Source organism: Qipengyuania sphaerica, assembly GCF_019711595.1.
Lineage (GTDB): Bacteria > Pseudomonadota > Alphaproteobacteria > Sphingomonadales > Sphingomonadaceae > Qipengyuania > Qipengyuania sphaerica.
In genome coordinates this window covers 1,232,976-1,348,318 of record NZ_JAIGNR010000001.1, presented here as the reverse complement: position 1 = coordinate 1,348,318, position 115,343 = coordinate 1,232,976, and the positions used below count along the sequence as shown (strand labels likewise).

Annotated in this window: 105 protein-coding genes and 2 tRNA genes (2 of these 107 cut by a window edge); 52 read left to right on the top strand and 55 right to left on the bottom strand. The window is 61.6% G+C overall.

Features of this window, described 5'->3' with window-relative positions; all coding sequences use genetic code 11:
• The 3 genes from alr to proS form a co-directional block, all read left to right on the top strand.
• Nucleotides 1–899, top strand: partial view of an alanine racemase gene (gene alr / locus K3178_RS06665; protein ID WP_221570551.1) — the 3' portion only. The gene continues 139 nt to the left of window position 1, outside the view; the window shows 899 of its 1,038 coding nt (coding positions 140–1,038); its start codon lies off the left edge, out of view; its stop codon occupies nt 897–899.
• Nucleotides 900–971: 72 nt separating this feature from the next.
• On the top strand, nt 972–1,526 hold the full coding sequence (gene phaR, locus K3178_RS06660) for a polyhydroxyalkanoate synthesis repressor PhaR (protein WP_221570550.1): 555 nt from the start codon (nt 972–974) through the stop codon (nt 1,524–1,526).
• Between the two features lie 46 nt (nt 1,527–1,572).
• A complete protein-coding gene (proS, locus tag K3178_RS06655) occupies nt 1,573–3,114 on the top strand; it encodes a proline--tRNA ligase (RefSeq protein ID WP_221570549.1) in 1,542 nt (513 codons plus the stop codon).
• A gap of 52 nt (nt 3,115–3,166) precedes the next feature.
• On the opposite strand, the gene K3178_RS06650 is transcribed toward proS, so the two are convergent.
• The gene (locus tag K3178_RS06650) at nt 3,167–5,194 is read right to left on the bottom strand and encodes a M3 family metallopeptidase (RefSeq protein ID WP_221570548.1); all 2,028 of its coding nucleotides are present in this window, start codon (nt 5,192–5,194) and stop codon (nt 3,167–3,169) included.
• A gap of 140 nt (nt 5,195–5,334) precedes the next feature.
• Here K3178_RS06650 and rnr point away from each other — a divergent pair, with 140 nt between their 5' ends.
• Nucleotides 5,335–7,629, top strand: a complete 2,295-nt coding sequence (gene rnr / locus K3178_RS06645) for a ribonuclease R (protein WP_221570547.1) — start codon at nt 5,335–5,337, stop codon at nt 7,627–7,629.
• On the opposite strand, the gene K3178_RS06640 is transcribed toward rnr, so the two are convergent.
• The gene (locus tag K3178_RS06640; RefSeq protein ID WP_221570546.1) at nt 7,626–8,078 is read right to left on the bottom strand and encodes a universal stress protein; all 453 of its coding nucleotides are present in this window, start codon (nt 8,076–8,078) and stop codon (nt 7,626–7,628) included. The two genes, rnr and K3178_RS06640, sit on opposite strands and share 4 nt — an antisense overlap.
• 128 nt (nt 8,079–8,206) lie before the next feature.
• Here K3178_RS06640 and K3178_RS06635 point away from each other — a divergent pair, with 128 nt between their 5' ends.
• The 5 genes from K3178_RS06635 (at nt 8,207) to K3178_RS06615 (ending at nt 14,054) form a co-directional block, all read left to right on the top strand.
• Complete coding sequence (locus tag K3178_RS06635; protein WP_221570545.1) at nt 8,207–9,493, top strand: pyruvate dehydrogenase complex dihydrolipoamide acetyltransferase; 1,287 nt, start codon at nt 8,207–8,209, stop codon at nt 9,491–9,493.
• Nucleotides 9,494–9,910: 417 nt separating this feature from the next.
• The gene (locus K3178_RS06630; RefSeq protein WP_221570544.1) at nt 9,911–10,288 is read left to right on the top strand and encodes an acyl-CoA thioesterase; all 378 of its coding nucleotides are present in this window, start codon (nt 9,911–9,913) and stop codon (nt 10,286–10,288) included.
• 205 nt (nt 10,289–10,493) lie between these two features.
• On the top strand, nt 10,494–11,906 hold the full coding sequence (lpdA, locus tag K3178_RS06625) for a dihydrolipoyl dehydrogenase (protein ID WP_221570543.1): 1,413 nt from the start codon (nt 10,494–10,496) through the stop codon (nt 11,904–11,906).
• A 27-nt stretch (nt 11,907–11,933) separates the two neighbouring features.
• A complete protein-coding gene (locus tag K3178_RS06620; RefSeq protein ID WP_221570542.1) occupies nt 11,934–13,793 on the top strand; it encodes a cation:proton antiporter domain-containing protein in 1,860 nt (619 codons plus the stop codon).
• A gap of 78 nt (nt 13,794–13,871) precedes the next feature.
• Nucleotides 13,872–14,054 carry a hypothetical protein gene (locus tag K3178_RS06615; RefSeq protein WP_221570541.1) on the top strand — a complete coding sequence of 61 codons (183 nt, stop codon included), beginning with the start codon at nt 13,872–13,874 and terminating at the stop codon, nt 14,052–14,054.
• 3 nt (nt 14,055–14,057) lie between these two features.
• Here the strand turns inward: K3178_RS06615 and K3178_RS06610 are convergent.
• Nucleotides 14,058–14,147: transfer RNA gene (locus K3178_RS06610), tRNA-Ser, on the bottom strand.
• Nucleotides 14,148–14,276: 129 nt separating this feature from the next.
• On the opposite strand from K3178_RS06610, the gene K3178_RS06605 reads away from it, so the two are divergent.
• The 8 genes from K3178_RS06605 (at nt 14,277) to K3178_RS06570 (ending at nt 21,423) form a co-directional block, all read left to right on the top strand.
• The gene (locus tag K3178_RS06605) at nt 14,277–15,296 is read left to right on the top strand and encodes a lytic murein transglycosylase (protein ID WP_221570540.1); all 1,020 of its coding nucleotides are present in this window, start codon (nt 14,277–14,279) and stop codon (nt 15,294–15,296) included.
• A 143-nt stretch (nt 15,297–15,439) separates the two neighbouring features.
• Nucleotides 15,440–16,567, top strand: coding sequence for a D-alanyl-D-alanine carboxypeptidase family protein (locus K3178_RS06600; protein ID WP_345719856.1), 1,128 nt, complete (start codon nt 15,440–15,442; stop codon nt 16,565–16,567).
• The gene (gene tmk / locus K3178_RS06595; protein WP_221570812.1) at nt 16,564–17,205 is read left to right on the top strand and encodes a dTMP kinase; all 642 of its coding nucleotides are present in this window, start codon (nt 16,564–16,566) and stop codon (nt 17,203–17,205) included. The genes K3178_RS06600 and tmk overlap by 4 nt, the downstream gene beginning before the upstream one ends.
• Nucleotides 17,205–18,149 carry an AAA family ATPase gene (locus tag K3178_RS06590; protein ID WP_221570538.1) on the top strand — a complete coding sequence of 315 codons (945 nt, stop codon included), beginning with the start codon at nt 17,205–17,207 and terminating at the stop codon, nt 18,147–18,149. The genes tmk and K3178_RS06590 overlap by 1 nt, the downstream gene beginning before the upstream one ends.
• Complete coding sequence (gene metG / locus K3178_RS06585) at nt 18,142–19,701, top strand: methionine--tRNA ligase (RefSeq protein WP_221570537.1); 1,560 nt, start codon at nt 18,142–18,144, stop codon at nt 19,699–19,701. Before K3178_RS06590 ends, metG begins: the two co-directional genes overlap by 8 nt.
• Nucleotides 19,701–20,477, top strand: a complete 777-nt coding sequence (locus K3178_RS06580) for a TatD family hydrolase (protein WP_221570536.1) — start codon at nt 19,701–19,703, stop codon at nt 20,475–20,477. Before metG ends, K3178_RS06580 begins: the two co-directional genes overlap by 1 nt.
• Nucleotides 20,474–21,241 (top strand): MBL fold metallo-hydrolase, encoded by a 768-nt coding sequence (locus K3178_RS06575; RefSeq protein ID WP_221570535.1) that lies wholly within the window; start codon nt 20,474–20,476, stop codon nt 21,239–21,241. The genes K3178_RS06580 and K3178_RS06575 overlap by 4 nt, the downstream gene beginning before the upstream one ends.
• Nucleotides 21,238–21,423, top strand: a complete 186-nt coding sequence (locus K3178_RS06570) for a hypothetical protein (protein ID WP_221570534.1) — start codon at nt 21,238–21,240, stop codon at nt 21,421–21,423. The genes K3178_RS06575 and K3178_RS06570 overlap by 4 nt, the downstream gene beginning before the upstream one ends.
• Before the next feature lie 198 nt (nt 21,424–21,621).
• Here the strand turns inward: K3178_RS06570 and K3178_RS06565 are convergent, their stop codons facing one another.
• The 3 genes from K3178_RS06565 to K3178_RS06555 all read right to left on the bottom strand — a co-directional run bounded on the left by K3178_RS06565 (nt 21,622) and on the right by K3178_RS06555 (nt 24,480).
• Complete coding sequence (locus tag K3178_RS06565; RefSeq protein ID WP_221570533.1) at nt 21,622–21,975, bottom strand: hypothetical protein; 354 nt, start codon at nt 21,973–21,975, stop codon at nt 21,622–21,624.
• Between the two features lie 263 nt (nt 21,976–22,238).
• Complete coding sequence (locus K3178_RS06560) at nt 22,239–23,168, bottom strand: sulfotransferase domain-containing protein (protein WP_221570532.1); 930 nt, start codon at nt 23,166–23,168, stop codon at nt 22,239–22,241.
• Between the two features lie 226 nt (nt 23,169–23,394).
• A complete protein-coding gene (locus tag K3178_RS06555) occupies nt 23,395–24,480 on the bottom strand; it encodes a helix-turn-helix transcriptional regulator (RefSeq protein ID WP_221570531.1) in 1,086 nt (361 codons plus the stop codon).
• A 268-nt stretch (nt 24,481–24,748) separates the two neighbouring features.
• Between K3178_RS06555 and K3178_RS14160 the strand changes: the two genes are divergently transcribed.
• Together K3178_RS14160 and mazG are read left to right on the top strand one after the other, a co-directional pair.
• Entirely contained in the window at nt 24,749–30,298 is a 5,550-nt protein-coding gene (locus tag K3178_RS14160; protein ID WP_282098833.1) for an Ig-like domain-containing protein, read from the top strand.
• Between the two features lie 444 nt (nt 30,299–30,742).
• Complete coding sequence (mazG, locus tag K3178_RS06515) at nt 30,743–31,504, top strand: nucleoside triphosphate pyrophosphohydrolase (RefSeq protein ID WP_221570530.1); 762 nt, start codon at nt 30,743–30,745, stop codon at nt 31,502–31,504.
• Here mazG and hflX read toward each other — a convergent pair.
• The 7 genes from hflX to dusB all read right to left on the bottom strand — a co-directional run bounded on the left by hflX (nt 31,499) and on the right by dusB (nt 40,716).
• Nucleotides 31,499–32,845: a GTPase HflX gene (gene hflX, locus K3178_RS06510; RefSeq protein WP_221570529.1), complete on the bottom strand. Its 1,347-nt coding sequence runs from the start codon at nt 32,843–32,845 to the stop codon at nt 31,499–31,501. The two genes, mazG and hflX, sit on opposite strands and share 6 nt — an antisense overlap.
• Nucleotides 32,818–33,360, bottom strand: a complete 543-nt coding sequence (hfq, locus tag K3178_RS06505) for an RNA chaperone Hfq (protein ID WP_221570528.1) — start codon at nt 33,358–33,360, stop codon at nt 32,818–32,820. The genes hflX and hfq overlap by 28 nt, the downstream gene beginning before the upstream one ends.
• Nucleotides 33,361–33,530: 170 nt before the next feature.
• A complete protein-coding gene (gene ntrX / locus K3178_RS06500; protein WP_221570527.1) occupies nt 33,531–34,913 on the bottom strand; it encodes a nitrogen assimilation response regulator NtrX in 1,383 nt (460 codons plus the stop codon).
• 2 nt (nt 34,914–34,915) lie between these two features.
• Nucleotides 34,916–37,153 carry a sensor histidine kinase gene (locus K3178_RS06495; protein WP_221570526.1) on the bottom strand — a complete coding sequence of 746 codons (2,238 nt, stop codon included), beginning with the start codon at nt 37,151–37,153 and terminating at the stop codon, nt 34,916–34,918.
• A gap of 61 nt (nt 37,154–37,214) precedes the next feature.
• Complete coding sequence (gene ntrC / locus K3178_RS06490) at nt 37,215–38,630, bottom strand: nitrogen regulation protein NR(I) (RefSeq protein WP_221570525.1); 1,416 nt, start codon at nt 38,628–38,630, stop codon at nt 37,215–37,217.
• Nucleotides 38,627–39,700: a two-component system sensor histidine kinase NtrB gene (locus tag K3178_RS06485; RefSeq protein WP_221570524.1), complete on the bottom strand. Its 1,074-nt coding sequence runs from the start codon at nt 39,698–39,700 to the stop codon at nt 38,627–38,629. The genes ntrC and K3178_RS06485 overlap by 4 nt, the downstream gene beginning before the upstream one ends.
• On the bottom strand, nt 39,697–40,716 hold the full coding sequence (gene dusB / locus K3178_RS06480) for a tRNA dihydrouridine synthase DusB (RefSeq protein ID WP_221570523.1): 1,020 nt from the start codon (nt 40,714–40,716) through the stop codon (nt 39,697–39,699). Before dusB ends, K3178_RS06485 begins: the two co-directional genes overlap by 4 nt.
• An 82-nt stretch (nt 40,717–40,798) precedes the next feature.
• On the opposite strand from dusB, the gene K3178_RS06475 reads away from it, so the two are divergent.
• On the top strand, nt 40,799–41,941 hold the full coding sequence (locus K3178_RS06475) for a bifunctional 2-C-methyl-D-erythritol 4-phosphate cytidylyltransferase/2-C-methyl-D-erythritol 2,4-cyclodiphosphate synthase (RefSeq protein WP_221570522.1): 1,143 nt from the start codon (nt 40,799–40,801) through the stop codon (nt 41,939–41,941).
• A gap of 3 nt (nt 41,942–41,944) precedes the next feature.
• A complete protein-coding gene (locus K3178_RS06470) occupies nt 41,945–42,448 on the top strand; it encodes a CinA family protein (RefSeq protein WP_221570521.1) in 504 nt (167 codons plus the stop codon).
• On the opposite strand, the gene K3178_RS06465 is transcribed toward K3178_RS06470, so the two are convergent.
• Nucleotides 42,445–42,900, bottom strand: a complete 456-nt coding sequence (locus tag K3178_RS06465; RefSeq protein ID WP_221570520.1) for a type II toxin-antitoxin system RatA family toxin — start codon at nt 42,898–42,900, stop codon at nt 42,445–42,447. The two genes, K3178_RS06470 and K3178_RS06465, sit on opposite strands and share 4 nt — an antisense overlap.
• Complete coding sequence (lipA, locus tag K3178_RS06460) at nt 42,900–43,853, bottom strand: lipoyl synthase (protein WP_247713527.1); 954 nt, start codon at nt 43,851–43,853, stop codon at nt 42,900–42,902. The genes K3178_RS06465 and lipA overlap by 1 nt, the downstream gene beginning before the upstream one ends.
• Nucleotides 43,854–43,954: 101 nt before the next feature.
• Between lipA and K3178_RS06455 the strand changes: the two genes are divergently transcribed.
• From K3178_RS06455 to K3178_RS06440, 4 genes are read left to right on the top strand one after another with little or no spacing between them, the layout of a single operon-like run.
• Nucleotides 43,955–44,935 carry a sodium-dependent bicarbonate transport family permease gene (locus K3178_RS06455; protein ID WP_221570518.1) on the top strand — a complete coding sequence of 327 codons (981 nt, stop codon included), beginning with the start codon at nt 43,955–43,957 and terminating at the stop codon, nt 44,933–44,935.
• An 11-nt stretch (nt 44,936–44,946) separates the two neighbouring features.
• On the top strand, nt 44,947–45,255 hold the full coding sequence (locus K3178_RS06450) for a P-II family nitrogen regulator (protein ID WP_221570517.1): 309 nt from the start codon (nt 44,947–44,949) through the stop codon (nt 45,253–45,255).
• On the top strand, nt 45,255–45,896 hold the full coding sequence (locus tag K3178_RS06445) for a carbonic anhydrase (RefSeq protein WP_221570516.1): 642 nt from the start codon (nt 45,255–45,257) through the stop codon (nt 45,894–45,896). Before K3178_RS06450 ends, K3178_RS06445 begins: the two co-directional genes overlap by 1 nt.
• Before the next feature lie 37 nt (nt 45,897–45,933).
• On the top strand, nt 45,934–46,659 hold the full coding sequence (locus tag K3178_RS06440) for an NYN domain-containing protein (protein WP_221570515.1): 726 nt from the start codon (nt 45,934–45,936) through the stop codon (nt 46,657–46,659).
• 60 nt (nt 46,660–46,719) lie between these two features.
• Here the strand turns inward: K3178_RS06440 and K3178_RS06435 are convergent, their stop codons facing one another.
• Nucleotides 46,720–48,051, bottom strand: a complete 1,332-nt coding sequence (locus K3178_RS06435) for a tetratricopeptide repeat protein (protein WP_221570514.1) — start codon at nt 48,049–48,051, stop codon at nt 46,720–46,722.
• Nucleotides 48,052–48,355: 304 nt separating this feature from the next.
• On the opposite strand from K3178_RS06435, the gene gyrA reads away from it, so the two are divergent.
• On the top strand, nt 48,356–51,196 hold the full coding sequence (gene gyrA, locus K3178_RS06430; RefSeq protein WP_221570513.1) for a DNA gyrase subunit A: 2,841 nt from the start codon (nt 48,356–48,358) through the stop codon (nt 51,194–51,196).
• A gap of 94 nt (nt 51,197–51,290) precedes the next feature.
• Here the strand turns inward: gyrA and K3178_RS06425 are convergent, their stop codons facing one another.
• Nucleotides 51,291–51,944: a lysoplasmalogenase gene (locus tag K3178_RS06425; protein ID WP_221570512.1), complete on the bottom strand. Its 654-nt coding sequence runs from the start codon at nt 51,942–51,944 to the stop codon at nt 51,291–51,293.
• A gap of 55 nt (nt 51,945–51,999) precedes the next feature.
• Here K3178_RS06425 and trmFO point away from each other — a divergent pair, with 55 nt between their 5' ends.
• A complete protein-coding gene (gene trmFO / locus K3178_RS06420) occupies nt 52,000–53,367 on the top strand; it encodes a methylenetetrahydrofolate--tRNA-(uracil(54)-C(5))-methyltransferase (FADH(2)-oxidizing) TrmFO (protein WP_221570511.1) in 1,368 nt (455 codons plus the stop codon).
• Here the strand turns inward: trmFO and K3178_RS06415 are convergent, their stop codons facing one another.
• Both K3178_RS06415 and K3178_RS06410 read right to left on the bottom strand, forming a co-directional pair.
• Complete coding sequence (locus K3178_RS06415) at nt 53,368–53,835, bottom strand: EF-hand domain-containing protein (protein ID WP_221570510.1); 468 nt, start codon at nt 53,833–53,835, stop codon at nt 53,368–53,370.
• 36 nt (nt 53,836–53,871) lie between these two features.
• On the bottom strand, nt 53,872–54,513 hold the full coding sequence (locus tag K3178_RS06410; protein WP_221570509.1) for a hypothetical protein: 642 nt from the start codon (nt 54,511–54,513) through the stop codon (nt 53,872–53,874).
• 212 nt (nt 54,514–54,725) lie between these two features.
• Here K3178_RS06410 and K3178_RS06405 point away from each other — a divergent pair, with 212 nt between their 5' ends.
• The 3 genes from K3178_RS06405 to K3178_RS06395 are packed head-to-tail and all read left to right on the top strand — an operon-like array spanning nt 54,726 to nt 57,171.
• A complete protein-coding gene (locus K3178_RS06405; RefSeq protein WP_221570508.1) occupies nt 54,726–56,276 on the top strand; it encodes a Tad domain-containing protein in 1,551 nt (516 codons plus the stop codon).
• On the top strand, nt 56,273–56,737 hold the full coding sequence (locus K3178_RS06400) for a TadE/TadG family type IV pilus assembly protein (protein ID WP_221570507.1): 465 nt from the start codon (nt 56,273–56,275) through the stop codon (nt 56,735–56,737). Before K3178_RS06405 ends, K3178_RS06400 begins: the two co-directional genes overlap by 4 nt.
• A complete protein-coding gene (locus tag K3178_RS06395; RefSeq protein ID WP_221570506.1) occupies nt 56,734–57,171 on the top strand; it encodes a TadE/TadG family type IV pilus assembly protein in 438 nt (145 codons plus the stop codon). Before K3178_RS06400 ends, K3178_RS06395 begins: the two co-directional genes overlap by 4 nt.
• 61 nt (nt 57,172–57,232) lie before the next feature.
• Here the strand turns inward: K3178_RS06395 and K3178_RS06390 are convergent, their stop codons facing one another.
• The 3 genes from K3178_RS06390 to K3178_RS06380 form a co-directional block, all read right to left on the bottom strand.
• Nucleotides 57,233–58,624 carry a pyruvate dehydrogenase complex E1 component subunit beta gene (locus K3178_RS06390; protein WP_221570505.1) on the bottom strand — a complete coding sequence of 464 codons (1,392 nt, stop codon included), beginning with the start codon at nt 58,622–58,624 and terminating at the stop codon, nt 57,233–57,235.
• A gap of 3 nt (nt 58,625–58,627) precedes the next feature.
• Nucleotides 58,628–59,698, bottom strand: coding sequence for a pyruvate dehydrogenase (acetyl-transferring) E1 component subunit alpha (pdhA, locus tag K3178_RS06385; protein ID WP_221570504.1), 1,071 nt, complete (start codon nt 59,696–59,698; stop codon nt 58,628–58,630).
• 137 nt (nt 59,699–59,835) lie between these two features.
• A complete protein-coding gene (locus K3178_RS06380; RefSeq protein WP_345719854.1) occupies nt 59,836–60,108 on the bottom strand; it encodes an FtsB family cell division protein in 273 nt (90 codons plus the stop codon).
• A 228-nt stretch (nt 60,109–60,336) separates the two neighbouring features.
• Here K3178_RS06380 and hppD point away from each other — a divergent pair, with 228 nt between their 5' ends.
• The 6 genes from hppD to K3178_RS06350 all read left to right on the top strand — a co-directional run bounded on the left by hppD (nt 60,337) and on the right by K3178_RS06350 (nt 66,344).
• Nucleotides 60,337–61,458 (top strand): 4-hydroxyphenylpyruvate dioxygenase, encoded by a 1,122-nt coding sequence (hppD, locus tag K3178_RS06375; protein WP_221570502.1) that lies wholly within the window; start codon nt 60,337–60,339, stop codon nt 61,456–61,458.
• Nucleotides 61,455–62,027 (top strand): VOC family protein, encoded by a 573-nt coding sequence (locus tag K3178_RS06370; RefSeq protein ID WP_221570501.1) that lies wholly within the window; start codon nt 61,455–61,457, stop codon nt 62,025–62,027. Before hppD ends, K3178_RS06370 begins: the two co-directional genes overlap by 4 nt.
• 91 nt (nt 62,028–62,118) lie before the next feature.
• Entirely contained in the window at nt 62,119–63,243 is a 1,125-nt protein-coding gene (locus K3178_RS06365) for a hypothetical protein (RefSeq protein WP_221570500.1), read from the top strand.
• Between the two features lie 82 nt (nt 63,244–63,325).
• Nucleotides 63,326–64,204, top strand: coding sequence for a mechanosensitive ion channel family protein (locus K3178_RS06360; RefSeq protein WP_247713526.1), 879 nt, complete (start codon nt 63,326–63,328; stop codon nt 64,202–64,204).
• Nucleotides 64,205–64,257: 53 nt separating this feature from the next.
• Nucleotides 64,258–65,172 carry a haloalkane dehalogenase gene (locus tag K3178_RS06355; RefSeq protein WP_221570499.1) on the top strand — a complete coding sequence of 305 codons (915 nt, stop codon included), beginning with the start codon at nt 64,258–64,260 and terminating at the stop codon, nt 65,170–65,172.
• Nucleotides 65,169–66,344: an MFS transporter gene (locus K3178_RS06350; protein WP_221570498.1), complete on the top strand. Its 1,176-nt coding sequence runs from the start codon at nt 65,169–65,171 to the stop codon at nt 66,342–66,344. Before K3178_RS06355 ends, K3178_RS06350 begins: the two co-directional genes overlap by 4 nt.
• A 1-nt stretch (nt 66,345) precedes the next feature.
• Here the strand turns inward: K3178_RS06350 and K3178_RS06345 are convergent.
• The 4 genes from K3178_RS06345 to grxC all read right to left on the bottom strand — a co-directional run bounded on the left by K3178_RS06345 (nt 66,346) and on the right by grxC (nt 68,016).
• Nucleotides 66,346–66,422, bottom strand: a tRNA-Arg gene (locus K3178_RS06345).
• A 40-nt stretch (nt 66,423–66,462) separates the two neighbouring features.
• A complete protein-coding gene (locus K3178_RS06340) occupies nt 66,463–66,927 on the bottom strand; it encodes a DUF1178 family protein (protein ID WP_221570497.1) in 465 nt (154 codons plus the stop codon).
• A 9-nt stretch (nt 66,928–66,936) separates the two neighbouring features.
• Nucleotides 66,937–67,752, bottom strand: a complete 816-nt coding sequence (locus tag K3178_RS06335) for a carbon-nitrogen hydrolase family protein (protein ID WP_221570496.1) — start codon at nt 67,750–67,752, stop codon at nt 66,937–66,939.
• Complete coding sequence (gene grxC / locus K3178_RS06330) at nt 67,753–68,016, bottom strand: glutaredoxin 3 (protein WP_221570495.1); 264 nt, start codon at nt 68,014–68,016, stop codon at nt 67,753–67,755.
• Between the two features lie 153 nt (nt 68,017–68,169).
• On the opposite strand from grxC, the gene K3178_RS06325 reads away from it, so the two are divergent.
• A complete protein-coding gene (locus K3178_RS06325; protein ID WP_221570494.1) occupies nt 68,170–68,640 on the top strand; it encodes an Hsp20 family protein in 471 nt (156 codons plus the stop codon).
• Between the two features lie 381 nt (nt 68,641–69,021).
• On the opposite strand, the gene pyrG is transcribed toward K3178_RS06325, so the two are convergent.
• The 3 genes from pyrG to tpiA form a co-directional block, all read right to left on the bottom strand.
• Nucleotides 69,022–70,656 (bottom strand): CTP synthase, encoded by a 1,635-nt coding sequence (gene pyrG, locus K3178_RS06320; RefSeq protein ID WP_221570493.1) that lies wholly within the window; start codon nt 70,654–70,656, stop codon nt 69,022–69,024.
• Nucleotides 70,657–70,760: 104 nt separating this feature from the next.
• Nucleotides 70,761–71,129 (bottom strand): preprotein translocase subunit SecG, encoded by a 369-nt coding sequence (gene secG / locus K3178_RS06315; protein ID WP_221570492.1) that lies wholly within the window; start codon nt 71,127–71,129, stop codon nt 70,761–70,763.
• Between the two features lie 69 nt (nt 71,130–71,198).
• A complete protein-coding gene (tpiA, locus tag K3178_RS06310; RefSeq protein ID WP_221570491.1) occupies nt 71,199–71,960 on the bottom strand; it encodes a triose-phosphate isomerase in 762 nt (253 codons plus the stop codon).
• Nucleotides 71,961–72,182: 222 nt separating this feature from the next.
• Here tpiA and K3178_RS06305 point away from each other — a divergent pair, with 222 nt between their 5' ends.
• From K3178_RS06305 to lexA, 9 genes are all read left to right on the top strand, one after another.
• Nucleotides 72,183–74,120: a peptidylprolyl isomerase gene (locus K3178_RS06305; protein ID WP_221570490.1), complete on the top strand. Its 1,938-nt coding sequence runs from the start codon at nt 72,183–72,185 to the stop codon at nt 74,118–74,120.
• Between the two features lie 8 nt (nt 74,121–74,128).
• The gene (gene trpE / locus K3178_RS06300; protein ID WP_221570489.1) at nt 74,129–75,643 is read left to right on the top strand and encodes an anthranilate synthase component I; all 1,515 of its coding nucleotides are present in this window, start codon (nt 74,129–74,131) and stop codon (nt 75,641–75,643) included.
• Entirely contained in the window at nt 75,640–76,476 is an 837-nt protein-coding gene (locus tag K3178_RS06295) for a phosphodiester glycosidase family protein (protein WP_221570488.1), read from the top strand. The genes trpE and K3178_RS06295 overlap by 4 nt, the downstream gene beginning before the upstream one ends.
• Nucleotides 76,473–77,435: a prolyl aminopeptidase gene (pip, locus tag K3178_RS06290; protein ID WP_221570487.1), complete on the top strand. Its 963-nt coding sequence runs from the start codon at nt 76,473–76,475 to the stop codon at nt 77,433–77,435. The genes K3178_RS06295 and pip overlap by 4 nt, the downstream gene beginning before the upstream one ends.
• Nucleotides 77,436–77,495: 60 nt before the next feature.
• Nucleotides 77,496–78,110, top strand: a complete 615-nt coding sequence (locus tag K3178_RS06285) for an anthranilate synthase component II (RefSeq protein WP_221570486.1) — start codon at nt 77,496–77,498, stop codon at nt 78,108–78,110.
• Nucleotides 78,107–79,099, top strand: a complete 993-nt coding sequence (gene trpD / locus K3178_RS06280) for an anthranilate phosphoribosyltransferase (protein ID WP_221570485.1) — start codon at nt 78,107–78,109, stop codon at nt 79,097–79,099. Before K3178_RS06285 ends, trpD begins: the two co-directional genes overlap by 4 nt.
• On the top strand, nt 79,096–79,881 hold the full coding sequence (trpC, locus tag K3178_RS06275) for an indole-3-glycerol phosphate synthase TrpC (protein ID WP_221570484.1): 786 nt from the start codon (nt 79,096–79,098) through the stop codon (nt 79,879–79,881). Before trpD ends, trpC begins: the two co-directional genes overlap by 4 nt.
• On the top strand, nt 79,874–80,347 hold the full coding sequence (moaC, locus tag K3178_RS06270; protein WP_221570483.1) for a cyclic pyranopterin monophosphate synthase MoaC: 474 nt from the start codon (nt 79,874–79,876) through the stop codon (nt 80,345–80,347). The genes trpC and moaC overlap by 8 nt, the downstream gene beginning before the upstream one ends.
• Before the next feature lie 127 nt (nt 80,348–80,474).
• On the top strand, nt 80,475–81,167 hold the full coding sequence (gene lexA, locus K3178_RS06265; RefSeq protein WP_221570482.1) for a transcriptional repressor LexA: 693 nt from the start codon (nt 80,475–80,477) through the stop codon (nt 81,165–81,167).
• A gap of 47 nt (nt 81,168–81,214) precedes the next feature.
• On the opposite strand, the gene K3178_RS06260 is transcribed toward lexA, so the two are convergent.
• Nucleotides 81,215–83,401, bottom strand: coding sequence for a ComEC/Rec2 family competence protein (locus K3178_RS06260; RefSeq protein WP_221570481.1), 2,187 nt, complete (start codon nt 83,399–83,401; stop codon nt 81,215–81,217).
• Nucleotides 83,402–83,429: 28 nt separating this feature from the next.
• Between K3178_RS06260 and gltX the strand changes: the two genes are divergently transcribed.
• From gltX to K3178_RS06245, 3 genes are read left to right on the top strand one after another with little or no spacing between them, the layout of a single operon-like run.
• A complete protein-coding gene (gene gltX / locus K3178_RS06255) occupies nt 83,430–84,854 on the top strand; it encodes a glutamate--tRNA ligase (protein ID WP_221570480.1) in 1,425 nt (474 codons plus the stop codon).
• 41 nt (nt 84,855–84,895) lie between these two features.
• The gene (locus K3178_RS06250) at nt 84,896–86,182 is read left to right on the top strand and encodes a citrate synthase (protein WP_221570479.1); all 1,287 of its coding nucleotides are present in this window, start codon (nt 84,896–84,898) and stop codon (nt 86,180–86,182) included.
• 1 nt (nt 86,183) lies between these two features.
• Nucleotides 86,184–86,375, top strand: a complete 192-nt coding sequence (locus tag K3178_RS06245) for a hypothetical protein (protein WP_221570478.1) — start codon at nt 86,184–86,186, stop codon at nt 86,373–86,375.
• Here K3178_RS06245 and K3178_RS06240 read toward each other — a convergent pair whose 3' ends face one another.
• From K3178_RS06240 to K3178_RS06230, 3 genes are read right to left on the bottom strand one after another with little or no spacing between them, the layout of a single operon-like run.
• On the bottom strand, nt 86,376–87,746 hold the full coding sequence (locus tag K3178_RS06240) for a sensor histidine kinase (protein WP_221570477.1): 1,371 nt from the start codon (nt 87,744–87,746) through the stop codon (nt 86,376–86,378).
• Complete coding sequence (locus K3178_RS06235) at nt 87,746–88,714, bottom strand: hypothetical protein (protein ID WP_221570476.1); 969 nt, start codon at nt 88,712–88,714, stop codon at nt 87,746–87,748. The genes K3178_RS06240 and K3178_RS06235 overlap by 1 nt, the downstream gene beginning before the upstream one ends.
• Nucleotides 88,715–88,749: 35 nt before the next feature.
• On the bottom strand, nt 88,750–89,928 hold the full coding sequence (locus K3178_RS06230) for a hypothetical protein (protein ID WP_221570475.1): 1,179 nt from the start codon (nt 89,926–89,928) through the stop codon (nt 88,750–88,752).
• A gap of 186 nt (nt 89,929–90,114) precedes the next feature.
• Between K3178_RS06230 and K3178_RS06225 the strand changes: the two genes are divergently transcribed.
• The gene (locus K3178_RS06225) at nt 90,115–92,745 is read left to right on the top strand and encodes a coiled-coil domain-containing protein (RefSeq protein ID WP_221570474.1); all 2,631 of its coding nucleotides are present in this window, start codon (nt 90,115–90,117) and stop codon (nt 92,743–92,745) included.
• On the opposite strand, the gene K3178_RS06220 is transcribed toward K3178_RS06225, so the two are convergent.
• From K3178_RS06220 to ndhC, 20 genes are read right to left on the bottom strand one after another with little or no spacing between them, the layout of a single operon-like run.
• On the bottom strand, nt 92,746–93,018 hold the full coding sequence (locus K3178_RS06220) for a DUF1467 family protein (RefSeq protein WP_221570473.1): 273 nt from the start codon (nt 93,016–93,018) through the stop codon (nt 92,746–92,748).
• Between the two features lie 15 nt (nt 93,019–93,033).
• Nucleotides 93,034–94,692 (bottom strand): ribonuclease J, encoded by a 1,659-nt coding sequence (locus K3178_RS06215; RefSeq protein WP_221570472.1) that lies wholly within the window; start codon nt 94,690–94,692, stop codon nt 93,034–93,036.
• A complete protein-coding gene (locus tag K3178_RS06210; protein ID WP_221570471.1) occupies nt 94,689–95,465 on the bottom strand; it encodes a type III pantothenate kinase in 777 nt (258 codons plus the stop codon). Before K3178_RS06210 ends, K3178_RS06215 begins: the two co-directional genes overlap by 4 nt.
• A 3-nt stretch (nt 95,466–95,468) precedes the next feature.
• The gene (locus K3178_RS06205; protein ID WP_221570470.1) at nt 95,469–96,191 is read right to left on the bottom strand and encodes a biotin--[acetyl-CoA-carboxylase] ligase; all 723 of its coding nucleotides are present in this window, start codon (nt 96,189–96,191) and stop codon (nt 95,469–95,471) included.
• Nucleotides 96,188–97,642 carry an NADH-quinone oxidoreductase subunit NuoN gene (gene nuoN, locus K3178_RS06200; RefSeq protein ID WP_221570469.1) on the bottom strand — a complete coding sequence of 485 codons (1,455 nt, stop codon included), beginning with the start codon at nt 97,640–97,642 and terminating at the stop codon, nt 96,188–96,190. The genes K3178_RS06205 and nuoN overlap by 4 nt, the downstream gene beginning before the upstream one ends.
• On the bottom strand, nt 97,642–99,186 hold the full coding sequence (locus K3178_RS06195; protein WP_221570468.1) for an NADH-quinone oxidoreductase subunit M: 1,545 nt from the start codon (nt 99,184–99,186) through the stop codon (nt 97,642–97,644). The genes nuoN and K3178_RS06195 overlap by 1 nt, the downstream gene beginning before the upstream one ends.
• Nucleotides 99,186–101,180 carry an NADH-quinone oxidoreductase subunit L gene (gene nuoL, locus K3178_RS06190; protein ID WP_221570467.1) on the bottom strand — a complete coding sequence of 665 codons (1,995 nt, stop codon included), beginning with the start codon at nt 101,178–101,180 and terminating at the stop codon, nt 99,186–99,188. The genes K3178_RS06195 and nuoL overlap by 1 nt, the downstream gene beginning before the upstream one ends.
• A 6-nt stretch (nt 101,181–101,186) precedes the next feature.
• Nucleotides 101,187–101,492, bottom strand: a complete 306-nt coding sequence (gene nuoK / locus K3178_RS06185; protein WP_221570466.1) for an NADH-quinone oxidoreductase subunit NuoK — start codon at nt 101,490–101,492, stop codon at nt 101,187–101,189.
• Complete coding sequence (locus tag K3178_RS06180) at nt 101,489–102,109, bottom strand: NADH-quinone oxidoreductase subunit J (protein ID WP_221570465.1); 621 nt, start codon at nt 102,107–102,109, stop codon at nt 101,489–101,491. Before K3178_RS06180 ends, nuoK begins: the two co-directional genes overlap by 4 nt.
• Before the next feature lie 27 nt (nt 102,110–102,136).
• A complete protein-coding gene (gene nuoI / locus K3178_RS06175; RefSeq protein ID WP_221570464.1) occupies nt 102,137–102,622 on the bottom strand; it encodes an NADH-quinone oxidoreductase subunit NuoI in 486 nt (161 codons plus the stop codon).
• A complete protein-coding gene (gene nuoH, locus K3178_RS06170) occupies nt 102,619–103,680 on the bottom strand; it encodes an NADH-quinone oxidoreductase subunit NuoH (protein ID WP_221570463.1) in 1,062 nt (353 codons plus the stop codon). Before nuoH ends, nuoI begins: the two co-directional genes overlap by 4 nt.
• Nucleotides 103,677–105,665 (bottom strand): NADH-quinone oxidoreductase subunit NuoG, encoded by a 1,989-nt coding sequence (gene nuoG / locus K3178_RS06165; RefSeq protein WP_221570462.1) that lies wholly within the window; start codon nt 105,663–105,665, stop codon nt 103,677–103,679. Before nuoG ends, nuoH begins: the two co-directional genes overlap by 4 nt.
• The gene (gene nuoF, locus K3178_RS06160; protein ID WP_160594882.1) at nt 105,665–106,957 is read right to left on the bottom strand and encodes an NADH-quinone oxidoreductase subunit NuoF; all 1,293 of its coding nucleotides are present in this window, start codon (nt 106,955–106,957) and stop codon (nt 105,665–105,667) included. Before nuoF ends, nuoG begins: the two co-directional genes overlap by 1 nt.
• Nucleotides 106,957–107,100, bottom strand: a complete 144-nt coding sequence (locus K3178_RS06155; protein WP_221570461.1) for a hypothetical protein — start codon at nt 107,098–107,100, stop codon at nt 106,957–106,959. The genes nuoF and K3178_RS06155 overlap by 1 nt, the downstream gene beginning before the upstream one ends.
• Nucleotides 107,097–107,768 (bottom strand): NADH-quinone oxidoreductase subunit NuoE, encoded by a 672-nt coding sequence (gene nuoE, locus K3178_RS06150; protein WP_221570460.1) that lies wholly within the window; start codon nt 107,766–107,768, stop codon nt 107,097–107,099. The genes K3178_RS06155 and nuoE overlap by 4 nt, the downstream gene beginning before the upstream one ends.
• On the bottom strand, nt 107,768–108,985 hold the full coding sequence (locus K3178_RS06145; protein ID WP_221570459.1) for an NADH-quinone oxidoreductase subunit D: 1,218 nt from the start codon (nt 108,983–108,985) through the stop codon (nt 107,768–107,770). Before K3178_RS06145 ends, nuoE begins: the two co-directional genes overlap by 1 nt.
• Entirely contained in the window at nt 108,982–109,515 is a 534-nt protein-coding gene (locus K3178_RS06140; protein WP_221570458.1) for a hypothetical protein, read from the bottom strand. Before K3178_RS06140 ends, K3178_RS06145 begins: the two co-directional genes overlap by 4 nt.
• Nucleotides 109,515–110,408, bottom strand: coding sequence for an NADH-quinone oxidoreductase subunit C (locus tag K3178_RS06135; protein ID WP_221570457.1), 894 nt, complete (start codon nt 110,406–110,408; stop codon nt 109,515–109,517). Before K3178_RS06135 ends, K3178_RS06140 begins: the two co-directional genes overlap by 1 nt.
• 11 nt (nt 110,409–110,419) lie before the next feature.
• Nucleotides 110,420–110,953 (bottom strand): NuoB/complex I 20 kDa subunit family protein, encoded by a 534-nt coding sequence (locus K3178_RS06130; RefSeq protein WP_221570809.1) that lies wholly within the window; start codon nt 110,951–110,953, stop codon nt 110,420–110,422.
• 34 nt (nt 110,954–110,987) lie between these two features.
• Nucleotides 110,988–111,362 (bottom strand): NADH-quinone oxidoreductase subunit A, encoded by a 375-nt coding sequence (gene ndhC, locus K3178_RS06125; protein ID WP_221570456.1) that lies wholly within the window; start codon nt 111,360–111,362, stop codon nt 110,988–110,990.
• Nucleotides 111,363–111,533: 171 nt separating this feature from the next.
• On the opposite strand from ndhC, the gene K3178_RS06120 reads away from it, so the two are divergent.
• Nucleotides 111,534–112,016, top strand: coding sequence for a YbjN domain-containing protein (locus K3178_RS06120; RefSeq protein ID WP_221570455.1), 483 nt, complete (start codon nt 111,534–111,536; stop codon nt 112,014–112,016).
• Here the strand turns inward: K3178_RS06120 and K3178_RS06115 are convergent, their stop codons facing one another.
• Nucleotides 112,017–113,267 carry an NHL repeat-containing protein gene (locus K3178_RS06115; protein WP_221570454.1) on the bottom strand — a complete coding sequence of 417 codons (1,251 nt, stop codon included), beginning with the start codon at nt 113,265–113,267 and terminating at the stop codon, nt 112,017–112,019.
• Nucleotides 113,264–114,694: a coniferyl aldehyde dehydrogenase gene (locus K3178_RS06110; protein WP_221570453.1), complete on the bottom strand. Its 1,431-nt coding sequence runs from the start codon at nt 114,692–114,694 to the stop codon at nt 113,264–113,266. Before K3178_RS06110 ends, K3178_RS06115 begins: the two co-directional genes overlap by 4 nt.
• 89 nt (nt 114,695–114,783) lie before the next feature.
• On the opposite strand from K3178_RS06110, the gene K3178_RS06105 reads away from it, so the two are divergent.
• On the top strand, nt 114,784–115,343 hold the 5' end (the start) of the coding sequence (locus tag K3178_RS06105; protein WP_221570452.1) for a thiolase family protein. The gene runs 637 nt beyond the window's last position; only the first 560 of its 1,197 coding nucleotides appear in the window; it begins with the start codon at nt 114,784–114,786; its stop codon lies off the right edge, out of view.

Here is a 115,343-nt window from a genome sequence, read left to right as displayed (position 1 = left end):
TCGAACATTGCGTCCCGACGCTGCGCGATGCCGGTTGCCGCGATTTCTTCGTCGCGCATTGGAGCGAAGTCGCGCCGGTCATCGAGCATGTCCCGGCAAAGCAGGTGGCGGTGCTGCACGGGCCGCTCAATGCGGCCGAGGTGGCCTATGCGCGCGAAACCGGCGTGGTGCCGGTGATCGATTCGCTCAGGCAGGCGAAGCTCTGGGCCGAGGGCGGCGGCGGGCCCTGCCACCTGATGGTGGACAGCGGGATCAACCGCCTCGGCATCTCGCCGCACGAAATTTCCGATCCGCTGGTGCAGGCGCTCGACGTGCAGGCGCTGATGAGCCATCTCGCCTGCGCGGACGAGGACAGCGCCATGAACGCACGGCAGCTCGAAACCTTTCGTGACGCCATCCAGCGCATCGAACATCGCGAAGCGAGCCTTGCCAACAGCGCAGGGATTGCGCTCGGCAGCGCCTACCATTTCGACCTGACCCGGCCCGGCCTCTCGCTATACGGGGGCATGCCTCGGCCAGAACTCGAGAGTGAAATCCGCCAGGTTGCCTATCCCAGGGCCGCGATCATCCAGACGCGCCAGCTCTCTGCCGGCGAGACCGTAGGCTACAACGCGACCTTCACAGCGCCAACGCAAATGCGGGTCGGCGTGCTCTCGCTGGGCTATGCGGACGGGATCCTGCGCGCATGGGGTGGGGCGAGCTTCGAGGCCGGTGAAAAGGCGCTCCCGATCCTCGGCAAGGTGTCGATGGACATGATCGTGATCGACCTGTCGGACGCGCCCGATCTGGCCGAAGGGGACTGGGTCGAACTGCCCTATCACCTGCCGAATGCTGCGCAGCAAACGTCTGTTTCGCAATACGAACTGCTGACCGTCCTCGGTAACCGCTACCAGCGTTGAGCACGCGTGTTGCGCTGCACATTGTGCACGTGCTAAGCCCTTCCGCAACGCACAATGGGGAGTGAAAATAGCATGGCCAAGCGGACTGCCGAGGGCGAACCGATCACGATCAAGAAATACGCCAATCGTCGGCTCTACAACACCGATACGTCGAGCTACATCACGCTCGACGATCTGGCGAAGATGGTCCGCGAAAATGTCGATTTCCAGGTGCTCGACGCCAAGACTGGCGAGGACATTACCCACACGATCCTGACCCAGATCATCGTCGAGGAGGAAAGCCAGGGCGGCCAGCAGATGCTGCCGGTCAGCTTCCTGCGCGATCTCATCTCCATGTACGGCAATTCGATGCAGTCGATGATGCCGAGCTATCTCGAAGCGAGCATGGCGAATTTCCGCAAGAACCGCGAACAGCTGCAGGCAGCCTTCGCCAAGGGGATCGAGGCAAACCCGCTCGCCAAGATGGCCGAGGCGAACCTCAAGATGATGCAGAACGCGGCCGAAGCCTTTATCCCGGCGACCCGCAAGACCGTCGACAGCGCCAAGAAGGAAGCCGACGGCGAGCTTGCCGAAATGCGTGCGCAGATGGCCGCGATGCAGAAGAAGCTGGACGAGCTTTCGAAATAATTGCATCGGCGCGCCCGCCGAACCCAAGCTAGATACAGGAATTACCGTGGCCCAGATCCGCCATGCATTGAATGCCCGCCGTGCCGACGATTTCGCGGCGTGGTACCAGGAAGTCATCTCCGCAGCCGAAATGGCCGAAGAATCGGGGGTGCGCGGCTGCATGGTCATCCGCCCGTGGGGCTTCGGGATCTGGGAGCGTATGCAGCGCCTGCTCGACGACCGGATCAAGGCGACCGGTCACGAGAATGCCTATTTCCCGCTCTTCATCCCGCTTTCGAACTTCGAGCGCGAGGCCGAGCATGTCGAAGGCTTCGCCAAGGAAATGGCAGTCGTCACGCACCACCGCCTGATCGCGGGGCCCAACGGCGGTCTGATCCCCGACCCCGAGGCCAAGCTCGAAGAGCCGCTGGTCGTGCGCCCGACTTCGGAAACGATCATCGGCGATGCCATGGCGCGCTGGGTGCAGAGCTGGCGCGACCTTCCGCTCAAGCTCAACCAGTGGGCCAATGTCGTGCGCTGGGAAATGCGCACGCGCATGTTCCTGCGCACCAGCGAGTTCCTCTGGCAGGAAGGCCATACCGCCCATGCCGACGAGGCCGAGGCGAAGGAGCACACGCTGCGCATGCTCGAAGTCTATCGTGCCTTTGCCGATGAAGACCTTGCGCTGGCGGTCGTCGCGGGCGAAAAGCCCGAGAACGAGCGTTTCCCCGGCGCAGTCGAGACCTGGTCGATCGAGGCCATGATGCAGGACGGCAAGGCGCTGCAGGCGGGCACGAGCCATTATCTCGGCACCAACTTCGCGAAGGCATCCGGTATCAAATACCAGAACAGGGACGGCGGCGAGAGCCTGGCGCATACCACCAGCTGGGGTGTCTCCACCCGCATGGTCGGCAGCGTCATCATGACGCATGGCGATGACGACGGATTGCGCCTGCCGCCCAAGATCGCGCCGCAGCAGGTCGTGATCCTGCCGATGCTGCGCGACAAGCCCGAGGACGAAGCGCTCATCGAATATTGCGAGGCCCTGCGCGCCACGCTCGCCAGCCAGCACGTGCTCGGCGAGCCGCTGCGCGTCATGCTCGACACACGCCCCGGCAAGGCGGCGCAGAAGCGCTGGGATTATGTCCGCAAGGGCGCTCCGATCATCGTCGAGGTCGGCGGCCGCGACATGGAAACCGGTGTCGTCTCGATGCTCCGCCGCGACCGGCTGTGGGACGAGGAAACCGGCAAGCCCGCCTTCCAGACCCCGACCCGCGAAGTGGCCGGCCAGACCATCCCCGACGTGCTTGCCGATATCCAGTCGGCTTTGCTCATCGAGGCAGCCGAACGCCGCGATGCGAATATCACACGCGGTGTGACCGACTTCGCCGAGGTCGAGAAACACTTCGGTGCCTCGCGCTATCCCGGATGGGTCGAGGTCCAGTGGTCGAAACCGACCGGCGATGCGTTGGAGAAGGTTGTCGAGCGCTTGAAGGAGCACAAGCTCACGATCCGCAACGTCCCGATGGATGCGACCCCGGTCGACGGCTCCTGCATCTTCACCGGCGAACCCGCGACCGAGCGCGTGCTGCTGGCGAAAGCCTACTAGATCAGGAACAGGGGCGGGGCTCTCCAAACTGACGGAGAGCCCCCGCTCGCACTTATTCGTCGCCTCCGCTTGCAAGCGTCTCCTTGAAGGCATCGGCGTTGACCGGGCGGCCGAGGAAATCCTCGATCAGCTCGGCAGCCGGCTTGCTGCCACCGGGGCCGAGGATCAGTTCGCGATAGGCGCGGGCAGTGGCTTCGTCACGCAGGCCTGCCTGCTTGAAGCGCGAGAACAGGTCGGCTGCGATCACGCGCGACCATCCATAGGTGTAATAGCCCGCCGAATAGCCGTTCAGATGTCCGAATGCCGCTTCCGAATGCGTGCCTTCGGGAATTTCTGTGGCGGCGAAGGTCCCGACATATTCCTTGTAATCGCGTGAAATCGCTTCGGCCGACGTGTCCTGCGGTGCGCCCATATGGAAGCGCAGCGAGGCGTTGGAATAGCCGAGCTGTCCGGCCTCGTAGGTCCCTTGTCCGAAATAGCGGGCTGCATTCATCCGCTCGACCAGCGCGTGCGGGATGACCTCACCTGCCTCGTTGCGGGCGAATTTCGCCAGCGTGTCGTAGTCATAGACCCACTCTTCCAGCATCTGCGAAGGCGCCTCGGTAAAGTCGCGTTCGTTGGCGATGCCGCTCAGCCCCATCCAGCGCTGGTTGCCGCCGAGGATCGAGTGGATCAGGTGGCCGAACTCGTGGAGGAAGGTTGTCACCTGGCCATGCTCCATCAGGCCGGTGTCATATCCGCCCTTCGGCAGGTTCATCGTGAGCACCGAAACCGGCATGGTAGTGCCTGCAATGCCCCGGCGCATGGCGATGTGGTTGGCGTGCTTGTACTTGCCTTCGCGCGGGTGTGAATCGAGATAGAAGCGCCCGATCACGGTGCCGCCATCGACGATCTCGAAGCTTTCGACATCGGGATGCCACTTCGGCGCATCCCACTCGCGAATCTCGAAGCCGAACAGGTCTTCAGTCAGGTCGAACACGCCTTCGCGCACGTTGTCGAAGGTGAAATACTGGCGCACTTCCTGCGGATCGAGATCGTATTTCGTCTTGAGCACGTGCTGGCTGGCAATGCCCGAGTTGAACCAGGTCAACTCCTGCCCGGGGCGGATCTCGGCAAGCGCGGCGCGCAATTCAGCAAGGTCGCGCTCTTTCGCAGGCGCGGCGGCCTGGTCCAGCTCCGCCATATGCGCGATGACCTTTTCAGGCGTGTCGAGCATGCGGGTTTCAAGCATTAGGGTTGCGTAGTCGGCGCGGCCCAGCAGCTCGGCCAGTTCATGGCGCTTGGTGAAGATCTTGCCAAGCAGCTCGCTGTTCTGCGGATAGGCGCGCGAGTAATAGACGCGGGCCAGCCGCTCGCGCAGGGCATCGTTCTGCGCATAGGACATGACCGGCGACATGTCGGGGCTGTCGGTGGTGATTTCTACCAGACCGTCGGGGCCGGGCTGGTGGCTCGCAATCCAGTCCGCCGGGAGACCGGTCAGCTCGCTCGGCAAGGCTTTTATCGAACCGCGACCGTTGGCGATATTGCGCTGGAATTCGGCACCGAGGTCGGTGAGCTCCTTCTGCAGGGCTGCGACCTGTGCGCGCTTTTCTTCCTCCAGCCCCACGCCGGACGCGTCGTAACCTTCGATGATTTCCTCGAGGTAATAGCGTGTCTGCGCGTCTTCACCCGAGGCATCGATCGCCACGAGCCGGTCGTATGCCGGGCGCGACAGGCCGAATGCGGTGCCGACCTCGCCCAGCCTGGTATAGCAAGCGGTGCCGGCGTCGCGCTTTTCCTGCGTGCTCGCCGACTGGCTGTAGCTGTAGAATTCAGCCCCGGTCGAATAGGAGAGGGCGGAAATCTCGTCGAAAGCGACCAGCGTGTCATCAACGGTGTAGGGCGCCTTGCTAGTCTCGAAATCGGCGATCCTGCGTTCGATTTCCGTGATCAGCCGGTCACATCGCTGGTTGAGAGCATCGGCATCGGCGGCATCTGCCGCGACCGGGCCGGCAAAGGTGTCGGAATAACGCTCGGCAGCCAGGGCCGGAGCGGAATGGAGCGTTGTTGCCAACAGCGCCGCCACGATTGTCGTTCTCATTCGATTTTCCCCCATGGATTGAGCAAGATTATGGTGGATCGGGATAAGCAATGTCGCCCCGGCTGCCAACGCGACTGGTCGAGGCGGATGGCACGCTCGTCGGGTTGCGCGCGGAAGGCGGCGCTCCCATATGCGAGCCCATGAAAAAACAGAACAGAACAGGGCGGAAGCAGGGGCTTCCGTCGAAAACCGAAATACTCGAATTCATCCAGGGCTCCGACAAGCCGGCAGGCAAGCGCGAAATCGCCAGGGCCTTCGGTATCAAGGGGCAGGAAAAGATCGCGCTCAAGAAGCGCCTCAAGGACATGGCCGAAGAAGGCCTGATCGACGGCAGGAAGACTGCCTTTCACCGCATGGGCGGCCTGCCCAAGGTAACCGTGCTCAAGGTCGTCGAGATCGAGGACGGCGAGCCGATCGCGATCCCCGAAAGCTGGGACCCCGATGCGGCGAAGAAGCCGCCGCGCGTGGTGGTCAAGGAAAGCAAGAAACTTGCAGCGCTGAAACGCGGCGACCGTTTCCTCGGCCGGACCGAAGAAAGCGGCAAGTGCTGGATCGCACACCCGATGAAAAAACTGCCAGCGCGCACCGAGGGCATGATGGGCGTCGTCGAATTCGATGGCGGCGGCAAGCCCTGGCTCGCGCCGGTCGACAAGCGCGTCCGCAACTCCGCGCCCATCGGCGACCTTGGGGGAGCGAACGAGGGCGATCTCGTCCTTGCCGAGCGCATGGGCAAATCGGCCAATGCCAAGGTCAAGATCGTCGAGGTAATCGGTGATCCGCTGGCGCCCAAGAGCTTCAGTCTCATCGCCATCGCCAAGCACGGCATCCCGCATATCTTCCCGCAGGAGGCGCTAGACGAGGCGCAGGCCGTAGCCGAGCTTTCGCTCAGCGAGGAAAAGCGCGAGGATTTGCGCGATGTGCCCATCGTCGCCATCGACCCTGCAGACGCGCGCGACCACGATGATGCGATCTGGGCCGAACCCGACGGGGAAGGGGGCTACAATGCCATCGTCGCGATCGCCGATGTGAGTCTCTACGTTCGCCCCGGCGGCAAGCTGGACAAGGAGGCCCGCAAGCGCGGCAATTCGGTCTATTTCCCCGACCGCGTGGTACCGATGTTGCCCGAGATCCTTTCCGCCGACGTCTGCTCGCTGGTCGAACACGAGGACCGCGCGGCGATGGCCTGCCACATGCGCATTTCGCCCGAGGGCAAGGTCACCAAATGGCGCTTCACCCGCGCCATCGTGCGGCTCGCGGCCAATATCGCCTATGAGGATGCGCAGAAGGCCATCGACGATGGCAGCGCGGACGAGCCTCTGAAGAATCTCTGGGGCGCGTGGGACTTGCTTTACAAGGCACGCAACGCTCGCGATCCGCTCGACCTCGAATTGCCCGAGCGGCAGGTCAAGCTCAACGACGAGGGCAAGATCGAGGAGATCGCTGTGCGCGAGCGGCTCGATGCGCACCGGGTGGTCGAGGACTTCATGATCGCGGCCAATGTCGCTGCCGCGAAGGCGCTCGAAGAAAAGGCCGCGCCCGTGGTCTATCGCGTTCACGAGACGCCGAGCCGCGAGAAGCTGATGGCGTTCAAGGAATATCTCGCCAGCCAGGGCAAGAGCTTCGCCATGGGGCAGGTGATTACGCCCGGCCTCTTCAACCGGATGCTCAAGGATATCGTCGATCCTGCTGAAAAGGCTCTGATAATGGAGGCGGTGCTGCGCAGCCAGACGCAGGCCTATTACGGGCCGGCCAATGCGGGGCACTTCGGGCTGGCGCTGGGCAGCTATGCCCACTTTACCTCGCCGATCCGTCGCTATGCCGACTTGCTGGTCCACCGCGCGCTGGTCGATGCCTACAAGCTCGAGCAGCCCAAGCCGAAAGGGAATATCCCCGAAACTTCGGGCCTGTCGGATCGCGACCGCACTGCGCTGGGCCAGATCACCGACGCCATCAGCCAGACCGAACGCCGCGCGATGGAGGCCGAGCGCGACACTATCGACCGCTATGTCGCGGCATGGCTTTCGGGCCGCGTGGGCGAGGTGTTCGACACGCGCATCACCGGCGTGCAGGGTTTCGGCTTCTTCGCCACGATCGAGAATCTGGGCGGCGACGGCCTCGTCCCCGTCTCCACGCTGGGCCGCGAATACTTCCGGTATGACGAGGGCGCGCGCGAACTCGTCGGCGAGAGCAGCGGCAAGACCTATGCGGTGGGCGACAGGCTCAAGCTGAAGCTGGCGGAATCGAACGCCCTGACCGGGGCCTTGAAGTTCGAGCTACCCGAAAGTGATGGCGCGCCGATCGAAAAACGCGGCGAACGTCCCCAGCCGAAAAAGAAATTCCACAAGGGCAAGGGCGCGCCCCGCCAGAAACACGACCAGGGCAAGCGCGGCCGACCCGGCAATATCCGCCACCAGGGGCGCGGCAAGAAGCGCTAGGCCAGTTCCTCCAGCCGTTCCTTGCTGAGGCCTCCGGGGACGAGATAGAGCGGGCAGGGCAGGCTGGATGCGCGCGAGGCGAAGTGAGCGACAAGCGGGTCTTTCCCACCCTCGTGCGAGGTGCCCAGCACCAGCGCGGCGATATCGCCATGCTCTTCGAGATATTTGGTGATCACGTCCGCCGCCGCGCCGGGGCGGACCGCGATGACCGGCATCTTGCCCATTTCGCCGAAGATGTTGCCCGCGGCATTGTTGGCCATCACCTCGGCCCGCTCGCGCGCTTCCTGCTCGATCGTCGCCTGCACGCCGCCGAAAGCGTTGAAGGTCTGCTGCGGCACCAGCGCGAGGATGTGCACCGAACCGCCCGTCTTCATCGCACGCAGGCTCGCAAAGCGCAGCGCGTGCTTGGCCTCCTCGGTTTCGTCCATCACGACGAGGTAAATTCGCATAGCGTCGGCTCCCTCCAGCGGGACCGAACTACAAGCTAATTCGTATTCTGCGCAAGAACCTTGCGGCTCCGCGCCAAATTGGCCAGAGACCGGCGCAACACATTCCCAGCGAGGACGTAACGTCAACAATGCCCACGCCGATCAAGATGCCCGCCCTTTCGCCCACCATGGAAGAGGGCACGCTCGCCAAATGGCTGGTGAAGCCGGGCGACAGTGTTTCCGCCGGCGACATCATGGCCGAGATCGAAACCGACAAGGCGACGATGGAATTCGAAGCGGTGGACGAAGGCACGATCGCCTCGATCATGGTCGATGAGGGCACCGAAGGCGTGAAGGTCGGCACGGTCATCGCCATGCTCGCCGAAGAGGGCGAGGATCTGGAGGAGGCTGCAAAGGCTGCGCCCGCTGGTGGTGAGGCCAAGGCCGAGGAAGCGCGCGAGGAAAAGGTCGAGCAGGAAGAGAAGCGCACCGAAGCACCAGCCCCCGCTCCTGCACCTGCCGCTGCCAAGAGTGACGATGGCACCCGGATCAAGGCCAGCCCGCTGGCCCGCCGTATTGCCGAGCAGAAGGGTCTGGATCTTTCGAGTATTACCGGATCGGGTCCGGGCGGCCGCATCGTGAAGGCCGATGTCGAGGATGCGAAGCCCGGCGCGGCTCCCGCAAAGGAAGCAGCTGCACCTGCGCCCGCTCCGGCCAAGCCCGCTACCATGGGCGGCGATCTCGATGCGCCCTACGAGGCGCAGAAGCTCAACAATGTCCGCAAGGTCATCGCGCGCCGCCTCACCGAGGCGAAGCAGACCATCCCGCACATCTACCTCACCGTGGACGTGCGCCTCGATGCGCTGCTCAAGCTGCGGAGCGAACTCAACAAGAGCCTCGAGGCGGACGGCATCAAGCTGTCGGTCAACGATCTGCTGATCAAGGCGCAGGCCCGCGCGCTGCAGCGCGTGCCGCTGTGCAATGTCAGCTTCCAGGGCGACGAGCTCTACCAGTACACGCGTGAAGATATCTCGGTCGCCGTGGCCGCGCCGTCGGGCCTCATTACGCCGATCATTCGCGATGCGGGCCGCAAGGGCCTCGCGCAGATCAGCACCGAGATGAAGGAGCTTGCGGGCAAGGCACGCGACGGCAAGCTGCAGCCGCATGAATTCCAGGGCGGGACAGCCTCGCTCTCCAACCTCGGCATGTTCGGCACCAAGCAGTTCGACGCGGTGATCAACCCGCCGCAGGCGATGATCCTCGCGGTCGGCGCGGGCGAGCAGCGTCCATTTGTGATCGACGGCGCACTGGGCGTCGCCACCGTGATGAGCGCTACCGGCAGCTTCGACCACCGCGCCATCGACGGCGCGGACGGCGCGCAATTCATGCAGGCCTTCCAGCAGCTGGTGGAGAACCCGATGGGGCTGGTGGTTTGATCTACGTGCTAAAGTGGATAGGTCTCTCCGTCGCAGTCCTTGGCACTTTTATGGCATCTGCAAGCTTGGCGGTTGATTTTATTTCCTTTGGAAGGATTGACTCATGGATCGTCATGATCGCTGTCGTTGGCGGTCTAGCTTACGGCACAGTAGCCGCAGTTAGCGCAGCCATACCGATAGGCTGGGTGCTTACAAAATACGGTTTTGGAAGCAGATTCTGGCTTGCGGTCTTAATCGGTGGTTTGGCTTCCGTGTTGGTGTTTCTTATTTGGGAAGCAGTGGTTTACTCCACAGCAATTGACGTGATTTGGTGGCCAGTGACGAGGATTATCTTTGTTTCGGCAGCATTCTTAGCGGGAGCAACACTCACGTCTCTTTGGCATCGTGACCGGCAGCGACTTACTGAACATAGTTCGTATGACTGACCGCTCCCCCCTCATCCGCGTCACGGCCATGCCTGCCGACACCAACCCCTATGGCGGGGTGTTCGGCGGGTGGCTGATGAGCCAGATGGCGCTTGGCGCAGGCTCGCTCGCGAGCCGCGAGGGGAAGGGCAAGGCTGTGGTCGTCTCGGCTACCGATTTCGCCTTCCCCGGCGCGATGCAGGTGGGCGACGAACTCTCGGTCTATTGCGAGATCGCGGCGACCGGCAACACCTCGCTCACCATCAGTGCCGAAGCCATCGCCCGCGAGCGCAATGGCGAAGCCGAGACCAAGGTGGCTGAGGGCACGTTCAAATTCGTCCTGCTCGACGAGGCAAACCGCCCTCGAGCCGTGGCAGAGCGCTGGGCATGAGCATTTTCCTACACCTCCGCGAAACGCTATCGCCTGATCCACGAAGGCCGAGAGCCGAGCGGAACTATTTCGGCGAAGTGTCAACTTCGTCTTTTCGAACCAACACTATGGAAAAACTTGCAAAAAGGAATGTTTGCGGCGGCTGACATAGTGTCAATTGTGTCAACTTCGACCCGCATTCCTCCCCAGTTGAAGGCTGATTGAAATGTCCAATTCCTACGACGTCATCGTTCTCGGCTCCGGACCCGGCGGCTATGTCGCGGCGATCCGCTGCGCGCAGCTGGGCCTGAAGACCGCCATCGTCGAACGCGAACTGCTCGGCGGCATCTGCCTCAACTGGGGCTGCATCCCGACCAAGGCGCTGCTGCGGAGTGCCGAGATCCTGCACTATGCCCAGCATGCGAAGGACTATGGCCTCAAGATCGCCGGCGAGATCGAAGCCGACCTCGAAGCGGTGGTGAAGCGCAGCCGCGGCGTCGCCAAGCAGCTCAACCAGGGCGTCACGCACCTGATGAAGAAGAACAAGATCACGGTCCACATGGGCGAGGGGCAGCTGACCGGCCCCACCAGCCTTACCGTGAAAGGCGAGAAGGGCGAAGAGAAGCTCACCGCCAAGCACGTGATCGTCGCCACCGGAGCGCGTGCCCGCGACCTGCCGTTCGCCAAGGCCGACGGCAAGCGCGTCTGGACCTATCGCCATGCGATGACCCCGCCGGAAATGCCGAAGAAGCTGCTGGTGATCGGATCGGGCGCGATCGGGATCGAGTTCGCCAGCTTCTATAACGACATGGGCTGCGATGTGACTGTGGTCGAAATGCTCGACCGCATCGTGCCGGTGGAAGACAAGGACGTCTCAGCCTTTCTCGAAAAGAGCCTGACCAAGCAGGGCATGACCATCATGACTGGCGCGGGTGTCGAGGACATCAAGGTTTCCGACAAGGGCGTGAAGGCCAAGATCAAGGCCAAGGACGGCAAGGTTTCCGAGACCGAGTTCACCCACTGCATCACCGCCATCGGCATCGTGCCGAACACCGAGAATGTGGGGCTGGAAAAGCTGGTCGAAATGGACCGCGGCTTCATCCAGATCGACGGTTATGGCCGCACCAAGTCGAAGGGCCTGTGGGCCATCGGCGACTGCACGCCCGGCCCCTGGCTGGCGCACAAGGCGAGCCACGAAGGCGTCACCTGTGCCGAGGCGATTGCCAAGGAGCTGGGCAACAAGGACGTCCACCCGCACCCGCTCGACCGTAATAACATTCCGGGCTGCACCTATTGCCACCCGCAGATCGCCAGCGTCGGCCTGACCGAGGCGAAGGCCAAGGAAGCGGGCTACACCGTAAAGGCGGGTACTTTCCCCTTCATCGGCAACGGGAAGGCCATCGCGCTGGGCGAAGCGGAAGGCTTCGTGAAGACCGTGTTCGATGCCAAGACCGGCGAGCTTCTCGGTGCTCACATGGTCGGCGCGGAAGTGACCGAGATGATCCAGGGCTTCGTTGTCGGCAAGACGCTTGAGACGACCGAGGCCGAACTGATGAACACCGTCTTCCCGCATCCCACGATCAGCGAAAGCATGCATGAAAGCGTGCTTGCGAGCTACGGACGCGCGCTCCATATCTGACGCTTCCAAGGGGAGGGTGAGTAAACAGTGACCGGGTTCCTGATCCTCGCCTTCCTGATTCTCGTGGCAGGCGTGGTAGCCGTACCGCTGGCGAGCCGGTTCGGGCTCGGCTCGGTGCTCGGCTACCTGCTGGCGGGTATGGCGATCAGCCCGATCCTGCTGGGCCTCAATGTCGATGTCGAGGCGCTGCAGGTCTTCGCCGAATTCGGCGTGGTGATGATGCTCTTCATCATCGGCCTCGAAATGGAACCCAGGCGCCTCTGGGCGATGCGCGGCAAGCTGCTGGGGCTGGGGGGCGGGCAGGTCCTGCTCACCACATTGGCAATCACCGGTATCGCCCTGCTGGATAGCAACCCGTGGCAGACCGCGCTCGCCATCGGCATGGTCCTCGCTCTCTCCTCGACCGCGATCATCGTCCAGACGCTGACCGAGAAGAACCTGATGAAGAGCGAGGGCGGGGAGGCCAGTTTCTCCGTCCTGCTGGTCCAGGACGTGGCGGTGATCCCCATCCTCGCGCTGCTGCCACTGCTGGCAATGCCCGATCTGTATGGCGCAACCGGCGATCACGGCGGCGGCCATGGGCATGGCGGGATCGATCTTACCGCGAACATGCCCGTCTGGCTCGCAGCCGTTTCGCGTATCGCTGCTGTGGCAGCGGTCATCGCTATCGGCATCTTCGCCATCCGTCCGCTGTTCCGCTACATTGCAGGCGCGAACCTGCGAGAATTGTTCACGGCAGCGGCGCTGGGAGTAGTGATCGGAATTGCTCTCCTGATGTCATTGGTCGGCCTTTCGCCGGCGCTGGGGGCCTTCGTTGCAGGCGTGGTCCTCGCCACCAGCGAATACCGCCACGAACTCGAAAGCGACATCAACCCGTTCAAGGGCCTGTTGCTCGGCCTGTTCTTCATTACCGTGGGCGCGGGTATCGATTTCGCACTGGCGAGCGAAATGTGGCGCGACGTGGTATTCTGGGCAGCCGTAACGATAGCTGCAAAGTTTGCCGTCCTGCTGCTCGTCGGGTGGATTTACGGCTTGCGGCGACAGGCGCTTTGGCTCTTCTGCCTCAGCCTGCCTCAGGCTGGCGAATTCGCCTTTGTCCTGATCGCCTTTGCTGTCGGCAATGCTGTATTGCCGGAGGCGCTAGCCGATCTCCTCCTGCTGGTCGTCGCCCTGACCATGCTCGTCACGCCGCTCCTTTTCATCCTCTATGACAAGGTCATCGCGCATGCGTATTGCACCGAGGGAACAGACCGCGAGGCGGACACGATCGAGGAGGAGAACGAGATTATCATCGCCGGGCGAGGGCGTGTGGGTGGTATTGTCGACCGTATGCTGCAGGCAGCTGGTTTCTCGACGACCGTCATCGACTACGACAGCAAGCAACTGGAGATCGTGCGCAAGTTCGGCTTCCGCACCTATTTCGGCGACGCGACACGGCCGGACCTGCTTCATTCGGCAGGAATCGACAAGGCCAAGCTGATCGTCGTCGCCCTCGATGAGCGCGAACAGATCGACAGGCTGGTCAAACACGTCATCAAGCACCACCCCAAGGTCCACGTCACGGCCCGGGCGATCGACCGGAACCATGTCTACGAATTATGGTCCTACGGCTGCCGCGACATCATCCGCGAAACCTACGACAGCAGTTTGCGCATGGGTAGGTCCGCTTATGAGGCGCTGGGGATGGACCGGCAGCAGGCCCAGGCAGCGATGGATGCCTGGGAAGAGATGGACCGCAAGTTCATGCCGGAGGTCGCCGATCTCTATCGGCTCGACATTCCCTATCACGAGAACGAGCCGCTGATCGAGCGTGTGAAACAATTGCGCGAGGAATGGGATCCGGTCCTGCGCGAGCAGATGGATGAAATCCTGAAGCGGGGCCGCTAGCCGCAAACAAGTATCGCCTCGTCGCAGCCTTCGCATCTCCATGGCCAGATAACCGTTTGGTTTTCGAGGAGACTTGCGATGGAATACGAGATTCTGGACGAGCCCCAGGGCATAGACGAGGACGATGAAGCCACGCGTGATGGCGGAATTGTCGAAGACCACATCGCGCTGAAGAACCAGTCCAGCGTCGATCCGCAGGATTACCCGTTGGATGACAGGCGAGACGGTTACTTGATCACGCCTAAGCAGCAGGAAGGGTAATGCTGGCGGACAGGGTGGGATTCGAACCCACGAAGGGCTTGCACCCTTGCCGGTTTTCAAGACCGGTGCATTCAACCGCTCTGCCACCTGTCCGCTGAGCGGATTGCGGGCTAGCCAAAGCTTTTGGAATTGTCACCAGCGAATATCGGAACTGGGGCATGGTCTGCCGCGTAAGCGCTTCATGACACTTGCCATTCACATTCAGCCTGCAACAACACGCGCATGAGCCTTCGCAAACTTCTCCTCGTCGCCAGTGCCACTCTGCTTGGACTGCCTGCCGCACCGATAGCCGCACAGGACATGTCCTTCGATGCCTACCTCCAGCTCCTGATGGCCAGGGCCAGGGCAGAAGGGGTCAGCGAAGCAACTCTCATGCGCATGACCGCAGGCCTCACACCCAACCAGCGCGTTATCGAACTTGACCGGACGCAGCCCGGATCGTCGAGCACACCGGGTTATCCTCCGCTAGCACCCTATATTTCCCGTCATGTCGACAATGCGCGGATCAGCGGAGGAAGGCGCAATTTCGCGAACTATCGTGGTGCCCTTGCCGCGTTCGAGCGCGAGTACGGTGTGCCGGGCGAGATTGTAACCGCGATCTGGGGGCATGAAACAGCTTATGGCAGTGTGAAAGGCAGCTTCGATCTGTCGCAAGCATTGGCAACGCTTGCCTGGGAAGGCCGCCGACGCGACCTTTTCTCGTCCGAATGGATCGATTTGATGAAGGTGGCAGACAAGGGTTACTCGCGGAGCGAACTGAAGGGCAGTTGGGCTGGTGCGTTCGGCCACCCGCAATTCCTTCCCAGCGTGTACCTGCGCCTTGCCAACGACGGTGACGGCGATGGCCGCGCCGATATCATGAATAACGAACGCGATGCATTGGCCTCGATTGCGCGGTATTTCCAGGATGCCGGGTGGAGGGCAGGGCAGCCCTGGGGAGTGCGTGCTTATGTTCCCTCGGGGTTCGATGTCGACCGGTACCGCACCAAGATCGTCGCGCCAGTATGTCCGCGTGTTCACGAACGTCACAGCGTCTACAAGACCGCGGCCGAGTGGCGTGCCCTGGGTGTGCAGCCGCAAAGGCCGCTGGCCGACGATACACTGGCAACGCTGTTCCAGCCCGACGGGCCGGGCACACCGGCCTGGTTGCTGACCAGCAATTACCGGGTGATCCTCGAATACAATTGCTCGAACTATTACGCTATGAGCGTGGGCCTGCTGGCGGATGAAATCGTTCGTTAGTGGATAGCTCCCAGACCGCCTCGCCAATGCGGCGCAGCGTGTTATAGCCATCGGGTTTGTCACTCTCGTCAGGGAAGCGCCGCCGAAAGGCGGCGCCGCGCCAATTGCGACCGCAAGTCCGAAACCTCATTCTAGCGACTGTAGTGTCCTCGTTCGCCCTCTTTCCCGTCGCCGCACAGGAAGAGCAGGCGCTCACACCGCCGGATGCCGAGCTGGCACCGATCGCCTATTTGTTCGATGTGACCAGTGGGCAGATCCTCTTCGAACGCGAAGCGGACCGGCGCTTCATGCCTGCCTCGATTACCAAGGTGATGACGACCTTCCTCGCCTTCGAGTGGATGGAAGAGGGAAAGATCCTCCCGCAGCAAAGTTTCACCATCCGACCCGAGATCTGGAAGAAGTGGAATAATGTGGGATCGACCATGTTCCTGCCGCATGATGCCAGGGTTTCGGTCGATGACCTCGTCCACGGAGTCACCACCGTCTCGGCCAATGACGGCGCCGCCGCGCTGGCGGATGGCGCTGCTGGATCGGTAGAGGAATGGGTCGCGGCAATGAACGCCAAGGCGGCCGAGATCGGCATGCGCGACAGCCATTTCGGCACGCCCAACGGGTGGATGGACGACGGGCATACTTTCGTCACCGCGCGCGATTTGACGACGCTCGCCACCCAGATGCTCAGGCGGCATCCAACGAAGTACCGCCACTATGTCGGGCACACCGAGTTCACCTACAATAATATCACCCAGCCCAATCACGACCCGATCAGCGGAGTGGTGCCGGGTGCGGATGGCATCAAGACCGGATTCACCAACCAGGCAGGTTACGGCTTCCTCGGGTCGGCCGAGCGCAACGGCAGGCGGCTCGTCATGGTCGTCGCTGCCAGCCCGAGGGCGCGCGATCGCAACCGGGCGGCGCGGGACCTCATCGAGTGGGGTTTCTCCGCGTTCGACCAACAACGGTTGTTCGCGCCCGATGTCCCCGTGGCATTTGCGGAAGTGCAGGGTGGGGCAAGCAGCGACGTCGCGCTCGTCTCGCCGCACGGGATCTTCGTCGACATCCCTGCAGGCGGGCATCGCGATGTGAAGCTGACCGTCCATTACGATGGGCCGCTTCGCGCACCTATCCGCAAGGGCGAGAAAGTCGCCCGGCTCGTCGTTTCGATCGACGGCATGTCCGATTACACCATTCCGCTGGCCGCAAGGGACGAGGTGCCCGAGGCAGGGTTCGGCCGCCGCATTCTGAACGGCATGCTCGGGTGGATTTCGTGACTCGCGGCAAGTTCATTGCATTCGAGGGCGGGGAGGGCATGGGCAAGTCCACCCAGGCCCGGCTCTTGTGCGACAATCTGGAAGCGCGCGGCATCGAAACCGTCCTCACGCGCGAACCGGGCGGGACGCCTGGCGCGGAAGCGATCCGCGAATTGCTCCTGCATCCACCGGGTGAGGGCTGGGCCGCGGAAGCGGAAGCCTTGCTGTTTGCTGCAGCACGCGCCGATCATGTCTCCAATCTCATCCGCCCCGCGCTGGAGCAAGGCAAATGGGTGATCTGCGACAGGTTCGTCGATTCCAGCCGGGCCTATCAGGGCTCTGCGGGTGCGCTTGGGGACGACAAGGTCCGCAAACTGCACGAGATCGGTAGCGGCGGGCTGTTGCCGGACCTCACGATCGTCATCGCCGCCGACGAAAGCGTCGTGGGTGAACGCTTGCGCGCCCGCGATGGGGACGCCTCCGACGCCATTGGCGGACGAGACCAAGAATATCACGCGAGGGTAAACGCCGCCTTCGATGCTTTCGTGAGGGAGGAGCCGCAACGTTTCGGGCGGATCGAGGGTATGGGCTCGATCGAAGAAGTGCAGGCCCGGGTTGAACGCGTAGTCGAGCGACTCTTCCAGCAGGTCGATCGCTGATGCTGGTCGGCCACGATCATGCCTGGGATTCCTGGCGCAGTGCCATGCAGGGCTCTCGCATGCATCATGCCTGGCTGCTCGCGGGACGGAAGGGGCTGGGCAAAGCCACATTCGCGCAGGCCGCAGCGCGTGAATTGCTGGGAGCTAAGGCCGAAGGCGACCATCCAGATATCCTGACGCTGACCTATGGCCCGAAGAACAAGGACGAGGCGAAGAAACGCGACGACGGAAAGCCTTACGAGCTCGCCCGCGGGATCAAGGTCGACCAGGTCCGCGAGATCCAGCGTCGACTTACCACCCGCCCGACCATGGGTGACAAACGCGTGGTCATCATCGACCCTGCGGACGATATGGAAGTCTCCGCTTCAAACGCGCTGCTGAAAAGCCTCGAGGAGCCTCCGCAGGGGACATATTTCCTGCTTATCGCGCATAGCCCTGCACGGCTGCTGCCGACGATCAGGTCACGCTGTCGCACTGTACGTTTCCCCGCAATCGAGCGGGAGGCGATGGACGAGCTTCTCCGCAATCTGGCTCCCGAAGCCGACATTGCCTCGCGCGATGCCGCGATTGCGGCCGCCTCCGGATCGCCCGGCGCGGCCTTGTCTTTCCTTGAATTCGACCTTGGCAAGTCCGCGCAGCTGATGCGGCGGATCGTCGAAGATGGTGACCGGGACTTTGCCCTGCGCGGGCAATTGTCGGGTACGATTGGAGCGAAGCAGGACATCCCGCGGTTGCAAGCGGTTCTGGATCTCGCCCGCGCCATCCTTGCCGAACGCGTCTCGGACGCCACCGGCGATCCGCGCAAACTGGTCGACACGCATGCGGAACTTGTGCGGCTCGCGGGCGAACAGCCAACCTACAATTTCGACCCCGGACTGCTCGGCATGGAAATCGGGACCTTGCTCGCGCAGGCAGGCGCGGCTAGCGAGCGCGGCAATGGCTGACCCTTACTACATCACCACCGCGATCCACTATCCCAACGGCAAGCCGCATATCGGCCATGCCTACGAGACGATCGCGGCCGACGTAATAGCGCGCTTTCAGCGGCTGATGGGCCGCGACGTGCGTTTCCAGACAGGCACCGACGAGCATGGTCTCAAGATGGCGCAGAAGGCTCGTGACCTGGGCAAGACGCCGCGTGAGCTGGCAGACGAAATGTCGGGCGCGTTCAAGGACCTCTTCGACCGGCTCGACATCACCTATGACCGGTTCATCCGTACTACGGACGAGGATCACCATAGGGCGAGCCGCGCCATCTGGCAGGCGATGGAGGCCAAGGGTGACCTTTACCTCGACCGCTACGAGGGCTGGTACTCGGTTCGTGACGAGGCGTATTACGACGAAAAGGAACTGATCGAAGGGGAGGGGGGCGAAAAGCTTTCGCCGCAGGGCACTCCGGTCGAGTGGACCGAGGAGGAGACCTGGTTCTTCCGCCTTTCGAAATATGCCGAGCCGCTGCTTGAACTGCTGAACAAGCCCGGCTTCCTCGAACCGGCGAGCCGTCGGAACGAGATGATTGCGTTCGTCGAAGGCGGGTTGAAGGACCTCTCGGTCAGCCGCACCAGCTTTGACTGGGGCGTCAAAGTGCCCGGCCCGGACAACCACGTGATGTATGTCTGGGTCGACGCGCTGACCAATTACATCACCGGCGTCGGCTATCCCGATGGCGGTGAAATGTGGGACAAGTACTGGCCGGCGAACCTGCATTTGATCGGCAAGGACATCGTCCGTTTCCATACGATTTACTGGCCTGCGTTCCTGATGAGCGCGAATATCCCAGTGCCGCAGCAGGTCTTCGGTCATGGCTTCCTGCTCAACCGCGGCGTCAAGGAGTCCAAATCGGCGGGCAATGTCACCGACCCTAACGAGCTGATCGACCTGTTCGGCGTAGACTCCTTGCGATACTTCCTGATGGCCGAAGTGGTCTTCGGAAAGGACGGCAGCTATTCGGCGGAAGCGCTTGTAAACAAGGTAAATGCAGAGCTTGCCAACAGCTTTGGCAACCTCGCCCAGCGCACGCTTTCGATGATCCACAAGAACATGGACGGCAAGCTGGAGAACTTCGAGACCAATGGCGACGACAAGGCGCTGCTGGCCACGGTACAGGAAGCCTGCCGTGACGTCTTGCCGCGCGAATTCGAAGCCTTGAACTTCAGCGTCGGTATCGAGGCTTGGCTGAAGGCGGTGTTCGCCTGCAACGCCTATGTCGACGAGCAGGCGCCCTGGGGCCTGAAGAAAACAGATCCCGAGCGAATGAAGGCCGTTCTCCAGACGCTTTTCATCGCCATTCGCGATATGGCCATCGCCATCCAGCCCGTCGTACCCACCAAGGCTGCCGCCGTGCTCGAGCAGCTCGGCATTGCGCCTCAGCGACGGACGTATGCCGATTTGCAGGACGAGAGCTGGTTCGGCGCACTGGTCGGTGAAGGCTTCGTGGTCGACAAGCCGACGCCTGCTTTCCCGCGCCTCGAAATGCCGGAGGTGGAAGAGGCGTGATGCTGGTCGATAGCCACTGCCATCTCGAATACGAAGGCCTGGTCGAAAACCAGTCCGACGTGCTCGACCGCGCCCGCGGGGCGGGGGTGGGGGCCTTCCTCAATATCTCGACCAAGCGCGCCGAATGGGCGCAGGTGGTCGGCACGGCCAATGCCAAGCCCGACGTCTGGGCGAGCGTAGGCATACACCCGCACAATGCCGACGATCACCCCGATCTCACAAGGGAGGAATTGCTCGAGGCGACGCGCGACCCGCGGGTCATCGGCATCGGCGAGACAGGGCTCGACTATTACTACGACCATTCGGACCGCGCCGAGCAGCAACGCCTGTTCCGCATGCAAATCGATGTCGCACGCGAAACGGGCCTACCCGTCATCATCCATACGCGCGATGCGGAGGATGACACGATCGCAATCCTCTCGGACGAGATGGGGAAGGGCGTTTTCCCGGCGCTGATCCATTGCTTCACGGCATCGGCGGAATTCGGGGAGCGAGTGCTCGAGCTGGGCCTGTCGATCTCGCTTTCGGGTATCGTGACCTTCAAGAATGCCAAGGATTTGCAGGAAGTCGCCAAGGCTGTTCCGCAAGACAGGCTGCTGGTGGAAACCGACAGTCCCTTCCTCGCGCCGGTGCCACATCGCGGCAAGCCGTGCGAACCGGGCTTCGTCCGCGATACGGCGGCTTTCATTGCCGATTTGCGGGGCGAGCCGCTCGAGGAGTTGGCGGAGTACACTACGCGAAACTTCTACCGGCTGTTTTCCAAGGCTGCCGCGTGAAGCTTCTGATGCTCGGCTCGGGTACGTCGACCGGCGTGCCGCGTGTCGGCAATGACTGGGGGCAATGCGACCCCAACGAACCGCGCAATCGCCGCACGCGCGTCTCTATCATCGTCGAGAACGCTGCAGGCCAGCGTATTCTTGTCGATACATCGACCGATCTGCGAGCGCAGCTGCTCGCAAACAAAATCGACAAGGTCGATGCGGTGTTCTGGACGCACGATCATGCGGACCATTGCCACGGGATCGATGATTTGCGAGTCATGCGGTACGATCGGAGCAATCCGCTGCCAGGCTTTGCTAGCCGGGTGACCTGCGAAAGATTGCGCCGCCGTTTTGACTATGTTTTCGAAGGCCAGTTCGGTTATCCGACGATTGTTGACCTTCGAGAAACATCGGAAGTCCAACTGGTTGCGGGCTTTTCCTTCGATGACGTCGTAATGCCGCACGGACCTGCCAAGAGCACCGGTTTCCGCTTCGAGGCCGACGGAAAGTCGTTGGTTTACGCGACCGATTTCAGCGAGATTACGCCTGCGATGGTGAAATGCTTCAGGGGTTGCGATCTTCTGGTCGTCGATTGCCTGCGTGAACGGCCGCATCCGACACACGCACATCTCGAAATGGCGCTGGATCTTGCGAAACGCTGTTCGGCGAAGAGAACCGTGCTGACCCATCTGGATAAGTCGATGGATTATCGCCGGCTTAGTGAGAGCGTACCGAAAAATGTCGTGGTAGGTTACGACGGTCTGGAGGTTCAATTATGACAATGGGTGGCGGCGAGATTGCCTGGGCGGCGCTGATGGCAGCTTTGGTTGTCGCTTACGTAATTGGAATGAAGCGTGACGACGGGCTTCGTGCCAACCAGATCATCAAGATGGCTCTGATTTGGGTCGGCATTATCGGCGGGGCGTATTTCATCGTCAGCTGGCTCACAGGAATGAGCTGAATTGGAGATTCCCCTCTCTCTGCTCCCTTTCACTTAACAGTCTGAGCGGTTCCGCTAGCTGTAGCACATAATTTCGCCAACGTTTCCTCCTCAAATCTTTGCAGGCACGGAAAAGGAAGGATCGGCGGGTCGACCGGTCCTTCCTGGAGGATCGGCCTCGCGCAGGGACACGCGAGGCCGTGGGACTTGGGTATTAGATTATTCGACCACGATCACCTGGCCGTAGCGGTAGCCGCGCTCGGCCATTCCCTTGATGTAGTGCTCGCGCTCTCCCTTCAGCTCGTGACCACATTCTTCCCAGGCATCGCGCAAGTCTTCGATGTCCGAGGCGCGTCGTAGGTCGCTTGTGAGTTCCTTCTGTGCTTCGGTGATGTCGATGCGGTAGTCGAACCAGAAACGGTTCTCGATGCCAGCGATCGGGCTGGTGATGATTAGCGCTTCCTGATCGCGAGCGTACTTTTCTTCGTGCAGCATCGGGACTGCGGCAGTCGCGGCAGTCGCGGCAGTCGCAGGGCCGAGTGCGACCATCGGCAAGGTGGCGGTGAGTTTCATGACGTTCTCCTTTTACTGCCGGGCGCCCCTGCGACCGGCTTGAAAGGAAAACGGACGAGCGTGATCGCTTAATCCATCAGCTGGGATTTTTTATCGAATGGCGAGGTGTGGGACATATGCCCTACGGGAGGAAAATGCGCGCTGCCTCCATATCACCGCATAAGACGGATGTTCGCTTTCCACCCATCTGATGCCGCCTTCACCGAGCTGGCGATGTGCCGGAAGCGGATCAGGCGCCAAGGACCCCATTGCGGACGCTTCCTTCAGGCGGCTGGAAAAGGACCACCATCTTCCAGCCACTTCGCATAATCATGGGGCAGGAGGCTCATCGCGTTTTCGTAGAGCTCCAAGTCTTCCTCATCGAGCACATCGACCCAGCGGCCATTTGTACCCTTGTGGATGAATGTATCGGCACCGCCCTGGAATGCGAAAGCGATGTTCTCGCCAACAACCTTCGATGGATCTTTCTTGACCTCCGCGAAGGTGCAGCGCTTGACAACGTCCGGCCAGAACTCGTCCGAAATTTCAATCTCCAGGTACTCGGCTATATCGCGCATTTGTCCGTCTAGGTCCGCGATAAGATCATTGAAATGGACGAGCTTGATGTTGGGCAAATGTTGGTATTTCCAGAAGGAAAGGGCATAGCTTAGGTGCGACCAGTAAGGGTAGCCGCCGATTTCCCAATCAAACCAACTCCGCGTAATCCATTCCCGCCAGATTTCCTTTATGTTGCCGCCAAACCTTGGAAATGCATCGCCCACTCGGCCGGGGATGCTGTTTGCCATGAGATAGAACTCATCGGTGTGGCTCCCCCAATGATTGAGCAGCGACATGAACACATCCCTGGGGTCACGGCTCACACATAGGTATTTTGCCTGCCCATAATACGGCAGGCCATCGAGTGGCGTGTGAGTCTTGATATAGCGACGGTGCTGCTGCGCCTCCAGTTGGCCAAGCACCATTTCCAGTGGGATCGGCCGAAAGTCCAGCCAAGGCGAAATGAACGATGCCGGGCCTGGCAAATCGCCGGCAGGGAATAACAAATTCCCTACGATGGTCTGCATCAGCGTGGTGCCGGCCTTGTAGGATGTAGCGATGACGATATCATTTTCGCGCGGCTCGAACCAATTCCACCTCGTCGAATCCAAGTGATGGTTCTGATAATTTCGCGTTCTGGTCGGTAGTGAGGGCATGTCTCGTCCTCTTCGGCAGATGCTACCCTTGGCGCGAATGCTAGACCAAGAGGCCGCGTCTCTCAATGCATTGCGTCCCGGAAACCGATTGCCCGCTAACCGGCTCGAGAGTTCCGCTAACGACCCGATTGCGGATGCAAAATGATCAAACCGCACTTCTGTGCGGAGCCATCGGTTAGCGTTGAAAATGCGCCATTGTCAGAACGACTAGGCTTCGATCTGATATTTATGTGCTCCACAAGGAAGGCAGTGACGCGACCAGTTTTGCAAGTTCGCTCACCTTATGTGTGTCCGTTTTCTCAAAAACATGCTGGAGGTGCGTGCGAACCGTAGGGACAGAGATGCCGCGCCTTTCACCGATGTCTCTCGCTCGTTCGCCAGAGGCGGCCATTAAAGCGATCGCGGCTTCTGTCTCGGTTAACCCATATAGGGATATCAGCCGGTCCGCAGCGCCATCAGGCAATACGTTGCGTTCGAAATAAAGCATTACGCGTGTCTCGCCACCCATTGTTCGTGGCACCACATGAAGCCGCCAAGTCTCGCCAGCGCGATTTTCGAGCCCGATCGAGTGGCTCATTCGACTTCCTTTGGACCTGACGGCTCGCAGAGCCCTCTCGAAGCGGAGCTGTGCCGCCCGATCCAGCATAATGGGACGTTGATCTACGATGGCCAGGATAGATCGCTGACGGACCAGGTCTTCCGCTGCGGGGTTGGCGAAGTTTATCCTGCCCGCATCATCCAGGACGAATACCGCATCGCGAAGCGCTCCCGCAATCAGTCGCGCACCCTCACTTTCCGATTGGGCGGCTTTCAATCTTTTGCGCAACACCGCGAGGCGGGTGATGTGCGGGCGGATGGCGTCGAAACGCGCGAGTTCCCCATCGCTGAATTCCTGAGCCGTGCGCGGGCGATGAAGTCCGACGACCACAAGCCCCTCATCGGGCCGCCTGTCGCCAAAGCCGAGGCATCTGGCGGTATCATCGCCGTTGGCGACGAAGAATTCCCGGTAGATGAAACTTTCGCAGAATTCTTCGACCGGCTGGAAGTCTCCTGTTCGGAATGCGCCCATGGTCAGCCTGTTTTCGAACAGCACCCGCGCCCATTCATCGTGCTGGTCGAGCCGGTGCTCGACGTAGTAGCGGTTCATCTCTTCCGGGAAATAGCTCGAGAGATGGTTCTCGATTTTCAGGTCGGGCGACCAGAGTTGGATGGCGCAACTGCGCGCGCCAATGTCTTTCGCAATCAATTCCGGTAGGACATTGAACAACGCGTCATCATCGAGCGCGGCGTATATGTCGTCGATCAGCGCCACAAAGTATCGATCACGTAATGCAAACGTGGCCGTGATTGTCCAAGGTTCGGGTCGTCTGTGACCAAGGGCACCCCATCTTTCCTGACGCAGCGGCGGACTTCGCCCCGCGATGAGGGAGCTGTCTAATTTCGAGACATCTCCCGCGCATCATTCAAACAGATGATGCGACTTTAGCATAATTCCGGAGAATGGAAAATTAACCATCCGAGTCGCGAGGGAAGGAGCTTGCCTTCGCGAAGGGATTTCGGCGGAAAGCAGGGGAGGGGACATGGCTGAGCAAATCGGGACACCGGGCAACGACTTTTTGAACGGGACGGAGTTGGACGACACGCTCCATGGCGGCGATGGCGACGATTACCTTCGTGGATATGACGGCAACGATACGCTCAATGGCGACGCGGGCAATGATCGGCTCATCGGCGACAATGGCGATGATATCCTGAATGGCGGCGACGGAAACGACCAGCTTTACGGAAGGAACGGCAACGACACGCTCGATGGCGGGGCAGGCAACGATTATCTGCAGGGCGATTACGACGACAACGTACTTATCGGCGGAGATGGGAACGACACGCTTCTGAACCAAAATGGCGGATGGAACGATCTGTCAGGCGGGACGGGCGATGATTACCTCTATGCATCGACAGGTCGGGGGGGAATTGTTGATGGCGGTGCCGGCACCGATCTGGTCGTCATCAACCTCGCCAATCAGGGTTCTGCTTACTTTATCGATGCCAGCGGCGGGACATTCTCCCTCCTGCTCGACAACGGCGAAATGCTCGACGTCGTCGACGTCGAACGGGTCAACCTCACCGCAACAGATTTTGACGACCAGCTGATCGGGACAGCGGAGAATGACAGCCTCTCCGGACAAGGCGGAGACGACCTCATCTTCGGATTGGCAGGTAACGATTTTCTAAGTGGCGGTACGGGAACCAACCAGCTCTTTGGTGGTGAAGGAAACGACCAGTTTTCTGTGTCCGCGGGAGGGTATGACACCATCGATGGCGGCGATGGCATAGACCAGGTCTTTGCCGACTTTTCGTCGCAGGGCAATGACCTCCTCATCGACCTTGCCGGATCGACCTTCACGATCGACGGCGTTGACGTCACCTGGTCGAACCTCGAAGCGGCTTTCATCAGGCTGGGGTCGGGCAACGATACTCTGGTCTTTGGCGACGGTACGCAGGGAATCTACTCCAACACCGCTTTCGGCAATGATGGCAGTGATATGCTAGTCGGGGGCGATGGGCAGGATAGCCTCTATGGAGGCGTGGGCGACGACGCCTTGCTGGGAAATGACGGGGACGATTTCCTCAACCCTGAGGCAGGAAATGACTTCGTCGACGGAGGCAACGGTTTCGACCGCCTGCAGGTCGATTTCACCTCCGAGAGCAGCGCAGGTACTTTCAATGCCAACGACGGCACATTCAGCCGCGAGAGCGGCACGGTTAAGTTCGTGGACATGGAAATTTTCCAGGGAAATGGTTCGGCATTCGATGATCATTTCATAGGCGGTGCCTACGCCAATTTCTTCAACGGTCGCGACGGCAATGACACGTTGATCGGTGGCGATGGCGTGAATCAGTTCTTTGGGGGAAATGGCGACGATCTGCTGCAAGGCGGTTCTGGCGACGACTATCTTGCCGGTGAATTTGGAAACGATCTTCTCGAAGGATTGGGCGGTAATGATCGGCTAGTCGCGAGTGACGGTACGGACATTCTTTCGGGAGGAGATGGCGATGATCAATTGACTGTCGCGACGTACGACCGTTGGGGGGTTGGTGCGCTAAGTGGCAACCATACTCTCGACGGCGGTGACGGCAACGATACACTGATAGCGAACTTCACGTACCACGTGGGCGGGATCGCTGTGGACATGACGACGGGATCCTTCGCGTGGTCGACCGGTACAACCTCCTACGTGAATATCGAGAGTTTCACAGTCTACGGATCTCGCCACGATGATACCATCATCGGTGGCGCCGGCGATGATCTCCTGAGCGGAGGTTCGGGTAGCGACATGATCATCGGGGGAGCTGGCGACGATCAATTGCAGGATGGTGGCGGCGGAGAAGACTTCGTCGATGGCGGCGACGGTACCGACCTGCTTATTGCCTATCTTCGCGGCAGCTTCGACCTGTTGACCGACGGGTCATTCATAAACAGCAGCAACCAGACGACCACAATCACCAACATCGAGCGGCTTAACGGCTATCTCTATGTGGAAGGGACGCTTGGAGGCGGCGACCATGATGACTTACTCAGGGGATCGAGCGGCAACGATACGCTGCTGGGACGCGGAGGCGATGATCAGCTTTATGGCTTGGGTGGAAACAACGTCATCAATGGTGGGGATGGGGTCGACCGGACAGAGGTCAATTTCAGTTCATTCTCAGGGGGCGTAACGTTCGCCTTCACCGGAGACCAGGTCGTCGTAGACGGGTACGGGGAACAGACCTTCATCTCGATCGAGGAAGTCACACTTTATGGTACCAACTACGACGATGTGCTTACAGGCGGTGATTATAATGACGTCATAAACGGATATGCCGGAGACGATATCATCGATGCCGGGGAGGGTGACGACCGCGTGAATGACAACGGCGGGAACAACCAGCTCGATGGTGGCGCGGGCTTCGACTGGCTCTATGTCTCGGCCCATAACGCGGAAACGGGACAGGATGTCGATATCCTGGCGGGCGGAAGTTACGACGGTTACCAAGGTGTCACCACATTCACCAATTTCGAGCAGGTGCAATTTTTCGGCAGCAACTTCGATGACATCGCACGAGGTGGTGAAGGTGCTGATACATTGAATGGCTCTGCTGGCGACGACATCCTCGAAGGACGTGGAGGGGATGATACGATCGACGGCGGAGCAGGGTTCGACCGCGCAATTTATGACGGTGCGTTCGGCGATTATGCGATTGAACTCGGCTACAATTACAATCCTCATCTTGCGGTAATTCACACCGCTACTGGCGATCGCGATAGCCTTCGCAATGTGGAAATCCTCGCTTTCACCGACGGCGAATATGATGTCGCTAACGAGGTCTTCACCCCATACAACTCACCGCCAACAGCCGGCGACGATAGCTTCGCCGTCGCCGAGGATGACGCGGTCGTCGAAGGGCAGCTTCCCGCCAGCGATCCCGACTCCGGCAGCGGCGATAGCCTTACATTCACGCTCGATACAACGGTCGCCGGCCTCACCGTCGATCCCGACGGCAGCTACAGCTTCGATCCTTCGCATCCCGATTACCAGGGCCTGGCCGAGGGCGAGCCGCTCCAGATCGTGGCGAATTTTACGGTCGAGGACAGCTTCGGGGAAACCGACGGGGGAACGCTCACAATCGATATCACCGGGACCAATGATGCGCCGGTAGTGGTCGACACGGGCGGTGGTGGTGACATCGACTTCACCCCGGTCGGTCTCGGTGACGAAATTCTCGTCAATACGCTGACCGCCTATTCGCAGGAGCCGGGACGTGTCGCGGTTCTGGAGAACGGCAATTTCGTCGTGATCTGGGGTGACGGCCTTGGTCATCCCGACCCCGATGTCCACGGCCAGATATTCTCTTCCGACGGAACTCCGCTTGCGGGCGAATTCGCGCTGGTGTCGCAAGCGGGGATCGACCTCGTACCTGAAGTGGCGGCGCTAGAAGGTGGCGGCTTTGTGGTGACTTGGGAGAGCTGGTTTTCCGGCACCGACCCTTATTGGGGCGTCTATGCGCAACGATACGATGATAGCGGTCTTGCTGTCGGCAACCAGATTCACGCCAACCAGTTCACCGCAGGCATCCAGGACTTCCCCACCGTGACCGGGTTGGTCGGGGGCGGCTTCGTCCTGACATGGGGATCCGAAGGGCAGGACGGAAGCGACTATGCCGTCATGGCGCGCGTTTACGATGCGGATGGTGATCCAGTCGGCAATGAATTCCAGGTCAACCAGTCGACGACCGGCACCCAGAAGGAACCGGACGTCGTGGCACTCGACGACGGCGGCTTCACTATCGTTTGGCACAGCAATTCGGCGCCCGGTTCGACCGGACAGACGAGCGGCCGGACGTTCTTTGCCGACGGCAATCCCGCCACCGACGAATTCGTCATCAGCACGAACGATAGCGGCGACCACTTTCGCGCGACAGTCACACAGTTGGAGGGCGGTGACCTGGTCGTGGCATGGGAAGGCCAAACCCAGATCATGGCGCGCGTCATTGCCAGCGACGGGTCACCGCAGGGCGACGTCTTTACCGTCAACAGCTGGCCCTTTGGCCCACAATGGCTGACCGACGTTACCGCACTCGACGATGGCGGGTTCGTTATCGGCTGGTCCGCCAATTTTGCGGACTTCGACGGTTACGGATTGCTCATGCAGCGGTTCGATGAAGACGGTACGAAGATCGGCGACGAGACGCTCATCAACGCGACCGCTCCCGGGAGCCAGTTCGGTGTCGACTTGCGGCAGCTAGCCAGTGGCGACCTCGTGGCCGTCTGGCAGAACAACGATGTCGATGCTGACGGAGACGGCACTGGCATCTTCATGCGCCTGTTCGACATCCCCGATGGCGGAGGAGGGGCCATCGAAGACCAATATTCCCCGGAAGATGTGCCTTTCGAATATGTTGTCCCGGAAGGCATTTTCTCGGACCCTGACGGTGACACACTCACACTCTCGGCAACGTTATCGGACGGCTCGCCGCTTCCTGGATGGCTTGTTTTCGACGCTGCGACGCAAACCTTCTCCGGAACGCCTCCGCAGGATTTCAACGGCATCCTCACGATCCGGTTGATCGCAAGCGACGGCTTCGCCGAGGCATGGGACGAATTCACGCTCGAGATCACTCCGTTAAACGATGCGCCCGTGGCGGTCGACGATACCGCGACGGTCGACGAAGATGCGTCCACCACCGGCAACGTGCTGACCGACAGCCCCGGCACCGACAGCGACGTAGACGGGGACGCGCTTGAGGTCACAGCTGTAGGCGGCTTTGCTCCCGGCGCGATCGTCCAAGGGGATTACGGCACTCTGACGCTGAATGGGGATGGCAGTTGGACCTACTCGGCCGATGGTGACATCGTCGACACCTGGACGCCGGGTACGACGGGAGACGATGTTTTCGTCTATGAAATTTCGGACGGTCAGGACAGCGACACCGCTACACTGACCATCACTGTGACGGCGATTGCCGACGGGGTCCTAATCGAGGGCGGACGTGGCGCCTCCAATTTCGTCGGCACCGATGGTGACGACACGCTCCTGGGCGGCCGCGGAAACGATACCATTTCGGGCAGCGATGGCTCCGACACGATTAGCGGGGGCAATGGCAATGATAATCTCGACGGCGGGGCGAGCATCGATCTCCTGGATGGTGGAAACGGCGACGACATTCTGATTGGCGGTCTGGGAGACGACTTCCTCAACGGCGGGAAGGGTGACGATATTATGACGGGTGGTGCCGGTGGCGATACCTTCGTTTTCGACGGAGGCAAGAAAGATACGTCAATCGACCACATCACCGATTTCGAAGTCGGAATCGACAAGATCCTTGTCGATGGTGCGACAGAAATCGTGGGAATATCCGAAATTGACGGAAGTACGCTTGTGTCATTCAAAGGCGGAGGTGGCGTAATCCTGGGAGGGGTATCGGGAATCGGCGTGGCCGACTTGGCTTCGTCAGTCGCTTCGACATCTGAATCTGTGCCCCTCGCAATGTCGCTGCAGTCGGAAACTGGCATCGATGTATCCGAGTGGGAATTGATGCCGAATGATTTGGCAACAATTGCTTTGGAGCCAGCGCAGTCGGTCATCTAGGCGCATGCCTGAGCTATCAACTCCTCTTCCGCCCGCTTCGCGAATGTTCCACCGCGCTCGCGATCTGCCAGGAGCGGACGGGAGGCTAACGACCCGATTGCGGACCACACGTTATAATGGAATGGGGACGCTAATAGGCCATGGTCGAACGCTCTGATTTGCCAAGCCAAAAGCTTTACTTCAAGACTTGCGCGAGGCCATGCTCGAAATCGAGAAGGTCAACCCCTCGCTGAAAGGGGTCTTGCCGAAAGACTACGTGCGTCCCGCTCTCAATCCGGTCTGGCAACCTGAGCGAAACTTGACTCGGAGAACGGACTAGATTGAAGGAATTGCTACAAGCATCAAATGGCTCGCCCTTAACATAATATATATTATCACTCCCAAGGTTGGAGTTGTCGACAGGCTCCCCTTCCGGAAAATGATCCTTCAAACTATTCCGCACACATGGCTCATCAAATCGAACGTCTCCTACGTATAATGGCGCAACTCCGCGATCCGGATACCGGCTGCGAATGGGATACCGCCCAGGACTTCTCGACGATCGCGCCCTATACGATCGAAGAAGCTTACGAGGTTGCGGACGCAATCGAGCGTTCGGATATGGCGGACCTCAAGGGCGAACTCGGCGACTTGCTGTTCCAGGTCGTGTTCCATTCACGCATGGCACAAGAAGCCGGTCACTTCGAATTTGCGGATGTGGCAAAGGACATTGCCGACAAGATGGAGGCTCGGCATCCGCATATCTTCGGCAACGAAGGCGGAATCATGGAAGAAACCCGCTGGGAGGACTTGAAGGCAGCGGAGCGGGAGGCTTCCGGAGCCAAAGGAGCGCTCGATGGAGTAGCTCTAGCATTGCCTGCCTTGCTTCGCGCCCAGAAGCTGCAGAAGCGCGCAGCGCGGCATGGATTCGACTGGCCTGACGTCAGCGGACCTCGTGACAAGGTTATCGAAGAAATCGAAGAGCTTGCGGAAGCATCTGAATCTGAAATCGAGGAAGAGGCTGGCGACTTCCTGTTTGCTGCCGTCAATCTCGTCAGGGCCTATGGCGTCGATGCGGAAGGAGCACTTCGGGCTGCCAACGCCAAGTTCGAGCGCCGTTTCCGCGCGATGGAGGGATTGGCTGGTGGCGATTTCGCCAAGCGTGATCTCGAAGCGCAGGAAGAGTTGTGGCAGGAGGTCAAACGACGCGAGAAAAGCGCTTCATAGCGTTTCGAACTGACCGACTTCCTTCTGGTTCAGCCGCACGACAAACCGCCACATCGGGCCATCTTCCCCGTCGCCGATATCTTCTTCGACCAGCACTTCGCCATGCGCGTGTAGCCACGCGATCCGCCGGCCATCGCTTGCAGGGATCTCGAACTCATAGACCGAGGCCTTCGCCGTGAGCATTTCTCCGAGGCGTCCGAGCAGGGATTCGACGCCCTCACCGGTCTCGGCAGATGTCCGCACGATGCCTTCATCGCCTTCGACGACTTCCAGCAATTCTTGGGCGCGATCGTCCGGCAGGAGGTCCCACTTGTTCCACACTTCCAGGATCGGGATCGAGGATGCCCCCCCTTCCCCGTCGATCACGCCCAAATCGGTCAGGACTCGCAGCACCTGTACCTTCTGCGCATCGGCCGAAGGATTGGAGATGTCTCGTACGTGGCAAATGACATCTGCTGCCGTGACTTCCTCCAGGGTGGCTCGGAAAGCGGCCACCAGCTGGGTCGGAAGGTCCGAAATGAAGCCGACCGTGTCGGAAAGGATCGCCTTTTCCACCCCCGGTAGCGAAATGGCGCGCATGGTCGGGTCGAGCGTCGCGAAGAGCAGGTCTTCTGCCATGACTTCGGCACCGGTCACCCGGTTGAACAGCGTCGATTTGCCCGCGTTGGTATAACCGACCAGGGCCACGACGGGCCACGGTGCACGTTCACGCCGCTCGCGATGCAGGCCGCGGGTCTTGCGGACCTGCTCCAGTTCTTTGCGCAGCCGCCCCATGCGCTGGCGGATCATGCGGCGGTCGGCCTCGATCTGCGTCTCACCCGGACCGCCGAGGAAGCCGAAGCCGCCACGTTGGCGTTCGAGGTGGGTCCAGCTTCGCACCAGGCGGCTCTGCTGGTAATCGAGATGGGCAAGCTCGACCTGCAGCCGGCCTTCCGCCGTTGCCGCACGCTCGCCGAAAATTTCGAGGATCAGCCCAGTACGGTCGATGACCTTGCGGGCGAGCTTGTCCTCCAGATTACGCTGCTGGATCGGGCTGAGCGCGCCGTCCACCACCACCAGTTCCGCCTCGTGCTGCTCGCAGGCAATCCGGATGTTCTCCACCTGCCCTGCCCCGAACAGCAGGTTTGGCTTCACGTCGCGCACCGGAAGAATGAAGCTGTCTTCGATTTCGATCCCGATGGCGAGCGCCAGCCCCTCGGCCTCGGCGAGACGGCTGTCCGCGTCGAGATCGTAGCGCACCCCGCGTATATCGGGGCAGATGACGAGTGCCCGCGCCCCGCGCGAGACCTCGCCCAGCAAGTCGTCGTCGAAACTCAGCTGTCGTCGTCCTCGTCGTCCCATTCCTCGGTCAGGTCGACCGGATGGGCAGGCTGGATGGTCGAGACAGCGTGCTTGTAGGCGAGCTGCACATAGCCATCACGCTCGAGCATCATGCAGAACAGGTCATAGGCCGCAATCACGCCTTGCAGCATCACCCCGTTGACGAGGAACATCGTCACCTGCGCCTCCGCCTCGCGTACGCGGCTCAGGAACACGTCCTGCAGCAAGCGCTGCTTGGCGCCCGAACCCTGGCTGGCGAACTGGCTGGCGTCGATGGGTTGGCCGGGCATGATGGTGCTCACTGCATGCTTGTAGACGAGCTGCGATTGCCCGTCCCGCCGCAGCAGGATGGAGAAATTGTCGAACCAGGTCACGATGCCCTGCAGCTTTACGCCCTTGACCAAGAAGACCGTAACCGGCGTCTTGTTCTTGCGCAGCAGGTTCAGGAATGCATCCTGCAGGCTGGGCTGCTTGCCTTTCGGTGTGGCCGGTTTTTCCGTCCGGGGGCGAGCGGATAGAGTGCGTTCGCCAGACATCTTGCGTGTCTCCTGTTGTTGGCGAACCGGTTATACGATCCGCGATCAGGACGCTCCCACCGCGTCCGGGCACCGAACGTTCGTCCGGATTTGAAACGCAATGTGGCAATTGCGGTGCCGAACCGCAATAAATAAATCATTGGAACATGTTGGCGTGAAATTGCGCAGCGCTATTTGCGCTCGCTGTTTTTCCTCTCCGCCATGCCGAGCAGCTTCAATTTGCGATGCAGCGCCGACCGTTCCATCCCGATGAAACTCGCGGTTTTCGAAATGTTGCCCGAAAAGCGACGGATCTGGATAGCGAGGTATTCGCGCTCGAAACTTTCCCGTGCTTCGCGCAAAGGAGCGCCCATCAGCGCGGCAATACCAGCCGTTCCACCCGATTTGCCACCGGCGACTTCTTCCGACAGCATTTCGGCCTCGACCGTTTCGAGCTGGTCGCGCGGGGTCAGGATGATCGTGCGTTCGACGACATTGCGGAGCTGGCGGACATTGCCCGGCCAGTCGTAAGCCTGCAGCGCAGCCATGGCTTCCTCACTGATGGAGGGGGGGCGAATACCCTGTTCGGTGGCGTAGCGGGCGAAGAAATATTCGGCGAGCGCGGGGATGTCATCGCGTCGCTCCGACAGCGAGGGGATTTCTACCGGCACGACGTTGAGCCGGTAAAATAGGTCCTCGCGGAAATTCTTGTCCTCCATCTCCTTGGCGAGATCGCGAGCTGTGGAAGATACGACGCGAACATCGACGCCGATTTGCCGCGTCCCGCCCACGCGGACGAAGCTCTGCTCGGTCAATACACGCAGGATGCGGGCCTGTGTGGAGAGCGGCATGTCGGCCACCTCGTCGAGATACAGTGTACCTCCGTCGGCAGTTTCGAGCAGACCCGGCCTTACGAGCTTGCCTTCGGCCTCTTCGCCGAACAATTCTTCTTCGAAACGCTCGGGCGTGATGCGCGCCGAGTTGACGATGACGAAGGGCTTGTCTGCACGCGTCGACCAGCTGTGAAGCAATCGCGCGGCTACCTCCTTGCCAGAACCTGCAGGCCCGCTGATCAAGACGCGGCTACCTGTCTGCGCCACGCGCTTCAGCGTTGCGCGAACGGTGTTGATTACGGCGGAGTTGCCCGTAAATTCTCCCGTGTCGCCGGACCTATCGCGCAGCCGCGTATTCTCGCGGCGCAGGCGTTCGGTTTCGGTCGCGCGCTCGACGAGGTGGAGCAGGCGTTCCGCCTCGAAAGGCTTCTCGATAAAATCCATCGCCCCACGGCTGACGGCGCTGACCGCAGTATCGATATTGCCGTGGCCCGAAAAGATGATCACCGGCAATTCGGGTTCGCGGACCTTGATGGCATCGAGCACTTCGAGGCCGTCCATCTGGCTGCCATGCAGCCACACGTCGAGCAGGACGAGGCTCGGCCGCTTTTCATCGACTGCCTCCAGCGCGGATGTGCTGTCAGCGGCGGTGCGGCATTCATAGCCTTCGTCGCTGAGCACTCCGGCAACCAGTTCGCGGATGTCGCGTTCGTCGTCGACGATGAGGATGTCCAGGGCCATTGTCAGCTTCCAACTCTTTCTTCGCTATTCAGGTCCGCGTCGCCGCGCACGACGTTCGGATCGCGGGCGAAACGCAATGTGACACGCGTTCCGCCTCCCTTGGCGGCAGAGAACGACAGTTCCCCGCCATGTTCCTCGACGATCTTGTTGACGATCGCGAGGCCGAGGCCGGTCCCCTTGGCGCGGGTCGTCACATAGGGTTCGAGGATACGTTCACGGTCCTGCGGCAGGCCGATCCCGTTGTCGGTCACCGCGATGGTGATCGAATGTTCATCTTCGCTGATTTCTACACCGATCTTACCGCGGTAATCGGGTTCGGCATGGACCGCGCGGGCCTCGATGGCTTCGGCGCCGTTCTTGAGGATATTGGTGACCGCCTGCCCCAATTGGTGGCGATCGGCCTGGATCTTGAGCGGACCCTCGATGTCGGTCGACAAACCGTAATTGATGTCCGGGTTGGCGACTTCCTGCAAGAAGAGAGACTGGCGCACGAGGTCGAGCGCATCTTCGGGGCGAAACACGGGTTTGGGCAGACGGGCGAAACTCGAAAACTCGTCGACCATCGTGCGCAGCTCGCCGACCTGGCGCACGATAGTGCTGGTCAACTCGTCGAACAATTCGCCGTCCTCCTCGATCTGCTTGCGATAGCGACGCTTGAGTCGCTCGGTTGCAAGCTGGATCGGGGTCAGCGGATTCTTGATTTCATGAGCAATTCGGCGTGCGACGTCCGACCAGGCTGCTTGGCGCTGGTCGAGAAGCTGGCGCGTGATGTCCTCGAAAGTGATCACATGCCCCTCGCCCTCGCGGACGAGCTTTACGGCGAGTGTCATCATTTCGCCCTGCCGCGAGTGGCTGACAACTCCTCGCTCTAGGCCGGCGACGACCATGGCGGCAATCTGCGGGGCCATCTCGTCGAGTGTCGCGGGAGCCTTGCCCCCCTGCCCTCCCTCGAGCAGCGTGTTCTGCGCCGGAGCATTCATCAGAAGCACGCGCCGTTCGCCATCGATCGTAATGACGCCGGCACTGACCGATTCCAGCACCGCTTCGATGAAGCTGCGCCGGTCCTCCAACTCCTCGTTGGCAGATACGAGGGCGTCGGTCTGCTTCTCCAACTGCGCGGTCATGCGGTTGAAGGCTCGGTTGAGCATGCCGATTTCGTCGGCACCCGTTCGGCCGGCAACGCGCATCCCGAAATTACCGGCGCCAACATTGCGCGCCGCGGCAACAAGTTCGGTCAGCGGTTCGACCTGCCGATCGGCAAAACGCAAGGCAAACCAGACTGCGATGCCCACCAACGCCAGGCTCACAAAGAACAACGCGACGTTGAAGCGCAGTTGGAGCGCCCTTGCCCTTCGGGTCAGCTCTGCATAGGCGGTGGACACCGAGCGCGCGCTTTCCCAGCTCCGGAAACCGGAGGCCTCTGCGTTGCGCGACGTATAGAGGTAGATGCCGGCCTGCCGGTCGATCGGTGCAACGGCTTCGATGCGTTCCGAACTTCCGCGCACGGCCACCGCCTCGCCGCGGCGCAGGTTGCCGAGGCTCGCTTCGGTAAATGCGACAGGGTCGGCGTCCTCGCTGATGTTGTAGAGTACTGCGGTACGCGCCGTGCCGTCGGGCATGGCCTGGAGGATCGCACTCTCGACGACGTCACGCGGCTGCGCCTGATACTGGTAGACCAGCATGAAATCTGGGTCGGTGACTGCAATGCGCTGGAGGTTGGCGCGCATGTCCATCGCCATGGAGATCGTTTCCTCGCCGAGGTCGAGTTGGTTGTCTTCGTAATAGTTCTCGGCAAGCTTGTTTGCATTCTCCATCAGCCCGCGCGAGTTGTCGGAGAACCAGAAATCGACTCCGGACTGGAACAGGACCGCGGCAAATGCGGCCACGAGAAGGGTCGGCACAGCCGCAACCATCGAAAAGAAGAACACGAGGCGCACATGAAGCCTCGCGGTGCTGCCAGCTGCCCTGCGTAAAGCCAGACGCCTGCCCGCAAGGACCAAAAGCGTCATGGCCGGGATCAGGGTGCCGATAAGCAAGACAGCAACCTGCCCGCTCGGCAGGAGCTGCCCGTCTGCCGGTGCGCGGGTAAAGGCAGCCCAAGTCATTCCGACCATCACGAGGAAGGCGACAATCGCGGCCATTTCTATCAGCGTGAAGAAATTCGCGCGGCGCGACATCACAATGAACTTGCGCCACCAGCGCGGGGTCCGTCGGGTCTGGGATGCGGCCTGCGTCGCCATCGTGGCGCACTTACATCGCTACTGTTGCAAATTTGCAAGTATAAAAACGACGAAATGCGCGTCAACGACGCTGGGCGAAGGCCTCCGGCCGGATATCGAGCTCGCCCAGCTTCTTCCGCAAGGTGTTGCGATTTATGCCCAGAAGGCGCGCGGCGCGCAGCTGGTTACCTTCCGTTTCGCGCAAGGCATGTTCGATCAGGGGCTTTTCGAAAACTTCCAGCGCCTCGTGATACAATGATCCGGGAGCCGGTCTCGCGACGGCAAGCCAGGCATCGAGAGCGGTCTCGATTGGGTTGCTGGATGCCGCCTCATCGCTCTGCGGTCTGCGTGGCAGCAACTCCTCTACCAGCCCTGCATCGATCACCTCGTCGCGCGACATCAGGGCGAGGCGGAAGACGACATTGCGCAATTCGCGGACGTTACCGCGCCAGTCGTGGGCGGAAAGCGCTGCGATTGCATCCTCGCTTGCGGTGTGTTGCGGCAGCCCCTCATCCTTCGCCTGAGCGAGGAAATGGCGCGTAAGGGCGCCAATGTCCTCGCGCCGCTCGCGCAAGGGTGGGAGATGGATCGGCACGACGTTGAGGCGGTAATACAGATCCTCGCGGAACCGGCCGTCTGCAATCATCGGAGAGAGGTCGCGGTTGGTAGCGGCCACGATACGCACGTTCACCGCAATTTCCTGCCGGCCGCCCACGCGGCGGATCCGGCCCGATTGGAGCGCGCGAAGGAGGCGCGTCTGCGCTTCGGCAGGCATGTCGCCAATCTCGTCCAGGAACAGCGTTCCGCCATTGGCCTGCTCGAATTTCCCGATGGCCTGCGAATGTGCGCCGGTGAAGGCGCCTTTCTCGTGACCGAACAATTCGCTTTCCAGCAATTCGTGCGGAATTGCGGCCATATTTACCGCCACGAAGGGCCCGGTGCGGCGTGAGCCGAGCTGGTGAATGGCCTCGGCGACCAATTCCTTGCCGGTCCCGCTTTCGCCCGTCACCAGGACGGTCAGATCGTTACGCAGTACGCGCGTGATCATCCGATAGACATCCTGCATCGCCCGGCTACGGCCGATGAGGGGGAGCTCGCTGCCATCCTCCGCTGCGCTGGTCGTTCCCGTTTGCGGAGAACGCGCCACCGCTTGCCGCACCGCCCGCGTCAATTCATCGAGGTCGAAGGGCTTGGGAAAGTATTCGAACGCGTCGCTGTCGCTCGCACGAACGGCGGTATCGAGAGTGTTCTGGGCCGACAGCACGATGACCGGCATATCCGGGGCTGCCTCGCGGACGCTCGCTATGCCATCGAGGCCATCGCCATCCTCGAGCATAATGTCGGTCAGCATGACCGCGTAGCTACCCGCGCCCAGCAATTCATCGCGCTTGGCGATGCTCGTGCAAGCCGTGATATCGAACCCTTCGTCGCGGAGGGCCTCGGTGATGACTGTGGCGATGGCGCGGTCGTCCTCGACCAGCAGGACCTTATGACTCATGTTTCTTTCCTGTCGGCGACGGGCAGGTTGATGCGGAAATGAGTAAGGCCGGCACGCTCGTCGCGTTCGTAGGCGATGCGGCCGCCCATATCGCGCAGGAGCTTGCGAACGAGTGCGAGGCCGAGGCCCTGGCCGTTCTTCTTGCCCGATACGAATGGTTCGAATGCATGGTCGCGCAGTTCCGGGGGCAATCCCGGACCCGGATCGGTCACCGTGATTTCGATCGGCAGCCGGGTCGCCTTGCCGAGCCGGATTGCAGAGAAAACGAGCCCGCTAACGAAGCGAGTACGGACGGTGACCTGCGCATCATCTTGGTCGTTACAGGCATCGCAGGCATTGGCGAGGAGGTTGATCAGGACCTGTTCCAGCGCGCCCTGGTCGGCTTCCACCGCCGGAAGGGAGGGATCGAACTCCTCCACCAATTCGCAACCATCTTCACGCCCTGCCCTCACGGTCGCCATGGCATTCCGGATGGCTTCGTGAAGATTGCATGGACCGGTCCTCACCGAACTGCGGCTGCCAAGCTGCTGCATGCGGTCGATCAGCTGGGCGATGCGGTCGACTTCGCCTTCGATCATGGTCGCCAGCGGGCGGTCGCGTTCGGATGCGCGCCGCGCGAGAAGCTGGCTGGCCCCGCGAATGGCAGAGAGCGGGTTCTTGATTTCATGCGCGAGGACAGCCGGAGCGCGCAGTTCGACGCGCTCTTCGTCGTCTCCGTCATTACCCTCCTGCCCTACTTCAGACAGCGTGACGACGCGCCATCCGGGATGGGTGTGCATCGGGGAACTGGTGATATTCACCCGCCGCGCACCGTTGCCGGCATCGATCGATATGCCCCGCGCAATGACCTGTGCCTCGTTCTGCCTCAGGCTTTGCTTCAGGCGGTCATTGTCGATGTCGATGATGTCGCCGAGTGGCGCGCGGAGCAGTCTATGCGCGCTTCGCCCAAGGAGCTCCTCGGCTGCAGGATTGGCTTCCACGATGCGGTCGTGATCGTCGAGCAGCAAGACGGCAAAGATCAGTCCGGAAATCTGCGCTGCGGCGTCTGGCGCGCCCGGACCAGGGCTCATGCCGCGCGCCGGTGCAGGAATGGCTCGTAAAAGCGCTCCAATTCATCAAGGACTTCAGTAACATTGTCCATGAAGTTCACGCGATTGCGGAACTCGGCCGAACCATGCATTCCCTTGGTGTACCATCCCAGATGCTTGCGTGCGATCTTGACGCCAACCTGCTCGCCATAAAGCTCGAGCATGTCGCGGTAATGCTCCACGACAACTTCGTACTGTTCCTCAAAGCTCGGGCTTTCGAGCTTCTCGCCGGTGCGCCACCAGTGCATCACCTGCGCGAGCAGCCACGGTTTGCCATAGGCCCCGCGCCCGATCATCAGCCCGTCTGCGCCCGATTGGTCGAGCGCCTTGGCCGCATCGTCGATCGTGCAGATGTCGCCGTTGACGATCACCGGAATGGAGACGGCATCCTTGACCTTGCGGACGAAGGCCCAGTCGGCGCTGCCCTTGTACATCTGGTTGCGCGTGCGGCCGTGGACGGTGACCATCTTCACACCCAGATCCTCGGCAATCCGCGCGAGTTCGGGCGCGTTGAGGTCGCCGTGGTCCCAGCCCATGCGCATCTTGACCGTTACCGGCACATCGACCGCCTTGACCGTCGCTTCCATAAGCTTTGTGGCGAGGCCGACTTCCCTCATCAGCGCAGAGCCTGCCAGCTGGCCGACGACCTTGCGCACGGGGCATCCGAAATTGATGTCGATGATGTCGGCGCCATTGCCCTGCTGGAGCTTGGCGGCCTCGGCCATGCTTGCCGGATCGCAACCGACGAGCTGCATCGAGACCGGCTCCTCGATCGGGTCCCAGGCGGCTTTCTGCACCGACTGGCGGGTTTCGCGGATAGCCGCCTCGCTGGCGATCATCTCGGTGACGTTGAGGCCCGAGCCGTATTTGCGGACGAGCTTGCGGAACGGCAGGTCCGTGACGCCCGTCATCGGCGCCAGGATAACAGGCGTATCGATGGACACATTGCCGATATGGATCGGCTTCGGCGGGGCCGGAGGAAGAGTTTGCGCGCTCATGATCTGGTGGTGTGCCTAAATATTGGGCAGGCACATAGTGCGTTGCAGCGAAAACGGCAAGCCGCTAGCGGCGCACATAGCTATGCAGGACGAAAGCCCCCTCCCCTCCTTCGCGGCCATTGTCGTTGGCGCGGGCAAAGGGCTGCGTGCGGGCCAGCCGTTACCCAAGCAGTTCGCAATCTGGCGTGGAAAGCCGGTGCTTCGACACTCTGTCGAAGCGCTCCTGGCAGCGGGCGCGGCTCCGGTGATCGTTGTGATCCCGCCCAAGGGCGAAGAGGCCACCGCCGATGCTCTTCATGGCCTCGCAGGCTGGACCAGTGTCGTCGGCGGCGAAACTCGCCAGCAATCGGTTGCAAATGGCCTTGACGCGATCGGTGATGCCGAGCGCGTACTTATACACGACGCCGCCCGGCCGGATTTGCCACACGAGGTCATCGCGCGCCTGCTGGAGGCGCTTGAACACCACCCGGGTGCCATCCCCACCCTCCCTGTCGTGGATAGCCTCGCCATCGAAGAGGAAGGTGTCATGACCGGAAGCGGCGAACGCGAGAAGCTGCGCCGCGTGCAAACCCCGCAGGCCTTCCGCTTTGCCGATATCCGTTCGGCCCATGCAGATTGGCCGGGTACGCCCGAGGCCGGCGACGATGCGCAGGTCCTGCGCGCCGCAGGCGGCATCGTGGCAGTGGTCGATGGCGACGAACGCCTGAAGAAACTCACATTCGCGGAGGATTTCGTGTCCGACCTTACCCCTGTGCGCATCGGCACCGGTTTCGACGTCCACAAACTCGCAAGCGGCGAGGAACTCTGGCTCGGCGGTATCCGGATCGAGCATGACAAGGGCCTTGCCGGGCACAGCGATGCCGATGTCGCTCTCCATGCGATCGTCGATGCACTCCTCGGCGCGATCGGGAACGGGGATATCGGCGACCATTTCCCTCCTTCCGACCCGCAATGGAAGGGCGCGAGTAGCGACCGTTTCCTTGTCCACGCCGCAAAACTGGTCGGTGAGGCCGGCTATCGAACCGGCAATGTCGACCTCACGATAATTTGTGAAGCTCCCAAGATCGGCCCCCATCGCGAGGCCATGCGGGAGCGGATTGCCGACCTTCTCGGCGTTGACACCGGAGCGATATCGGTCAAGGCGACCACCACCGAAAGGCTCGGCTTCACCGGGCGCGGCGAAGGTATCGCCGCCCAGGCCGTCGCAACCGTAATACGGAACTGACCCATGACGCTCGAAACGCTTCTTCCCGACGATATCGAACTGCTCGCGCGGCAGGTCATCGAGGCCAATATGGCCGAAGGTCGCAAGGTGGCGGTAGCCGAGAGTTGCACAGGCGGACTGGTGTCGGCCGCCTTGACCGAAATTCCGGGATCTTCCGCCGTGTTCGAACGGGGCTACGTCACCTATTCGAACGAAGCGAAGATGGAGGAACTCTCAGTCCCGCTCGACATTATCGAGACCTTCGGTGCCGTTTCGATCGCTTGTGCCTGGGCAATGGCCAAGGGCGCGCTGGCAAAGAGCGGCGCGGATGTTGCCGTGGCGATCAGCGGCGTCGCGGGCCCAACCGGCGGGACCTCGCTCAAGCCCGTCGGGACGGTGGTTTTCGCCCGTGTGGTCAAGGGTGAGGAAGGCGAGCCGGAAGGCGAACTCAAGAAATTCGAGCCGACCTCGCGCGCGGATATCCGGCGTCAGGCAACGGTTTGCGCGCTGGAAATGCTAAAGCCCTAGAGATTGGCGGCGGCGTTCTCACGGCCGTAAAGTTCGTCCGCGCGTTTCTCGAAAGCCTCGACCATCTTGCGGAAGGCGCGGTCGAAATACTGGCCCGCCAGCGCCTCGAAAACGGCATTGCGGAAGCTGAACTCGACGCAAAAATCGATCTCGCAGCCACCATCGGGAAGGCATGTGAAGTGCCAGTTGTTGTCGAGGTCCTTCAAAGGTCCGTCGACATAGAAGACCTCGATGTGATCGGGCCTGCTTTTGACCACGCGCGAGGTGAATTTCTCGCGAATGGCCTTGAAGCCGACCAGCATGTCGGCGGTCATCTCGGTTTCGCTGTCGCTGCGCACGCGCGTGGCGACAACCCAGGGCAAGAACTTGGGATAGTTCGCCACATCGGCGACGAGGTCGAACATCTGTTCGCAGCTATAGGGAAGCCGCCGCGTTTCGCGAATTCCGGGCATTAGGCTTTCTGCCTCGCCTGCTCCTTCGCAAGGCGTTCCTCGCGCGCCGCCTTCATGACCGCGAAGTCGTCGCCAGCATGATAACTCGACCGCGTCAGCGGGCTGGAGGCAACCTGCAGGAACCCCTTGGCACGTGCGATAGAGCCATAGGCAGCGAACGCCTTGGGCGTGACGAAATCTTCCACCTTGGCGTGTTTCGGCGTGGGCTGGAGATATTGGCCCATGGTGATGAAATCGACATCGGCGCTGCGCATGTCATCCATCACCTGGTGCACTTCCAGGCGCTGCTCGCCGAGACCGAGCATAATGCCCGACTTGGTGAAGATCAGCGGGTCATGAGCCTTCACCTCTTCGAGCAGGCGCAGCGAGGCATAGTAGCGCGCGCCCGGGCGAATGGTGGGATAGAGACGCGGCACCGTCTCGAGATTATGGTTATAGACGTCCGGACCTGCCTCGCAGATCTTCTCGACTGCCGCCCGCATCTTGCCGCGGAAATCGGGGGTGAGGATCTCGATCGTCGTGTCTGGCGTCTCGCGGCGCAGCGCCTTGATCACCTTCACGAACTGGTCTGCACCGCCATCCGGAAGATCGTCACGGTCGACGCTGGTGATAACGATGTGGTTCAATCCCATCTGGCCAGCCGCAATGGCGACATTTTCCGGTTCCATCGGATCGACCATCCGCGGCATGCCGGTCTTCACGTTGCAAAAGGCGCAGGCACGGGTGCAGACATCGCCCAGGATCATCACCGTGGCGTGCTTCTTGTCCCAGCATTCGCCGATATTGGGGCAGGCAGCCTCTTCGCACACCGTGTTGAGCGAGAGATCGCGCATCAGCTTGCGCGTTTCGTGATAGCCCTTGCTGACCGGCGCCTTGACGCGGATCCAGTCGGGCTTGCGCTGCTTCTTCGGCGGTTCGCCGCCGGTTACGGGAGGAGAGGACAGGTCGTTCATTGCGCCGCCCATCTAGGCGCGTGAGGCGAACGGGGCAAGGCGTGGATAGCTATTCGGTTGCCCACTTGGCAGTGTCGTAGCTGCGAGCTATCGCGCACCACATGGATGCTGCCACCTTACAGACGTTCACCTCCCCGGTGATCCTCTTCTTCGTCCTCGGCATGCTGGCCGCCTTTGCGCGATCGGAGCTTGCTGTTCCGGAAGCGCTGGCAAAAGGCATGTCGCTCTATCTGATGGCCGCCATCGGCCTGAAAGGCGGCGTTGCCGTATCCAAATCGGGCGTCGATACGACTGTAGCCCTCGCCCTATTGGCAGGTATAGGCGCCAGCTTCCTGATGCCGCTGATCGCCTTCGCTGTGCTGCGCGGCTTCGGCAAGCTCGACCAGCTCAATGCAGGGGCGGTTGCAGCGCATTATGGATCCGTCAGTGTCGTTACCTTCGTGACCGCGGTGGAAATCTACGAAATTCGCGGGACCCCTCCCGGCGGGTTCATGGTCGCAGTCATGGCGGCGATGGAAACCCCGGCCATTCTCACCGGTCTGCTGCTCGCCCGGCGCGCGATCGCGAAGGATGAAGGCGCTGCGAAAAGACCCGCCGGGGAACTGCTCCACGAAGTGTTCTTCAACGCCTCCGTCGTCCTTTTGCTGGGAGCATTTGCTATCGGGGTGATCGGCGGAGCCAGCGGTTTTGCGGATGTAGCGCCATTTTTCGAAGCAGGCTTCAAGGGTGTGCTCTGCCTGTTCCTGCTCGACATGGGCCTCATCGCTGCACGACGGTTGATGGATGCCCGGGCCATGACCCTGCGACTCGCCGTGATTGCGATAGCCCTTCCCCTCCTCAACGGGGCGCTCGGGACATTGCTCGGAACGGGCATAGGGCTCGATATCGGTTCGACTGCGGCACTGGGCGTCCTTTGCGCAAGTGCCAGCTATATTGCGGTTCCGGCAGCCATGCGCCTCGCCCTCCCCCAGGCCGATCCAGGAATTTACCTGACGATGTCGCTCAGCGTAACATTCCCCTTCAATATCCTGATCAATATCGGGCTGATCGGCGCGCTCGCCAACAATCTGGCCAGCGGCTGAGGAGAAATGAAATGATCGAAACCGTAATCCGGAAGCGGATCGAAATCCTCGCCGACACCGCGCTGGTAAGGCGCGTGACCAGCGCCATAGATCGGGCTGGCATTACCGGATGGACCGTTACCCCGGTGCAATCTGGCAAGGGGCGCGAAGGCCATTGGCGCGAAGAGCGTGTCATGGGAACGGACAAGGTGTTCGTGCTCACGATCGCTCCCCAGGAAAAGGCAATGGCGCTGGCCGAAGACCTGGCGCCCATTCTCTCCAGTCATGGCTTGCTGCTTACCATGTGGGACATCGAGGTTATTCGCGGGGAGCGTTTCTGATGCCCGAATTTACCGAGCTCCTGCGCGGGTATCATCGCTTTCGCGCCGACGGCTATCCCGAACAGAAGGAGCGCTATGACGAGCTGGTCGCCGAAGGGCAGCATCCCAAGCTGATGATCATCGGCTGCTCCGACAGCAGGGTCGATCCCGCGCAAATTTTCGACGTTGATCCGGGCGAGATATTCGTTGTCCGCAATGTTGCAGCGCTGGTCCCGCCCTTCGAGACTACACCCGGCCAGCATGGTGTTTCAGCAGCGGTCGAATTTGCGGTGAATTTTCTCGAGGTGCGCCAGATTGTCGTCATGGGTCACGGCATGTGTGGCGGTTGCAAGGCGGCCCTCACGCGCGATCTGCACGGCACCGCACCGGGCGAAGGAGGCTTCATTGCCAATTGGGTGAAACTGCTGGACGATGCGCGTGACACGGTTGTCGAGGCTCATGGTTGCGAAGGTGAGGCGGCAGAGCGCGCGATGGAGATGGCGGCAGTCGGGGTCAGCCTCGAAAACCTGCGCAGCTTTCCGAATGTACGCCAGCGCGAACTCGAAGGGTCGCTAAAACTTCGCGGCGGGTTTTTCTCGATCGCCGAGGGCGTCCTCTATGTGCTCGACGAGGAAACAGGGCAGTTCCAGCCAGCCAAGTAGCTTGCGCTGCTGCACGTCGCCCTCCATGTGACTGCGCATGCCAGAAAAAGACCTCAAGAACATCGCCCTGCTGATCGACGCGGACAACACCACGCCCAAGGGTATCGATCCGGTCCTCACCGTCATGGCCGAACTGGGCCAGGTAAACATCAAGCGGGCCTATGGCAATTTTGCCAAGAACAACCTCGCCAAGTGGGACAAGATCACCCACAAGTACGGTATCCGCCCGCAGCAGCAATTCGACCTCACCGCAGGCAAGAACGCTACCGATATGGCGATGACGATCGACGCTCTCGACCTCCTCTACCAGGGCAAGGTAGACGGGTTCGGAATCATGAGCTCGGACAGCGATTTCACCCCGCTCGCCACACGATTGCGTCAGGACGGGCTGATCGTTTACGGCTTCGGCAGCAAGAGCAAGACGCCGGAAGCCTTCAAGAGCGCCTGCACCCGTTTCATCGATATCGACGCGCTGATAGCAGGCGCGTCTGACGAGCCGGCTCCGGTCAAAGCTTCCAACGGGAAGACCAAGTCTTCGATCGACGAAGACCTTGTGGAATTGCTTGGCTCGGCGTGGAAGGCGGCAAATCGAGATGAAGACGGCTATGCGCAAATGGGCGAAGTCGGAAGCCTCGCAGGTAACCGGTCAAGCTTCGACGTACGCAATTATGGCTTCAAGCGCCTGTCCGACCTGTTCCAGTCGATGGACCAGTTCAAGGTCGAACGGCGGGACAATACCCTCTGGGTAAAGCGCCTGCGCTGAACAGAAAAACGGCGCGGATCCGGAAGGACCCGCGCCGCTTCATTCGCCTAGTTGCCTGACTTACATGGCAGCTTTCTGTGCCGTGTAGATCGCCCAGAGATTGGCGATGTCGCGGCGGGCACCTTCGACCTTGCGGAAGGTCTGTTCAGCTTCGGCGTATTTGCCCTGGTCGTACTGGGCGATTCCGAGGCGGGTGAGGACCAACGGGGTCTCGACACCGCTCATGCCCAGAGCCTTGGTGTAGAATTCCTCGGCGTCGGCCGGCTGGTCGTAGCTGAGGAAGGTGTCCCCGGCGACAACCAGCGTCTTGAGCGTTGCACCCGGCTTGCGCGCATCAGCAGCGAGGCTTGCGAGATCCGCCTTGTCGGCGGCAAGGCGGCTGGCCGCTTCCTTGCGCGTTTCGGTAAGGTAGGGATCGGTCTTGTCGATGACGCCGAGGCCATAGCCCTGGTCGATCACGGCAACTACTTCACCCGGATAGCGACGCGGATCGAGAATTTCGACGTATTCGTTCAGCACGCGGGGGTCGTTGTAGTGGCCAAGACGGCGCGACAGACGCAAGAGGTCGAGGACCTCAGCATTCTGGTACTGGTTCGCGTTAAGTGTCACGATGACCGCATCGCCCCAAACGGGGTTGGACGGGTAATCCTGCGCCAACCAACCGACGAACCTGCCGACCTCGGAAGGAACGTTGTTGTTATATGCGTTCGATACACCTGCGCGGAGCCAGGCTTCCGGCACGACACCACCTTCGGCCTTACGCGCTTCGATGATCTGGCGAAGATAAGCGACGCCTTCGGCATACTGCTCCTGGTCGAAATACAGGTCCGCGATCATCTGGTGCATGTCATCGGCACCAAGGGTCTTGGTGGAACCGTCGCCCATGGTCGCATCGAACTGGTAATTGGCAGCAATCGCACGCTCGATCGCAGTGCGCGCCTTCGTGTAATTGCCGGCCTGACGATGCATCTGGTAAAGCGCGACATTGACCTGGCCGGTGCCCTTGGCATCGAGCCTGCCGCTGTCAGCGAGGAATTCGAGACCCTGAAGCTGGAGAGCTTCGTCCCCGAGCTTGACGCCGAGATTGTAGATGAGCTGGCCAGCGATCTGCTTGTCGTCATTCGTTTTGACTTCGGCAACAACAGCCGGAACCATCGCCTTGACCGCCTGGAGGTCAGCACCTTCGGCGTTCATCGCATCGTTTGCCTTGGTGTAAACCTCGACGAGTGCTTTCGTGTACTCAGGCTTGGGCTCCTCGTCCTTCTTCTTTTTCGCAGCCGAAGCAGGCGCTTCAAGCGCTGTGAGGCCAAGCGCGCCGGTGGCGGCAAGAACGAGGGCCATCGCGACCGCCGACGAGGGACGCGAGGATTTGTTGAGACGGGTGAAAATCATTCGAAAACTCCCAAGAGTGGATAGGGGGCGAGAGCGGTATGGGCTCTGGTTCAATTCCATGGATGCGGCCATTGCCGCTTCTTCGCTCTCATTGCAAATTGTGTACGCTAAACGCGCTGAATGGTGTTTGAATGCGGACCTGTCCCGCCGTTCATGGTTACCAGACGCGCAAGGCGTATCCATATGTGGAAAAAGCGCATGAAACGGGGCTTTGGTTCCCCCTTTCGGTGGCGCTTTCGGGGCATTTCGCCTAGGGTTTTCGGTCTGAAAATCTGTTCTGAACAGCACATGGAAAATTTGAGTTTTGGCTGACGACATCGACCTGATCGATTCCCCCGCACCGGGCGGCGACGAATACACCCGCATCGACATCGTCGAGGAGATGAAAACGAGCTATCTCGATTACGCGATGAGCGTGATCGTGAGCCGTGCGCTGCCCGATGTGCGCGACGGTTTGAAGCCGGTCCATCGCCGTATCCTTTTTGCCAGCAACGAAGGTGGCTTCGTTGCCGGGCGTCCGTTCCGCAAGAGCGCCAAGATCGTCGGCGACGTGATGGGTAACTACCACCCGCACGGCGACGCCGCGATCTATGATGCGCTTGCCCGCATGACCCAGAACTGGTCGCTGCGCGTGCCGCTGATCGACGGTCAGGGCAACTTCGGCTCGATGGACCCCGATCCGCCCGCCTCGATGCGTTACACCGAGGCTCGTCTTGCGCGCGTAGCCAATTCGCTGCTCGACGATCTCGACAAGGACACGGTCGATTTCGCCGACAACTACGACGGATCGCGGCGCGAACCGACCGTCCTCCCTGCCCGCTTCCCCAACCTCCTCGTCAACGGCGCCGGCGGCATCGCGGTCGGCATGGCGACGAACATACCGCCGCACAATCTTGGCGAGGTGATCGACGGTTGCTTTGCCTATATGGACAACCCCGCGATCACGAGCGAAGAGCTGTTCGAAATCATCCCCGGGCCGGACTTCCCGACCGCGCCGCTGATCCTCGGCAAGTCGGGCGCGCGCGCTGCCTACACCACCGGTCGCGGCTCGATCCTGCAGCGTGCCCGCCACGAAATCGAAGAGAAGCGCGGCGACAGGAAGTCGATCGTTCTGACCTCGATTCCCTTTCAGGTGGGCAAGAGCGGGCTGGTCGAGAAAATCGCCGAAGCCGCCAAGGACAAGCGGATCGAGGGTATCTCGGACATTCGCGACGAATCCAGCCGCCAGGGCGTGCGCGTTGTCGTCGATCTCAAGCGCGATGCTTCCCCCGAAGTCGTACTCAACCAGATCTGGCGCTATACTCCGGCGCAGGCGAGTTTCCCGGCCAACATGCTGGCGATCAGCGGCGGCCGCCCCGAAGTCCTGACGCTGCGCGAGTTCATCCAGGCTTTCATCACCTTCCGCGAGGAAGTGATCACTCGCCGCACCAAGTACGAGCTGAACAAGGCGCGCGACCGAGCGCACATCTTGCTCGGCCTCGTGGTCGCAGTGTCGAACCTCGACGAGGTGGTGGCCATGATCCGCAGTGCGCCGACGCCAGCAGAAGCACGCGCACGCCTGCTCGCAAAGGAATGGCCGATCGGCGATATCGCGCAGTATATCGCATTGGTCGAAGCCATCGAACCGAGTGACGAGCAGGCCGGCGGAACCTATCGCCTGTCCGAACGGCAGGTGAAAGCCATCCTCGACCTGCGCCTCCATCGCCTCACCGCGCTGGGCCGCGACGAGATCGGCGACGAACTCAAGGAACTCTCGCTCTCGATCGAGGAATATCTCTCGATCCTGGCAGACCGCGTGAAGCTTTACGGCGTGATGCGCGGCGAACTGGAAGAGATCAAGGCGGCCTACGCCACCCCGCGCGTCTCCGAAATCGCCCCCGCATGGGACGGGATCGAGGACGAGGACCTGATCGAGCGCGAGGAAATGGTCGTGACCGTTACCCATGGCGGCTACATCAAGCGCACGCCGCTCGATGCTTTCCGGGCGCAGGCTCGTGGCGGCAAGGGCCGCAGCGGCATGGCGACGAAGGACGAGGATGCCGTCGTAGAGCTCTTCGTAACTTCGACTCACAACCCCGTGTTGTTCTTCACCAATACCGGTCGCGTCTACCGCATGAAGGTGTGGAAGTTGCCCGAAGGCGGACCGCAGACCAAGGGCCGTCCGATGGTCAACTTGCTGCCACTGGGCGATGACGAACGTGTTACCAACGTTCTTGCTCTCCCCGAAGACGAGGCCGAATGGGCGAATCTCAACATCGTCTTCGGCACCGAACAGGGCATGGTCCGCCGCAATTCGATGGATGCCTTCACCAATGTGCCCAGTAACGGCAAATACGCCATGGGCTTCGTAGAAGGCAGCGGAGATCGATTGATCGGCGTCGAACTGCTGACTGAAGAGCAGGAAATCTTCCTCGCTTCGGATTCGGGCAAGGCTATCCGTTTCTCCGCCACCGATGCACGCGAAACCAAAAGCCGGACCGGCATCGGCGTTCGCGGCATGAAGCTAAAGGAAGGTCAGAAGGTCGTCTCGATGGCCGTTCTCGACGCTGGCGAACGCGATACCGAAGTGCGCGACAATTATCTGCGCGCCGCAGAGTGGAAGAACAACGAGAACGAGCCGACGCTCGACGCCGGGAAGGTCGAAGAAATGGCCGAGGCGGAGGAGTTTATCCTCACCCTGACCGCCAATGGCTACGGCAAGATCTCGTCCGCCTATGAATATCGCACCATCGGTCGTGGTGGCATGGGTCTTACCAACATTGGCGAGCCGGGCAGCAACCCGGACCGCAACGGTCCGGTGGTCGCCAGCTTCCCGGTGAAGCACGGCTCGCAGCTCATGCTGGTGACCGACCAGGCCAAGCTCATTCGCCTTCCGATCAATTTCCGTCATCTTGTGGAGGGCGGTTTCGAGAACCACGAGGGATATTCGATCTCGGGCCGTGGATCGTCGGGCGTCCGCATCTTTCATGTAGCGAAGGGCGAGCGCATCGTCGGTGCGGCCCTGATCGACGAGACAGAGGAACCGGAAAACCAGGCCGAGGAGCTGGTCCAGGACGAGATCGCTGCACGCGGCGGCCTGGAGAAAACCGAACCTTACACGACCAAGCACTCGGACAAGAACATCGAGGATGAACCGGGCGGCTAACGCTTTGGAGAACCGAAATTAAGCGGGGCCGGTAGCATGATGCTGCCGGCCCCGTTTCTTTCAATGCGCATTTTCGCGTACTCGACCAACCCGCTCACGGCTTGCGCCGGATGGTCTGGATGACACCCGTCGCGATGAGGAATTGTCCGCCGTAATACATCGGCCAGACCAGCCACTCGGCCAGGTCACGTGACATATGCCCGGCTTCGCGCGCGAAGATTACGAGATCGCTGACGACGAAGAGGACTGCGCCAACTCCGACACGGTAGCGGGGAAAGCGGCTTGTCCATGCAGCTCCGGCCATTGCGCCGACTACCAGCGCATAAGCTGCGGCAAGCACCCAATTATCGAGCGGATAGGTCAGCATGCCGGCCAGAACCGGGGTGCCGATCAATAGGGCCATGCCGGCCGCAAGCTGGCTCCCGGTCGGGTGTTCCCGGCGATTGGTGACGTAAAGCCATATCGCAACCAGATGGCCGATGGCGAAGATTAGTCCTCCGAACAGGAAATTGAACTCGAGCACCACGTCGGCCAGCGCCCCCAGCGCCATGACGATCGCAATCAGCACGCCTTCGCGGCCGCGGCCCCTGTGCGCCGCATAGACTGCGAGGAAACCGACCCCGGCGCCTTTCCACAAGGCAAGCCAGCTACCGCCGACCTTCCCGTCCATCACGAAGAAATAGGTGATGCCAAACAGCAGGCTCAGCAGCAGGTAGGGCCGGTGTTCGATAAGGGCACGTTTTGGCATTGCGCACCTATCCCCTTGATAGACCCCCTATGCAAGCACTAGGTGCGGCGCCGAAATGACACACGACATCCACATCATCGGCGGCGGACTTGCCGGAAGCGAGGCTGCATGGCAGCTCGCGCGGCGCGGCTTCAAGGTGCGCCTGTCCGAAATGCGTGGCAGCGGCGAGATGACGCCCGCGCACCAGACCGACGGGCTTGCCGAACTCGTCTGCTCGAACAGCTTTCGTTCGGACGACAGCGACAAGAACGCCGTCGGCCTGCTTCATGACGAAATGCGCCGTCTCGACAGCATCGTCATGCGCGCAGGCGAGGTTGCACGCGTACCTGCCGGCAGCGCCATGGCCGTCGACCGCGATGTGTTCTCTGCCGAAGTGCAGCGCACACTCGACGAGCATCCCAACGTCACCGTGGTCCGCGAGCGGGTGGACACCCTGCCCTCCTCCGGCCCGACAATCGTCGCCACCGGACCTTTGACGGCCCAGTCGCTCGCGGAAAGCATTGTGAAATCGACCGGACAGGACCGGCTCGCCTTTTTCGATGCGATTGCACCAATTGTGCACCATGACAGCATCGATATGTCGAAGTGCTGGATCCAGAGTCGCTGGAACAAGCGCACCGAGGCCTCGAACGAGGACGGCGACTACATCAACTGCCCGATGACAAAGGAGCAGTATCTCGCTTTCCACCAGGGCCTGATGGACGGCGAGAAGACCGAGTTCCGTGAATGGGAAGCCGACACGCCCTATTTCGACGGATGCATGCCGATCGAGGTCATGGCCGCGCGCGGTGTCGAGACGCTGCGATACGGCCCGATGAAGGGTGTCGGCCTCGACAATCCCTACGACACGAGCGAGGAGCATCCGCAGGGCAAGTGGCCCTATGCGGTGGTCCAGCTGCGACAGGACAACAAGCTCGGCACGCTGTGGAACATGGTCGGCTTCCAGACCAAGCTGAAATATGGCGCGCAGATTGAGCTGTTTAGAACCATCCCTGGCCTTGAGAATGCCGAATTCGCCCGTCTCGGCGGATTGCATCGCAATACGTTCATCAACTCGCCGCTCGTGCTCGACCGCCAATTGCGCCTGCGTGGTGGTGAACATATTCGCTTTGCCGGCCAGATCACCGGTTGCGAAGGCTATGTCGAAAGTTCGGCGGTCGGACTGATGGCAGGGATGATGGCAGCGACCGAACTGGCAGGCGGCGAATGGACACCCCCGCCCCGCACTACGGCTTTCGGTGCACTGCTGTCGCATATAACCGGCGATGCCGAGGCCGAGACCTTCCAGCCGATGAACGTCAATTTCGGCCTGTTCCCCCCGCTGCACGATGTGAAAAAGAAGCAGCGCAAGGAAGCCTATACCTCGCGTGCCAAGGCCCAATTCGGCGACTGGCTGGCAACGCTGGAGGCCGTGCCCGCCTGATCAGCAGGCGCAGCTGCGCCGCTTGACCGGCTTGGGCGCGGTGGTTGCGAATTCGCCAGGTGAAAGTTCGCGGTCTCCATTGGCGTCGGCACCTTCGAATTTCTCCACCGTGGTTACGGCCCATTCCTCGAAAGTGAGGAGATTGTTGCCGTCCTTGTCGAGCTTGCGGAAGGCATCGCTGCGCGTCGAGAGCATCTCGCTGCGGGTGATCCGCCAGTCGCGATTGCGGTCGTAGCGGAAGAAGCGGCTCTGTTCCTTGGTCAGCTCGCTTGCCTCGGGCGGTGCCGGGCCCTCCATGTCGCCGGGATCGGTGATCGGAAGCTTTTCGGGATCGAAGGGCGCGGGTGCGAAAGCCATCGGATCGGGAGGTGGGGCAGCGGCTTCGACTTCGGCCCTCCCCTGCCACCAGAACAGGCCGATGCCTGTGGCCATCAGCGTGACAAGGCTTCCCGTGACGAATGACTTCATGTGCGGACGCTCCCCTGTGTCCGCGACCTGCTTAACCTAAGTGCCGAAAATTCCAAGCCTTAGTCCGACTAGCGGGCTGAGCCTGTCACCGAACAGGGGCTTCCCGCCGCGCAATATCGCCCTGCGCGAGAGACCGCCGATAATCGCGACAGCGCGCAGGTCCTTCGGCAGCGACGGAAGCGCGGGCATAGATTCGCGCTCGAGACCAGGCTCGATCACTGCCAGCTTCGCCCGACCCCACTCCCGTGCGTGGGCGGTGGTCTGCACAGCATGGTCGGGATGCGTTCCCAAGCGAGCCAGGGCCTCGAACGCCGCGGCATGCCCATCTTGGAAACGAGTCCGGATACTTTCATCCCAAGGTCGCTGATCGAGCAGTTCCTCCCATCCGTCGATGAACGCAACCACGGCTTTCAGATAGCCATCCCAGTGGTCGAGCAGGTCGACGAGCAGAGGATCGGCGGGCTGGCGCATGTCTGCCGTCCGAGGACGAAGAAGTTCCTCGCGCCACCATGCCAAGCGGATTTGCGCAAGGGCAGGCTCTCCGGCGCCGGTGATGATCCGGGATAGCTTTCCATCCAGCCGGAGCAGGGTCGACAGCGCGCTTCGCATGGGTTCCCGAGCATGTGCCAGTACCACGGGCCCCCAATCGGGAAGCGGATCGTCCTCGCTTGCATCCATCGGTCGCGTGTCTGCTCGGGAACCGGCGAAAGTCAAGCAATCCCGCCGCTTCGCGACATGGGAAACGCCATCTTAACTGTTTCTGTTGCAAGGAACGTAAGGAACGTCCGGGGTATGTCGCAGCCTAGGACTCAAAGGTTTTTCGAGGACAGGGGTATATGGGCTTTACCAGTTTCATGCATCGGCTGAAGGCTGACACGAGCGGAAACGCTATGCTTCTGGTCGCCATGGGCGCGCCGGTGCTGTTCGGCACCGCCGGCATGGGCGTCGATATGGCGCAGTATTATACCTGGAAACGCGAAGCGCAGTATGCGGTCGACCAGAGCGCACTGGCCGGCGCGTGGGCGCGCGGCAACGAAGTGGATATCGATGGCGCAAAAGAGCGCGCCAGCCAGGAATTCTACGTGAACCTCTCGGTGACCCAGGACTACCTCCTGACCCACGAGGCCGATGAGGCCGATTACGACGGAGGTTCTGCCAACAGCATCCTTGCGAAAGCTACGGTATCGGCCAGCCTTCCGTTCACCGAGATCGTGTTGGGCAAAGGGATGACTATAGCCGTCCAGGCGCAGGCGATCTGGCAAACCACGCAGCAATACACCGCATGCCTTTATGCGCTCGATCCCACATCGGCCCGCACGATGTGGTTCAATGGTGGCCCGGAGGTGGATGCCGCTTGCGGTGTCGGTGCGCGCTCGACTGCCGATGGCGCAATTGTAACGGACGGCAATACCGGCCCGCAAAATATCAATTGGGTGGTCGCTGGCGGAACCATCAATGACGGCGCAAACGCTTTCGGAAACTCCGAGGTGGTCGAGAACTACGCAAACATGGTCGACCCGTGGGAAGGACTGACTCCGCCGGACAACACCGATGACCGTGAAGTTCCGGACGACTGCAACGGTTCTGCCAACGAGGCAACCTGGACTGCCGACGAGGCTAAGTCGCAGACCGTTACCTACAAATATTACCGTGGCAGCAACAAGAATACCGCGACCATAATGGCGGACGGTTATACCGGTGCGGGCGCCTTCCCTGAAACCACGACTACTAATTTCCCGACCATCGTCGAGGCTGAATTCACCCGAGAACCGGTAGATTACGTCAGCGTTCCGGCGGAGGGCAGCCTCAGCCAGATTGCGGGTAGTGGTCCCGACAAAATCTACGCGCAGCCCATCACGGTCGAGACCTATACCTATACCAACAAGGTCGATCTCGGTAACACTGTGACCCTGTTGCCTGGAACCTATGACGACAATTTCGACATCACATGCAATGTGGTGCTCGCACCGGGCGTCTATGTTCTCGAAGGTGTTGATTTCAACCTGACGGGCGGCAAGTCGATCATCGGCGAAGGCGTTATGTTCGTCCTCGAGGATGGTGCCGGTATCGACCTTATGGGCGGTGCGAAGGTTTATCTCACGCCGATGACCCAGCAGGAGCTGATCACCATTGCCGGCGTGTCGGCGGAAGATGCGGCAAGGCTCGAGAACATGCTGATTTTCGAACACCCGGATTCCACGGGGGATACCGGAAGCAAAATCACCGGCGGTGCGCACTTCGATCTAAACGGTATCGTCTACATGCCCAACTCGGATGTGGTGATGTCGGGCAATATGAATGCGAGTGCGGAATGCCTGATGGTCGCAACCGGAACGCTCAAGATCAGCGGTACCGCCGATCTTGAGACCCTGTGCCCAGCCGGCAAGACTCATGATATCGTGGTTGGCGAAGGCAGCACTCGCGTGAGGCTGGTCCTGTGATCCGGCGGCTTCTGGATATCGCCCGCGTTCGCAAGGATGAAGAAGGTTCGGTAGTCATCGAGACCGCATTCGTGCTGCCTGTCCTGCTTATCCTCGGCCTCGGCGGGTTCGAAGTCAGCAGGCTCGTATCACGCAACAACGAGCTCCAGATCGCCGTCGCGGAGGCCGCGGCGGTCGTGCTTGCCAGTCTGCCCGAAGACCAGGCTGATATCGACCAGCTGGAAGATATCATCGAAGCGTCATCCGGACTGGCAGATTCGAATGTGACGCTGGCGAAGAAGTATCGCTGCAATGCGGACTCCTCGCTTGTCGCCAACGTTTCAAGCTGCACCGATCCGACCGCAGTTATTTCCGAATTCATCGAAATCACGATTTCGGACTGGTACACGCCGATCTGGACCGATTTCGGCATCGGTGACCAGGTGAACTACGACTTCACCCGGAGGGTACAGATCTCATGATGCGCAAGAAAATTATCCAGCGCCTTCGCACCGACGAGCGAGGTTCGACGATCATCGAGTTCGCCCTGCTGGCGCCGGTGATCCTGGGCATGTTCCTCGGCCTGATGCAGATCGGGATCAGCATGCAGGCATATAACTCGCTCCGCGGGGTCGCATCGGACACGGCTCGCTACGCCGTGGTGCAATACATGATCGAGAACGAGGTGACCGACACCGCTCTGGAAGATCAGGCCGTCGCCATCGCCAAGGCCTCTCCTTACCTGCTTGGTGACAGTGTTGCCGTGACCGTCACTCCCGTGGCCAGCCCCCGGGTGCACGGAACCCACGAGAAAACGCTGACGATCACCTACACGCCGTTGCAGATCTTGCCGTTCTTCGACTTCACGAGCGGCCAGATGACATTTTCTCGCCCGATCTTTGTGATCGACGAGTAAGCGAAAGCAACCCGTTCGGGACTGGCGGGGCTCGCGATCGGATCGCGGGCCCCGTTTCGATTCAGTCGCGGTAGCAAACCTTCTTGACCGCTTTCACGATCTTGGGCGTGTCGATCAACGCCAGCTTCTCGAGGTTCGCCGCATAGGGCAACGGCACGTCCTCGTCGCACACGCGCGTGACCGGTGCGTCGAGGTGGTCGAACCCTTCTTCCATGCAGATCGCCACGATTTCCGACGCGATCGAGCAGGTCGGCCAGCCTTCCTCGGCGATGACCATGCGGTTCGTCTTCCTGAGGCTTTCGAGCACGGCTTCCTTGTCGAGCGGACGCAGTGTGCGCAGGTCGATAACTTCGGCCTCGATACCCTCACCCGCGAGTTCCTCTGCCGCTTCGAGCGCAAGGCCGACCGCGATCGAATAGGCGACGATGGTCACGTCCGAACCTTCGCGCACGATACGCGCCTTGCCGATGGGCAACACATGGTCGTCGAGTTCGGGAAGCTCGAAGCTGCGACCGTAGACCAGTTCGTTTTCAAGGAATACGACCGGGTCCTCGCAGCGGATCGCCGCCTTCATCAGGCCCTTTGCATCAGAGGCATCATAGGGCGCGATCACGATCAGGCCGGGCACGCTGGCGTACCACGGACCGTAGTTCTGGCTGTGCTGCGCGCCGACGCGGCTTGCGGCAGCGTTGGGGCCGCGGAACACGACCGGACAGCGCATCTGCCCGCCCGACATGTAGTTGGTCTTGGCCGCCGAATTGATGATGTGGTCGATCGCCTGCATGGCGAAGTTGAAGGTCATGAATTCGACGATCGGGCGCAGGCCGCCCATCGCCGCGCCGGTGCCGATACCGGCGAACCCGTATTCGGTGATCGGCGTATCGATGACGCGCTTGGGGCCGAATTCGTCGAGCAGGCCCTGCGTAACCTTGTAGGCGCCCTGGTACTGGGCCACTTCCTCGCCCATCACGAAGACGCGCTCGTCGCGGCGCATTTCTTCGGCCATGCCGTCACGCAGCGCTTCACGGACGGTAATGGTCTGCATGTTGGTGCCATGCGGGACCTCGGGGTCCTTTACGCCGGTCTTCTTGGCGGGCTTGGCGATTTCGGCTTCGCTGCCTTCGCCCGAGCTTTCAGGGCGTCCCACGTCCTTGCCCTCGCCGGGAACGTCTTGAACGGGCGCTGCTTCGGCAGCTGCCGAAATATCTTCGCCCTCGCCTGCCAACATGGCGATTACCGTGCCGACAGCGACATTCTCGGTGCCCTCGGCGACAAGGATCTTGCCGAGCGTGCCTTCATCGACCGCTTCGAATTCCATCGTCGCCTTGTCGGTCTCGATCTCGGCGATGATGTCGCCGATCTCGATCGTGTCGCCTTCCTGCTTGAGCCATTTGGCGAGCGTGCCCTCTTCCATGGTGGGCGACAGGGCGGGCATCTTGAGTTCGATAGCCATGGTTCAATACTCCTCCACCAGAACGTCGGTGTAGAGTTCGCTAGCCTCCGGCTCGGGCGAGTTTTCGGCAAAGTCCGCTGCTTCGCTCACGATCTTGCGGATGTCCTTGTCGATCGCCTTCAATTCTTCCTCGCTGCTGCCCTGTTCGATCAGGGTCTTCTTGAGGCCCTCGATGGGGTCCTTGTGCTCCTTCACGTCCTGCACTTCCTCGCGGGTGCGGTACTTGGCCGGGTCGGACATGGAGTGGCCGCGGTAGCGATAGGTTTCGCATTCCATCAGCACAGGCCCCCTGCCCTCGCGCACATGCTTGAAGGCGATCTCGGCAGCCTGGCGTACTTCGAGCACATCCATGCCGTTGACCTTCATGCCGGGAATGCGGAAGGCGGTGCCGCGCCGGTAGAACTCGGTCTCTGCCGAGCTGCGGCTGACTGCGGTCCCCATGGCATACTGGTTGTTTTCGATCACGAAGACTATCGGCAGCTTCCACAGGGAAGCCATGTTGAAGGTTTCGTAGACTTGTCCCTGGTTTGCGGCGCCATCCCCGAAATATGCGAGACAGAGGCCGCCGTCGTCATTGTACTGATGCGCGAGCGCGAGCCCGCCACCCAGAGCAACCTGCGCCCCGACGATGCCGTGCCCGCCGTAGAACTTGTGCTCGGTCGAGAACATGTGCATCGAACCGCCCTTGCCCTTAGAGATGCCGGCCTCCCGACCGGTCAGCTCGGCCATGATGACCTTGGGATCGATGCCGTAGGCGAGCATATGGCCGTGATCGCGGTAGCCGGTAATCACACTGTCGAGCTTTTCGGTAAGAGCCGACTGGAGGCCGACCGCAACAGCTTCCTGGCCGATGTAAAGATGGCAGAAGCCGCCGATCAGGCCGAGACCGTAAAGCTGGCCCGCGCGCTCTTCGAAGCGGCGGACGAGCAGCATCTGTTCGTAGAACTTCTGCATCTGCTCGGTCGAAGCGTCGTAGCGTTTGTTCGCTTCGAACTCTTCCTGGAGCGAGTGGAGTGCGAAATCGAGGTTCTCTGCGGGGCTGCGCGGAGCCTTGTTCTTGGGGGCCTTGGCCAAATCTTCTATCCCTCTTCCGTGACCGGGAGTTCTCTCTGCGAGCGCCTATAGGCACAGGCTTGCGGGCAGCGCAACGGGGGCAGCCGCCTGCATACGAAAACCTTACGGAATTGTAGGGGTTCCGACCTATGCCGGGTTTAGTCGTCGAGCTTGATGACGACTTCGTCGGGGTGGACGACGTTGAGCTGGCTGCGCAGCAATTCGCCGACCATATCGGGATCGGCGTGATCGGGGTGGAGCAATTCCACCTTGTTCTTGAGTGCGGTACGTTCTGCCTGGACGGCGGTGAGCTGGGCCTTTCGCTGGTCGAGCAAGCGCAAGTTTTCGCTCCACGACAGCAGACCGGAAGGTCCGGCAATGGCAAGACCACCAAGCACGAGCAGGACAATAAGTGCCGCATTCTGCGACACCTTCCGGCTGCCTACTGGATTGAGTCTGTTTGCCCTCCGCATGAAGCACACAGAATCACAGTTAACCTTTTCGCGCAAGCGGTAATCTCGCAAGTGCGACGGACCGTTGCTGCCTAGGTGGCGGCGAGACGGAACTACGCCCTCCGCGCGCCCGTTGGTTTCTTGACACGCCGAGCAGCGCGGCCTATTTGGTTTCCATTGAAACTAATTTCAGGACAGAGGAATCCCATGCCCGATCTTTTCGAAAACCCCATCGGCCTCGACGGTTTCGAGTTTGTCGAATTCTGCGCTCCCACGAAAGGCCAGATTGAACCGGTTTTCGAAGCTATGGGTTTCACCCACGTTGCAACCCACCGGTCAAAGGATGTCGACCTGTGGCGCCAGGGCGGGATCAACCTGATCATCAATTACGAACCGCGAAGCGCAGCTTGGTATTTCGCCCGCGAACACGGCCCCTCGGCTTGCGGCATGGGTTTCCGCGTCAAGGATGCAAAGAAGGCCTATGACGAATTGCTCGAACGCGGCGCCGAACCTGTTGTGGTCGATACCGGCCCGATGGAACTGCGCATCCCCGCAATCCGCGGCATCGGCGGTGCGATCGTCTACCTGATCGATCGCTATGCCGAACAGGGCGATGACAGCCTGTCGATCTACGACATCGATTTCGAATATCTCGACGGCGTCGACAAATGGCCCAAGGGTGCGGGCTTCAACGTGATCGATCACCTCACCCACAATGTCTACAACGGTCGCATGAAGTATTGGGCGGATTATTACGAGACGCTCTTCAACTTCCGCGAAATCCGCTTCTTCGACATCAAGGGCGAATATACCGGTCTCACCTCCAAGGCGCTCACCGCGCCCGACGGCAAGATCCGCATCCCCCTCAACGAGGAAGGCGAAGGCGGCAAGGGCCAGATCGAAGAGTTCCTCAAGGAGTTCAACGGCGAGGGTATCCAGCACATCGCACTGATTTGTGACGATCTCGTCCAGTGCTGGGACAATCTTAAGGACCTCGGCGTTCCCTTCATGACCGCGCCGCCCGCAACCTATTACGAAATGCTTTCCGAGCGCCTGCCCGGCCATGGCGAAGACGAGAACGAACTCAAGATGCGCGGCATCCTGCTCGACGGCACGACCGAGGGCGGCAGTCCGCGATTGCTCCTGCAAATCTTTGCAGAGGCACAGGTCGGCCCGGTCTTCTTCGAATTCATCCAGCGCAAGGGTGACGAAGGGTTTGGCGAGGGCAACTTCAAGGCTCTGTTCGAAAGCATGGAGCGCGACCAGATCAAGCGCGGCGTGCTGAGCGTCGAAGAAGCCAAGTCGGTCGAAGCGGAGCCAGCCGAATGAGCGAAGTAGCTGCACATCCCGTGAAGCTCGGCGGCGTCCACCACGCCGCCTACCGCTGCAAGGACGCGAAAGAGACCGTTGAATGGTACGGCAAGGTCCTCGGCATGGAATACACCACCGCCTTTGCCGAAGACCATGTGCCATCGACCGGGGAATACGATCCCTACATGCACGTCTTCCTCGACGCGGGTAACGGCAACATCCTCGCCTTCTTCGAACTGCCCAACCAGAAGGATATGGGCCGCGACGAGAACACCCCGCAATGGGTCCAGCACCTCGCCTTCAAGGTGGGGAGCGAGGAAGAACTCGTAGCCGCCAAGGAGCATGTCGAAAGCCTTGGCATCGATGTCCTTGGTCCGACGCATCACGGCATCTTCAAGTCGATCTATTTCTTCGATCCCAATGGTCACCGCGTGGAGCTCGCGACCGATATCGGGACCGACGAGCAATATGCCGAACTCAAGCGCGTCGCGCCGATGATGCTCGACGAATGGAGCGAGACAAAGAAGGCCCCGCGCCATGCGGACTGGCTGCATGAGATTGCGCGTAAGGAACACGGTCAGAAATAAAAGCATTACCCACGTACATTTCCGGTACATTGCGTATTCACAGCGCAGTTGTTAACGCTCCCAAAGTCCTAGACTAAGGGAAGCTCACGTAATGTCGTCACACTGGAAACTTGCCTGCGTTTGCGCGGCAATCGCGATGTCCACACCGGTTTCAATTGCCGCCCAAACGCTATCGCCCGAACTTCAGGCGCTCGACGACGCACTGCCGGGCACATTGGCGAACGACCCTTCGCGGATGGACTGGCAAAGCTACGGCCCTAGTTTCTACACCGAGGGATTTCGCGATCAGAATATACCCGGCGGTGCGGGGCGACGCTTCCACGTCAACAAGGCCGGTAACTTCATCTACGAAGCCGGTGCGAACATCCCGCTTATCCGCAGGATCGTGCGCGGCCAGCAGGTTACGATCGGATTTTACGCACGTACGGTAGAAGCGGCGACGAGTGACGGTAAGGGAGTGATGCGGGTCCGTTTCCAGGAAGGGGTTCCGCCCTATTCCGGATTCGGCGACCAGACGCTTTCGATCGGCAAGGAATGGCGATGGTACGAGGTAACCGCGAAGGCCGACCAGACGCTGAATAGCAAGGATGGTATCGTCGCTATTCATTTCGGCGATACGAAGCAGGTTCTCGAAATGGGTCAGGCGATCGTGGTCGCCGACTCAAGCTATATCGCCAAGGCTCCTGCGCCTGCGACCGAGATTGCCTCTGCGCCCGAAGACTCCGAACTGCCCGAGCCGCTTCGTGGTCTTGGCGAGCTCTTGAACGACCCCACCGACCGCGATTGGACCATCACGGCTGAAGGCGGGACGGCAGATAGCCGCGACGAGGCTACGATCTGGCTTGGTCGGGCGACCAGGCTGGTGACCAGCACGTCGGAAACGGGCCAGATCATGGCGCTGGTCGACGTGCCGGGTGACATTGCCGAGGGCCAGAAACTGATCGTAGCTCTTGCCGCGAAAACGGTGGCCACCCAGCGTGCGGACGGAGCGGCGATACTGGGCGTCGGGCTCGCCGCTGCGGGAGAGGCTCAACCCTTCAAGATGACGCAGACTTCGCTGGGCAACGACTGGCAATTGATCCGCCTCGCCACCCGCGCGCCCAAGCCTCTGGCGGACGGAACGGCAAAGGTGGCACTGGCCATCGGTGGGATCGGTGAAGCTGTCGATGTCGGCCCGGTCTATGTGCTTGTTCCGGAAGCCGCGCCGGCGCAGTAGGGTTAACCCTCGCTAACCGCGTATTTCCGCCATTTCGGAACCCGCTGCGGTGCACAACGTTGTGCCGCAAAGGGAGTTCTTGTTGAATTATATCGAAACCTTGCGTGACCAGCTCCGCGAGATGGGTGAAGGCTTTATCGAGAGCCTGCCCAGCCTTGCGATTGCACTCTTCATTGTCCTCATCACATGGATCGTCGCGCGCTTCGCGGTGAGGATTTCGGACATGATCGTCGGGCGGACCGAAATCCGCTCGAGCCTCAAGAACCTCGTCGATACGATGGTGCGGCTCGCCATCTGGATCGTGGGCCTGTTCGTTGCTGCCGTTGTAGTCATGCCCGACCTCACGCCTGCAAGTCTTCTTGCGGGCCTCGGTATCGGCGCGGTCGCCATCGGCTTCGCATTCCAGGACATCTTCGAGAACTTCTTTGCCGGCATCCTCATCATGCTGCGCGAGAAGATGCAGATCGGCGACGTGATCGCGTGCGAGGGCATCACCGGCAAGGTAGAGCACATAACCCTGCGCGAAACGCATGTCCGCAAGCTGTCGGGTGAGCTGACCGTCGTGCCCAACTCGATCCTGTTCAAGAATCCGGTCGAAATCCTTACCGACGAGGACCAGCGCCGCCACGAGGTGGTGATCGGCGTATCCTACGACACCAATCTCGACCACGCCTCCACGGTGATCCACCGCGCGGTGGAAGGTGTCGACCAGGTTCTGGCGAGCAAGGGCATCGACATTTTCGCCAAGGAGTTCAATTCGAGCTCGGTCGATTTCCTCGTCCGCTGGTGGTCGGGATCGACCCCGCGTTCGGGCTGGGAGAGCAAGGACAAGGTCATCCGCGCAATCAAATCTGCGCTCGACGATGCTGGGATCGAGATCCCCTTCCCCTATGTCACGCACACCTTCAAGGAAACCGTGCCCGTCAGCAGGCTGGGTGACACGAACAAGCCCACGCCCTAAGAGTTGCAATCGGCAACGGATTCGTCCGGCCGAGCAACCTTGGGGAGAGTGGCATGCAGATCATCCAGACACCGGCGGAGCGTTTCGCCGACATCCCGGACTATCCCTTCGCGGAGAACTGGTTCGAACTCGACCTTGGCGAAGGCCACAAGGGCCGAATGCATTATGTCGACGAAGGCCCGAAGGATGCCCCGCCCGTCCTCCTGTTCCACGGCGAGCCGAGCTGGTCCTTCCTCTACCGCAAGATGATCCCGATCCTCGTCGATGCGGGCTTTCGCGTCCTCGTCCCCGACCTCATCGGCTTCGGCAAAAGCGACAAGCCCGACGATATCTCCTTCTTCACCTACCAGCGCCACGTCGACTGGCTGAAGCAATGGCGCGCGGCAGTCGAACCGCGCCCGGCAGCGCTGTTCTGCCAAGATTGGGGCGGCCTGCTCGGACTGCGGATGGTGGCGAACGATCCCGACCTGTTTGCCTGCGTCGTGGCGAGCAACACGTTCCTTCCCGCCGGTGGAACACCCTCCCCCGCCTTTCTCGCCTGGCGCGAATTTGCGAAGACCTCGCCCGATTTCCAGATCGGCCCACTGCTCGACCGGGCATCGCAGACCCCGCTGAGCGAGGCCGAGATCGCGGCCTATAATGCGCCCTTCCCCGACGAGCCGTCCAAGGCTGCAGCGCGTGCATTCCCCGCGCTGGTGCCCGTCGAGGACGGCATGCCGGGGGTCGAGGAAAACAAGGTCGCCTGGCCATCGCTCGCCGCTTTCGAGAAGCCCTTCCTGACGCTGTTCGGCGACGAGGACCCCATCACCAAGGGCAGCGAGAAATTCCTCATCGAGAGGATCGCTGGCGCGAAGGGTCTCGACCATCGCACGCTCAGCCCCTGCGGCCATTTCTGCCAGGAAGACCAGCCTGAAGCGCTCGCCCAGGGCGTGATCGACATGGCGCGCAAGGCCGGGCATCTCGCGTGAACGAAACCGCGCGGCTCACGCGCACGCAGGAATATTCGCTCGCCATCGCCGCTGCGGTGGTGACGGCCAATGCCTATTACATCCACCCGATCATCGGCGATGTCGCCGCGCATTTCGGCGTCAGCGAGGCGCGTATCGGCCTTGTTCCGGCGCTCAACCAGCTGGCGCTCGCGGTGGGCATTCTCCTGCTTCTCCCGCTCGGCGACCGCTATTCGAACAGACGTCTGACGATCCTTTTCGCAACCGGGCAAACGGCATCGCTGGCCCTGATGACGCTGGCGGAAAGTTTCACCGGCTTCACGGCCGGCTCGACGCTGCTCGGCTTCTTCACCATCGCGCCCTACCTGTTGCCTGCCTATGCATCGAAGCGAGTCGCGCCCGAACGGCTTGGGCAGGTGACCGCGCTGCTGACCGCCGGGGTCATACTTGGTATCCTGATCGCGCGTGTGGGCGCGGGATGGGTAGCCGAACATTACGGATGGCGGCTCGTCTACTGGATTGCCACCGGACTGATGCTGGCAGTCACCCTCGCCCTCCCCCGCCTGATGCAGATCGGCGAGCGGGACCGCGGCGGTACGCACTACTGGCCGCTGGTGTTCTCGGTCTTTGCGCTTGCGCAAAAAAACCGCGAAGTCCTTTTGTCGGGCGCGATACAGGGGCTCAATTTCGCCCAGTTCATCGCCTTGTGGCTGGCTCTGGCGCTTTACCTGACCGCAGAGCCAATGAATTACGGAACCGACGCCGTTGGCTATCTGGCAGCCATTGCAGCCGTCAGTATCCTTTCGACCCCGCGCTTGGGCCGCTGGTCCGATAGCGTTGGCCCGCGGAAAGCCAGGCTTGTCTTCGCGGTTATCCAGCTGGGCGGCATTGCGCTTTTCTATCCGCTGGGTGGTTCCATCTGGAGCCTGATCGTCCCGCTCGTGATCGTGAACCTGGTGGGCCCCGCGATCGATGTGACAGGCCGCATGACCTTCCTCTCGCTCCAGCCCGACCTGCGCACACGACTGACGACGGTTTACATCGTCCTCATGTTCATCGGCGGCGGAATCGGAAGCATCGGGGGGACGGCCGTTTACGACTCATTCGGTTGGAAGGGAATCTGCGCTCTTCTCACGGCTTCATCTGCGCTGGTGACCCTGCTTAGCTGGGTAGCGACGCGGCTTGGCAGGTAGGTGGTGCGCCCGACAGGATTCGAACCTGTGGCCCCCAGATTAGGAATCTGGTGCTCTATCCGACTGAGCTACGGGCGCCCCCGGCTGCGCTGTATAGCGGCTTGAAAGCCCCTGACAATCAGTTGAGTTTGTCGGGCTCGGCAATGGGGAAAAGGATGGGGGCGACCGAAATCCCCTCGGCGGCGAGGTCTTCGGCTTCCTTGCGAGTGGCCTTGCCGTGGATCGGAGCCTCGTCCTTCTCGCCGTAATGCTGCGAGCGGGCTTCATCGGCGAACTTCTCGCCTACCCATGTGCTCTTTTCTAGCGCCTTGGCCTGTGCCTTGGCCAACTGCTTGAGCGCCTTTTCGACCTCGGGCGGCATGGGTGCATTGGATAGCTGCGCTTCCTTGCCGGCTGTAGGCTCTGACACCTGATTGCCCTTTGCGCCTACCGCCGGTGCCATGGGAGCCTTGCCGACAGTCTTGCTGCCGCATTCGGGGCAGTCGACGAGGCCGCGCTCGCGCTGGCTGTCGAAATCGGCAGACGAGCCGAACCAGCCTTCGAAGCGGTGGCCATTTTCGCAGTGGAGGTCGAAGACGATCATCGTGAGGGCCTAGTTGGCGATAACGCGGCGGTTGGCAAGGCTCGGAACCTGTGAGCGCGCATTTTCCACGCGCGATGTGTCGATCCGGGCGAATTGCAGTCCGGCGCTTTCCCCGCCCATATCGAGCAACACCTCTCCCCACGGGTCGACGACAAGGCTGTGACCATAGGTTTGCCGCCCGTCTTCGTGGCTCCCGACCTGCGCTGCCGCAATCACGAATGCGCTGGCCTCGATGGCACGCGCTCGCTGGAGTATGTGCCAGTGCGCCTGGCCAGTCGGAACAGTAAAGGCAGCGGGTATGGCGATGGCATCGCATCCGGCATTGCCCAGCGCCTCGAACAGAGCCGGGAAGCGCAGGTCGTAGCACACCGCAAGGCCCAGCCTGCCGATCGGCGTTTCGAGCGTGACGATCTTGTCACCCGCCCGATAGGCATTGGACTCGCGCCAGCTTTCACCGGTGGCGAGGTCGACATCGAACATATGGATCTTGTCGTAGCGTGCGGTGATTTGGCCCGATGGGTCGACGACAAAGGAGCGGTTCGCCCACTTGCCTTCGCCCGTATCGACCGCGAGCGAGCCGAGGCAGGTCCAGATCCCGTGCCTGGCCGAGCATTCCCGCACAGAGGCGAGCACAGGGTCATTCTCTTCGCGAACGATCGAACTTGCGGCGCGTTTGCGGTCGCGGTCGAGCAGGCCCGACATCTCGGGAGTAAAGAGCATCTCGGCCCCCTCGCCCGCAGATTTCGCAACAGCATCGGTGATCACGCCGGCATTTGCCTCCGGGTCGATCCCCGTGGTCATTTGCAGGACGGCAACCCGTGTCATTCAGCCTTCCAGAAGGGCGTCCAGCTTGCCCGCTCGTTCGAGCGCGGCGAGTTCGTCGGAACCGCCGACATAGGTGTCTCCGATGAAGATCTGCGGCACGGTCCGCGCGGTGGGTGCGCGCTGCATCATTTCATCGCGCTTCGGGCCGCCCATGGTGATGTCGTGCTCGTGGTAATCCGCGCCCTTCTCGTCGAGCAGGCGTTTGGCGCGGAAGCAGTAGCCGCAGCCGAATTTGGTGTAGATGTCGATATGAGGCTGGCTCATCGGGTTTCCTTGTGTGGAGCGCTCATGTGCGATGCTTGAAAGGCTTTCGCAAGCGCCTATCTTGGGTCTGTCGCCGCATGGTGCGGCGACTTGGGAGTGCCGCTTACGGGCTCCCTTCACATACTCAAATTGCTCAATGGAGGATTTGTTTCGATGAACCGTTTTGACACCACCCCCTATCGCCGTTCGACCGTCGGTTTCGACCGCCTGTTCGACCTCATGGAACGCCAGGCGCGCAATGCCGGGGGCGACAACTATCCGCCCTTCAACATCGAGCGCCGCGACGAGGACGAATACCGCATCACCCTCGCCGTTGCCGGCTTCCGTTCGGAAGATCTCGACATCACCGCGCAGCAGAACCTGCTGGTGATTCAGGGGCGCAAGCGTGACGACCGGCCCGAAGGCGAAATGCTGCATCTCGGCATCGCCAACCGCGGCTTCGAGCGCCGCTTCGACCTCGCCGACTATGTGCGCGTCGACAATGCTGACCTCAAGGACGGCATGCTGGTGATCGACCTCGTGCGCGAAGTGCCCGAGGCGATGAAGCCGAAGAAGATCGCGATCGGCGGGCAGCAGAAGCTCGAGATCGTCAAGGATGACGAAGACGACAGCGCTGCGGCCTAAGCTAAAGGGCCAGGCGAAATTAGGGCGGTGCCTCGTAAGGGGCGCCGCCTTTTTCGTGAGCGTTCACAACGTAAAAGGGGGCGGCACTCGAAAGCACCACCCCCGCGACGACTAGCGCCGCCAAGCCTCGGATTCGGCCGTCCGGGTCGCAGAAGACGACCGGGTTCGAGGCAAGCCCCACCGCTTGCACATGCAGGCGTAAATCACTTTGACTCAATGGCTTTTCGCAACCGAGTCGAGATAGTCCTGCCCCATCTATGTCAAAAGATAAAGACGGCCCCCTGCATTAGCGAACGCTGATTTGTCGCATGCCTACAAGCGCCCCGAGAGGGGTCGTTGTTTTACAGCCGCTTAGCCGCTCGGAAAAATTTGAAATATTTTTTACACGAGGCGTGCTTGTTCGAGTGCCGCTCCAATAAAGCCCGCAAATAGCGGGTGCGGGTCGAACGGTTTGGACTTCAGTTCGGGGTGGAACTGGACGCCGACGAACCATGGATGGTCGGGCCGCTCGACGATTTCGGGCAGCAGGCCATCGGGGGACATGCCGGAGAAGATCAGACCCTGCTTTTCGAGCGGGTCGATATACTTGCCGTTCACCTCGTACCGGTGACGGTGGCGTTCGGAAATCTCGGTCGAACCGCCATAGATGGAGGAGACGTGGCTGTTTGCCGCCAGCTTTGCGTCATAGGCGCCAAGCCGCATGGTACCGCCGAGATCGCCCCCGGCTTCGCGCTTTTGCAAGCCCTCTTCGGTCATCCATTCGGTGATGATGCCGACCACCGGTTCGTCGGTGCTGCCGAACTCGGTCGAACTCGCCTGTTCGAAGCCGGCGTTCCGCGCGCCTTCGATACAAGCCATCTGCATACCGAGACAGATGCCGAGGAACGGCACCTTGCGCTCGCGCGCGAAGCGAACGCTGGCGATCTTGCCCTCGCTCCCGCGCTCGCCAAAGCCGCCGGGTACGAGAATGCCGTGCATCGGTTCGAGTTGGGCGGCGATATCGCTGTCGCTCTGCTCGAAAACCTCGGCATCGATCCAGTTGATGTTGACCTTGACCCGGTGCGCCATGCCGCCGTGGATCAGCGCCTCGTTCAATGACTTGTACGCATCCTGCAGGCCGACATATTTACCGACCACGCCGATGGTGACCTCGCCTTCCGGGTTCGAGTGGCGGTCGACCACATCGTACCAGCGCGACAGGTCGGGTTCGGGCGCATCGGTGATGCCGAAACCGCGCAGGACTTCGGTGTCGAGCCCTTCGGCATGATACTGCAGCGGGACCGAGTAGATCGAGGGCGCGTCGAGGGCCGGAATGACCGCCTCTTTGCGCACGTTGCAGAAGTTGGCGATCTTCTGCCGCTCGCCATCGGGAATGGGATGTTCCGCGCGGCACAGCAGTACGTCAGGCTTGATGCCGAGGCTGGCCAGTTCGCGTACCGAGTGCTGGGTCGGCTTTGTCTTCAACTCGCCGGCCGCGGCAATATATGGCACCAGCGTCACATGGACGCTGAGCGACTGCATCGGCTCGAGCTCGTTCCTGAGCTGGCGGATCGCTTCCATAAACGGCAGGCTCTCGATGTCGCCCACCGTGCCACCGATCTCACACAGGATGAAATCGTGATCGTCCTGCCCTGCTAGCGCGAATTCCTTGATTGCGTCGGTCACATGCGGGACCACCTGCACCGTCGCGCCGAGATAGTCGCCGCGGCGTTCCTTGGCGATGATCTGCTGGTAGACCCGGCCGGATGTGATGTTGTCGCCCTGGTGGGCCGAGACGCCGGTAAAGCGCTCGTAGTGGCCAAGGTCGAGGTCGGTTTCCGCCCCGTCGTCGGTCACATAGACCTCGCCATGCTGATACGGGCTCATCGTGCCCGGATCGACATTGAGGTAGGGATCGAACTTACGAATGCGGACCTTGTAGCCGCGCGCCTGGAGGAGGGCAGCAAGCGATGCTGCCATGAGACCTTTGCCAAGCGAGGAGACCACGCCGCCGGTGATGAAAATATACCGCGCCATGGGAGTCGGGCCTTAAGCGTGCGAGTTGAGTCGGCGCAAGGGAAAAGGCGCAGGAAACCCTGCGCTATCCACCGGTGCGCGTGCGATTTGCGATGAAGCGAGTGTTATTCGGCGAGCGGATCGTCGCTGTCGGCGGGCGTTTCCGCCGGAGCTGCTGCCGGGGCGGGAGCCGCGCCGGTATCGCCGAGCGGATCGATTTCTGCCGGAGCAACGCTACGGTCCAGAGTGGATTCCACATCGCCCGTGCCCACACCTTCGACGGCCATCGCAGCAAGCAGGATCGACAGTGCTATGAAGGTCACGGCCAGCCACTTGGTCGAACGGGTGAGGAAGTCAGCCGCACCGCGGGCGCTCATCAGTCCGCCAGGGCTACCCCCGATGCCCAGGCCACCGCCTTCGCTGCGCTGCATCAGGATGACGCCGATAAGGGCGGCTGCGACGATCGCCTGGACGACGGTGAAGAAGAGGAACATGGGTTATCTACTCTGAAGCGTAAGATTATTGGGGCCGCATCTAGGGACAGTGCGGCAAAACGGCAAGCGTCAGGCCTCTTCGGTTTCCGAAGCAGCGACGACGATACCGAGGAAGCTTTCGGACGAAAGGCTCGCCCCGCCGACGAGCGCGCCGCCCACTTCGGGGATCGAGAGAATTTCCTTGGCGTTCTCCGGCTTCACCGAACCGCCATAAAGGATGCGGACTTCGGCGGAGACTTCCGGACCATAGGTTTCGTCGAGAAGACCACGAATCGCCTTGTGCATCGCGGCGATATCCTTCGGCGTCGCCGTCTTGCCGGTACCGATGGCCCAGACCGGCTCGTAGGCAACGGTCAGGCGCTCCGCGGCATCTTCGATCTTGGGCAGGCTCGCCTTCAACTGCTTGAGGACGAATGCCTCGGCATCACCCTTTTCGCGGGTGGCCAGCGTCTCGCCGCAGCACAGGATGATCCGCAGGCCAGCCTCCAGGGCATGGCCGATCTTGGCGTTGATCTGGGCGTTGCTTTCCTTGTGGTCTGCGCGGCGTTCGCTGTGGCCGAGGATGACGAATTTCGCCCCCGCATCGGCGACCATGGCAGCGGAGATATCGCCCGTGTGCGCGCCATCCACGTCGGCATGGCAGTCCTGGGCCCCGATGCCGATCTGCTCGGCTTCGCGGTGGACGGCGTGGATTAGCGTGTACGGCGGAGCGACGGCGACTTCGGCCTTCATGTAGCGCTGCGCCGCGCGGTCGATCGCGCGCGCTTCGGACAGCATGGCGCGCGTGCCGTTCATTTTCCAATTGCCAACGATGTAGGGCCGATCGGCCATAAATTAATCTTCCTGTCGTGAATCACTGTCCGGGCGAGGCGCTATATAGGCGCTGAACGCCGCTCCGCTAGTCGTCGTTTCTTTATCCGTCAAAACCGAAAGCGACCTGTTGCGGCGAGGTCGCAGGGCGGATAAAGCGCGCTCCTCAACCGGCGATCTGTCACATTCCCTTGCGGAAAGTGCGGTGCGCCCAATGCAGACCAAGAGGCATTCCCGCAAGCCATGCTCACTTTTTTCCGGAATTTCTTCAAATCCAAGGTCGGTCTCGCGATCACGATGGCCTTCCTGGGCCTGATCGGCTTCGCCTTCGCCAGCATGGATGTATCGAACACGGGCAGCTTCGGCGGCGTTGCGGGCGGTGATAGCGTGGCCGTGATCGGCGATCGCAAAATCGGTACGGCGGAACTCAACAGCGCCGCGAATGACGCGCTTCGCCAGGCTCGGCAGGAAAACCCCGAGGCGACCATGCAGACTTTGCTCGAAGGTGACGGTCTTGACCGCATCCTCGACGACCTGATCGATCGCTATGCCCTGATCGCCTGGGGTGAAGAAAACGGCCTTCGCGTCGGCACGAATCTCATCAACAGCGAAATCCGCCAGATCCCCGGGGCTCGCGGTCCGAGCGGGGATTTCGATGCAGAGACGTATAATCTCTTCCTGCGCACGAACAGCCTGACCGACGGCCAGGTCCGCCAGCAGATCCGCACATCGATGATGTTCCAGCAGTCGGTCCTTCCGGCCGCCTACGGCTCGCAGCTCCCGGACAGCATCGCGCGAACCTACGCCCGCAGCTTCAAGGAACGCCGCACCGGGGCGATCGCGACCATCCCGGCCGCCCTGTTCGCGCCGCAGGGTGACCCGACCGATGCGCAACTGACGAAATTCTATAACGACAACCGCGCGCGGTTCATCCGGCCCGAGCGTCGGACACTGCGTTATGCCACCTTCGACAGCAGCGCGCTTGGCGAAAGCATCGAGCCCACAGACGAGGAAATCGCGGTTTATTATCGCGACAATGCGGAGAACTATGCTGCGAGGGAAACGCGCAGCTTTACCCAGTTGATCGTTCCGAGCCGTGAAGCAGCCCAGAATATCGCCGCCCGGGTCCAGGCCGGCGAAAGCTTCGCCAAGGCAGCCTCGGATGCGGGACTTCGTTCGACCGAGATCTCCGACCAGGAGCGTTCGCAGATTCGGTCGGCTGCTTCGGAAGCCGTGGCGAAGGCCTATTTCGAAGCGAAGCAAGGCGCGGTAACCGCGCCTGCGCGTAGCTCGCTTGGCTGGCATGTCGCTCGCGTGACTTCCGTCACCACGCAGGCGGAGCGCTCGATCGAAGATGCGCGCGCCGAAATCGTGGAGGTCGTACGTGAAGAAAAACGCCAGCGCGGCATCGCCGAACTTGCTGTCGGCATCGAAGACCGCCTTGCAGACGGCGCTTCGCTTGCAGCCGTGGCGAGGGAACTCGATCTCGAGCTGAACACGACGCCACCTGTTACTGCTGCGGGACGGATCTACGGAACCGCGCAACCGGTGCCGCCGATCCTTGCCCCCGTGCTCGATTTTGCCTTCCAGATCGACGAGGGCGAGCCCGAGATCGGAGCACTGCCCGATGGCCAGACCTTCCTGCTTTACGAAGTTGCGACCATCACGCCTTCCGCGGCTGCCCCGCTCGCTGAAATCCGTAACGAAGCGATTGCCGAGTGGCGCCGCGTCACCGGCGACAAGGGCGCCGAAGCCGCGGCCGAACGTATCCTGAAGCGTGTAGAGGGAGGCGAAAGCCTGGCCGCCGCAGTGGCCGCCGAAGAAAAGGCAATCCGCGCACCCGAGCAGGTGAACTACAGCAGGCAGGAGCTTGCACAGCTGGGGAATGCACGCGTTCCGGCGCCGATCGCCCTGCTGTTCGGCATGGCAAAGGGAACGGTCAAAAAGCTCGAAGGCGCCGCAGACCAGGGCTGGTACATCGTCGGCCTCGACGACGTCACGCTGGAGGATCTGGAAGAAAACGATCCGCTGATCGCCATGGCGAAGAGCCAAGTCGGCCAGGCATGGGGCGGTGAATATGCCGCGCAGATGCTGGCCGCCATGCGTGCAGAACTGGGTGTCGAGCGCAATCCGGCTGCCATTGCGGCCGTGCGCCGCCAGCTGCTCGGCGAAACCAACTGAGGTCCGGCTTGACCCCGTCCCTCGAAGGCCGCGAACGCGCGCTGGCGGCGCTGGCCGAGGGGAAACCCGCGCTCGTCTGGCGAAAGGTCGTTGCCGATACGGTCACTCCGGTCGGCGCGGCGCTACGCCTGATCGAGGAAGGACGCGGGGATTTCCTGCTGGAGTCGGTCGAAGGCGGCGAGGTACGCGGCCGCTATTCGCTGCTGGGCCTCGATCCCGACCTCGTTTTTCGCGCCGAGGGCGACGAGGCTGCGATAAACCGCAGCTGGAAAAGCGACCGCGAGGAGTTTGTCGGCTGTGATGTCGGGACACTCGATGCCCTGCGCAACCTGCTCGAGGAATGCCGGATCGATGTGGCGGAGGAGCTTCCCCCCGCCCTCGCCTGCCTCGTCGGATATTTCGGCTACGAGACGATAGGGCTGGTAGAGAAGCTCCCGCGGGCCGGAAGCCAGGCACTCGACCTTCCCGACATGCTTTTCGTGCGTCCCACGCTGCTGTTGGTGTTCGACAGCCTCAAGGACAATCTGTTCTGTATCGCCCCCTTGTGGCCGGGCAGCGGGGACGTGAACGCGGCCATGGAAACTGCCAGCGAGCGGATCGATGTGGCAATGGCGCGCCTCGATGCGGGTTATGAAGCAGGCGAGGCGCGGTTTGCCGAACATCCAGAGCCATCGCCGGAGCCGCAGATGGATCCGGGCGAATATGCGGCCATGGTAACGCGGGCGAAGGAATACATAGCTGCGGGCGACATCTTCCAGGTCGTGCTCTCGCAGCGCTTCACCGCGCCCTTCGAATTGCCGCCGATCGCACTTTACCGCGCCTTGCGCAGGGTAAACCCCTCGCCCTTCCTCTATTTCCTCGACCTTCCCGGATTCGCTGTAGTCGGATCGAGCCCGGAAATCCTAGTGCGTGTGCGCGAAAACGAGGTCACGGTGCGGCCTATTGCCGGGACACGTCCCCGAGGTGCCAATGCAGAGGAGGACCGGGCCGCCGAAACCTCGCTTCTCGCCGATGCCAAGGAGCGTGCGGAACATCTCATGCTGCTCGACCTGGGGCGGAACGATGTCGGACGTGTCGCCACCAGCGGCAGCGTCGAAGTCACCGACAGCTTCACCGTCGAACGCTACAGCCACGTCATGCACATTGTCAGCAATGTCGTGGGCGAACTTCATCCCTCGAAGGATGCGCTCGATGCGCTGTTTGCGGGCTTTCCCGCCGGCACGGTCAGCGGCGCCCCCAAGGTCCGCGCCTGCGAGATCATCGCGGAGCTCGAACCCGCCACGCGCGGCCCCTATGCGGGGGGCGTTGGCTATTTTGCGCCGGACGGTTCGCTCGACAGCTGTATCGTCCTGCGCACCGCGGTTATACAGGACGGCACCATGCATGTGCAGGCCGGGGCCGGTATCGTCGCCGACAGCGACCCCCAATACGAACAACGCGAATGCGAGGCCAAGGCCGGGGCGCTGTTTGCCGCCGCCCGCGAAGCCGTCCGCCTCTCACAGGAACCCCGATACGGACAATGAAATACGCTTTACTCGCCCTTCCCGTGATGATGCTTGCCGCCTGCGACCCTGCGCCCGAGGGCGAACCGGTCACGCGCACGCGGATCGACGGCCAAGCGCCACCGGCCTCGCCAACTCCCAGCGCAACGGCCACGGGGACTACGCAGGTTGAGAGCGCCTGCCGTTCGATTATCTTCGAGGACACCCCGCTCACGCACTGCCTCGCCTCGCCTTCACGCCACACGGTGTCGATGGATCTGAGCCCGTCCGGCGCTGCGCCGTATCGCAGCCTGAGCACATATTCCAAAAGCCGCTCCGGGGGCCGCATCGCCTTCGTCATGAACGCCGGCATGTTTGACGATGAAGGCAAGCCCATCGGCTATTTTGTCGAGGACGGCGATCGCTTGCAGACACTCAGCACTTCCGATGGCGAAGGCAATTTCCACATGAAGCCCAATGGCGTGTTCTTCGGCACGGGCGACACTTGGGAAGTGCGTACGACGGACGATTTCCTCGCCAATGTCCGCGACCGCCCCGATTTCGGCACGCAATCCGGACCGATGCTGGTCGTCGCTGGCAAGCTTCATCCCGAAATCTCGCATGATGGCGAGAGCCGCCTTATCCGTAACGCGGTGGGCGTCGACGAGCGTGGCCGCGCGCATTTCGTGATTTCCAACGCCGCGATCAGCTTCGGCAAGCTCGCGCGCTTCTACCGTGACGAACTGGGAGTGAAGAACGCGCTCTATCTCGACGGCAATGTTTCCACCTTGTGGAACCCGTCGACGAACCGCCTCGACACCGGCGCGCCCATCGGCCCGATCGTGGTGGTGGAGAAGAAGGAACAGCCCGAATGATCACCTACGAGCGCACCCTCTATCCCGAGATCGAACCCTATGAGACCGGCATGCTCGATGTCGGCGAGGGTCATTCGCTTTATTACGAGCGCGTCGGCACACCCGGCGCCAAGCCCGCCGTCTTCCTCCACGGTGGCCCCGGCGGCGGCATGTCGCCCTCGCACCGCCGCCAGTGGGACCCGGAACTCTACGACGTGCTGCTGTTCGACCAGCGCGGCTGCGGCCAGTCTCTGCCTTTCGCCGAGATCGAGAACAACGACACCTGGCGCATCGTCGAGGACATCGAGAAACTGCGCGAGATGTGCGGCCACGAGAAGTGGCAGGCCTTCGGTGGGAGCTGGGGCGCAACGCTCGCCCTCGCCTATGCCCAGACGCATCCCGACCGGGTGAGCGAGATCGTGCTGCGCGGCGTATTCCTCGCCCGCCAGAAGGAAAAGGACTGGCTCTATTCCTACGGCGCGAGCGAAATCATGGCGGAGCAGTGGGACGACTTCTCCGGCCTCATCCCCGAAGCCGAGCGCGGCAACCTCGTTGAGGCCTATTATGAGCGCCTGACCAGCGAGGACGAGGCCACCCGCCTCGCCGCCGCGCGCGAATGGTCGCTGTGGGAAGGCAATGTCGCCACCCTGCTGCCCGACGAAAAGCTGCTCGACAGCTTCGGCGATCCGGCCAAGGCGGTCCCCTTCGCGCGCATCTGTGCCAAGTTCTTCCTGCAGGACTTCTTCCTCGAAGAGGCGCAGCTCCTGAAGAATGTCGCCAAGATCAAGCACATCCCCGGCATCATCGTGCAGGGCCGCCACGACATCTGCACCCCGCCGACAAGCGCGTGGGAGCTGAAGAAGGCTTGGCCCGAGGCCGAACTATGGATCGTCCATGATGCGGGCCATTCCGCAGGCGAACCGGGCATTATCGATGGCCTTGTCCGCGCGACCGACAAGCTGGCTGGCAAGGAGGGGTGAAGCAGCGGGCAGCTTTCCTTGCTTGAAAGCCGGCTCTGCCCTCGCCAATCACCGATTGAAATGATTGCCAACCGCTCGATCCTCGTCGTCGACAATTACGACAGCTTCACCTTCAACCTCGTCCATTACCTGATGGAACTGGGTGCGGAGGTGGAAGTCGTCCGCAATGACGCCATTACGGCTCAGGAAGCGATCGCAAAGGGCGCGGCGGGCTACCTGATCTCACCCGGCCCCTGCACGCCCAACGAGGCCGGAGTGAGCCTCGACCTCGTCGCGGCCTGCGCCGAAGCGAAGAAACCTCTGCTGGGCGTCTGCCTCGGTCACCAGTCGATCGGTCAGCACTTCGGAGGCAAGGTGGTACGTGGCGGGTTGATGCACGGAAAGACCAGCGACCTCTCGCATGACGGCACCGGCGTTTTCGCAGGCCTCCCCTCGCCTTATACCGCAACCCGCTATCACTCGCTGATCGTCGAGGACATTCCCGATTGCCTCGCGGTCAATGCGACCAGCGAGACGCCGGGTCTCGACGGATCGAGCGTCATGGGCTTCCACCACCGCGAATTGCCGATCCATGGCGTGCAATTCCATCCGGAGAGCATCGCGACCGAGCACGGCCACGCGTTGCTCGCCAATTTCCTTGCCATCTGCGGCATGGATGCGAAGGTCCCGGCATGAAGCAGCTACCCTCCGCCCACACGCACCTTTCCGAAGACGATGCGCACGAGATTTTCGGATGGATACTCGAAGGTGAAATTGCCGATGACGATATTGGCCGGTTCCTCGTCGACATGTCGGCGCGCAGCGAGACGTCGGAGGAAATCGCCGGCGCCGCGCGTGCCCTGCGCGAACGCCTGATCCCGATCGACGCGCCCGAAGGCACGGTCGATTGTTGCGGCACCGGGGGCGACGGCCACCACACGCTCAACGTCTCGACGGCAGTCAGCCTGCTTGTCGCGGCCTGCGGCGTGCCTGTGGCGAAGCATGGCAACCGTGCAGCCAGTTCCAAATCGGGTGCGGCGGATACGCTAGAAGCGCTCGGCCTCGACATGGAAGCTGCGGGGAGAACTGCCGAGAAGACGCTGAACGAACTGGGAATTTGTTTCCTCTTCGCCAAGAACCACCACCCTGCAATGGGCCGCATCCAGCCCATCCGCCAGAAACTCGGGGTGCGGACGATATTCAACCTGATGGGCCCTCTCTCCAATCCAGCTGGCGTCAAGCGACAGCTGATCGGAATTGCGCGCCCGGCCTATGTGCCGATCTACGCTCGCGCCAAGGCGCGTCTTGGGACCGAGCGAACCTTCATTGCTTCGGGCGACGAAGGACTGGACGAGCTGAGTCTTGCAGGTGGCAACGAGCTGGCCGACGTCAAAGGCAACGATTTCGAGATGCGCCGCGTCGTCGCTGTGCAGGCGAACCTCCCGCATGCACCGGTCGAAGCCATCCGCGGCGGCGATCCGGCGCACAATGCGAAGGCTCTTGAGGCGCTGTTGATGGGCGCTCCCGGTCCCTATCGCGACGCAGTGCTGTTTAACGCGGCCGCCACCCTGATCGTCTCGGGCAAAACCGACGACTGGACCGAGGGAGCGGAAATGGCCGCTGAGGCCATAGATTCCGGTCGTGCGAAACAGCTCCTCGCCGACTGGATTGCCCTCGCCCAATGAACAAGCTCGAGGAAATCTGCGCGACCAAGCGCGAGGAAGTTGCTGCGCGCAAGAGGGAGCGCACACTCGACGAACTCGATGCCGCAGCTGGGCAGCAGTCGGCACCGCGCGGGTTCAAGGCGGCGCTCGAAAGCGCGCAGCAAACTGGCTTCGGCCTCATTGCGGAAATCAAGAAGGCCTCTCCTTCCAAGGGGCTTATCCGGCCCGACTTTCACCCCGCCGAACACGCGAAAGCCTATGCGACCGGCGGCGCGTCATGCCTCTCGGTCCTCACCGACGCCCCCTATTTCCAGGGACATGAGGATTACCTGGTCGCCGCGCGTGCTGCCTGTACCCTTCCCGTGCTGCGCAAGGACTTCATGGTCGATCCCTGGCAGGTGGCCGAAGCACGTGCGATCGGGGCGGATGCCATCCTGATTATCGTGGCGGCACTCGAAGATGCACTGATGGCGGAGATCGAGGCGGCAGCGATCGAACGCGGCATGGACGTGCTGGTCGAGGTCCATGACGCCGAGGAAATGGAACGGGCTGCCCGATTGCAGTCACGCCTTCTCGGAGTGAACAACCGCAATCTCAAGACCTTCGAGACCGATCTTTCCACGACGGAGCAACTTGCTGCTCTTGCCCCGACCGACGCATTGCTGGTCGGAGAGAGCGGCATCTTCACATACGAAGATTGCCAACGCCTTGCCCGGGCAGGTGTCCGCAGCTTCCTGGTCGGCGAAAGCCTGATGCGGCAGGACGATGTCGAGGCGGCCACTCGGAAGCTACTCGATGGCTAAACTCACCCACCTCGACGATCATGGCGCTGCACGCATGGTCGATGTGGGCGCAAAGCCCGAAACCGCCCGCAGCGCGACTGCGGAGGGCCGTATTCGCATGGCTCACGCGGCGCTTGAAGCCATCATGGCGGGCAGCACTGCCAAGGGTGATGCGCTTGCCACCGCACGCATCGCCGGCATCATGGCCGCCAAGAAGACCGGCGAGCTTATCCCGCTATGTCATCCGCTCGGGCTCGAAAGCGTGAGAGTCGACTTCACCCGCGAATCGGACGCGATCCTCGTCACTGCGACCGCCTCGCTGACCGGCAAGACAGGTGTCGAAATGGAGGCAATGACCGCTGCGAGCGTCGCTTTGCTGACGCTTTACGACATGGGCAAGGCGATCGACCGTGGAATGATGATCGAAGGCGTTCGCCTCCTTGAAAAGACCGGCGGCAAGTCCGGAACCTGGCGAGCTGGGGACTGAAACGGGAACGCCTGTTCCAGAGGCAACTGCCTCGAAAATGGCGGGAATGCTTGACTTGCGAAAATTGGTTGCCTAATTGTTCCACATTCGTTCACAAGGTTGTGAACAGGAATAAGGGAGTGATCCGATGCTGACTGCCAAGCAGCACGAACTGATCCGTTTCATCCAGCAGAAGCTGGAAGAAACCGGCATTTCGCCCTCTTTCGAGGAAATGAAGGAAGCGCTCGATCTGAAGAGCAAGTCGGGTGTGCACCGCCTGATTTCCGCGCTGGAAGAACGCGGCTTCATTCGCCGCCTGCCGAACCGGGCTCGCGCGCTCGAAGTGATCAAACTGCCCGAAGATTCGGTCACCAGCCCCTCGCGTCCTGCAGTGGCGGCTAATGATATCGTCGTGGCGCAGCATACAGCGAAACCCTCGGCGCCTGAACCGGCCAACGACATCATCGATGTGCCGCTGCACGGCAGGATCGCCGCCGGCGCGCCGATCGAGGCGATCGAAGGCCAGTCCTCCATGCCCGTTCCCGCGGCCCTGCTGGGTCCGGGTGACCACTATGCCCTTGAGGTCAGCGGCGATTCGATGATCGAGGCCGGCATCTTCGACGGCGACTTTGCCCTCGTTAAGCGTGCCGAAACAGCGCGCGATGGCGAGATCGTTGTCGCGCTGGTCGATAACGAGGAAGCGACGCTGAAATATCTTCGCAAGGAAGGCCCGATGGTCCGGCTCGACCCGGCGAACGGTGCCTACGAACCGCAGGTATACGAAGCGGGCCGCGTGCAGATCCAGGGCAAGCTTGCCGGGCTCCTTCGCCGCTACCACTAAGCTTTACAATTCTCATCGGGGCGCTCGGACGGGTCCGGGCGCCCTTTTCAATTGGAGCTGCCGCGCCACCAACCGTGGCTCCCCTGGCTTTCTGCCACGGTGACGATGCGTTCGCTCTTCAGGTAAATCGCCAGCCCGCCGTTCTCCTCGAGGAACCTGCGGTCGGATTTCAGCCATTTCGGCCGGCAACTCCTCGGAAGCCACCGCGCTGCGATGACGATGTCGGACTTCTCGCAAGCGGCAGCCAGTTCGCGTTCGTCGATGCGTTCGCGGCTTCGCGCAACAAGGAGGTGCCATATCCGTTCACCCCGACTGATGGGCAAACTGCAAAAGTCCGCGGTGCACCGGGCGCCAGCCCAATGCTCGATATTGATCGGCGTGATCTCCGTGCCGGCGAGTTCAGTAATGTTCTCCTGGGCGTAGGACCCGGCTTTCTCTCGCAGCAGGAAAAGTCGTCCGTCGTGATCAACCAAGCCCACATCCCGCCCGTCACGCGTGACAAACAGGTCGGGTGCGGAAGCGCTAAGCAGCAGCGGTACGCCAACAGCCACCACGGGAGGCAAGCCGCACAAGCGGCCCTTCCCCCGCCAGAGCGCGAGCCACAGCCCTCCTCCTACGAAAACGAGGAGGGTTACGAGACCGATGTGCGGAACCAGCTTGACCGCACCGGGCTGCGCGGCGGTGAAGTGGGCAATTCCCAGCAAGAGATCGAGCGATTGCCCTGCCAGCCACCAGAAGGGCGCGCCGAGGCCGATTGTGTCGAACAGCAATGCGATCGCAATCAATGGCATCGAAATGAAGGTGACCAGCGGGATTGCGAGCACGTTCGCAAAAGCCCCGTAGAGCCCTGCCCGATGGAAATGGAACAGGACGATCGGGGTTAGAGCAATCTCGATCACGAGGCCGGTGACAAACAACATGAGCGTTCGCCGGGCAGACCATCGCGCCCAGCTCTCTTCCCTGGGAGCGAGGAAATCCCGGACCGGCTTGGCATTGTGCAAGGCGACAATGGCAATCACCGCCGCGAAGCTCATCTGGAAACTGGGCCCGATCAACGATTCCGGCCACAATAGCAGCACGACCGTTGCCGCCACGGCGACCATCCGCATCGAAAGCGGTTCGCGCCCCAGGGCCAGTGCGACTAGCACGAGGAGGGCGCCGATGCAGCTGCGAACCGTGGGCACCTCCGCCCCTGTCAGCAATGTGTATCCGATCCCGGCGCCAGCAGCGACCGCAGCTGCGACCAACGGCAGCCGCACGCGCAATGCGAACCAGGACCATAACGCAAGCAGCTTGATCGCAAGGAAATAGGCCGCGGCAATGACCGCGCTGACATGCAATCCACTGATTGAGAGAAGATGGGTGAGACCGGCATCCCGCATCGCGATCTCATCCGCCTCGGCAATCGAGCCGCGATCCCCGCTAGCAAAAGCAGCAGCGATGCTGCCGGACGATCCGCCGAGATTGTCGCGCACATGTGCAGAAAGCCATCGCTGGAGCCGGGCAATTACGCCGTCGGCCCCGGTGGATCGCTCCATGATCTCGACTTCGCCTACTAAGGATCCTGTCGCCGCGTAACCATCGAACCACGCCCTGCGGGCAAAATCGTAAGCCCCGGGCAGGAGCGGAGGTGAAGGGGGCATGAGGCGAGCCTTGAGCCTGACGCGCGCGCCCTCATCCAGCCCGTCGATGTCCTTCTCCATCGGGACATTCACCCGGACCTTGATCGGCCTTCCCGCGTCCGCATCGCGGGCAGCCAGCACAAGTCGCAACCGGCCATCGGCAGGTCGTTCCTCTCTCTCAAGCACATGCGCATCGAGGCCCATCATTCCGGGCCGGTCCAGCGGTTCCGCACCGACCATTTCGCTCCGCGCCCAGATGATCGCGACGCCTGCTGCAAACGCGAGACCGATTGCGCAGATTGCCAGACGCAGATGCGCCCGGTCGTCCTCAACTTTCCATAACGCGATGGCTCCGAGCGAAAACAGAATGCCGGCGGCGGCCGCCATGACCCATTGCCACGGGCTGGCGAGAACGAACCAAGTCCCAATGCCCGCAGCGAATGCGACCACGAGCCATGGCCCCCGGTCGAAGCCGGAACGAGCCAGAAAGCCCTCTATTGCGTCCGCGAATCTGGACATTGCCGCGCGCATGCGCCAAGGGCGCTGCACTGCAGCATCGGCGGCCGGATCCCCTTCGCCGAACGGCACCAGCGGCGTCCCCTGCGTCGCCATGCAAGCACCTGAAAGGAAAGACGAAGCAATGGCAAGCGAAACCGGCAAACAGGTCGTCACAAGGTTTGCCCCCTCGCCCACCGGCTTCCTGCATATCGGCGGCGCACGCACTGCGCTGTTTAACTGGCTTTACGCCCGGCACCACGGCGGGCGCGCGCTCCTGAGGATCGAGGATACCGATCGCAAGCGCAGCACGCAGGATGCGATCGACAAGATCATCGAAGGTCTCGACTGGCTGGGTCTCGACTATGACGAGCCTCCGGTATTCCAGTCCGATCGTGCCCAGCGCCACGCCGAAGTGGCGAACCAGCTGCTCGAGGCAGGTCACGCCTACAAGTGCTTCGCCACGCCTGAAGAACTCGAAGCGATGCGGGCAGAGCAGCGCGCCAACAAGCAGCCGATGCGTTACGACCGGCGGTGGCGCGACCGTGACGAGAACGAGGCGCCCGAAGGTGCGCCCTATGTCATCCGCCTTAAGGTCCCGACCGAAGGCGAAACGGTCATCGAAGACGAGGTCCAGGGCAAGGTCACGGTGAAGAATGCCGAGATCGACGATTACGTCCTGCTGCGTGCAGACGGCACGCCCACCTACATGCTCGCGGTAGTGGTCGACGACCACGACATGGGCGTCACGCATATCATCCGCGGCGACGATCATCTCAACAACGCCTTCCGACAGCTCCCCGTCATCCGTGCGATGAACGAAATCGAAGGTGGATGGCCCGATCCGGTTTATGCCCACGTTCCCCTGATCCACGGCGCGGACGGGGCAAAGCTGTCCAAGCGCCATGGTGCGGTCGGCGTGGAAGCCTATCGTGACGAAGAGGGCGTGTTGCCCGAAGCGCTGTTCAATTACCTTCTTCGACTTGGCTGGGGCCATGGCGACCGCGAGGAAATCACGCGCGATGAGGCCATCGAACTGTTCGACCTCGACGGCGTCGGGAAAAGCCCTTCGCGTTTCGACATCAAGAAGCTCCAGAACCTCAACGGTCACTACATCCGCGAGGCCGATGATGCGCGGCTTGCAAGTCTCGTTGCCGGGAAAATAGGCCCGCAAGCGGACGCCGAGCTACTGACGGAGGCCATGCCGGTTCTTAAAACCCGCGCTAAGAGTGTTGACGAACTTGCTGAAGGTGCAGCATTTCTCTTTGCCAAACGACCTCTGGAGTTGACCGAGAAAGCAGCATCCCTGCTGGACGATGAGAGCCGCGCCCGCATGGGTGAGTTGTCCTCCCGTCTGGCCAAGGAAAATCACTGGACATTGGAGGCTCTCGAAGCCACTACGAAATCGTATGCCGAGGAGCTCGAACTGGGTCTCGGCAAGCTGGCGCAGCCCTTGCGGGCGGCGCTGACGGGCACCACCACTTCGCCCGGAATTTTCGATGTACTGGTCCTGCTGGGCAAGGAAGAGTCGCTCGCGCGTATCGACGCGCAGGCAACTCGGGCAAATTAACCCGGCCCGCAGACCGAATGGAATGAATTGAGGAGACACGCGTGGCCGACAAGCAGGCAACTCTCAACCTAGGCGACCAGCAGCAGGACTTCCCTGTCCTCGAAGGCAGTGTCGGGCCGGATGTCATCGATATCCGCAAGCTGTACGGTACGACCGGCAAGTTCACTTACGATCCGGGCTACAAGTCGACTGCCAGCTGTGAAAGCGCATTGACATATATCGACGGCGAGGAAGGTGTTCTTCTTCATCGCGGCTACCCCATCGGCCAGCTGGCGGAACACTCCAGCTTCATGGAAGTCAGCTACCTGTTGCTCAACGGCGAGCTGCCGAGCCAGGACGACCTCGACGACTTCACCTACACGATCACGCGGCATACCATGCTGCATGACCAACTGCGCCAGTTCTACCAGGGTTTCCGCCGCGATGCGCACCCGATGGCGATCATGTGCGGTGTCGTCGGCGCGCTGTCGGCTTTCTACCATGACAGCACGGATATTTCCGATCCCGAGCATCGCAAGATCAGTAGCCACCGCCTGATCGCCAAGATGCCGACGATCGCAGCCTGGGCATATAAATATGCCATCGGACAGCCGTTCATGCAGCCGGACAACGATCTGAGCTACACGGGCAACTTTCTGCGCATGACCTTCGGTGTTCCGGCCGAGGAATATGAAGTCCATCCAGCGATCGAAAAGGCGATGGACCGCATCTTCATTCTACATGCCGATCACGAACAGAACGCTTCGACTTCGACCGTTCGCCTTGCCGGATCGTCTGGCGCAAACCCCTTCGCCTGCATCGCGGCCGGCATCGCCTGCCTGTGGGGTCCGGCGCATGGTGGCGCAAACGAAGCGGCGCTCAACATGCTGCAGGAAATCGGTTCGCCCGATCGCATTCCGCATTACATCGAGCGCGCCAAGGACAAGAACGATCCGTTCCGCCTGATGGGCTTCGGCCACCGCGTCTACAAGAACTACGACCCGCGTGCGACCGTGATGCAGCAGACGCTGCGCGAGGTGTTCGAAGCGCTCAACGTCAACGATCCCGTATTCGAGACCGCATTGCAGCTCGAGGAACTCGCGCTCAACGACGATTACTTCAAGGAAAAGAAGCTTTTCCCGAACGTCGATTTCTACTCTGGCATCATCCTGAATTCGATCGGTTTCCCGACCACGATGTTTACCGCGCTCTTCGCCCTTGCCCGTACCGTGGGCTGGGTCGCGCAATGGAACGAGATGATCTCGGATCCTGGCCAGGTCATCGGCCGTCCGCGCCAGCTCTACACCGGCCCGACCGAACGCGATTACGTTCCCATCGGCCAGCGCTGATATGGCATTCGTCCTCAAGGTCTTCGGGGTGGCGCTCATGCTCTCCGGAGGCCTGTGGACGCTGCAGGGCCTCGGCATTGTAAGCTGGCCCGCCGATAGCTTCATGCTCGCCGAGCGACAGTGGGCACTTTATGGTGCCCTTACATTCCTGCTCGGGCTATTCCTGTTCCGGCGCGGCAATCGGGCTCGCTAATCAACCCGCGCCGTCTCCTGCAGGCACCGACAGTGTGAAGCGTGCTCCCTGCCCCGGAGCGCTTTCGACAGTAAGGTCGCCACCCATCGCCCTCGCAATCCTCCGCGAGATGTAGAGGCCGAGACCTGAGCCGCCATCTTCCCCGCGTCCGAGACGTTCGAACTTCTCGAAAACCTTGGCTTGCTGGTCATCGTCGAGACCATGTCCCTGATCGGCTACCGTCACCATTGCCTGTTCGTCCATTGCATCCAGTCGCACCCAGACACGGCTCTTTTCCGGCGAATAGCGGATCGCATTCCCGATCAGGTTGAGCAGGACTTGCAGGACCCGGCGGAATTCTGCGATGGCCGGCTGCGTTTCGCCTTCGACGGGTGGTTCGAGCGTGATCCCCCGCTCCTTGGCGCGTACACCTAGAATGCCGCAGGCCCGGCGTGCCACGTCGGCAAGGTCGATACGGTCGGGCGCGGTAGTGAACCCCTCTGCTTCTACAACTTCGAGATCCGATAGATCGTCGATCAAGCCGAGCAGATGCTGGCCGGCACTGGCGATGTCGGCAGCGTAGTCGCTGTACTCATCCCTCAGGGGACCAGCTAGTTGCGTGCGGATTGTCTCGGCATTGGCGATGATCCGGTTGATCGGTTGCCGCAGAACCGGCGTCAGGTCGCGCCCGAGCGATGGTGTGTCGTCCTGCGCCGATCCGGAGACATCGCCGGCCGGTTGGTCTGCGCTGAGATGCAATACGAAGCCGGAGCTTCCCGGTGCAGGCTGGCCCAAAGGCTCGAGCGCCACCGTCCAGTCTCGCGCAGAGCCAGGTATGCGGCACTTCGCGCCGTCCAGCGCGCGCCAGTCTACGGGCTGCCCGCGCTTCTTGCCGACAATTTCGACGAAGACGGTCCACGGCTGCCCGATGCCCTCGCCTGCAATCCTGGCAAACTCCACCAAGTCCGGCGCATCCGTCTCGATCGACATTACGTTCTGCGACGGATCGAGGCGTGCAGTGCATTCTGCCAGGTGGCGCGAGATTTCCATCTGCCGGGCTGCCAGATTGGCCGGGCTCTCCGCTACGAGCGGCTCGGTTTCCCATCCGGTGATTGCAATGTCACATCCAGCGGTTTCGCCGGTGTCGGGCGTGATCTCCACCCATGCAGTGACCCGTTCTTCCAGAGTCCGGGCGTGAAACTGGCGCGAAAGCTTGAGCCCGTATTCGCGGGACTTGCTTACGAGTGCGAGCAGCTCGGGGATCGCGATGGTTTCGCCAACCGATCCCCCACACGCCCGGTTGAGATCGACGAGATGGCCATCGGCCTCGATCAGCCGATCTTCGGCATCGCTCTTGCCGTGCGCCAAATTGCGGGTTCCGATGCTCGCCATCACCCCTGCCCCAGCCTGTGCGAAGCATCGAGCAGCAGGTCGCGAGCCTCGCCCTGCCCGATCGCGTCGAGCCCGGTCACGGGAGCCGCGCCCGGATGGAGGCGAAGCAAGACCTCATCGATCCGTTCCGGTCCGAGGCCCGACGCATGGAGGCCGAGCGCCATCCGTACGATCTGCCGCTCGTGGCTCGACAGGATCGCGAGTTCGCGCGGTTGCTGTGACCCTCCTGCAAGCGCAGTAAAGAAGATCGCCACCCCTGCGTCATCCAGCAGGAGCGCTCCGCGCCCGACACTTCCGCCTGCGAGCGATAGCAGGCGTGCCAGCAGCACTTGCCTGCCTGCGCTCTCGTCATAGGCGCTGCGTAGCCTCTCTTCGGCCCGCGTTACGGCCTCCGACCGCGTTTCACCGCAGTAATGACGCCAAGAAAGCAATGTCTGGTGAAAAAGGTCTCCCGGCAATTCTCCCAGCGGCAGTTCCATCCGGCGCTGGGACTGGGCGAATCTTGCTTGCGCCGCAAGTGCAGCCATTCCCGCGCTCGATGCTGTGGGGTCGGAATCGGCGATAATCTTTTGAAGCAGAGGGGTGAGAACCGGATCGAGCCCGGCTTCCATCTCCAGTCGCTGGGTGAGTTGCCACTCGATTGCCAAGGCGTGGCAATGCAGCAGGAGTGCGGAGGAACCCTGGAATGTTTCCACCAGTGCCTCTCCATGGCGCTCTGCAAAAGCATCGCGGCCGCGCTCACCCGTTGCCTCGGCCTGATTATAAAGCACCTGGCGAGCGAGATCGGCCAGCATTCCGCGCACCCGGGCGACGATTTCATCGCTGAAAAGCGAATGGTCAGGGGCAGACAAAAGATGGCCGAGAATGGGCTCGATCCCCGCCAGCATAGCATCGCCCTGCGCCAGGGCACGACGCAGGTCCGAGGCATTGGCAGCCTTGCTTTCACCCATGGCGATCGTCCGGTCCATCCCGCGCGCATAGCAGCCGCGTGGTTAATTCGTCGTTAGTCGGCACGGAAGGGTTGGAAAAAGCGCGTTGCCAGCACGACAAGTGCGAAAAGGGCCGCCAGTTCGGTGGAATATCCGATGAACGCCGCGGGGGCGAGCAGGAAACCCAGCATTATTCGATCCGAGTAAGTCCTCCGCCATTTGTCGCTCGCGTGCCGCTCGCCAAGGCGTAACAAACCGATCAGCATCAGCGGCACGAAGACGCGGAGAAACTCTAGGCTTTCGGGAGCCGCGAGGATCAGCAGGGCGATCAGCAAGGGATCGACGAGGTAGGAAAGCACCTTTTGGATTGGTTCGATACCGCGCTTGGGTCGGCCGAGCCTCGCCACCCGCTCGACCACACCCCCCATGTGCCCGAACAAGGCTCCGAAGGAGACAAGAGCGAGACCGGTTGCCGCAAAGCCCAGCGCACCGGCCACCGCGGCTCCGAGCAAAGACACCCCCGCTGCGATCGTCGCCACGGACTGGGCAGAGCGTCCCACAACGTCACGCGCCAACCTTGCCCCTGCCCGCTCTGCGACCGCGAGCCCGGGCGCCCGGAACGATATCTGTTCGCGCTGCGCATCGATCCATTTCTTCTCGCGCAGATCGAGCGCCTGTCGGTCTGCGTTGAGTTGCCATTTCCCCTCAGCAACCAACTCACGATCAAGAGCCGCCATCTGCGATCCGGACTGCAATGCGATACGCATCAGTGCAGACGGGACATCGACATCGTCGGGTAACTGGCCAAGCCGGTCGATGACCTTCCCGGGAACCAGCATCACTCCCGACCATGCCAGCTCCAGATCGATCCGTTCGTAACCCAGCGGAACGGCAATGTCCGCCGGAAGGACCAGCACCTGGCCCTTGCCAAGCGAAGCCTCCACGGCGTCATCGTCGGGCAGGACTCCCGGCGCCATCACCAGCAATTCATCCTCCGCCTCGACCATGCTTCCGATGCGCGATGGCTGGCGCAGGGCACGGAATTTGAGACCTGCCTTCTCCGCACGATGCTGCAGCTCGACGATCTCGCTTTCGATCGTATCGACGAGGCATGCGACCCGCTCGCACCCCAGACGGATGGCCAGATCGAGCTGCCGCTCAATCACCATCGCGCCCGCAAATTGGGCGAATGCGGGCCTCACCGAAGCTGGTGTGGTGGCAGAATCCAGCGCTGACAGCAGTGCGATCCGCACAGCCTCTCCTTCTGTTGCGACGCCGGGCGACCCTAGGGCGAGATTGCGTGTGCTGCCAAGCTTTGTCCGACACATGCCCACGGCAATCTCGCTAGCGCCTCATCCTCGCAATGCAACCCCGCAGCCTGCGCAGGTTGCAATAGTTAACAAGGGTTTCTGGCGGGTGCGAATATGATACAAGCAGGCATGGCAAAACGCTCGCACATCAAGGTCGTCGACGGCGCAAACACCGCCCCTGACACCCCCGAAACCGAATTCATCGCCGAAGATCAGGCGGGAGATGCCCTCGTACTCGACGATGCCGTGGCCGAAGAAGAGTGGTTCGAGGATGAGCCTGCACCGCGAAGCCGTATCTGGATTGTCCCGACCCTAGCCTTGCTTGCGATTGCGGGTTGGACCGCCTTTTACGGATGGGCGAACAGCGCGGACATGCTCGCCGGCCTTTCACCGCAGCAATGGGTCGGCATGATCGTGAATTGGTCGGTGCCGGTCCTGCTCGTGGTTGCGCTATGGATACTTGCGACCCGCAATTCGACCCGGGAAGCAATGCGTTATGGTGAGGTCGCTCGCAGCCTTTCGGAAGAATCGGCGCTGCTCGAACAGCGACTCGTCACGGTCAATCGTGAGCTCAGCCTGGCGCGCGAATTTCTCGGCAACCAGTCGCGCGATCTCGAATATCTGGGGCGTAGTGCATCGGAGAAGATTTCCGAACATGCAGACCGCCTGCAAGGGCTGATCCACGATAACGGCGCGCAGGTCGATGCGATCGCCGGCACCAGCAGCGCTGCGCTGGAGAACATGGAGAAACTGCGCGACAACCTTCCGGTCATCGCCAATTCCGCCAAGGATGTGTCGAACCAGATCGGCGGCGTGGGGCGTGCTGCGCAGGACCAGCTTGGCGGGCTCGTGGCCGGTTTCGAACGCCTCAACCAGTTCGGCGAAGCGAGTGAGCGCCAAGTGGCATCACTGCGCAAGCGTGTCGACGAAGCAATTGCAGCCTTTTCCGCGCAGGCAGACGAACTCCAGAATATCACCGCAGATCGTTTCGCGGCACTGGCAGAAGGCAGCAACGCGGTTCGCGAGGACCTGCAGACGCAGGAAATCGAAGCGCTTTCGGCTCTTCGCGCCCGTAGCATTGCGCTGCGCAGCGAATTGGCCGAGGCGCATTCGGCCGCCAGCGTGGAGGAAGAACAGGCTCTTGCCGTGATGCGCGAGCGCGTTCAGGCCCTGCGTGACGAGGCTGCCGCTATCGCCCAAGGCGTACGCGAAGGTGAGGATGCCGCGCTTGGCGCATGGGGCAACCAGGTCGAAGCGATGAAGCTGCGGCTCGAAGAAACTGTCGAGGAAATCCGCCAGATCGATGACGATGCCCTGGAAGCCGCGAACGCAAAGCTTCGTGCGCTGTTCAAGGAAGCGAGCGACGTCGATGCGCGCATCACAGAGCGAAATCGTCACTTCGAAGAGGAAACGCTTCGCCGGACCGAGAATCTGGCTGGTGCGCAGGAGGAGATGGCAGCAGCCCTCGACGCTCGCATGGCTGCATTGGATGCTGCAATCGCCGAGAGGCGCGAGGCTCAACGTGCACAGCTAGCCGCGATGGTGGCCGACGGAGAAGCGCTGGGAGAGCGCATTGTGGCACTGGGAGAAACGTTCGGTTCTGTCGCTGCGCAGGGCCACGAGGCGCGCGAAACGCTTGCGGGCGGTATCGATGCACTCGTCGGCCAGCTACGCAGCAGCCGCGAGGCCCTCGACGGGACCGATCAGGATATTGCGCGCCTGACCGATGCCAGCGTCCGCCTGCTTGAACTGATCCAGGCGAGCGCCAAGCAGAGCGCCGACACGCTTCCCAAGGCGATGGTCGCTTCGGAAGAACGCCTCGCTGAAATCGAGCGTCGGGCAAGCGAAATCCACACTCTGCTCGATCAGGCACGGGTAACGGGGGAAACCCTGACGGAAGGCATGCAGGCGATCGAGGAGCGGACCCGTTCCACCATGTTGGGCTTCGATTCCTTCCAGCAGGATTTCGATGGCTCCTCCTCGCGCCAGATCGAAACGGTCGAACAGATGCGCGTTGGATTGTCCATGCTGGCCAAGGACAGCGAGACTTTTGCAGCCCAGGTCCAGGGCGAACTGCGCGAGGCCATCGCTGCACTCGAAGAGAAGGCGCGCACGGCCCTTGCTGCCATCGAACATGAGCAGGCCGGACGCATCGACCGGATCGCCGATTCCATCGGCTCGCGCAGCGCTGAACAGATCGAGCGCGTGCTTGGCGAGCGGACCGAGAATGCCCTCGCCGAACTCGATGCCGCCCGTGCGCGCTCGAACGAGGCGACGCGCGAAATGACCCAGCACCTGCGCGACCAGCTAGGCCGCCTGAACGAGCTGACGATCAATCTCGAATCCCGCATTGCGCACGCCCGCGACAAGGCGACAGACTCGATCGACGGCGATTTCGCCCGCCGGGTGGCGCTCATCACCGAGAGCCTGAACTCGAACTCGATCGATATCGCCCGTGTGCTGTCGAGCGAAGTGACCGACACTGCCTGGGCCAGCTACCTTCGCGGCGACCGCGGGATTTTTACCCGCCGGGCCGTGCGCCTGCTCGACAATGCAGAAGCACGCGAGATCGCCGAACTTTACGACGATGACAGCGATTTCCGTGAACACGTGAACCGTTACATCCACGACTTCGAAGCGATGCTACGCACCCTCCTGTCCACGCGCGATGGCAATGCGGTGAGCGTGACGCTCCTTTCGAGCGATATGGGCAAGCTCTACGTCGTACTAGCGCAGGCCCTGGAGCGGCTGCGCCAATAATCAGGTCGCCGCAGGCCCCCAGAAAATCAGATCTTCGGCTTCGATCCAGCCATAGGCGTAGTTGAGTACGTAGAGCGTGGTCAGGACGGCGGCGAGCAGCGTTGCGCGGCGAGCGATCAGGCCGGGGCGGAAATTGACAGGGGCACTATCTGCCTGACCGGGCACCTTTGCGATGCCTGCCTCTTCGTGGGTCTGAACACCGAATGGAAGCAGGACGAATGCGCTAACCACCCAGAAAAGCGCATAGATCGCGAGTATCGATGTCCACTGCATTGGCAGTTCCATAGGTCAGTCGAGCCCCACGGTAGGAAGGATGACGCGAACCTGCGGACGCTTGCCGGACCAGCGCTGAGCTGCACGGCGAGCGGCAAGGCGTGCAGCTTCGTGTACGCTCGAGCTGGACCTGCGTTCCGAACCCTTGAGCTTGCCGATTGCTTCTCGGATATCCTGCGAAGCTTCGGCGACGAAATCCTCGTAATCCTCGTCCAACGGAAGCCCGAGGCTGTCGATCAGCGGATTGAGCCTGTCATCAAGCGCGACAATGACGACGCCCTCGTGCATGATCCGGCGGCGCATTACGATGCTGTCCCCATCGGCAGGCGCGATGATGTCGCCATCGAGGACGAGCCGCCCTGCCCTCACCTCGGCAATCTTTCCCGGAGCGCCAGGAGCGAGGCGAACGATATCGCCGTTCTGCTGGACGACCGCGTCGGGAATGCCATTGGCAAGGCCTAGCCGCGCTTGCTCTTGCATATGTCGCATCTCGCCATGGACGGGCACGAGGATTTCCGGACGCAGCCAGCCATAGAGTGCCTCGAGCTCGGGACGTCCGGGATGACCCGACACATGGATGAGGCTCTGCCGATCGGTGACCATGGTCACGCCCTTGGCCGCAAGCCGGTTCTGCACCGCGCCGATGGCAAGTTCGTTGCCCGGGATTTGCCTGCTCGAAAATAGCACCACATCGCCCGAAACCAGTTCGAGCGGATGGTTGTCTTCGGATATTCGTGAGAGCGCGGCGCGCGGTTCGCCTTGTCCGCCGGTGGCGAGAATGAGAATTTCCCCGCGTGGGAGGCCCATTGCGATGTCGAAGTCGACTGTCTCGGGGAAGTCGGTGAGATAACCGTTCTGTTGAGCCACATCGATGATCCGGTCGAGCGAGCGGCCTGCGACGCATACCTGTCGTCCGGTTTCGCGCGCGACTTCGCCCAACGTGTGCAGGCGAGCGACATTGCTGGCAAAGGTGGTGACCAGAACGCGCTTGCCCGGATGCCGCTGAACTTCCTCGAGCAGCCCCTTGAACACCGCGCCTTCCGATCCGCTGGGCGACGGGTTGAAGACGTTGGTGCTGTCGCACACCAGCGCGAGCACGCCATCGTCGCCGATTTCGGTCAGCTCTTCCTCGGTGGTCGGCTCGCCGATGATGGGATCCTCGTCGAGCTTCCAGTCGCCCGTGTGGAATATCCTGCCGTGGGGTGTGTCGATCAGCAGCGCATTGCCCTCGGCAATTGAATGGGCGAGCGGGATATAGGTGACTTCGAACGGACCTACGCGAAAGCTGCCGTGATCTTCCTTGATGATGTTGAGTTCGACCTCGCCTTCGAGATTGGCCTCCTCGAGTTTGCGGCGCACCAGTTCGGCAGTGAACGGTGTGGCGTAGATCGGGACGTCCAGATCGGCGGCGAAATAGGGGACCGCGCCGATGTGGTCTTCATGCGCGTGGGTGAGGACGATTGCCTCGAGGTCCTTTGCCCGATCCTCGATGAATTCGAGATCGGCGAAGACGAGGTCGACGCCGGGATACTGGCCGCCCGAAAACGTCATGCCGAGATCGACCATCAGCCACCTGCCCTGGCAACCATACAGATTGACGTTCATCCCGATTTCGCCCGAGCCGCCGAGGGCCAGGAACAGGAGTTCGTCTTCGGGAGTGAAGTTCTTCTTCAAGAGTTTGCGCGCTCCGCAAGGATGGCGAGGCCGAGCAGCGTCAGGTCGCTGTCAACCTCGTCGAACAGGTCGGTAATTTCGTCGAAAAGCAGGGCAAGTCCGCCGGTGGCGACGACCCTGGCGGGCCGCCCTATCTCTTTCTTCATGCGTGCTACGAGGCCCTCGATCAGCGCGACATAACCCCAGAAGACGCCGATCAGCATCTGGTCTTCGGTATTACGGCCGATCACGCTGTCGCTTGCCGGTTTCTCGATTGCAATGCGCGGAAGTTTCGCCGTGTTGCCGACCAATGCGTCGAGCGACAGGTTGATACCAGGGGCGATGATTCCGCCTTTGTATGCACCGTTGAAATCCACCGCATCGATGGTTGTCGCGGTGCCGAAATCGATCACGATGAGGTCGCCCTCGTACTTCGCATGTGCGGCGATGGCGTCCAGCGCGCGGTCGGCGCCGAGCGATCGGGGTTCGTCGACATCGATCTCGATACCCCAGTCGGTGTCCCCTGCCCCGGCAATCATCGGTTCGACGCCGAAATATTTGCGCGAGAGGACGGTCAGATTATGGATCGAGCGCGGGACGACCGAGCCGATGATGATGCTGTCGACATCCTCGCGCGAATAGCCCTCGATTTCGAGGAGCTGGAGTAGCCAGACCGCATATTCGTCACCTGTACGGCGCGCTTCGGTGGCGATGCGCCAGCGTGCCTTGATCTCGCGGCCTTCGAACAGGGCGAAGACAACATTGGTATTGCCGACATCGGCTGCGAGCAGCATGGCTCAGCCCTCCTCGTTTGCGAGCATCACGTCGCCTGCATGGATGACACGGGTTTCGCCGGAGGCCAAGCGCAGGCGGAGCGCACCGGCTTCGGTCAATCCAGCGAATGCCCCTGCAATCGGTTCCTCGCCCGGCGGATGGACGTTGAGCGGAGTCCCTTGCGGGTGCGCAACGCTTTCCCAGCGCCGCACAATTGGTTCAACCCCGAAATTCCGCCAGCGTTCGAGCTCGGTGTCGAACTGGCTCGCTAGCGACCGGGCGAAAGTGTCGCGATCGGGTGCGGGTCCGAGTTGCGCCAGAGCGATCGTTCGCCTGTCCGGCAAGTCGGGTGATGCGGCGAGATTGACGCCGATCCCGACGATGATCGCATCCCCTTCGCGTTCCAACAGGATGCCGGCCAGCTTGGCACCTCCGAGCATGAGGTCGTTCGGCCATTTTAGCGACAGGTCGGCGGGGTTGGAGACCAGCGGGACGACCGTCTCGTAAAGCGTCAGCCCCGCAAGCAAGGCAAGACTGGCTGGAGAGGGATCGCGATCATGAGGTCGAACGATGGTCGAGCCCATGAGATTTCCGTGGCCATCGAACCAGGTACGACCCTGCCGCCCTCTCCCAGCGGTCTGGCGGTCGGCGACCAGCCAGTGCCCTTCCCCCACTGCCTCGCCTGCGCGCAGGGCGGCGGCGAGGTCGGCGTTGGTGCTTCCGGTTTCTGGGACGGTGCGGATCAAGCGGCGTAGAACAGCGCCTGCGCCGCCGCATCCGCGAGATTGCCGAGCCACGGGGTCAGCAGGTAACCGAGCGGCGAGATCACGAGGACAGACAGGCCCAGCACGACCCAGTGCGAGACGGGTGCCTTGGCCGGGGCCGCGCCCTTCGGTTCATCGAAGAACATCACCTTGACGAACTTGATGTAGTAGAACGCGCCGATCACGCTGGCGGCGATACCGATGGCGGCAAGCGCGATCATGTCGGCCTGCACCGCTGCCTGGAAGACCACGAACTTGCCCCAGAAGCCGAACAGCGGCGGAATACCGGCAAGGCTGAACATCAAAGCAAGCAGGCACCAGGCAAGCGCCGGGCTGGTGGTCGAAAGGCCCGAGATATCGTCGAAGGTCGCCAAAGGATTACCCTCGCCGTCGCGCAGCATGAGCAGGGCTACGAAGCTGCCGATGGTCATGAACACGTAGATCGAGAGATAGACCAGCACGCCCGAGACGCCCTGCGGGGTCGCAGCAGCGAGGCCGATCAGGATGAAACCGACGTTGTTGATCGAGGAATAGGCGAGCAAGCGCTTGAGGTTCGCCTGTCCGATCGCGCCCAGCGCACCGACCACGATCGACGCGAGCGCGGCGAAGATGACGATCTGCTGCCACGCCGCAATCTGCCCGCCGAAGGGACCGGTTGCCATGCGAACAAGCATGGCGACGGCTGCGACCTTGGGTGCGCTGGCGAAGAAGGCGGTGACCGGCGTGGGCGCGCCTTCGTAGACGTCGGGCGTCCACATGTGGAACGGCACCGCGGCAATCTTGAAGGCCATCCCGGCCAGCACGAAGACCACGCCGAACATCGCACCGGTCGAGAAATCGGCGGTGAACGCGGCCCGGATGCCATCGTAGCTGGTGGTACCCGAGAAACCGTAGACGAGGCTCACGCCGTAGAGGATGATGCCCGAAGCAAGGCCGCCGAGGATGAAGTACTTGAGGCCCGCCTCGCTCGACTTGGTATTGTCACGCACGAAGGCGGCGAGCACGTAGGAGGCAAGGCTCGAAAGCTCCAGGCCGACATAGAGCGCCATCAGGTCGGCTGCGGAAACCATGATCCCCATGCCGACGGCGTTGAACAGCATAAGCACCGCGTATTCGCCGCGATAACCGCCCCGCTTCTCGAAATAATGCGGCGCGACGATCAGGCAGGCGATCGTGGCGAGATAGATCAGCGACTTGGCGAAGAGTGCAAACCCGTCGATGCGGATGAGGCCGTTCCAGGCGTTTGCCGCAACACCATCGTTGGGCAGCGACAAGGTGAAGACAAGGGCGCCGACCAATGCTGCAACTGCCGCAATCGTGATCATGCGGGTGGCAGCCCTGCCCGTCCATGCGGTCACGAGCAGCAGGACCAGTGCGGCGACCGACAGGCCGATTTCGGCGCCGGTCAGGTAGATGGAAGACGCGAAAGACATCAGTGCGCTCCCCCCTTGTCGCCATGGTATTCGACGTAATTCGCTGCCCTTTCGCGCGGTGTGCCGACCGCGAGTTCGCTATCGTATTCGGGGGCGACGCTGGCGAGGCGGTTTTCCAAGGCGGCAATGTCCTGTCGCATGGGGGCTAGGAAGCTTTCCGGATAGACGCCCATCCACAGCACTGCGGCTGCGATCGGGGCGAGCATGGCCCATTCGCGGGCGTTGAGATCGGGCATGGCGGCGGCATCGGCGTTCTTCTGTTCACCGAAGGCCACGCGGCGATAGAGGTAGAGCATATAGGCAGCGCCCAGAATGATGCCCGTGGTGCAGACCAGCGTCACGAAGGTCGAGACCTCGTAGATACCCGCCAGCGCAAGGAATTCGCCGACGAAATTGCTAGTGCCCGGCAGGCCCACGCTCGCCATGGTGAAGAGCATGAAGAACAGCGCGTATTTGGGCATATTGATCGACAGCCCGCCGTAACGCGCGATCTCGCGGGTGTGCAGGCGGTCGTAGATTACGCCGACGCACAGGAACAGCGCGCCCGAGACAAGGCCGTGGCCGAGCATGACCATCATCGCGCCTTCGAGCCCCTGCACGTTGAAGGCAAACAGGCCCACGGTAACGATCGCCATGTGGGCGACCGAGGAATAGGCGATCAGTTTCTTCATGTCGTGCTGCACCAGCGCGACGAGCGAGGTGTAGATCACTGCCACCATCGACAGGCCGAAGACCAGCCATGCGAGGTCGGCGCTGGCATCGGGGAACATGGGCAGGCTGAAGCGGATGAAGCCGTAGCCACCCAGCTTCAACAGGACGCCCGCGAGGATAACCGAACCGGCGGTCGGCGCCTGCACGTGCGCATCGGGCAGCCAGGTGTGGACCGGCCACATCGGCATTTTCACCGCGAAGCTGGCAAAAAATGCCAGCCACAGCCACAGCTGCGCATCAACCGGGAAGTCGTATTGCATCAGAGCCGGGATTTCGGTCGTCCCCGCCTCGTTCACCATCCACAGCATGGCGATCAGCATCAGCACCGATCCGAGCAGCGTGTAGAGGAAGAACTTATAACTCGCGTAGATCCGGTTATCGCCGCCCCAGACGCCGATGATCAGGTACATCGGGATCAGGCCGGCCTCGAAGAAGATGTAGAACAGGAACAGGTCCTGCGCGGCGAACACGCCGATCATCAGCACTTCCATCAGCAGGAAGGCGGCCATGTATTCGCCAACGCGCTTGGTGATCGAATCCCAGCTGGCAAGGATGCAGATCGGCATCAGGAAGACGCTGAGCATGATCAGCATCAGTGCGATGCCGTCGATGCCGAGTGCGTACTGGAAGCCCGCGAACAGTTCGGCGCGTTCGGTGAACTGCCACTGGGCGCCGCCGATATCGTAGTTGAGCCACAGCATCACGCCGAGCGCGAGGTTGATAAGCGTCGCGAACAACGCGGTCATCCGAGCAGCGGGCGCAGCAAGGAACAGGCAGGCGATGGCCGCGACAAGCGGCACGGCGAGCATGAGCGAGAGGATGGGGAACTCCATCAGAACAGCACCCAGGTGATGGCGGCGACAAGCCCGAGGAGCATCACCAGCGCGTAGCTATACAGATATCCGGTCTGGAACTTCTTGGCGCCGACCGAGCCCTTTTCGATCACCCAGGCCACGCCATTGGGGCCGAAGCGGTCGATCGTGCCGATATCGCCAAGTTTCCAGAACTGGCGGCCCAGCCAGAAGGCGGGGACCACGAAAAGGTAGTGGTAGAGCTCGTCGAAATACCACTTGTTGTAGAAGAAGCGGTAGACCGGGCCGAGCTGCTCGGCTGCTTTGCCGGGGATGCTCGTGTCCTTGATGTAGGCGAGCCATGCCACGAACAGCCCGATCACCATCACGATGAAGGCGGCATATTTCACCAGATAAGGCACGGCGTGCATGCGGTGGATCAGGTCTTCGTTGTAGAAGATTGATCCGGCCCAGAACGCTGCGCTGTCGAGGAATGTCGGCGCGAAAAGCTGGCCTGCCAACACAGCACCGATCGACAGCACGCCGAGCGGGATAAGCATGGAAATCGGGCTCTCATGCGGGTGATAGCCGCCAGTCGTATCGGCACCTGCCTCTTCGGGCGTCTTGTGGACGCTGTGCTGGATATGCTCGCTCTCGATCCAGCGGGGCTTGCCCCAGAAGGTGAGGAACATCAGGCGCCAGCTGTAGAAGCTGGTCAGCAGAGCGGCGAGCGTGCCCATCCAGAAAGCGAAATTGCCGAGTTCCGTGCCGCGGCCATAGGCAACCTCGAGGATCGCGTCCTTCGACCAGAAACCGGCAAAGCCTGCGCCGAGGTGGTAGATACCAACACCGGTGATCGCCAGCGTGCCCGCCATCATCGCCCAGAAGGTGAGCGGGATTTCCTTACGCAGCCCGCCATAATAGCGCATGTCCTGCTCGTGGTGCATCGCGTGGATGACCGAGCCTGCACCAAGGAAGAGCAGCGCCTTGAAGAAGGCGTGCGTGAAAAGGTGGAACATGGCCGCGCCATAAGCGCCCACACCTGCCGCGAAGAACATGTAGCCGAGCTGCGAGCAGGTCGAATAGGCGATCACGCGCTTGATGTCCCACTGCGTCGTGCCGACGGTGGCGGCGAAGATACAGGTGGCAGCGCCGATGAAGGTGACCATTGCCAGTGCGATCGGTGCCGTCTCGAACATCGGCGACAGGCGGCACACCATGAACACGCCCGCGGTCACCATGGTGGCGGCGTGGATCAGTGCAGAGACCGGTGTCGGGCCTTCCATTGCGTCGGGCAGCCAGGTGTGGAGGCCCAGCTGTGCCGACTTGCCCATCGCACCGATGAACAGGAGGATGCAGAGCACATCCATCGTGTGCACGCGCATGCCGAGGAAGCCGATGGTGGCCCCGCTCATGCTCGGTGCGGCGGCGAGGATTTCGGGGATCGAGACCGTCCCGAACACCAGGAAGGTGCCGAAGATGCCCATCATGAAGCCAAGGTCGCCCACGCGGTTGACCACGAAGGCCTTGATCGCGGCGGCATTGGCGCTCGGTTTCTTGAACCAGAACCCGATGAGGAGGTAGCTGGCGAGGCCCACACCTTCCCAACCGAAGAACATCTGGACGAGGTTGTCGGCCGTCACCAGCATCAGCATGGCGAAGGTGAAAAGCGAGAGGTAGGCGAAGAAGCGCGGCTGATCCGGGTCTTCCTCCATATAGCCCCAGCTATAGAGGTGGACGAGCGCCGAGACGGTTGTGATGACCACCAGCATGACCGCGGTCAGCGTGTCGACGCGCAGCGCCCAGTCGAAGGCGAGATCGCCGGACTGTACCCAGGTAAGAACCGGAACGACCGATGCCTCTGCCGTGCCGCTCACGAAGCCGAGGAAGATCGGCCAGCTGAGGAAGCACGAGACGAACAGCGCGCCGGTCGTGATCGCCTTGGCGAAGACGCTGGGCGCGCTCTTGTTGACGAGGCCCGCAACGATGGCGGCGACGAGCGGCAGGAAAACGATGACGGGAATGAAGCTGTTCACGGATGCTTATCCCTTCATCCGGTTGGCATCGTCGACCGCGATCGTGCCGCGGCCACGGAAGTAGACCATGAGGATCGCAAGGCCGATCGCCGCCTCTGCAGCAGCGACGGTCAGGATAAACATGGCAAAGACCTGCCCGACGAGATCGCCGAGGAAGGCGCTGAACGCGACCATGTTGATGTTCACTGCGAGCAGGATCAGCTCGATCGCCATCAGGATGATGATGATGTTCTTGCGGTTGAGGAAGATGCCCAGCACGCCGAGCACGAAGAGAATCGTACTGACGACGATATAGTGTTCGATGCCGATCACAGCTCGACCCCCTCGCCCACTGTGGGCTGCTTCATGACTGTTGCCTCTTCCGGACGGCGGCGGTTCTGCTTGCCGATGTCCTGCTGTCCGCGCTTCGATTTCGACGGACGGTGCGTGAGCACGATTGCGCCGATCATCGCGACGAGCAGGATGATGCCCGCGATCTCGAACAGGAAGATGTATTTCGAATAGAGCAGCGCGCCGATGGCGGCGGTATTGCTCTCGACCATCGCAGGCGCATCGCTCGCCATCGGCGTGCCGAGCTCGATAGCTCCCACGCGGTAGGCGCCGATGCCCAGTACCAGCTCGGCAAGCAGGATCAGCGCGATGACGAGGCCGAGCGGCGCGTTCTTCATGAAGCCTGCGCGCATGGCGGCAACGTCGATGTCGAGCATCATCACCACGAAGAGGAACAGCACTGCAACGGCGCCGACGTAGACGATCACGAGCAGCATCGCGATGAACTCCGCGCCGACCAGGACCATCAGGCCGGCGGCGTTGAAGAAGGCGAGGATGAGCCACAGCACGGAATGCACGGGATTGCGCGCCGTGATCACCATCACGGCCGATGCAATCATGAGCACCGCAAACATGTAAAAGGCGATAGTCTGGATCATGGTGTCCCTGATCTGGTTGCGGCGCGGTTAGCGATAGGGTGCGTCGGCTTCAAGGTTCGCGGCGATCGCCCGCTCCCACTTGTCACCATTGGCGAGCAGCTTTGCCTTGTCGTAAAGCAGCTCCTCGCGGGTTTCGGTGGCGTATTCGAAGTTCGGACCCTCGACGATGGCATCGACCGGGCAGGCTTCCTGGCAAAAACCGCAGTAGATGCACTTGGTCATGTCGATGTCATAGCGCGTTGTGCGGCGGCTGCCGTCCTCGCGCGGTTCGCTCTCGATCGTGATCGCCTGCGCCGGGCAGACGGCCTCGCACAGTTTGCAGGCGATGCAGCGTTCCTCGCCATTGGGATAACGGCGCAGCGCATGCTCGCCGCGGAAGCGCGGGGAGAGCGGGTTCTTCTCGAACGGATAGTTGATCGTCACCTTGGGCTTGAAGAAATACTTCAGCGTGAGGGCATGCGCCTTCACGAACTCCCACAGGGTGAACGACTTGATGAGGTGGGCGACGCTCATGCGGCGGCTCCATAGTGGCCGGTGGCCATCAGCCAACCGGAAATGAGGACGACGAAGAACAGGCTCAGCGGCAGGAAGACCTTCCAGCCCAGGCGCATCAGCTGGTCGTAACGATAGCGCGGTACAGTCGCCATCACCCAGCTGAACATGAAGAAGAAGATGAACATCTTCCCGAAGAACCAGACGATGCCCGGGATATCGAACCAGGGAATCAGGTCGATATCGAGCGGGGGCAGCCAGCCACCGAAGAACAGGATCGTCATCAGCGCGCACATCAGCAGGATGTTCGCGTATTCGCCGAGCCAGAAGAGCGCGAAGCTCATCGAGGAATATTCGGTCTGGTAACCGGCGACGAGCTCGCTTTCCGCCTCGGTCAGGTCGAACGGCACGCGCTGCGTTTCCGCCAGGGCCGAGATGAAGAACATCACGAAGATCGGAAAAAGCAGGATGTTGAAGGCGTAGGCGTTGACGATGCCCAGCCCATGGCCCTTCTGCGCCAACACGATTTCGGTCAGGTTGAAGGAGCCTGCATACAGGATCACGCCAACCATGATGAAGCCAATCGAGACTTCATAGCTGATCATCTGCGCCGATGCGCGCATGGCCGAGAAGAACGGGTATTTCGAGTTCGAAGCCCAGCCCGCCATGATCACGCCGTAGACCGACAGCGAACTGATCGCGAAAATGTACAGCAGGCCGACGTTGATGTCGGCGAGCACCGCGCCCGCATCGAAGGGGATCACTGCCCAGGCCATTAGCGCCACGGTGAATGTGACGATGGGTGCAAGAATGAAGATGCCCTTGTTCGCCGCGCTCGGGATGATGGTTTCCTGCAGGAATACCTTCAAACCGTCGGCAAAGCTCTGCAGCAGGCCGAAGGGGCCGACCACGTTCGGGCCGCGGCGCAGGTTGATCGCCGCCCAGATCTTGCGGTCGACATAGATGATCATGGCCACGGCCAGCATGAGCGGCAGCGCGATGAGCAGGATGCCCGCGATCGTCGCGATGGCCCATGCCCATTCGTAGGACATGCCGAGGGACTGGAATAATTCGGTCATTCCGCAGCCTCCGCCAGTTCGCCGCCGTGGAGCAGTTCCGCCGAGCAGCGCTGCATCACCGCACTTGCGCGGGCGATCGGGTTGGTGAGGTAGAAATCCTTGATCGGATAGGCGCTCATCGTGCCTTCAGCCTTTGCATTGACATCGGCCGCCGGAAGCGCGCCGTAATCGGCAAGGCCTTCCTCGCCCAGCGCAGGCACTTCGGCGATCATCGCCGACTGCAGCTGTGCAAAGCTGTCGAAGCCGACCTCGACCTTCAGCGCATCGGCCAGTGCGCGCAGGATCGTCCAGTCCTCACGCGCGTCACCCGGCGCAAAGACGGCCTTTTCGGCGAACTGAACGCGGCCTTCGGTGTTGACGTAGGTCCCGTCCTTCTCGGCATAGCTGGCCGCCGGCAGGATGATGTCCGCCGCATGCGCGCCTTTGTCGCCGTGATGGCCGATATAGACCTTCAGCGCGTCGGCGAAGGGTTCGAAATCCAGCTCGTCCGCGCCCAGGCTGATGACGACCTTGGGCTTGGCTGCGACGATGTCGGCCATTCCGCCCTTCTGCGCGAAGCCGAGCATCAGCCCGCCCATGCGCGCAGCCGAGAAGTGCAGCACGTTGAAATCCGCACCCCATTCGCTGGCGAGCGCGAGAGCCTTGCCATGTGCGCCCTTGAGCGCGCCGCCACCGACGATGACCGCGCTGCGATCCGCATCCTTGAATACGTTCGCAACTTCGTCCGACAAGCTGTTGAGAACGCCAAGGTCTTCGCCAAGGAATTCTGCCGGATAGGTCGTGTCCCAATGCGGACCGACCACATAAACCTTCGCGCCGCGCTTCACCGCCTTGCGGATGCGCACGTTCACCAGCGGGGCTTCCCAACGGATATGGCTGCCGACGATCAGGATCGCCTTGGCCTGCTCGAGACCTTCGAAGGTCGAATTGAAATTGACCGCCGCGAGGTTCGACACGTCATAATCCATGCCGGTCTGGCGGCCCTCGATGAGGTCCGACCCGCAAGCCTTGAGCAGTGCCTTGGCGGCGAACATCGTCTCGCAATCGACCATGTCGCCCGCGATGGCGGCGATGGACTTGCCCGGCTTCGCCTTGGCGATGGCCTTGAAAGCCTCGTCCCAAGTGGAGGGCTTCAGGCCGCCCTTCTTGCGCATGAACACCTTGTCGAGGCGGCGCTTGGACAGGCCATCGACCATGTAACGGCCCTTGTCGCTCAGCCATTCCTCGTTGACCGCATCGTTGACGCGCGGAAGCGCGCGCATGACTTCGCGGCCGCGGCTGTCGAGGCGGATATTCGCGCCGACTGCATCGGACACGTCGATGCTGAGCGTCTTCTTGAGTTCCCACGGACGCGCTTCGAAAGCATAGGGGCGCGAGGTGAGCGCACCGACCGGGCACAGGTCGATCACATTGGCCGACAGCTCGTGTTCGGCGGCCTGCTCGAGATAGGTCGTGATCTGCATGTCCTCGCCGCGACCGACCGCGCCGATTTCGTCGACGCCCGCGATTTCCTCGCTGAACCGCACGCAGCGGGTGCAGTGGATGCAGCGGGTCATGACCGTCTTGATCAGCGGGCCCATGTATTTCTCGGTGACGGCGCGCTTGTTTTCCTCATAGCGCGTCGCCCCGCGGCCATAGGCCACCGACTGGTCCTGCAGATCGCATTCGCCGCCCTGGTCGCATATCGGGCAATCGAGCGGGTGGTTGATGAGGAGGAACTCCATCACCCCTTCGCGCGCGGTCTTGACCATCTGGCTGTCGGTGCGGATTTCCTGGCCTTCGGTGGCCGGAAGCGCGCAGCTTGCCTGCGGCTTGGGCGGTCCGGGCTTCACTTCGACGAGGCACATGCGGCAGTTGCCGGCAATGCTCAGCCGCTCGTGATAGCAGAAGCGCGGGATTTCCTTGCCCGCAAGTTCGCAGGCCTGAAGGACAGTCGCGCCCTCCGGAACCTCGATTTCCTGTCCGTCTACGGTGACCTTAGGCATTATTCCGCGGCCTCTGCGAATTTGGCGTTGTGTTCTTCGATCCGGCGTTCGAGCTCGGGGCGGAAGTGACGGATGAGGCCCTGGATCGGCCAAGCGGCAGCGTCGCCCAGCGCGCAGATGGTGTGGCCTTCGACCTGCTTCGTCACCTGCTGCAGCATGTCGATTTCCTCGATTGCCGCATCGCCGGTGCGAAGGCGTTCCATCATGCGCCACATCCAGCCCGTGCCTTCGCGGCAGGGGGTGCACTGGCCGCAGCTTTCGTGCTTGTAGAAGTAGCTCAGGCGCGAAATCGCGCGGACGATGTCGGTCGACTTGTCCATCACGATCACGCCTGCCGTTCCGAGGCCGGAGCCCAGGTCCTTGAGACCGTCAAAATCCATCGGCGCGTCCCAGATCTGCTCTGCCGGAACCAGCGGGACCGAGGAGCCGCCGGGGATTACCGCGAGGAGGTTGTCCTTGCCGCCGATAATGCCCCCGCAATGCTTCTCGATCAGCTCGCTGAACGGGATGCTCAGCGCTTCCTCGACCACGCAGGGCTTGTTCACATGGCCACTGATCTGGAAGAGCTTGGTGCCCTTGTTGTTCTCGCGCCCGAAGCTCGCAAACCAGCTCGCGCCGCGGCGCAGGATGGTCGGGACGACAGCGATCGATTCCACGTTGTTGACCGTGGTCGGGCAGCCATAGAGGCCCGCGCCTGCCGGGAACGGCGGCTTGAGGCGGGGCTGGCCTTTCTTGCCTTCGAGGCTTTCGATCATCGCGGTTTCTTCGCCGCATATGTAGGCGCCCGCGCCGCGGTGCAGGAAGACGTCGAAATCGTAGCCCGACTTCGAAGCGTTCTTGCCGATCAGGCCGGCGTCGTAGGCCTCGTCGATAGCGGCCTGGAGCGTCTCGGCCTCGCGGATATATTCGCCGCGGATGTAGATATAGGCCGCCCTCGCCCGCATGGCGTAACCGGCGACCAGCGCGCCTTCGATCAGCTTGTGCGGATCGTGGCGGATGATCTCGCGGTCCTTGCAGGAACCGGGTTCGGATTCGTCGGCGTTGATGACGAGGAAGCTGGGACGGCCGTCCTTCGATTCCTTCGGCATGAACGACCATTTGAGGCCGGTCGGGAAGCCCGCGCCGCCACGACCGCGAAGGCCGGAAGCCTTCACTTCCTCGATAATGTTGTCATGGCCGCGCGCGATCAGCGACTTGGTATCGTCCCAGTCGCCGCGCTGCTGCGCTGCCTTCAGGCCCCAGTCCTGGAAGCCGTAGAGATTGGTGAAGATGCGATCCTTGTCGGCGAGCATCAGATCCCTCCCCCGAACACTACGATGGCCGCGACAATCAGGATTGCCACGAGTGCCACGGTCTTGATGATGCCCTTGAGCACCTTCCAGGCGATGACCACGCCGACGATGGCGAGGATGATGGTGAGCCAGTCAGCGCTCATTTCCAATCTCCCCGGTAATCGTGATTGACGTCGACCATTTCCTTCAGCGTCGTCGGGCCGCCTTCCGGCTCGCTGGTCCGCTTGCCTTCGATCTGCGTGCCGGTCTTCGGCTGCTTGCCTGCGGCCAGTTCGTCGAGGATTTCGTCGAAGCGTTCGGGTGTCAGGTCTTCGTAATTGTCGTCGTTGATCTGGACCATCGGCGCGGTTGCGCAATTGCCCATGCATTCGACTTCGGTGAGCGTCCAGAGGCCGTCATCGGAGACGTGGCCCTTCTTCATGCCGCGCTTCTTGCAGGTTTCGAACAGCCCGTCCGAACCGCGCAGCATGCAGGGCGTCGTGCCGCAGACCTGCACATGGTACTTACCCACCGGCTTCATATTGTACATGAAGTAGAAGCTGGCGACCTCGAGCACGCGGATGACCGGCAGGTCGAGATAGTCGGCGACATATTCGATCACCGGCAGCGGCAGCCAGCCCTGCGTATCGGTTTCCTCGCCGACCTGACGCTGGGCAAGGTCGAGCAGCGGCATCACCGCGGAGCGCTGGCGCCCCTCGGGATAGCGTGCAATCGCCTGGTCCGCCTTCGCGCGGTAGCTCTCGGTAAACTCGAAAGCACCCCAGCGCTCGCGCAGCTCGGGAGTATCGGGTGCGGGGGAACGGTCAGCCATTAGCGGTCACACTCCCCGAACACGACGTCGATGGCGCCGAGGATAGCGGTGGCATCGGGCAGCATGTGGCCTTTGCTCATGAAATCCATTGCTTGCAGGTGGCTGAAGGCCGTCGGGCGGATCTTGCAGCGGTAGGGTTTGTTTGAGCCGTCGCTGACGAGGTAGACGCCGAATTCGCCCTTGGGGCTCTCGGTCGCCACGTAAACCTCGCCCGCGGGCACATGGAAGCCCTCGGTATAGAGCTTGAAGTGGTGGATCAGCGCTTCCATCGACTGCTTCATCTCGGCGCGCTTGGGCGGCGAAACCTTGCGGTCGGTGCTGGCGATCGGGCCGGCCGGCATATCACGCAGGCACTGCTTGATGATCTTCGCGCTTTCGTAAACTTCCTTCACGCGCACCACGAAGCGGTCGTAGCAGTCCGAATTGGTGCCGACGGGAATGTCGAATTCCATCCGGTCGTAGACGTCGTAGGGCTGCGACTTGCGCAGGTCCCACGGAATGCCGGCGGCGCGGATCATCGGGCCGGAGAAGCCCCAGGCCACGGCATCGTCCTTGCTGACGACGGCGATATCGACATTGCGCTGCTTGAAGATGCGGTTGTCGAGCACGAGGCTCATCGCATCGCCGAAAAGTTCGGGCAGGCGCGTGTCGATCCACTCGCCGATGTCGACCAGCAGCTTTTCGGGCACGTCCTGGTGGACACCGCCCGGACGCAAATAGGCGTGGTGCATGCGCGCCCCGCTCATGCGCTCGAAGAAGTTCATGCAGTCTTCGCGCAGTTCGAACACCCACAGGTTCGGCGTCATCGCACCGACGTCCATGACGTGCGCGCCGATGTTGAGCATGTGGTTGCAGATACGCGTCAGCTCGGCGAACAGCACGCGGATATACTGCGCGCGCTCGGGTACCTCGACATTGAGCAGCTTCTCGATTGCGAGGATGTAGCTGTATTCCTGCGCCAGCGGCGAACAGTAGTCGAGCCGGTCGAAATAGGGCAGCGCCTGCAGGTATGTCTTGTGCTCGATCAGCTTTTCGGTGCCGCGATGCAGCAGGCCGACATGCGGATCGATCCGTTCGATGATCTCGCCGTCGAGTTCCATCACCATGCGCAGCACGCCGTGCGCCGCGGGATGCTGGGGCCCGAAGTTGATCGTGTAATTGGTGATCGTCTCGTCGCCGGTGGTCGGCGATTCCTCGATGTGCATTGCACTACTCATGCGCAGATCCAGTTGCCGGAATAGTTTTGCGAATTGCCCGATGCGTCGGTGACGACGACATTGGCGGCGCGGCTCTGTGCCTCGCCTGCGGCAGGAGCGACCTGCACAGTGAAGCCTGCGCCGCTGAAGGTCGTGCCGGACTTGATCTTGGCTAGCCCGCCGGGCGCGCTGTCGGCCATGACCAGCGTATCGCCGAGGCGCACGACGGCCTTACCCGGAAGGGTCGGTTCGTTCATACCGGCGGCGATGATCATTTCCTGGCTGCCGACCATGAAGGTACAACCGCCCTCGCGCGGGCCGAGGTTCACGCCGCCAATATCTCCGAGCTGCTGGAGCTGGGTCAGATTGGCACCCTGCGGTGCGGCATCCACTGCCGTGTTCGGCGCATCCGGATCGGGTTGTGATGGATCGAGCTGGGTCGATCCGCCGATACGGTTGGCGAAATCGTCGGCGCTTTCCTGCTGGCCCGCAGGTTCTTGCGAACAGGCTGCGAGCGCGAGCGCGGAGAAGGCGAGCAGAGCGATACGCATCACTTGTCGTCCTTCTTTTTCTTTGCGGCAGACTTGCGCTTGGCAGGCGCCTTCTTGGTTTTCGGCTCGGTTGCCTTGGCCGTATTGGTCGTCTTGCCCTTGCGCTTTGGACGGGCGGGCTGGTCCTCGGTCGGCTCGGGAGCAGGAGCATCCTTGCCGCCGTCCTCTTCAGCGGGAGCACCGGCTGAAACCTTTTCCGCCGCCTTCTTGTCGGTCGCCTTGCCTGCGCCCGTGTCCGACGGCTTCTCGGTCGTCTTGGGCTCGTTGACCGGCGGCGTAGTGGCCTTTTCATCGCCCGGCAGCACGTAATCGGCACCTTCCCACGGGCTCATGAAATCGAACTGGCGCAGATCCTGGGCAAGCTCGACCGGCTCGTAGACCACGCGCTTTTCGTCTTCGGAATACCGCAACTCGACATAGCCGGTGAGCGGGAAGTCCTTGCGGAAGGGATGTCCTTCGAAGCCGTAATCGGTGAGAATGCGGCGCAAGTCGGTGTTTCCGTCAAACAGCACGCCGTACATGTCGAACACTTCGCGCTCGAGCCACCCGGCGTTGGGCCACAGCGTGGTTACGGTCGGAACGGGCGTATCCTCGCTCGCCGAACATTTCACCATGATGCGGCTGTTCTTCGTGAGGCTCAGCAGCATGTAGACGACTTCGAACCGCTCACGGCGCGAGGGATAATCGACACCGGCGATTTCCATCAGCTGCTGGTAGCCGTGATCGTCGCGCAGGATACGAAGTGCGTCCGCAATCGATGCGCGTTGCACCGTAAGCAGCAGTTCGCCATGCTCTTCATGCGCTTCGACAAGATGGTTGCCCAACGCGCCTGAAAGCGTGGCTTCCAGCCCGTCGATCTGGGTGAATTTGGGTGCGGAATGGAGTGTAGCCATCGTGCCTGCCCTCACCGCTCGATCGTGCCGACGCGGCGGATCTTCCGCTGCAGCTGCATCACACCGTAAAGCAGGGCTTCGGCAGTCGGCGGGCAGCCGGGCACATAGATATCGACCGGCACAATGCGGTCGCATCCGCGCACGACGGAATAGCTATAGTGATAGTAGCCGCCGCCATTGGCGCAGCTACCCATCGAAATAACGTATTTCGGCTCCGACATCTGGTCGTAGACCTTGCGCAGTGCAGGCGCCATCTTGTTGCAGAGCGTACCGGCAACGATCATCACGTCGCTCTGGCGCGGAGATGCGCGCGGGGCGACGCCGAAACGCTCCATATCGTAACGCGGCATGTTGACGTGGATCATCTCGACCGCGCAGCAGGCGAGGCCGAAGGTCATCCACCACAAAGAGCCGGTACGCGCCCACTGGAACAGGTCCTCGGTGCTGGTGACGAGGAAGCCCTTGTCGTTCACCTCGGTCTGGAGCGCGTTGAAATAGTCCGCGTCGGGCTGGCGCACTTCGCCAGGCTGCGCGGCAGGCACCATGTTCGGCGGGGTGATGATGGTCGAACTGCTCATATCAATCCCACTCCAGCGCGCCCATCTTCCATTCATAGGCAAGCCCGATGGCCAGGATGCCGAGGAAGATGACCATGGATATCCAGCCCGCCCATCCGGTGATGTCGAGGCTCACCGCCCAGGGGAAAAGGAACGAGGCTTCGAGGTCGAACAGCAGGAACGAGATCGCCACGAGGTAGAAGCGCACGTCGAACTGGCTGCGGCTGTCGTCGAAAGCGGGAAATCCGCATTCGTACTCGCTGTACTTCTCTGCATTGGGCTGGTGTGCACCGGTCAGGCGGGAAACGCCCATCGGCAGGAACACGAACAGGGCGGAGAGAGCCACCGCAATGAAGAGAAAGATCAGGATCGGAAGATATTGTTCGAGGTCGACCACGTATGATTCCGTCTGGGAGGTAGGGTTTCGCGCCCGCCTCTAGGCCTCTCGCCAGAATGGTGCAAGGGCAAGTCGGGCAGAGTTTCCCGTGAATTTTACAAGTGCTCTTGAGCCGGTGTTAACACCTTGGCGGCAAGGCGGGGTCCTGAATTACCGACAGGGGTCAAAAGCATGATGAAGAAATTCGCACTCGCCAGCGCAATTGCTGCCGCTTCGCTCACCTACGCCGCGCCCGCAGCAGCCAAGAACGTTACTGCCGATGTCGAGCAAATTGCCAAGATCATCCGCGAAGAGGGGCTCCAGGCCAAGATCGAGGACTCCGACGGCGAGAAATACATCGTCAGCGGATTGTCGGGATATAACTTCGTGATCCGTTTCTTCGGTTGCGAAGAAAAGATGAAGGATTGCAAGTTCATCCAGTTCCGGGCCGCCTTCAGCCCCGACAACAAGCCGACTGTTGCGGACGTGAACCAGTTCTCCGCCGACAATTTTTTCGCGCGGTTCTATGTCGATGATGAAAGCGATCCGGTGATCGAAATGGATCTCGACCTCGAACAGGGCGGCATGTCGCGCGCGCTCTTCGTGGACAATATCGCCTATTGGAACACGGTGCTCGGCAAATATGGCGAGTTCGCCTTCAGCAAGGACAAGTGATCAGTCGAGGGGGAGCCGCCTGATCTGCACCGGGTCGGGCTGTTTCCCCTCGCCCAAATGGCCGGCGACATATCTGTCCCACTGGCCATTGCCTATGTAATACAGGGCATCCTTGCCGAGGTATCCCGAGAGCGGCTCGGTCCAGTCGGGATTGGCCTGTTCAAGCACCTCGTGACCGGTCACTCGATTTCCGTCTTCTGACAGATCGAAGCGCGAAATTCGCATGGGACTGGTGCCGTTCTGGATCGCGATTAGCGCATTTCCGTGGCGAAACATGGCATCCGTCCCGTCAAGTATCACGGGTATGTGTGCGCCGAGCCGCGAAACCTCGCCTGTCGCAAGATCGATTATTGCGATGCCATAGCGATAGTCGCTGACGTAAAGGCGCGAACCGTCGGCACTGGCTGCAAGTCCTTGCGGTGAACGAAACGTCCCCGGCGCAACCAGCGTTTCTATGGTCTCGCGGTCCTTGCCGAAACGATAGACCGCTCCGCCTATGGGATCGCTGGCGTAGATCATTCCCTCCGGGGTCCGGTGGAGGTCCGACAGGATTGCACCTTCGGGAGCCGCAATCCGCGCACCGCCGAACAGGCCGATCAGCCCCGAAAAACCCCTCTCAGGGCCATCCGACTGGTCGATATTTCCGGAGGTCACCCAGATTTCCCCGGTCAGATTATCGTAGACGATGCCGGACAAATTGTCTGCGCCTTCGGGATGAAGAGCGCTCCACTCCTCGCCCGGACCCGTGCTCCAGATAGAGCGCCCCGTAACGGAGGTGACCGCGACTTTGCCGGTATCCAGGTCAGGAAGGACGCTTTCGACCAGACCTGCCTCGGCCGGCACGGTCCAGGCGACGTCGCTGCTCCCGACAGGTTTTGCGGGCGGCAGCAGGAGTGACCTCGCCCGCTCGGCATAGTCGTTCCCTACCAGTTTGGGAATTTGGCCGCGGGCGACCTCGCTGAAGACGTAGCCACGCTCGTTCAGCCATTGCAGCGTGCCCAGCAGCGCTTCGATTTCGCCTGCCTCCAGCTGCGCATTAAGCAGCCTGAGGCGCACGCTCGAAGAATCGGGAAAGGCCGCGGCCAGAGCGGTCAGGCCATCGATGTCCCGAATTTGCCCTGTTGCCGCATCGACCGCCCGCCATTCGGCAGGTGCCGGCGCAGGCATGGAAACCGCCAGCGGCTCGTGGATCGTGCCGCACCCCGCAACGGCGATGGCTGCAAGCGCGGCCGAAGCGGCAAGCAGCCTCATTTCATCATGGTCTTGACGGCCTTCTCCGTAGCCGAGCCGTAGGGTGGCTTGAACCCGCCCAGCTTGGCGACGTCGATCTTGGGCTGCGTATAGACGCTGCGCGCGTGGCTGAATTCGCGGAAGCCCTCGACTCCGTGATAGCTGCCCATGCCCGAAGGACCGACGCCGCCGAAAGGCAGGTCTTCCATCGAAACGTGGAAAATCACGTCATTGACGGTCACGCCGCCGCTGATCGTGCGCTTCAGCACCTTCTCGCGCTCGTCACTGTCGTCGCCGAAGTAATAGAGGCCGAGCGGGCGGTCGTTCTCGTTCACATAGTCGATCGCCTCGTCGATGCCCTTGTAGGTCTTCACCGGCAGGACCGGGCCGAAGATTTCCTCCTGCATCGCCTTCATGTCGTCGGTCACGCCCTTGAGGATGGTCAGCGGCATCTTGCGCGCATTGCTGCTGCCGAAATCCTCGTTGCCCGGATTGACCTCGATCACCTCCGCGCCTTTGTCACGCGCATCGGCAACCATGTCCTGCAGCCTGTCGAAATGGCGGTCGGAGACGAGGCTCGCATAATCCTCGTTCTCGAGCATGGTCGGATACATGTTGGCCGTGCCCTGCCACACGCCGTGGATCGCCTCGTCCTGCTTGCTCTCGGGCACATACATATAGTCGGGCGCGAGGCAGATTTGCCCGGCATTCATCATCTTGCCCATTGCGATCCGCTCACCCGCCTTGGCGAAGTCCGCACTCTCGCCGAGGAAGACCGGGCTTTTGCCGCCCAGTTCGAGCGTGACGGGCACGAGGTTTTTCGAGGCCGCTTCCATCACCTTCTTGCCCGTCGCGGTCGAGCCGGTGAAGACAAGATGATCGAAAGGAAGTTCGGAGAATGCCGCTGCCACTTCCGGCCCGCCGGTGAAGACCGCGCATTCATCGGGGCTGAAATATTCCTCGACCAGTTCCTTCATCATCAGGCTGGTCTTGCCGGTGAATTCGCTCGGCTTGATCATGGCGCGGTTGCCCGCAGCGAAGACCTGCATCAGCGGGCCGAAGGTCAAATTGACCGGGAAATTCCACGGGCTGAGGATGCCGACCACGCCCTTGGGTTCGTAGCGCAGTTCAGCTTTCGCGCCGAGCAGTCCCAGCGGGAACTGGACGCTGCGCTTCTCGCTGCGCGACCACTTGTCCATGTGCTTGAGGCAGTATTTCCCGAAGTTCACCGTTCCCGCTATGTCGGTGATCATCGATTGCATCGGCGAACGGTTGCCGAAGTCGGCGCTCATCACCTTGCACAGGTCGTCGCCATGTTCCTTCAGCAGCTTCATCGCGCGCTTGATGCGGCTCTTGCGGGCTTCCATCGGCTCGGGCCGCGCCTCGGTGAATACCGCACGCTGCTTGCGGAGAACGTCCTCCATCGCGACCTTCTGATTGTCCGCCATCGTATTCTCCATGTGTCTATGTTGCGCGCTACCCGCACAATGCCTATCTCGGCGGCCAGATATTCCAGACAACAAGGACCAGCACAAGCATGTCTCAGTTCAGCGCAACCGATCCCGTCGTCATCCTGTCCTATGCCCGCACGCCGATGGGCAGCATGCAGGGAGCGCTGGCTGATGTCTCGGCAACCGACCTCGGCGCAACGGCGGTGAAGGCGGCGGTCGAGCGCTCGGGCGTGGCTCCGGAGAAATTCGACCGCACCTACATGGGCTGCGTGCTTCCCGCCGGCCTCGGCCAGGCCCCTGCCCGCCAGGCCTCGATCAAGGCCGGCCTGCCGAAATCGGTCCAGGCAACGACGGTCAACAAGGTCTGCGGCAGCGGCATGCAGACGGTCATCATGGGCGCCGAAGCGCTCGCTAGCGGCACTGTCGATTATGTCGTTGCAGGCGGCATGGAGAGCATGACCAACGCTCCTTACCTCCTCAAGAAGCACCGCAGCGGCGCGCGCATCGGCCACGATACGACCTATGACCACATGTTCCTCGACGGGTTGGAAGACGCCTATGAGGAAGGCCGCGCCATGGGCACCTTTGCTCAGGACACGGCGAACGAATACCAACTCACCCGCGAGCAGATGGACGATTACTCGAT

What these genes read in the sequence shown, in the direction of transcription:
- K3178_RS06145 (WP_221570459.1), bottom strand. Translation starts at nt 108,985, where the DNA reads ATGAGTAGTGCAATGCACATCGAGGAATCGCCGACCACCGGCGACGAG.
- K3178_RS06335 (WP_221570496.1), bottom strand. Translation starts at nt 67,752, where the DNA reads ATGACACGGGTTGCCGTCCTGCAAATGACCACGGGGATCGACCCGGAG.
- K3178_RS06650 (WP_221570548.1), bottom strand. Translation starts at nt 5,194, where the DNA reads ATGAGAACGACAATCGTGGCGGCGCTGTTGGCAACAACGCTCCATTCC.
- K3178_RS06495 (WP_221570526.1), bottom strand. Translation starts at nt 37,153, where the DNA reads ATGGCGACGCAGGCCGCATCCCAGACCCGACGGACCCCGCGCTGGTGG.
- K3178_RS06260 (WP_221570481.1), bottom strand. Translation starts at nt 83,401, where the DNA reads ATGGCGACGCAGGGGACGCCGCTGGTGCCGTTCGGCGAAGGGGATCCG.
- K3178_RS06450 (WP_221570517.1), top strand. Translation starts at nt 44,947, where the DNA reads ATGATCGAAACCGTAATCCGGAAGCGGATCGAAATCCTCGCCGACACC.
- K3178_RS06455 (WP_221570518.1), top strand. Translation starts at nt 43,955, where the DNA reads ATGGATGCTGCCACCTTACAGACGTTCACCTCCCCGGTGATCCTCTTC.
- K3178_RS06615 (WP_221570541.1), top strand. Translation starts at nt 13,872, where the DNA reads ATGGAATACGAGATTCTGGACGAGCCCCAGGGCATAGACGAGGACGAT.
- dusB (WP_221570523.1), bottom strand. Translation starts at nt 40,716, where the DNA reads ATGAGCGCGCAAACTCTTCCTCCGGCCCCGCCGAAGCCGATCCATATC.
- K3178_RS06395 (WP_221570506.1), top strand. Translation starts at nt 56,734, where the DNA reads ATGATGCGCAAGAAAATTATCCAGCGCCTTCGCACCGACGAGCGAGGT.
- hflX (WP_221570529.1), bottom strand. Translation starts at nt 32,845, where the DNA reads ATGGGACGACGAGGACGACGACAGCTGAGTTTCGACGACGACTTGCTG.
- K3178_RS06110 (WP_221570453.1), bottom strand. Translation starts at nt 114,694, where the DNA reads ATGGCGGACAATCAGAAGGTCGCGATGGAGGACGTTCTCCGCAAGCAG.
- K3178_RS06245 (WP_221570478.1), top strand. Translation starts at nt 86,184, where the DNA reads ATGGCATTCGTCCTCAAGGTCTTCGGGGTGGCGCTCATGCTCTCCGGA.
- K3178_RS06295 (WP_221570488.1), top strand. Translation starts at nt 75,640, where the DNA reads ATGAAATACGCTTTACTCGCCCTTCCCGTGATGATGCTTGCCGCCTGC.
- hppD (WP_221570502.1), top strand. Translation starts at nt 60,337, where the DNA reads ATGCCCGATCTTTTCGAAAACCCCATCGGCCTCGACGGTTTCGAGTTT.
- K3178_RS06425 (WP_221570512.1), bottom strand. Translation starts at nt 51,944, where the DNA reads ATGCCAAAACGTGCCCTTATCGAACACCGGCCCTACCTGCTGCTGAGC.
- K3178_RS06405 (WP_221570508.1), top strand. Translation starts at nt 54,726, where the DNA reads ATGCTTCTGGTCGCCATGGGCGCGCCGGTGCTGTTCGGCACCGCCGGC.
- K3178_RS06220 (WP_221570473.1), bottom strand. Translation starts at nt 93,018, where the DNA reads ATGCAGTGGACATCGATACTCGCGATCTATGCGCTTTTCTGGGTGGTT.
- tpiA (WP_221570491.1), bottom strand. Translation starts at nt 71,960, where the DNA reads ATGGCCGATCGGCCCTACATCGTTGGCAATTGGAAAATGAACGGCACG.
- K3178_RS06240 (WP_221570477.1), bottom strand. Translation starts at nt 87,746, where the DNA reads ATGGCGAGCATCGGAACCCGCAATTTGGCGCACGGCAAGAGCGATGCC.
- K3178_RS06305 (WP_221570490.1), top strand. Translation starts at nt 72,183, where the DNA reads ATGCTCACTTTTTTCCGGAATTTCTTCAAATCCAAGGTCGGTCTCGCG.
- K3178_RS06475 (WP_221570522.1), top strand. Translation starts at nt 40,799, where the DNA reads ATGCAGGACGAAAGCCCCCTCCCCTCCTTCGCGGCCATTGTCGTTGGC.
- nuoN (WP_221570469.1), bottom strand. Translation starts at nt 97,642, where the DNA reads ATGTCTTTCGCGTCTTCCATCTACCTGACCGGCGCCGAAATCGGCCTG.
- ntrX (WP_221570527.1), bottom strand. Translation starts at nt 34,913, where the DNA reads ATGGCCCTGGACATCCTCATCGTCGACGACGAACGCGACATCCGCGAA.
- mazG (WP_221570530.1), top strand. Translation starts at nt 30,743, where the DNA reads ATGGCTCATCAAATCGAACGTCTCCTACGTATAATGGCGCAACTCCGC.
- nuoH (WP_221570463.1), bottom strand. Translation starts at nt 103,680, where the DNA reads ATGACCGAATTATTCCAGTCCCTCGGCATGTCCTACGAATGGGCATGG.
- K3178_RS06485 (WP_221570524.1), bottom strand. Translation starts at nt 39,700, where the DNA reads ATGAGCCCTGGTCCGGGCGCGCCAGACGCCGCAGCGCAGATTTCCGGA.
- K3178_RS06325 (WP_221570494.1), top strand. Translation starts at nt 68,170, where the DNA reads ATGAACCGTTTTGACACCACCCCCTATCGCCGTTCGACCGTCGGTTTC.
- K3178_RS06565 (WP_221570533.1), bottom strand. Translation starts at nt 21,975, where the DNA reads ATGAAACTCACCGCCACCTTGCCGATGGTCGCACTCGGCCCTGCGACT.
- hfq (WP_221570528.1), bottom strand. Translation starts at nt 33,360, where the DNA reads ATGTCTGGCGAACGCACTCTATCCGCTCGCCCCCGGACGGAAAAACCG.
- K3178_RS06135 (WP_221570457.1), bottom strand. Translation starts at nt 110,408, where the DNA reads ATGGCTACACTCCATTCCGCACCCAAATTCACCCAGATCGACGGGCTG.
- nuoF (WP_160594882.1), bottom strand. Translation starts at nt 106,957, where the DNA reads ATGCTCGCCGACAAGGATCGCATCTTCACCAATCTCTACGGCTTCCAG.
- K3178_RS06435 (WP_221570514.1), bottom strand. Translation starts at nt 48,051, where the DNA reads ATGATTTTCACCCGTCTCAACAAATCCTCGCGTCCCTCGTCGGCGGTC.
- K3178_RS06415 (WP_221570510.1), bottom strand. Translation starts at nt 53,835, where the DNA reads ATGAAGTCATTCGTCACGGGAAGCCTTGTCACGCTGATGGCCACAGGC.
- gltX (WP_221570480.1), top strand. Translation starts at nt 83,430, where the DNA reads ATGGCAAGCGAAACCGGCAAACAGGTCGTCACAAGGTTTGCCCCCTCG.
- lexA (WP_221570482.1), top strand. Translation starts at nt 80,475, where the DNA reads ATGCTGACTGCCAAGCAGCACGAACTGATCCGTTTCATCCAGCAGAAG.
- trpD (WP_221570485.1), top strand. Translation starts at nt 78,107, where the DNA reads ATGAAGCAGCTACCCTCCGCCCACACGCACCTTTCCGAAGACGATGCG.
- K3178_RS06130 (WP_221570809.1), bottom strand. Translation starts at nt 110,953, where the DNA reads ATGGTGCCTGCCGCGCAGCCTGGCGAAGTGCGCCAGCCCGACGCGGAC.
- trmFO (WP_221570511.1), top strand. Translation starts at nt 52,000, where the DNA reads ATGACACACGACATCCACATCATCGGCGGCGGACTTGCCGGAAGCGAG.
- pyrG (WP_221570493.1), bottom strand. Translation starts at nt 70,656, where the DNA reads ATGGCGCGGTATATTTTCATCACCGGCGGCGTGGTCTCCTCGCTTGGC.
- rnr (WP_221570547.1), top strand. Translation starts at nt 5,335, where the DNA reads ATGAAAAAACAGAACAGAACAGGGCGGAAGCAGGGGCTTCCGTCGAAA.
- K3178_RS06155 (WP_221570461.1), bottom strand. Translation starts at nt 107,100, where the DNA reads ATGAGCGCTGACTGGCTCACCATCATCCTCGCCATCGTCGGCGTGGTC.
- metG (WP_221570537.1), top strand. Translation starts at nt 18,142, where the DNA reads ATGGCTGACCCTTACTACATCACCACCGCGATCCACTATCCCAACGGC.
- lipA (WP_247713527.1), bottom strand. Translation starts at nt 43,853, where the DNA reads ATGAACGACCTGTCCTCTCCTCCCGTAACCGGCGGCGAACCGCCGAAG.
- trpC (WP_221570484.1), top strand. Translation starts at nt 79,096, where the DNA reads ATGAACAAGCTCGAGGAAATCTGCGCGACCAAGCGCGAGGAAGTTGCT.
- K3178_RS06340 (WP_221570497.1), bottom strand. Translation starts at nt 66,927, where the DNA reads ATGATCGTCTTCGACCTCCACTGCGAAAATGGCCACCGCTTCGAAGGC.
- K3178_RS06120 (WP_221570455.1), top strand. Translation starts at nt 111,534, where the DNA reads ATGATGAAGAAATTCGCACTCGCCAGCGCAATTGCTGCCGCTTCGCTC.
- nuoG (WP_221570462.1), bottom strand. Translation starts at nt 105,665, where the DNA reads ATGCCTAAGGTCACCGTAGACGGACAGGAAATCGAGGTTCCGGAGGGC.
- K3178_RS06640 (WP_221570546.1), bottom strand. Translation starts at nt 8,078, where the DNA reads ATGCGAATTTACCTCGTCGTGATGGACGAAACCGAGGAGGCCAAGCAC.
- K3178_RS06570 (WP_221570534.1), top strand. Translation starts at nt 21,238, where the DNA reads ATGACAATGGGTGGCGGCGAGATTGCCTGGGCGGCGCTGATGGCAGCT.
- K3178_RS06195 (WP_221570468.1), bottom strand. Translation starts at nt 99,186, where the DNA reads ATGGAGTTCCCCATCCTCTCGCTCATGCTCGCCGTGCCGCTTGTCGCG.
- K3178_RS06235 (WP_221570476.1), bottom strand. Translation starts at nt 88,714, where the DNA reads ATGGACCGGACGATCGCCATGGGTGAAAGCAAGGCTGCCAATGCCTCG.
- nuoE (WP_221570460.1), bottom strand. Translation starts at nt 107,768, where the DNA reads ATGGCTGACCGTTCCCCCGCACCCGATACTCCCGAGCTGCGCGAGCGC.
- K3178_RS06635 (WP_221570545.1), top strand. Translation starts at nt 8,207, where the DNA reads ATGCCCACGCCGATCAAGATGCCCGCCCTTTCGCCCACCATGGAAGAG.
- K3178_RS06580 (WP_221570536.1), top strand. Translation starts at nt 19,701, where the DNA reads ATGCTGGTCGATAGCCACTGCCATCTCGAATACGAAGGCCTGGTCGAA.
- K3178_RS06140 (WP_221570458.1), bottom strand. Translation starts at nt 109,515, where the DNA reads ATGCGTATCGCTCTGCTCGCCTTCTCCGCGCTCGCGCTCGCAGCCTGT.
- K3178_RS06115 (WP_221570454.1), bottom strand. Translation starts at nt 113,267, where the DNA reads ATGAGGCTGCTTGCCGCTTCGGCCGCGCTTGCAGCCATCGCCGTTGCG.
- K3178_RS06470 (WP_221570521.1), top strand. Translation starts at nt 41,945, where the DNA reads ATGACGCTCGAAACGCTTCTTCCCGACGATATCGAACTGCTCGCGCGG.
- pip (WP_221570487.1), top strand. Translation starts at nt 76,473, where the DNA reads ATGATCACCTACGAGCGCACCCTCTATCCCGAGATCGAACCCTATGAG.
- K3178_RS06560 (WP_221570532.1), bottom strand. Translation starts at nt 23,168, where the DNA reads ATGCCCTCACTACCGACCAGAACGCGAAATTATCAGAACCATCACTTG.
- K3178_RS06210 (WP_221570471.1), bottom strand. Translation starts at nt 95,465, where the DNA reads ATGCTGCTCGCAGCCGATGTCGGCAATACCAATGTTGTCTTCGCCCTG.
- lpdA (WP_221570543.1), top strand. Translation starts at nt 10,494, where the DNA reads ATGTCCAATTCCTACGACGTCATCGTTCTCGGCTCCGGACCCGGCGGC.
- K3178_RS06630 (WP_221570544.1), top strand. Translation starts at nt 9,911, where the DNA reads ATGACTGACCGCTCCCCCCTCATCCGCGTCACGGCCATGCCTGCCGAC.
- K3178_RS14160 (WP_282098833.1), top strand. Translation starts at nt 24,749, where the DNA reads ATGGCTGAGCAAATCGGGACACCGGGCAACGACTTTTTGAACGGGACG.
- K3178_RS06225 (WP_221570474.1), top strand. Translation starts at nt 90,115, where the DNA reads ATGGCAAAACGCTCGCACATCAAGGTCGTCGACGGCGCAAACACCGCC.
- K3178_RS06465 (WP_221570520.1), bottom strand. Translation starts at nt 42,900, where the DNA reads ATGCCCGGAATTCGCGAAACGCGGCGGCTTCCCTATAGCTGCGAACAG.
- grxC (WP_221570495.1), bottom strand. Translation starts at nt 68,016, where the DNA reads ATGAGCCAGCCTCATATCGACATCTACACCAAATTCGGCTGCGGCTAC.
- secG (WP_221570492.1), bottom strand. Translation starts at nt 71,129, where the DNA reads ATGTTCCTCTTCTTCACCGTCGTCCAGGCGATCGTCGCAGCCGCCCTT.
- K3178_RS06445 (WP_221570516.1), top strand. Translation starts at nt 45,255, where the DNA reads ATGCCCGAATTTACCGAGCTCCTGCGCGGGTATCATCGCTTTCGCGCC.
- K3178_RS06440 (WP_221570515.1), top strand. Translation starts at nt 45,934, where the DNA reads ATGCCAGAAAAAGACCTCAAGAACATCGCCCTGCTGATCGACGCGGAC.
- K3178_RS06365 (WP_221570500.1), top strand. Translation starts at nt 62,119, where the DNA reads ATGTCGTCACACTGGAAACTTGCCTGCGTTTGCGCGGCAATCGCGATG.
- K3178_RS06285 (WP_221570486.1), top strand. Translation starts at nt 77,496, where the DNA reads ATGATTGCCAACCGCTCGATCCTCGTCGTCGACAATTACGACAGCTTC.
- K3178_RS06605 (WP_221570540.1), top strand. Translation starts at nt 14,277, where the DNA reads ATGAGCCTTCGCAAACTTCTCCTCGTCGCCAGTGCCACTCTGCTTGGA.
- ntrC (WP_221570525.1), bottom strand. Translation starts at nt 38,630, where the DNA reads ATGAGTCATAAGGTCCTGCTGGTCGAGGACGACCGCGCCATCGCCACA.
- K3178_RS06590 (WP_221570538.1), top strand. Translation starts at nt 17,205, where the DNA reads ATGCTGGTCGGCCACGATCATGCCTGGGATTCCTGGCGCAGTGCCATG.
- moaC (WP_221570483.1), top strand. Translation starts at nt 79,874, where the DNA reads ATGGCTAAACTCACCCACCTCGACGATCATGGCGCTGCACGCATGGTC.
- K3178_RS06370 (WP_221570501.1), top strand. Translation starts at nt 61,455, where the DNA reads ATGAGCGAAGTAGCTGCACATCCCGTGAAGCTCGGCGGCGTCCACCAC.
- nuoI (WP_221570464.1), bottom strand. Translation starts at nt 102,622, where the DNA reads ATGAGCGTCGCCCACCTCATCAAGTCGTTCACCCTGTGGGAGTTCGTG.
- K3178_RS06180 (WP_221570465.1), bottom strand. Translation starts at nt 102,109, where the DNA reads ATGATCCAGACTATCGCCTTTTACATGTTTGCGGTGCTCATGATTGCA.
- K3178_RS06410 (WP_221570509.1), bottom strand. Translation starts at nt 54,513, where the DNA reads ATGGATGCAAGCGAGGACGATCCGCTTCCCGATTGGGGGCCCGTGGTA.
- K3178_RS06355 (WP_221570499.1), top strand. Translation starts at nt 64,258, where the DNA reads ATGCAGATCATCCAGACACCGGCGGAGCGTTTCGCCGACATCCCGGAC.
- K3178_RS06390 (WP_221570505.1), bottom strand. Translation starts at nt 58,624, where the DNA reads ATGGCTATCGAACTCAAGATGCCCGCCCTGTCGCCCACCATGGAAGAG.
- phaR (WP_221570550.1), top strand. Translation starts at nt 972, where the DNA reads ATGGCCAAGCGGACTGCCGAGGGCGAACCGATCACGATCAAGAAATAC.